At 73.6% G+C, this 88,664-nt stretch carries 91 protein-coding genes, 1 rRNA gene, 2 pseudogenes and 1 riboswitch; of the genes and pseudogenes, 63 read left to right on the top strand and 31 right to left on the bottom strand.

Features of this window, described 5'->3' with window-relative positions; translation table 11 throughout:
- Positions 1–93, top strand: a 5S ribosomal RNA gene (gene rrf, locus ACFYZF_RS26330); the annotation flags it as partial.
- Between the two features lie 140 nt (positions 94–233).
- Here the strand turns inward: rrf and ACFYZF_RS26325 are convergent.
- The gene (locus tag ACFYZF_RS26325) at positions 234–917 is read right to left on the bottom strand and encodes a hypothetical protein (RefSeq protein ID WP_387025118.1); all 684 of its coding nucleotides are present in this window, start codon (positions 915–917) and stop codon (positions 234–236) included.
- 69 nt (positions 918–986) lie between these two features.
- On the opposite strand from ACFYZF_RS26325, the gene ACFYZF_RS26320 reads away from it, so the two are divergent.
- The 3 genes from ACFYZF_RS26320 (at position 987) to ACFYZF_RS26310 (ending at position 5,367) form a co-directional block, all read left to right on the top strand.
- Complete coding sequence (locus ACFYZF_RS26320; RefSeq protein WP_387025116.1) at positions 987–3,605, top strand: valine--tRNA ligase; 2,619 nt, start codon at positions 987–989, stop codon at positions 3,603–3,605.
- Positions 3,606–3,700: 95 nt separating this feature from the next.
- On the top strand, positions 3,701–4,972 hold the full coding sequence (locus ACFYZF_RS26315; RefSeq protein ID WP_387025140.1) for a bifunctional folylpolyglutamate synthase/dihydrofolate synthase: 1,272 nt from the start codon (positions 3,701–3,703) through the stop codon (positions 4,970–4,972).
- Positions 4,969–5,367, top strand: coding sequence for a DUF4233 domain-containing protein (locus tag ACFYZF_RS26310; RefSeq protein ID WP_387025114.1), 399 nt, complete (start codon positions 4,969–4,971; stop codon positions 5,365–5,367). The genes ACFYZF_RS26315 and ACFYZF_RS26310 overlap by 4 nt, the downstream gene beginning before the upstream one ends.
- 109 nt (positions 5,368–5,476) lie before the next feature.
- Here the strand turns inward: ACFYZF_RS26310 and ACFYZF_RS26305 are convergent, their stop codons facing one another.
- Complete coding sequence (locus tag ACFYZF_RS26305) at positions 5,477–6,835, bottom strand: VOC family protein (protein WP_387025112.1); 1,359 nt, start codon at positions 6,833–6,835, stop codon at positions 5,477–5,479.
- A 144-nt stretch (positions 6,836–6,979) separates the two neighbouring features.
- On the opposite strand from ACFYZF_RS26305, the gene ndk reads away from it, so the two are divergent.
- Complete coding sequence (gene ndk / locus ACFYZF_RS26300; RefSeq protein WP_387025110.1) at positions 6,980–7,405, top strand: nucleoside-diphosphate kinase; 426 nt, start codon at positions 6,980–6,982, stop codon at positions 7,403–7,405.
- 47 nt (positions 7,406–7,452) lie between these two features.
- Here ndk and sigJ read toward each other — a convergent pair whose 3' ends face one another.
- Positions 7,453–8,385, bottom strand: coding sequence for an RNA polymerase sigma factor SigJ (gene sigJ, locus ACFYZF_RS26295; protein ID WP_387025108.1), 933 nt, complete (start codon positions 8,383–8,385; stop codon positions 7,453–7,455).
- Positions 8,334–8,774 carry a carboxymuconolactone decarboxylase family protein gene (locus ACFYZF_RS26290; RefSeq protein ID WP_161691808.1) on the bottom strand — a complete coding sequence of 147 codons (441 nt, stop codon included), beginning with the start codon at positions 8,772–8,774 and terminating at the stop codon, positions 8,334–8,336. Before ACFYZF_RS26290 ends, sigJ begins: the two co-directional genes overlap by 52 nt.
- Positions 8,775–9,048: 274 nt before the next feature.
- On the opposite strand from ACFYZF_RS26290, the gene ACFYZF_RS26285 reads away from it, so the two are divergent.
- Positions 9,049–9,750 carry a lysophospholipid acyltransferase family protein gene (locus tag ACFYZF_RS26285; RefSeq protein ID WP_387025106.1) on the top strand — a complete coding sequence of 234 codons (702 nt, stop codon included), beginning with the start codon at positions 9,049–9,051 and terminating at the stop codon, positions 9,748–9,750.
- A gap of 73 nt (positions 9,751–9,823) precedes the next feature.
- On the opposite strand, the gene ACFYZF_RS26280 is transcribed toward ACFYZF_RS26285, so the two are convergent.
- Positions 9,824–11,647, bottom strand: a complete 1,824-nt coding sequence (locus tag ACFYZF_RS26280; RefSeq protein ID WP_387025104.1) for a hypothetical protein — start codon at positions 11,645–11,647, stop codon at positions 9,824–9,826.
- Positions 11,648–11,895: 248 nt separating this feature from the next.
- On the opposite strand from ACFYZF_RS26280, the gene ACFYZF_RS26275 reads away from it, so the two are divergent.
- The 8 genes from ACFYZF_RS26275 to ACFYZF_RS26240 all read left to right on the top strand — a co-directional run bounded on the left by ACFYZF_RS26275 (position 11,896) and on the right by ACFYZF_RS26240 (position 21,535).
- A complete protein-coding gene (locus tag ACFYZF_RS26275) occupies positions 11,896–13,887 on the top strand; it encodes a TIGR03960 family B12-binding radical SAM protein (protein ID WP_387025102.1) in 1,992 nt (663 codons plus the stop codon).
- 172 nt (positions 13,888–14,059) lie between these two features.
- Positions 14,060–14,773, top strand: a complete 714-nt coding sequence (locus tag ACFYZF_RS26270; RefSeq protein WP_387025138.1) for a TIGR03936 family radical SAM-associated protein — start codon at positions 14,060–14,062, stop codon at positions 14,771–14,773.
- A gap of 138 nt (positions 14,774–14,911) precedes the next feature.
- A complete protein-coding gene (locus ACFYZF_RS26265) occupies positions 14,912–18,034 on the top strand; it encodes an Rne/Rng family ribonuclease (protein WP_387025100.1) in 3,123 nt (1,040 codons plus the stop codon).
- 119 nt (positions 18,035–18,153) lie between these two features.
- On the top strand, positions 18,154–18,657 hold the full coding sequence (locus ACFYZF_RS26260; protein WP_387025098.1) for a hypothetical protein: 504 nt from the start codon (positions 18,154–18,156) through the stop codon (positions 18,655–18,657).
- Positions 18,658–18,825: 168 nt separating this feature from the next.
- On the top strand, positions 18,826–19,140 hold the full coding sequence (gene rplU / locus ACFYZF_RS26255; RefSeq protein WP_161691814.1) for a 50S ribosomal protein L21: 315 nt from the start codon (positions 18,826–18,828) through the stop codon (positions 19,138–19,140).
- An 11-nt stretch (positions 19,141–19,151) separates the two neighbouring features.
- Positions 19,152–19,409: a 50S ribosomal protein L27 gene (gene rpmA / locus ACFYZF_RS26250; protein WP_387025096.1), complete on the top strand. Its 258-nt coding sequence runs from the start codon at positions 19,152–19,154 to the stop codon at positions 19,407–19,409.
- 94 nt (positions 19,410–19,503) lie between these two features.
- Positions 19,504–20,979 (top strand): GTPase ObgE, encoded by a 1,476-nt coding sequence (obgE, locus tag ACFYZF_RS26245; RefSeq protein WP_387025094.1) that lies wholly within the window; start codon positions 19,504–19,506, stop codon positions 20,977–20,979.
- Between the two features lie 106 nt (positions 20,980–21,085).
- Entirely contained in the window at positions 21,086–21,535 is a 450-nt protein-coding gene (locus tag ACFYZF_RS26240; protein ID WP_387025092.1) for a GNAT family N-acetyltransferase, read from the top strand.
- A 111-nt stretch (positions 21,536–21,646) separates the two neighbouring features.
- On the opposite strand, the gene ACFYZF_RS26235 is transcribed toward ACFYZF_RS26240, so the two are convergent.
- Positions 21,647–22,117, bottom strand: a complete 471-nt coding sequence (locus tag ACFYZF_RS26235; protein WP_387025090.1) for a DUF4383 domain-containing protein — start codon at positions 22,115–22,117, stop codon at positions 21,647–21,649.
- Between the two features lie 193 nt (positions 22,118–22,310).
- Here ACFYZF_RS26235 and ACFYZF_RS26230 point away from each other — a divergent pair, with 193 nt between their 5' ends.
- Genes ACFYZF_RS26230 through ACFYZF_RS26220 form a run of 3 tightly spaced genes read left to right on the top strand, consistent with a single transcriptional unit; the run spans position 22,311 to position 24,248 of the window.
- Positions 22,311–23,105: a hypothetical protein gene (locus tag ACFYZF_RS26230; protein ID WP_387025088.1), complete on the top strand. Its 795-nt coding sequence runs from the start codon at positions 22,311–22,313 to the stop codon at positions 23,103–23,105.
- A 31-nt stretch (positions 23,106–23,136) separates the two neighbouring features.
- A complete protein-coding gene (locus ACFYZF_RS26225; RefSeq protein ID WP_387025086.1) occupies positions 23,137–23,601 on the top strand; it encodes a phage holin family protein in 465 nt (154 codons plus the stop codon).
- On the top strand, positions 23,598–24,248 hold the full coding sequence (locus ACFYZF_RS26220) for a DUF3618 domain-containing protein (RefSeq protein WP_387025084.1): 651 nt from the start codon (positions 23,598–23,600) through the stop codon (positions 24,246–24,248). Before ACFYZF_RS26225 ends, ACFYZF_RS26220 begins: the two co-directional genes overlap by 4 nt.
- Positions 24,249–24,276: 28 nt before the next feature.
- Here the strand turns inward: ACFYZF_RS26220 and ACFYZF_RS26215 are convergent, their stop codons facing one another.
- Positions 24,277–25,416, bottom strand: coding sequence for a glycosyltransferase (locus ACFYZF_RS26215; RefSeq protein ID WP_387025082.1), 1,140 nt, complete (start codon positions 25,414–25,416; stop codon positions 24,277–24,279).
- A gap of 192 nt (positions 25,417–25,608) precedes the next feature.
- Here ACFYZF_RS26215 and ACFYZF_RS26210 point away from each other — a divergent pair, with 192 nt between their 5' ends.
- Positions 25,609–26,013 (top strand): hypothetical protein, encoded by a 405-nt coding sequence (locus tag ACFYZF_RS26210; protein ID WP_387025080.1) that lies wholly within the window; start codon positions 25,609–25,611, stop codon positions 26,011–26,013.
- A 90-nt stretch (positions 26,014–26,103) separates the two neighbouring features.
- On the opposite strand, the gene ACFYZF_RS26205 is transcribed toward ACFYZF_RS26210, so the two are convergent.
- On the bottom strand, positions 26,104–26,322 hold the full coding sequence (locus ACFYZF_RS26205; protein WP_350887135.1) for a DUF397 domain-containing protein: 219 nt from the start codon (positions 26,320–26,322) through the stop codon (positions 26,104–26,106).
- Between the two features lie 67 nt (positions 26,323–26,389).
- Here ACFYZF_RS26205 and pepN point away from each other — a divergent pair, with 67 nt between their 5' ends.
- From pepN to ACFYZF_RS26180, 5 genes are all read left to right on the top strand, one after another.
- On the top strand, positions 26,390–28,906 hold the full coding sequence (gene pepN / locus ACFYZF_RS26200) for an aminopeptidase N (protein ID WP_387025078.1): 2,517 nt from the start codon (positions 26,390–26,392) through the stop codon (positions 28,904–28,906).
- Positions 28,907–29,073: 167 nt separating this feature from the next.
- Positions 29,074–29,670, top strand: a complete 597-nt coding sequence (gene nadD, locus ACFYZF_RS26195; protein WP_387025076.1) for a nicotinate-nucleotide adenylyltransferase — start codon at positions 29,074–29,076, stop codon at positions 29,668–29,670.
- Between the two features lie 110 nt (positions 29,671–29,780).
- Positions 29,781–30,191, top strand: a complete 411-nt coding sequence (rsfS, locus tag ACFYZF_RS26190; RefSeq protein WP_387025074.1) for a ribosome silencing factor — start codon at positions 29,781–29,783, stop codon at positions 30,189–30,191.
- A complete protein-coding gene (locus ACFYZF_RS26185; protein ID WP_387025072.1) occupies positions 30,188–30,817 on the top strand; it encodes a histidine phosphatase family protein in 630 nt (209 codons plus the stop codon). The genes rsfS and ACFYZF_RS26185 overlap by 4 nt, the downstream gene beginning before the upstream one ends.
- A gap of 47 nt (positions 30,818–30,864) precedes the next feature.
- Positions 30,865–31,722, top strand: coding sequence for a DegV family protein (locus tag ACFYZF_RS26180; RefSeq protein WP_387025070.1), 858 nt, complete (start codon positions 30,865–30,867; stop codon positions 31,720–31,722).
- A gap of 193 nt (positions 31,723–31,915) precedes the next feature.
- Here the strand turns inward: ACFYZF_RS26180 and ACFYZF_RS26175 are convergent, their stop codons facing one another.
- The gene (locus ACFYZF_RS26175; RefSeq protein WP_387025068.1) at positions 31,916–32,140 is read right to left on the bottom strand and encodes a hypothetical protein; all 225 of its coding nucleotides are present in this window, start codon (positions 32,138–32,140) and stop codon (positions 31,916–31,918) included.
- A 711-nt stretch (positions 32,141–32,851) separates the two neighbouring features.
- Between ACFYZF_RS26175 and ACFYZF_RS26170 the strand changes: the two genes are divergently transcribed.
- The 4 genes from ACFYZF_RS26170 to ACFYZF_RS26155 all read left to right on the top strand — a co-directional run bounded on the left by ACFYZF_RS26170 (position 32,852) and on the right by ACFYZF_RS26155 (position 37,810).
- Positions 32,852–33,685 carry a helix-hairpin-helix domain-containing protein gene (locus ACFYZF_RS26170; protein ID WP_387025136.1) on the top strand — a complete coding sequence of 278 codons (834 nt, stop codon included), beginning with the start codon at positions 32,852–32,854 and terminating at the stop codon, positions 33,683–33,685.
- Complete coding sequence (locus ACFYZF_RS26165; protein ID WP_387025066.1) at positions 33,682–36,087, top strand: ComEC/Rec2 family competence protein; 2,406 nt, start codon at positions 33,682–33,684, stop codon at positions 36,085–36,087. The genes ACFYZF_RS26170 and ACFYZF_RS26165 overlap by 4 nt, the downstream gene beginning before the upstream one ends.
- A 125-nt stretch (positions 36,088–36,212) precedes the next feature.
- Positions 36,213–37,193 (top strand): DNA polymerase III subunit delta, encoded by a 981-nt coding sequence (holA, locus tag ACFYZF_RS26160; RefSeq protein ID WP_387025064.1) that lies wholly within the window; start codon positions 36,213–36,215, stop codon positions 37,191–37,193.
- Positions 37,190–37,810: a hypothetical protein gene (locus ACFYZF_RS26155; RefSeq protein WP_387025062.1), complete on the top strand. Its 621-nt coding sequence runs from the start codon at positions 37,190–37,192 to the stop codon at positions 37,808–37,810. Before holA ends, ACFYZF_RS26155 begins: the two co-directional genes overlap by 4 nt.
- Before the next feature lie 197 nt (positions 37,811–38,007).
- Here the strand turns inward: ACFYZF_RS26155 and rpsT are convergent, their stop codons facing one another.
- Positions 38,008–38,274 carry a 30S ribosomal protein S20 gene (gene rpsT / locus ACFYZF_RS26150; protein WP_387025060.1) on the bottom strand — a complete coding sequence of 89 codons (267 nt, stop codon included), beginning with the start codon at positions 38,272–38,274 and terminating at the stop codon, positions 38,008–38,010.
- Positions 38,275–38,387: 113 nt separating this feature from the next.
- Entirely contained in the window at positions 38,388–39,416 is a 1,029-nt protein-coding gene (locus ACFYZF_RS26145) for a phosphotransferase family protein (RefSeq protein ID WP_387025058.1), read from the bottom strand.
- Positions 39,417–39,506: 90 nt separating this feature from the next.
- Here ACFYZF_RS26145 and ACFYZF_RS26140 point away from each other — a divergent pair, with 90 nt between their 5' ends.
- The 8 genes from ACFYZF_RS26140 (at position 39,507) to ACFYZF_RS26105 (ending at position 47,332) form a co-directional block, all read left to right on the top strand.
- Positions 39,507–40,040, top strand: a complete 534-nt coding sequence (locus ACFYZF_RS26140) for a DUF4240 domain-containing protein (protein WP_387025056.1) — start codon at positions 39,507–39,509, stop codon at positions 40,038–40,040.
- Positions 40,041–40,163: 123 nt separating this feature from the next.
- A complete protein-coding gene (lepA, locus tag ACFYZF_RS26135; RefSeq protein ID WP_387025054.1) occupies positions 40,164–42,041 on the top strand; it encodes a translation elongation factor 4 in 1,878 nt (625 codons plus the stop codon).
- A gap of 312 nt (positions 42,042–42,353) precedes the next feature.
- The gene (locus ACFYZF_RS26130; RefSeq protein WP_387025052.1) at positions 42,354–42,641 is read left to right on the top strand and encodes a GlsB/YeaQ/YmgE family stress response membrane protein; all 288 of its coding nucleotides are present in this window, start codon (positions 42,354–42,356) and stop codon (positions 42,639–42,641) included.
- A gap of 319 nt (positions 42,642–42,960) precedes the next feature.
- Positions 42,961–43,242 carry a GlsB/YeaQ/YmgE family stress response membrane protein gene (locus ACFYZF_RS26125; protein WP_387025050.1) on the top strand — a complete coding sequence of 94 codons (282 nt, stop codon included), beginning with the start codon at positions 42,961–42,963 and terminating at the stop codon, positions 43,240–43,242.
- A 210-nt stretch (positions 43,243–43,452) separates the two neighbouring features.
- Positions 43,453–44,742: a sugar ABC transporter substrate-binding protein gene (locus ACFYZF_RS26120; protein WP_387025048.1), complete on the top strand. Its 1,290-nt coding sequence runs from the start codon at positions 43,453–43,455 to the stop codon at positions 44,740–44,742.
- On the top strand, positions 44,739–45,725 hold the full coding sequence (locus ACFYZF_RS26115; RefSeq protein WP_387025046.1) for a carbohydrate ABC transporter permease: 987 nt from the start codon (positions 44,739–44,741) through the stop codon (positions 45,723–45,725). Before ACFYZF_RS26120 ends, ACFYZF_RS26115 begins: the two co-directional genes overlap by 4 nt.
- An 11-nt stretch (positions 45,726–45,736) precedes the next feature.
- Entirely contained in the window at positions 45,737–46,570 is an 834-nt protein-coding gene (locus tag ACFYZF_RS26110) for a carbohydrate ABC transporter permease (RefSeq protein ID WP_387025134.1), read from the top strand.
- A 117-nt stretch (positions 46,571–46,687) separates the two neighbouring features.
- On the top strand, positions 46,688–47,332 hold the full coding sequence (locus ACFYZF_RS26105; protein WP_387025044.1) for an MOSC domain-containing protein: 645 nt from the start codon (positions 46,688–46,690) through the stop codon (positions 47,330–47,332).
- A 72-nt stretch (positions 47,333–47,404) separates the two neighbouring features.
- Here ACFYZF_RS26105 and ACFYZF_RS26100 read toward each other — a convergent pair whose 3' ends face one another.
- The 3 genes from ACFYZF_RS26100 to ACFYZF_RS26090 form a co-directional block, all read right to left on the bottom strand.
- Positions 47,405–48,307 (bottom strand): phytanoyl-CoA dioxygenase family protein, encoded by a 903-nt coding sequence (locus ACFYZF_RS26100; RefSeq protein WP_387025042.1) that lies wholly within the window; start codon positions 48,305–48,307, stop codon positions 47,405–47,407.
- Positions 48,308–48,526: 219 nt separating this feature from the next.
- Positions 48,527–49,390 carry a hypothetical protein gene (locus ACFYZF_RS26095; protein WP_387025132.1) on the bottom strand — a complete coding sequence of 288 codons (864 nt, stop codon included), beginning with the start codon at positions 49,388–49,390 and terminating at the stop codon, positions 48,527–48,529.
- Between the two features lie 194 nt (positions 49,391–49,584).
- On the bottom strand, positions 49,585–50,367 hold the full coding sequence (locus ACFYZF_RS26090) for an enoyl-CoA hydratase-related protein (protein ID WP_387025040.1): 783 nt from the start codon (positions 50,365–50,367) through the stop codon (positions 49,585–49,587).
- An 18-nt stretch (positions 50,368–50,385) separates the two neighbouring features.
- Here ACFYZF_RS26090 and hemW point away from each other — a divergent pair, with 18 nt between their 5' ends.
- On the top strand, positions 50,386–51,609 hold the full coding sequence (hemW, locus tag ACFYZF_RS26085) for a radical SAM family heme chaperone HemW (RefSeq protein ID WP_387025038.1): 1,224 nt from the start codon (positions 50,386–50,388) through the stop codon (positions 51,607–51,609).
- Positions 51,610–51,690: 81 nt separating this feature from the next.
- On the opposite strand, the gene ACFYZF_RS26080 is transcribed toward hemW, so the two are convergent.
- Positions 51,691–52,368: a DUF4870 domain-containing protein gene (locus ACFYZF_RS26080; RefSeq protein WP_387025036.1), complete on the bottom strand. Its 678-nt coding sequence runs from the start codon at positions 52,366–52,368 to the stop codon at positions 51,691–51,693.
- Positions 52,369–52,621: 253 nt separating this feature from the next.
- Here ACFYZF_RS26080 and hrcA point away from each other — a divergent pair, with 253 nt between their 5' ends.
- The 3 genes from hrcA to ACFYZF_RS26065 all read left to right on the top strand — a co-directional run bounded on the left by hrcA (position 52,622) and on the right by ACFYZF_RS26065 (position 55,654).
- Entirely contained in the window at positions 52,622–53,644 is a 1,023-nt protein-coding gene (gene hrcA, locus ACFYZF_RS26075) for a heat-inducible transcriptional repressor HrcA (protein WP_387025034.1), read from the top strand.
- 74 nt (positions 53,645–53,718) lie between these two features.
- Positions 53,719–54,861, top strand: coding sequence for a molecular chaperone DnaJ (dnaJ, locus tag ACFYZF_RS26070; protein WP_387025032.1), 1,143 nt, complete (start codon positions 53,719–53,721; stop codon positions 54,859–54,861).
- A gap of 58 nt (positions 54,862–54,919) precedes the next feature.
- Entirely contained in the window at positions 54,920–55,654 is a 735-nt protein-coding gene (locus ACFYZF_RS26065; protein ID WP_387025030.1) for a 16S rRNA (uracil(1498)-N(3))-methyltransferase, read from the top strand.
- Positions 55,655–56,295: 641 nt separating this feature from the next.
- On the opposite strand, the gene ACFYZF_RS26060 is transcribed toward ACFYZF_RS26065, so the two are convergent.
- Positions 56,296–57,057: an SDR family NAD(P)-dependent oxidoreductase gene (locus tag ACFYZF_RS26060; RefSeq protein ID WP_387025028.1), complete on the bottom strand. Its 762-nt coding sequence runs from the start codon at positions 57,055–57,057 to the stop codon at positions 56,296–56,298.
- A 45-nt stretch (positions 57,058–57,102) separates the two neighbouring features.
- Between ACFYZF_RS26060 and ACFYZF_RS26055 the strand changes: the two genes are divergently transcribed.
- From ACFYZF_RS26055 to ACFYZF_RS26010, 10 genes are all read left to right on the top strand, one after another.
- Positions 57,103–57,453, top strand: coding sequence for a histidine triad nucleotide-binding protein (locus ACFYZF_RS26055; RefSeq protein ID WP_387025026.1), 351 nt, complete (start codon positions 57,103–57,105; stop codon positions 57,451–57,453).
- A 40-nt stretch (positions 57,454–57,493) separates the two neighbouring features.
- The gene (locus tag ACFYZF_RS26050) at positions 57,494–58,834 is read left to right on the top strand and encodes a serine hydrolase domain-containing protein (protein WP_387025130.1); all 1,341 of its coding nucleotides are present in this window, start codon (positions 57,494–57,496) and stop codon (positions 58,832–58,834) included.
- Positions 58,835–59,076: 242 nt separating this feature from the next.
- The gene (locus tag ACFYZF_RS26045; RefSeq protein WP_387025128.1) at positions 59,077–60,141 is read left to right on the top strand and encodes a PhoH family protein; all 1,065 of its coding nucleotides are present in this window, start codon (positions 59,077–59,079) and stop codon (positions 60,139–60,141) included.
- 9 nt (positions 60,142–60,150) lie between these two features.
- Positions 60,151–60,624, top strand: a complete 474-nt coding sequence (ybeY, locus tag ACFYZF_RS26040) for an rRNA maturation RNase YbeY (RefSeq protein ID WP_350887230.1) — start codon at positions 60,151–60,153, stop codon at positions 60,622–60,624.
- Positions 60,600–62,018 carry a hemolysin family protein gene (locus ACFYZF_RS26035; protein ID WP_387025126.1) on the top strand — a complete coding sequence of 473 codons (1,419 nt, stop codon included), beginning with the start codon at positions 60,600–60,602 and terminating at the stop codon, positions 62,016–62,018. Before ybeY ends, ACFYZF_RS26035 begins: the two co-directional genes overlap by 25 nt.
- The gene (locus ACFYZF_RS26030; RefSeq protein WP_387025024.1) at positions 62,011–62,397 is read left to right on the top strand and encodes a cytidine deaminase; all 387 of its coding nucleotides are present in this window, start codon (positions 62,011–62,013) and stop codon (positions 62,395–62,397) included. Before ACFYZF_RS26035 ends, ACFYZF_RS26030 begins: the two co-directional genes overlap by 8 nt.
- Before the next feature lie 83 nt (positions 62,398–62,480).
- Positions 62,481–63,404 (top strand): GTPase Era, encoded by a 924-nt coding sequence (gene era, locus ACFYZF_RS26025; protein WP_387025124.1) that lies wholly within the window; start codon positions 62,481–62,483, stop codon positions 63,402–63,404.
- A 98-nt stretch (positions 63,405–63,502) separates the two neighbouring features.
- Entirely contained in the window at positions 63,503–63,811 is a 309-nt protein-coding gene (locus ACFYZF_RS26020) for a Scr1 family TA system antitoxin-like transcriptional regulator (RefSeq protein WP_387025022.1), read from the top strand.
- Between the two features lie 22 nt (positions 63,812–63,833).
- Complete coding sequence (locus ACFYZF_RS26015) at positions 63,834–64,016, top strand: DUF397 domain-containing protein (protein ID WP_387025020.1); 183 nt, start codon at positions 63,834–63,836, stop codon at positions 64,014–64,016.
- A 140-nt stretch (positions 64,017–64,156) separates the two neighbouring features.
- Positions 64,157–65,305, top strand: a complete 1,149-nt coding sequence (locus ACFYZF_RS26010) for an acyltransferase (protein WP_387025018.1) — start codon at positions 64,157–64,159, stop codon at positions 65,303–65,305.
- Here ACFYZF_RS26010 and ACFYZF_RS26005 read toward each other — a convergent pair.
- Complete coding sequence (locus tag ACFYZF_RS26005) at positions 65,292–66,140, bottom strand: DUF4097 domain-containing protein (RefSeq protein WP_387025016.1); 849 nt, start codon at positions 66,138–66,140, stop codon at positions 65,292–65,294. The two genes, ACFYZF_RS26010 and ACFYZF_RS26005, sit on opposite strands and share 14 nt — an antisense overlap.
- A 99-nt stretch (positions 66,141–66,239) precedes the next feature.
- Here ACFYZF_RS26005 and recO point away from each other — a divergent pair, with 99 nt between their 5' ends.
- The 3 genes from recO (at position 66,240) to ACFYZF_RS25990 (ending at position 68,118) form a co-directional block, all read left to right on the top strand.
- Positions 66,240–67,055: a DNA repair protein RecO gene (recO, locus tag ACFYZF_RS26000; protein WP_387025014.1), complete on the top strand. Its 816-nt coding sequence runs from the start codon at positions 66,240–66,242 to the stop codon at positions 67,053–67,055.
- 8 nt (positions 67,056–67,063) lie between these two features.
- Positions 67,064–67,864 (top strand): isoprenyl transferase, encoded by an 801-nt coding sequence (locus tag ACFYZF_RS25995; RefSeq protein ID WP_387025122.1) that lies wholly within the window; start codon positions 67,064–67,066, stop codon positions 67,862–67,864.
- Between the two features lie 68 nt (positions 67,865–67,932).
- Positions 67,933–68,118: a hypothetical protein gene (locus tag ACFYZF_RS25990; RefSeq protein WP_350887253.1), complete on the top strand. Its 186-nt coding sequence runs from the start codon at positions 67,933–67,935 to the stop codon at positions 68,116–68,118.
- Between the two features lie 72 nt (positions 68,119–68,190).
- On the opposite strand, the gene gndA is transcribed toward ACFYZF_RS25990, so the two are convergent.
- Positions 68,191–69,633 carry an NADP-dependent phosphogluconate dehydrogenase gene (gene gndA / locus ACFYZF_RS25985; RefSeq protein ID WP_387025012.1) on the bottom strand — a complete coding sequence of 481 codons (1,443 nt, stop codon included), beginning with the start codon at positions 69,631–69,633 and terminating at the stop codon, positions 68,191–68,193.
- A gap of 497 nt (positions 69,634–70,130) precedes the next feature.
- Here gndA and ACFYZF_RS25980 point away from each other — a divergent pair, with 497 nt between their 5' ends.
- Positions 70,131–70,472 (top strand): hypothetical protein, encoded by a 342-nt coding sequence (locus ACFYZF_RS25980; protein ID WP_387025010.1) that lies wholly within the window; start codon positions 70,131–70,133, stop codon positions 70,470–70,472.
- Between the two features lie 562 nt (positions 70,473–71,034).
- Here the strand turns inward: ACFYZF_RS25980 and ACFYZF_RS25975 are convergent.
- From ACFYZF_RS25975 to ACFYZF_RS25960, 4 genes are all read right to left on the bottom strand, one after another.
- Positions 71,035–71,835 (bottom strand): energy-coupling factor transporter transmembrane component T family protein, encoded by an 801-nt coding sequence (locus ACFYZF_RS25975; protein WP_387025008.1) that lies wholly within the window; start codon positions 71,833–71,835, stop codon positions 71,035–71,037.
- On the bottom strand, positions 71,832–72,011 hold the full coding sequence (locus ACFYZF_RS25970) for a hypothetical protein (RefSeq protein ID WP_387025006.1): 180 nt from the start codon (positions 72,009–72,011) through the stop codon (positions 71,832–71,834). Before ACFYZF_RS25970 ends, ACFYZF_RS25975 begins: the two co-directional genes overlap by 4 nt.
- Complete coding sequence (locus ACFYZF_RS25965) at positions 72,008–73,438, bottom strand: ABC transporter ATP-binding protein (RefSeq protein ID WP_387025004.1); 1,431 nt, start codon at positions 73,436–73,438, stop codon at positions 72,008–72,010. The genes ACFYZF_RS25970 and ACFYZF_RS25965 overlap by 4 nt, the downstream gene beginning before the upstream one ends.
- A gap of 102 nt (positions 73,439–73,540) precedes the next feature.
- Positions 73,541–74,134, bottom strand: a complete 594-nt coding sequence (locus ACFYZF_RS25960; protein ID WP_387025002.1) for an ECF transporter S component — start codon at positions 74,132–74,134, stop codon at positions 73,541–73,543.
- A gap of 71 nt (positions 74,135–74,205) precedes the next feature.
- Positions 74,206–74,311, bottom strand: a riboswitch (TPP riboswitch).
- 45 nt (positions 74,312–74,356) lie between these two features.
- Between ACFYZF_RS25960 and ACFYZF_RS25955 the strand changes: the two genes are divergently transcribed.
- From ACFYZF_RS25955 to ACFYZF_RS25930, 6 genes and pseudogenes are all read left to right on the top strand, one after another.
- Positions 74,357–74,593: a hypothetical protein gene (locus ACFYZF_RS25955; RefSeq protein ID WP_387025000.1), complete on the top strand. Its 237-nt coding sequence runs from the start codon at positions 74,357–74,359 to the stop codon at positions 74,591–74,593.
- 30 nt (positions 74,594–74,623) lie between these two features.
- A pseudogene (locus ACFYZF_RS25950) lies at positions 74,624–75,453 on the top strand (alpha/beta fold hydrolase).
- Entirely contained in the window at positions 75,450–76,382 is a 933-nt protein-coding gene (locus ACFYZF_RS25945) for an aminoglycoside N(3)-acetyltransferase (RefSeq protein ID WP_387024999.1), read from the top strand. Before ACFYZF_RS25950 ends, ACFYZF_RS25945 begins: the two are co-directional and overlap by 4 nt.
- Positions 76,379–77,128, top strand: coding sequence for a sugar isomerase domain-containing protein (locus ACFYZF_RS25940; RefSeq protein ID WP_387024997.1), 750 nt, complete (start codon positions 76,379–76,381; stop codon positions 77,126–77,128). The genes ACFYZF_RS25945 and ACFYZF_RS25940 overlap by 4 nt, the downstream gene beginning before the upstream one ends.
- Positions 77,129–77,243: 115 nt before the next feature.
- Positions 77,244–77,747, top strand: coding sequence for a DUF6328 family protein (locus ACFYZF_RS25935; RefSeq protein ID WP_387024995.1), 504 nt, complete (start codon positions 77,244–77,246; stop codon positions 77,745–77,747).
- 78 nt (positions 77,748–77,825) lie between these two features.
- Positions 77,826–79,982 (top strand): acyl-CoA dehydrogenase family protein, encoded by a 2,157-nt coding sequence (locus ACFYZF_RS25930; RefSeq protein ID WP_387024993.1) that lies wholly within the window; start codon positions 77,826–77,828, stop codon positions 79,980–79,982.
- A 79-nt stretch (positions 79,983–80,061) separates the two neighbouring features.
- Here ACFYZF_RS25930 and ACFYZF_RS25925 read toward each other — a convergent pair whose 3' ends face one another.
- The 8 genes from ACFYZF_RS25925 to ACFYZF_RS25890 all read right to left on the bottom strand — a co-directional run bounded on the left by ACFYZF_RS25925 (position 80,062) and on the right by ACFYZF_RS25890 (position 84,736).
- The gene (locus ACFYZF_RS25925) at positions 80,062–80,229 is read right to left on the bottom strand and encodes a hypothetical protein (protein ID WP_387024991.1); all 168 of its coding nucleotides are present in this window, start codon (positions 80,227–80,229) and stop codon (positions 80,062–80,064) included.
- A 9-nt stretch (positions 80,230–80,238) separates the two neighbouring features.
- The gene (locus ACFYZF_RS25920; RefSeq protein ID WP_387024989.1) at positions 80,239–80,844 is read right to left on the bottom strand and encodes a hypothetical protein; all 606 of its coding nucleotides are present in this window, start codon (positions 80,842–80,844) and stop codon (positions 80,239–80,241) included.
- Positions 80,845–81,042: 198 nt separating this feature from the next.
- Positions 81,043–81,438 (bottom strand): Fur family transcriptional regulator, encoded by a 396-nt coding sequence (locus tag ACFYZF_RS25915; RefSeq protein WP_387024987.1) that lies wholly within the window; start codon positions 81,436–81,438, stop codon positions 81,043–81,045.
- A complete protein-coding gene (locus tag ACFYZF_RS25910; protein ID WP_161691876.1) occupies positions 81,435–81,734 on the bottom strand; it encodes a metalloregulator ArsR/SmtB family transcription factor in 300 nt (99 codons plus the stop codon). The genes ACFYZF_RS25915 and ACFYZF_RS25910 overlap by 4 nt, the downstream gene beginning before the upstream one ends.
- A gap of 43 nt (positions 81,735–81,777) precedes the next feature.
- Complete coding sequence (locus ACFYZF_RS25905; protein WP_387024985.1) at positions 81,778–82,644, bottom strand: metal ABC transporter permease; 867 nt, start codon at positions 82,642–82,644, stop codon at positions 81,778–81,780.
- 2 nt (positions 82,645–82,646) lie between these two features.
- Complete coding sequence (locus tag ACFYZF_RS25900) at positions 82,647–83,408, bottom strand: metal ABC transporter ATP-binding protein (RefSeq protein ID WP_387024983.1); 762 nt, start codon at positions 83,406–83,408, stop codon at positions 82,647–82,649.
- The gene (locus ACFYZF_RS25895) at positions 83,405–84,367 is read right to left on the bottom strand and encodes a metal ABC transporter substrate-binding protein (protein ID WP_387024981.1); all 963 of its coding nucleotides are present in this window, start codon (positions 84,365–84,367) and stop codon (positions 83,405–83,407) included. Before ACFYZF_RS25895 ends, ACFYZF_RS25900 begins: the two co-directional genes overlap by 4 nt.
- Positions 84,368–84,478: 111 nt before the next feature.
- Positions 84,479–84,736: a hypothetical protein gene (locus ACFYZF_RS25890; protein WP_387024979.1), complete on the bottom strand. Its 258-nt coding sequence runs from the start codon at positions 84,734–84,736 to the stop codon at positions 84,479–84,481.
- A 26-nt stretch (positions 84,737–84,762) separates the two neighbouring features.
- Between ACFYZF_RS25890 and ACFYZF_RS25885 the strand changes: the two genes are divergently transcribed.
- The 4 genes from ACFYZF_RS25885 to dusB all read left to right on the top strand — a co-directional run bounded on the left by ACFYZF_RS25885 (position 84,763) and on the right by dusB (position 88,464).
- Positions 84,763–85,104 (top strand): antibiotic biosynthesis monooxygenase family protein, encoded by a 342-nt coding sequence (locus tag ACFYZF_RS25885; protein ID WP_387024977.1) that lies wholly within the window; start codon positions 84,763–84,765, stop codon positions 85,102–85,104.
- A gap of 108 nt (positions 85,105–85,212) precedes the next feature.
- Positions 85,213–85,686, top strand: coding sequence for a hypothetical protein (locus ACFYZF_RS25880; protein ID WP_387025120.1), 474 nt, complete (start codon positions 85,213–85,215; stop codon positions 85,684–85,686).
- Positions 85,687–85,847: 161 nt separating this feature from the next.
- Positions 85,848–87,227, top strand: coding sequence for a glycine--tRNA ligase (locus tag ACFYZF_RS25875; protein WP_387024976.1), 1,380 nt, complete (start codon positions 85,848–85,850; stop codon positions 87,225–87,227).
- A gap of 64 nt (positions 87,228–87,291) precedes the next feature.
- Positions 87,292–88,464, top strand: a complete 1,173-nt coding sequence (gene dusB, locus ACFYZF_RS25870) for a tRNA dihydrouridine synthase DusB (protein ID WP_387024975.1) — start codon at positions 87,292–87,294, stop codon at positions 88,462–88,464.
- 108 nt (positions 88,465–88,572) lie between these two features.
- Here the strand turns inward: dusB and ACFYZF_RS25865 are convergent.
- Positions 88,573–88,664 (bottom strand): annotated as a pseudogene (locus tag ACFYZF_RS25865) (phytochelatin synthase); the annotation flags it as partial.

Genomic DNA, 88,664 nt, shown 5'->3' with positions numbered 1-88,664 from the left:
ACGCCCGGTTACATTCCGAACCCGGAAGCTAAGCCCTCCAGCGCCGATGGTACTGCACTCGGGAGGGTGTGGGAGAGTAGGACACCGCCGGACATCTTTCGGTCAGGGCCACCCCTTCGGGGGTGGCCCTGACGCGTTTCCGTGACCATTTCCGAATCCGGATCAGGCCGCTCCGGCGTGATCGCTCGCTCCGGGTGTGAACGGCCTGAACGCGGTCTTCGGGGTGCTGCGGCTCAGGAACGGGTCTGGACATCCTCGCGGATCTGCCGCATCAGGTCACCGGCGGCGTTCAATGGGCGCCCCGGCATCATCGCCAGCGCGACGCTGCCGTGGTCCGCCCAGCCGCAGACAGCGAAGTCACCGCCGTCGCCGCTGGTGGTGCCGCACTTCATCACCCCGCCGAACCGGCCGGCCGGCACCTTGCGCAGCCCGGTGACCTTCCCGGTCTCGTCGGCCATCAGGCCGAAGAGGGTGTCCAGGTCGCGTTCGGGCTGCCACAGCAGGGTGGTACCCCCGAAGAGCAGCACCGAGCGCTTGTCGTCCGCCGGATCGCGGTACACGACGCCGAGGCTGCGATCCAGGTCGATGTCGGCGGACAGCCCGTCGCGCAGGTAGTCGGCGGTGCTGCGGGCCCGCTCGCTGTCGTCGCGTTGCAGGCCGGCGACGGTGGCCGGAGCAGCCAGCCGGGCGTCCTTCTGCTGTGCCACCCGCCAGCCGGCGACGCCCAGCGCCCCGACGCCGGCGAGGCCGGCCGCCAGGAGCACGGCGAGGGCGATCCGTCCGCGCCGGGATTGGGGACCGCGCCGCCGGGGCCCGTCCTGCGGGTTCCGGTTGCTGAGCCGGATCGGTTCCTCGGTGAGGTCGATCGGCTCGGGCTCGTCGGCGAGCGGGCGCTCGGTGAGATGTGCGTCGGACATAGCCGACACCGTACGCGAAGGGCAGGTGGCGCACGTCGGGTCCGCGGAAGCGCTCCGTAGACTTTCAGGGTGACCGACAGACTGGATGCCCGACGCCCCGACGCCCCGACCCTGCCCGCCCAGTACCAGCCGGGCGAGGTTGAGCAGCGACGGTACGAGCAGTGGGTAGCCGCCGGGCACTTCCGGGCGTCGGCCCAGAGCGACAAGCCGCCCTTCGCCATCGTCATTCCGCCGCCCAACGTGACCGGCTCGCTGCACATGGGCCACGCGTTCGAGCACACGCTGATGGACGCTCTGACCCGGCGCAAGCGGATGCAGGGCTTCGAGGCGCTCTGGCTGCCGGGCATGGACCACGCCGGCATCGCCACCCAGAACCTGGTCGAGCGGCAGCTCGCCGGCGAGGGCCTGTCCCGGCATGACCTGGGCCGGAAGAAGTTCGTCGAGCGGGTGTGGCAGTGGAAGGCCGAGTCCGGCGGCGCGATCCTGGGCCAGATGCGCCGCCTCGGCGACGCGGTCGACTGGGACCGCGAGCGCTTCACCATGGACGCCGGGCTGTCCCGGGCCGTGCAGACCATGTTCAAGAAGCTCTTCGACGACGGGCTGATCTACCGGGCCAACCGGATCATCAACTGGTGCCCGCGCTGCCTGACCGCGTTGTCGGACATCGAGGTGGAGCACACCGACGACGACGGCGAGCTGATCTCGATCCGGTACGGCGACGAGGTCGTGGTGGCCACCACCCGGGCCGAGACGATGCTCGGCGACACCGCGGTGGCGGTGCACCCCGACGACGAGCGGTACCGGCACCTGATCGGCACCGAGGTCGCCCTGCCGCTGACCGACCGGCGTATCCCGATCGTCGCCGACGAGCACGTCGACCCGAGCTTCGGCACCGGCATGGTGAAGGTGACCCCGGCGCACGACCCGAACGACTTCGAGATCGGCCAGCGGCACGACCTGCCCGCCCTGACGATCATGGATGAGCGCGGCATCATCACGGCACCGGGCCCGTTCGAGGGCCTGGACCGGTACGAGGCCCGGCCGGCGATCGTCGCCGCGCTGCGCGAGCAGGGCCTGATCGTGGCCGAGAAGCGGCCGTACGTGCACGCGGTGGGCCACTGCTCACGGTGCAAGACCACGGTCGAGCCGCGGCTGTCGTTGCAGTGGTTCGTCAGCACCGCCCCGCTGGCCAAGGCGGCCGGGGACGCGGTGCGCGACGGCCGGGTGAAGGTCGAACCGGCCGAGCTGGCGAAGCGCTACTTCGCCTGGGTCGACAACATGCACGACTGGTGCATCTCCCGCCAGCTCTGGTGGGGCCACCGCATCCCGGTCTGGTACGGCCCGGAGGGCGAGATCGTCTGCGTCGGCCCGGACGAGGAGCCGCCGACCGGCGACGGCTGGCACCAGGACGAGGACGTGCTGGACACCTGGTTCTCCAGCGGGCTGTGGCCGTTCTCCACCCTCGGCTGGCCGGAGCAGACCCCGGACCTGGCGAAGTTCTACCCGACCAGCGTCCTGGTCACCGGTTACGACATCCTGTTCTTCTGGGTCGCCCGGATGATGATGTTCGGCCTCTACGCCATGGACGGCCGGCCGCCGTTCGACGTGGTGGCCCTGCACGGCATGGTGCGCGACGAGCACGGCAAGAAGATGTCGAAGTCGTTCGGCAACGTGGTCGACCCGCTGGACTGGATCGACCGGTTCGGCGCGGACGCCACCCGGTTCACCCTCGCCCGGGGCGCCAACCCGGGCCAGGACGTCCCGGTCAGCGAGGACTGGTGCCAGGGTTCCCGCAACTTCTGCAACAAGCTGTGGAACGCCACCCGGTTCGCGCTGATGAACGGCGCCCACACGGGAGGTCCGCTGCCGCCGGCCGAGCAACTCTCCACCGTCGACCGGTGGATCCTGTCCCGGCTGGCGCACGTCACCGCCGAGGTCGACGAGCAGTTCGAGGCGTACGAGTTCGCGAAGGTCTGTGACCTGCTCTACCACTTCGCCTGGGACGACGTCTGCGACTGGTACGTGGAGCTGAGCAAGCCGGTGCTCGCCGAGGGCGGGGCGGCGGCCGACGCCACCCGGCGGGTGCTCGGGCACGTGCTGGACCAGCTCCTGCGGCTGCTGCACCCGGTGATCCCGTTCGTCACGGAGGAGCTGTGGATCGCGTTGACCGGCGGGGAGACGGTGGTGACGGCCGAGTGGCCGGCAGCCGACCGTACCGGGATCGACGACGCCGCGGAGGGCGAGGTCGGCACCGTCCAGCGGGTGGTGACCGAGATCCGGCGGTTCCGCTCGGACCAGGGTTTGCGGCCCACCCAGCGGGTGGTCGCCCGGCTCGACGGCCTGGCCGGCGCGGGCATCGCCGCCCACGAGCGGCTGATCCGCTCGCTGGTCCGGCTCGACCCGGCCGGCGACGACTTCCAGGCCAGCGCGACCCTGGCCATGCCCGGTGAGGTGAGCGTCGCGCTGGACACCCGGGGCTCGATCGACGTGGCCGCCGAGCGGGCCCGGCTGACCAAGGACCGCGCCGCCGCCGGGAAGGAGGTCGCGCAGGCCCGCGCGAAGCTGGACAACCCGGCGTTCGTGGGGAAGGCCCCGGAGCCGGTGGTCGCCAAGATCCGCGACCGGCTCGCCACCGCCGAGGCCGACCTGATCCGCATCGATGCCGCTCTGGAGGCGCTGCCCTCGTGACCGACCGTAGCGATCGCACCCACCGCACCGCTCGCGGCGTCGACGGCGAGTTCGCCGCCGTCGACGCCGAGCTGGCCGCGCGCGGGTTCACCCGCATGCACTTCGAGCTGGACCGGATCGAGACGCTGCTCGACCTGCTCGGCAGCCCGCAGCGGGCGTACCCGTCGATCCACCTGACCGGGACCAACGGCAAGACCTCGACCGCCCGGATGATCGACTCGCTGCTGCGGGCGTTCGGGCTGCACACCGGCCGGTACACCAGCCCGCACCTGGAGACCGTCCGGGAGCGGATCAGCCTGGACGGGGAGCCGGTCAGCGAGGAGCGCTTCGTGGCCACGTACCGCGAGGTGGTGCCGCTGGCCGAGCTGGTCGACCAGCGCTCCGCCGAGCCGTTGACCTACTTCGACCTGACCACCGCGCTGGCGTTCGCCACCTTCGCGGACGCCCCGGTCGACGTCGCGGTGGTCGAGGTGGGGCTCGGCGGGGCGGAGGACTCCACCAACGTGATCCAGGCCGGCGTCGCGGTGCTCACCCCGATCGGGCTGGACCACACCGAGTGGCTGGGCGACACCCTCCAGGACATCGCCCTGCACAAGGCCGGGATCATCCACAAGGGGGCCACGGTCGTCTGCGCGGCACAGGACGAGGAAGCCGCCCGGCCGATCCTGGAGCGTTGCGCCGAGGTCGGCGCGACAATCGCCCGCGAGGGGTCGGAGTTCGGCGTGCAGCGCCGTTCGGTGGCGGTCGGCGGCCAGGTACTCAGCATCCAGGGCCTCGGCGGGGTGTACGAGGACATGTTCGTCCCGTTGCACGGCGCGCACCAGGCGCAGAACGCGGCGGTGGCGCTCGCCGCCGTGGAGGCGTTCCTCGGGGCGGGGGCGAATCGGCAGCTCGACGTGGAGGCAGTCCGGGAGGGTTTCGCCGCCGTCAGCTCGCCCGGCCGGCTGGAGAAGGTGCGTAACGCGCCGACGGTCCTGCTCGACGGGGCGCACAACCCGCACGGGATGGCGGCCACGGTTACCGCTCTTCAGGAGGAGTTCGCGTTCAGCAAGCTGGTCGGCGTGCTCGGTGTGCTCGGCGACAAGGACGCGGTGAGTCTGCTGGAGCTGCTGGAACCGGTGCTCGACTCGCTGGTGGTCACCCGCAACAGCTCGCCGCGGGCGATGCCGGCCGAGGAGCTGGCCGAGCTGGCCCGGGACGTCTTCGGGGAGGACCGGGTGGCGGTGGCCGAGGACATGCCCGACGCGATCGAGGCGGCGGTGGCCGAGGCCGAGGCCGACGTCCCCGGCGAGCTGTCCGGGGTCGGCGTGCTGATCACCGGGTCGGTGGTGACCGTGGCCGACGCCCGTAGGCTGTTCAAGCGATGACCGCCCCGGACCCCGACCTCCCGGCGGAGGGCGTCGGCGACGGGTCGGGTCAGCGGCGCTCCGGGCTGCGCAACCCCGAGGGGGCGGTGCGGGGCCTGGGCGCCGGGACGCTCGGCCTGGAGGCCCTGGTGCTGCTGCTCGCGATCCAGCCGATCCGGGTGGTCGGCGGGGAGCTCAGCGGCGCGGCCGTCGCGGCGATCGTGGCGTTGGCCGTGGCGGCGGTGGTGCTCGCCGGCATGATGCGTCGGCGGTGGGCCTGGTACGCCGGAACGGTGCTCCAGGGGGCGCTGATGCTCGCCGGGCTGCTGCACTGGTCGCTGCTGGCGGTGGGGATCATCTTCGCCCTGGTCTGGGGGTACGCCCTGCACGTGCGCCGGGTGATCCTCAGCCGCTGAGCCGCGGCCTGCGGGACGGCTCTCCGCAGCGCGCTCTCCGCGGCCCGGCTCTCCGCGGCCCGGCTTCCTGCGGCGCGGAGCCCGGTGTCGGAGGGCCGTCCCCACACGTTCAGGCGTCGGCGCGGGTGCGCCACTGGGTGAGGGCGATGCCGTGGCCGTCCGGGTCGCGGAAGGCCGCCGCCCAGACCTCCAGTTTGGTGCCCCGGTTCACCACCCTCGGGGCGTACGTGAAGCGGACGCCGGAGTCGCGCAGCCGCTCGTACGCGCCCTGGATGTCATCGACCTCCAGGTTCACGTGGACCAGACGGCGGCTCATCGGGGCCGCGCCGGTGACCTCGCGCAGCACCAGCCGGGTCGTCCCGGAGGCGAGCACGGCGTTGCCGGCGCCCCGGTCGACCTCCTCGAAGCCGAGGGTGTCCCGGTAGAACTCCAACGACCGGTCCAGGCCGGTGACCAGCAGGGTGATGCCGACCCCGCTGATCGGGGCCGCTGCGTCGGCGGCCTCGGTCTCCGGGTCGTAACCGAAGATCGCCTCGTCCAGCTCGTGCTGGTCGGGGGCCGGCCCGAGGCGCGGGGCCGGGTCGTCCAGCGGCACGTCGATGGGGTCGGCCGGGGCACCCGCGTCGATGGTCTCGACGGGGACGGTCGGGTCGAAGCGTTCCTCGGCCGGCGGGCGGGGGGCCGGGGTGGCCCGCCGGGGCAGCGGGCCAGAGGCCGGGTCCACCAGCGTCCCCTCCAGCACGACCGGGCCGCCCGGCCGCTGGTGCATCACGACCGGCTCCCGGCCCTCCGGCAGCGGGCCGAGGTCGTCGTCGCGCAGCGGGTCGGGCCCGGGTGGGTCGCGCAGGTCATCGTGGAAACCGGACGAGCCGCGCACGTCGTCGTGGAAACCGGGCAGGTCGCGCAGGTCGTCGCGGAAGTCGTCGTCCGGGATGCGATCGGCCCACGGCGGCGCCTCCTGCTGGATCAGCACCTCGTCGACCGGGTCGGCGCCCGCGTACTCGGGCGGGAGGTCGGCCATCGCCGCCGCGGCGGTCTCCGCGTGGGTGGGCACCTCGTCCCAGAGGACGCGGACGTGCCGTTGGTCGTCCAGGGCCACCCGGATCGGCAGGGCCTGCCCGATCGAGGGCCACTTCGCTACCGGGACCCGCGGCTCGATGATCTTCTTCGACCGGGGCGGCAGGCCGGGCGCGTCGATGACGAGCTGCAACTCGCAGCGGCCGAACGCGTACGCGCTGGGCGGCTCGGAGGCGCTGTGCACGTGCCCGACGCCGACCACCCAGGTCCGGCCGCCGCCGCGCACGGTGGCCAGCGCGATCGCCAGCACCAGCAGGGCCACCCCGAGCGCCACGATCGCCCAGCTGGTCATGCCCAGCCCGAACAGGACCACGAAGGTCGCCACGGTGCCCAGCACCGCCGCGATGAGCTTGCGTACCGGCGCGATGGGTCGATTCCCGCCATTCGCCACTGTGGACCTCCCATGGGTCAAGGGCCAGGCTAGGCCGGATCGGCGACCCAGGGAATAGCGCAGCCGCCGCGCCGGTGCCGGCACCGGGTCGCTAGGCTGACCGTACCCAGCCGAGCCGTCTTCCGCGCACAGGAGGAACCCAGCGTGTCCAGCATCAGCCCGGACGAGCGTTCTCTCGTTCTGATCAAGCCCGACGCGGTCGGCCGTGGCCTGGTCGGTGAGATCCTCTCCCGCTTCGAGCGCAAGGGCCTGCGGATCGACGCCATGGCTTTCCGGACGATGGACGGCGACTTCGCCGACCAGCACTACGCCGAGCACGTCGACAAGGCGTTCTACCCGCCGCTGAAGGGGTTCATGACCAGCGGCCCGCTGGTGGCCCTGGTGCTCTCCGGCGACCAGGCCATCGAGGTGGTGCGCGGCATGATCGGCAGCACCGACGGCCGCCGGGCCGTCGCCGGCACCATCCGGGGCGACTTCTCCCTGTCCAACCGGGAGAACCTGGTGCACGCCTCCGACTCGACCGACAGCGCCAAGCGCGAGATCGCGCTCTGGTTCCCCGAGCTGGGCTGACGGCTTCCCGACGCCGGGCGCGGCGGGGGCGGGCCCGGGCCGCCGGCTCACCCCGCCAGCCGGGTGAGCTTCTCCGGGTTGGCGACCACGTACAGGCCGGTGATCCGGCCGTCGGCGACGGCCACGGTCAGCGCGTACCGCCGGCCGCCGGGCCAGTGCACGACGTACCCGGCCCGGCCGTTGAACTCGACGGGGACCGTGCGCGGCGTCGGCCGCCGGGGCCCGAGGACTCCGGCGAAGAAGCGGGCCACCCGGTCCGCCCCGCGTACCGGGTTGCGGGCCGCCCTGGCCCGGCCGCCCCCGTCGGTCCACGATGTGACGTCGGTCGCCATCAGGTCCGTCAGCCGGGCCAGGTCGCCGTCGCGGGCCGCGGCGAGGAACGCGTCCAGCAGCCGCCGCTGCTCGCCCGGTTCGGCCGTGAAGCGTCGGCGGTCGTCGGCGATCCGGGCCGCCGCCCGGTGGTGCAACTGCCGGCAGTCCGCTGCGGACCGGTCCAGGATCTCGCCGACCTGCGCGTACGGCAGGTCGAAGGCGGTGCGCAGCACGTAGACCGCGCGCTCCGGCGGAGCAAGCCGCTCCAGCAGGTGCAGCAGCGCGAGGGACAGCGAGTCGCGCAGCTCCGCGTGCTCCGGCGGCCCGAACGGCGAGGGCGCGGTGGGCACCGGCTCCGGCAGCCAGGGCCCGACGTACGTCTCCCGGGTGGCCTGCCGGGCCCGGAGCCGATCGATGGCGAGCCGGGTGACCACCCGGGACAGGTAGCGGCGCGGCTCGGCCACCGCCGCCCGGTCGACGCCCAGCCACCGCAGGTACGCGTCCTGGAGCACGTCCTCGGCGTCGTGCAGGCTGCCGAGCATCCGGTACGCCAGGCCGAGCAGCATCGGCCGGTGCACGTCGAGCGCACCGGCCGCCTGCGTCGTCCCGGCCGTCGTCACCCGTCCGTCGGCGGCTGCCGCCGGGTGGCGGCCACGATCCGGTTCCACACGTTGATTGTGGCAATCGCGACCGTCAGGTCCGCCAGCTCCTTCTCCGACCAGACCTTCGCGGCGGCGTCCCAGACCTCGTCGGGCACCCCGTGCTCCCCGAGGCGGGTGAGCGCGTCGGTGAGCGCGAGCGCGGTCCGTTCCCGTTCGTCGAAGAAGGGCGTCTCCCGCCAGGCCGCCACGGCGAACAGCCGCCGGCTGGACTCGCCCGCCGCGAGGGCGTCCCGGCTGTGCATGTCCACGCAGAACCCGCAGCCGTTCAGCATCGACGCGCGCAGCTTCACCAGTTCCAGCACCGTGTGGTCGAGGTTCGCGCGGGTGTACCGCTCCAGCCCGGCCACCGCCCGGTACGCCTCCGGCGCCACCGCCTCCAGATCGATCCGACTCATCGTGTTCTCCCGTCCTCGTCGGTACAACAGGACGACGGGCGGCGGGGGCGTCGATGTGACGGCGGCGGGTGTGACGCCGGTCATGCCGCCGCCAGCCGGCCTCCGAGGCCTCGCTGGAGGCCCGGGCCGCCGGCCGAGACGGGCCCTTTCCGGGAGGAGCCCCTGCCCGGCAGCCCTCCGCCACGCGGCGGACGGCCCGGCCACCCGTTCGGCCCGGCGTGACCGCGTCGGCTAACGTGACATCGCCCTGTCCAGCACGACCGCCGGAGGACCAGTGCCGCTGCTCTACACCATCGGCAAGCTCACCGTGGCGCCCGCGCTCCGGTTGGCCTTCCGACCGACCGTGGAGGGTTTGGAGCACATCCCGGCGACCGGTGGCGCCATCTTCGCCGGCAACCACCTCTCCGTCGCCGACGAACTGTTCCTCGGCACGGTCGTGCCCCGGCACCTGGCGTTCTGGGCGAAGTCGGAGTACTTCAAGGGGACCGGCCCGAAGGGCGCGTTGTCGAAGTTCGTGCTCACCGGGCTGGGGGCCATCCCGGTCGAGCGGGCCGGCGGCCGGGCCGCGCTGTCCGCGTTCGACGCGGCGATCCCGGCGCTGCGAGCCGGTGACTTCGTCGCCGTGTACCCGGAGGGGACCCGCTCACCCGACGGGCGGCTCTACCGGGGCCGCACCGGGGCCGCCCGGCTGGCGGTCGCGGCCGGCGTCCCGATCATCCCGGTCGGCATGACGGGCACCGACAAGGCACAGCCGATCGGCACCAGGGTGCCCCGGCCGGGGCGGGCGGACATCGTCGTGCGGTTCGGCAAGCCGCTCGACTTCACCGGCCGCCCGGACGACCGGACCTCGCTGCGGGAGATGACCGACGAGGTGATGAGCGAAATCCAGAAGCTCACCGGCCAGGAGTACGTGCCGCGTTACGCCCCGCCCCGTGCGCGTCCGGCGGCCGAGGGCGAGCCGCCGGCCCCGGCCTGACCGGCCCCGGTCTCCTCACTCCCGGTCCCTGGCTGCCGGCCTCGCCCGACCCCACCCCTGGTCGCGCCGGGCCTCAGCCCGTCGCGCCCGGGGCCTGGTCGGGCGTGACGATCTGCTTGCGCATGGTGTCCAGCAGTCGGGCGCTGTCGTCGACGGAGAGCTGGGTGAACACGCCGGTGGTGAGGCTGCCGTGGTCGACCGAGGTGCACACCACCACGTCGGTGCCGTCGAGGGCACCGACGGCGCAGCGCTCGAACCGGCCCCGGACGCCGGTCTCCACCACCTGCTTGTCCCCGAGCCGGTACGGCTCCGTCAACCGGGTCATCTCGTCGTCCGCGTCGCCCTCCGGGGTCAGCCGGAACCCGGTGCCGCCGAACACCGCCACCGGCTTGCCCGCCGACGAGGCGTACACGCCGGCGAAGGTGTCCTCGGTCAGGAGGTGCGCCTTGCGCACCTCCTTCTCCAGTTCTTTCGCGGTGGCCTGGCTTCGGGCGTCCTCGCGCAGCGACAGGTCGGAGATCTGCTGCGGCAGCGCGGCGCTCGCCGGGTACTGCTCCCACATCGGCTTGACCCAGTAGGCCGGGCAGCCGCAGCAGCAGGCGATGCTGAGCAGCAGCACCCATGGCCAGCGCCGACGGCGCCGGCGGGGGGCCTTCGGCGCGGGCGGCGGCGTCGGTGCCGCCGGCGGCGGGGCGGGCCGGTGCTGCTGCGGCGGCCGGGACGGCGCGACCGGCAGAGCCGGCGGCGGCACGTAACGCGGCGGGGCGGGCGGTGACACCTGACGCGGTAGGGCCTGCGGTGGCATCTGACGGGTCGGCGCTGGCGGCCGGGCCACGGGCGGCGGCGAACTGACGGGCCGGGCCGCGGGCGACACCGGCCGGGCACCCTGCGGTGGGGTGGCCGGATGGGCCACCGGCGGCGGGGTCGGGGGCCCGACGACGGGTGCCGAGCCGGCGGCCGGCCCCGGGTGCCGGCGGGCGGCCGGCGGCGTCGGGTACGACAGCGTCGGCGGCAGCGGGGGCAGCTCGGCGGAGTGCAGGTCCCAACTGCCGGTGTCCACGCCGGCCCACGGGTCCACCGGCACCTGGCTCTCCGGGGGCGGCAGCGGGCCGTGCCCGACCGGGGCGGGTGGCGGTGGGGTGGGTTCCGCCGACTCGCCCCAGTTCCTCCTGCGTCGCGGCGGCGGTGGGACCGGCGCGGAGCCGGTCCACCGGGGCGTCGGCGGCGCGGAGGCGGCGGGGTCGAGGGTGGTCCGGTCCGGCCGGGCGTCGACCTTCGTCGGGTCGGGGGCCGGAACAGCCGGCGTCGGCCCAGCACCGCCGCGAGCCGGGTCCGGGCCGGCCGGCGTGTCCCCGATCCGGGTGGGGTCGGGGCCGGTTCGCTCCGGCGTGGCCTCGATCCGGGTCGGGTCCGGGCCGGTTCGCCCCGGCGTGGCCTCGACCGCGGTGGGGTCCGGGCCGTTCTGTCCGACGGTCGCCTCGGCCGCGGTCGGATCCGGCCCGGCCGGCTGGGGGACGGTGTCGGCTGCCAGAGGCGGGGTGACCGGTTCGGGCCGCGTCCCGGGGTCGCCCCGGGTGGGCCCCCGCGAGGCCGGCTTCTCGGCCACCGGTCCGGGATCGCCGGCCTGGAGGGTCGCGTCGGGAGCGCCGTCACCCGGGGTGCCGGCGGAGCCGGTGGCGTCCTCCGTCGGGGTGGCGTCCTCCGTCGGGGCGGGCGGGCCCTCCGGGTCCACGGCCGGCACGCCCGCGGTGGCGGGCGGCGCGGTGGCGCCGCGCGGGCCCGGCGGTGGTTCGGGGGAGGGGGCCGACTCGCCGGCGGTGGCCAGATCCTGGCCCCGGTCGGCGGCCGGGGTGCCCCCGTCGGCCGGTCGGTCTGCTCCCGGCTGCGGGTGCGGCATCGCGGCAATCTCCTCTCGCGCCGGTCCGAGGTTAGTACCGGCGTGCCACCGACCGCGATTCGACCATGTCCCGGTGGCGCGTGCCGGGCACCAGCAGCCGGACCGGCCGATGCCGGGCTCGTGGGCGGGGTACGCCCCGGCCGCGACGCTGATCAGCGTAGGCGCGACCGGTCCTTTCCGGGGCGGGGCCGGACGCGCGGCGGATGCGACGCGGCGGCCGGTGGGCGGACGCCGTACCCTTGGAACACATGAGCGTCCCGTCCACCACCCCGCGCCCCGCCGCGGCCAACTCCGTCTGGCCTCGGCTGGAGCCGCTGCTGCCCCAGGTGACCAAGCCCATCCAGTACGTCGGTGGCGAGCTGGGCGCGGTGGTCAAGGACTGGGACACGGCGACCGTCCGCTGGGCGTTGATGTACCCGGACGCCTACGAGGTCGGGCTGCCCAACCAGGGCGTGCAGATCCTGTACGAGGTCCTCAACGAGCTGCCTGACGTGCTCGCCGAGCGGACGTACGCGGTCTGGCCCGACCTGGAGAGCCTCATGCGCACGCACGGCGTGCCGCAGTTCACCGTCGACGCCCACCGCGCGGTCCGCGACTTCGACGTGTTCGGCATCTCGTTCTCCACCGAGCTGGGCTACACCAACCTGCTCACCGCGATCGACCTGGCCGGCATCCCGATGCTCGCGGCGGACCGCACCGACGCCGACCCGGTGATCGTGGCCGGCGGGCACGCCGCGTTCAACCCGGAGCCGATCGCCGACTTCATCGACGCCGCCGTGCTCGGCGACGGCGAGGAGGCGGTCCTGGAGATCACCGCGATCGTCCGGGAGTGGAAGTCCGAGGGCTCCCCGGGCGGCCGGGACGAGCTGTTGCTGCGGCTGGCCCGCACCGAGAGCGTCTACGTGCCGCGCTTCTACGACGTGGACTACCTGCCCGACGGGCGGATCCAGCGGGTCGTGCCGAACCGGGCGGACGTGCCGTTCCGGGTGCACAAGCGCACGACGATGGACCTGGACGCCTGGCCGTACCCGAAGAAGCCCCTGGTGCCGCTCGCCGAGACCGTGCACGAGCGGTACGCGGTGGAGATCTTCCGGGGTTGCACGCGGGGCTGCCGGTTCTGCCAGGCCGGCATGATCACCCGGCCGGTCCGGGAGCGGTCGATCACCACGGTGGGGCAGATGGTGCAGCAGGGGCTGGAGTTCTCCGGCTTCCACGAGGTGGGCCTGCTGTCGCTGTCGTCGGCCGACCACTCCGAGATCGGCGACATGTGCTCCGGCCTGGCCGAGCAGTACGCGGGCACCAACGTGTCGCTGTCGCTGCCGTCGACCCGGGTGGACGCGTTCAACATCGACCTGGCCCAGGAGCTGTCCCGCAACGGCCGGCGCACCGGTTTGACCTTCGCCCCCGAGGGCGGGTCGGAGCGGATCCGCAAGGTGATCAACAAGATGGTGTCGGAGGAGGACCTGATCCGCACCGTCGTCACCGCGTACAGCAACGGCTGGCGGCAGGTCAAGCTGTACTTCATGTGCGGCCTGCCCACCGAGACCGACGACGACGTGCTCCAGATCGCCCGGATGGCCCACGAGGTCATCAAGGCGGGCCGGGCCGCCACCGGCTCGAAGGACATCCGCTGCACGGTTTCCATCGGCGGGTTCGTGCCGAAGCCGCACACCCCGTTCCAGTGGGCGAAGATGGAGCGGCCGGAGGTCATCGACGGCCGGCTGAGGATGCTCAAGCAGGAGATCAACTCGGACCGGTCGCTCGGTCGGGCGATCGGCTTCCGCTACCACGATGGCGAGCCGTCGCTGATCGAGGGCCTGCTCAGTCGCGGCGACCGCCGCGTCGGTGCGGTGATCCGCCGGGTCTGGGAGAACGGCGGCCGGTTCGACGGCTGGAGCGAGCACTTCTCGTACCAGCGCTGGGTGGACGCCGCCGCCGCGACGCTGCCGGCCTTCGGTGTGGATCTGGACTGGTACACCACCCGGGAGCGCGACGAGCTGGAGGTCCTGCCCTGGGACCACCTGGACTCGGGCCTGGACAAGGACTGGCTCTGGAAGGACTGGCAGGACTCGACGTCCGAGTACGAGCAGGACGACTGCCGGTGGACCCCCTGCTTCGACTGCGGGGTCTGCCCGTCCATGGACACCGAGATCCAGATCGGCCCGACGGGCCAGAAGCTGCTCCCGCTCACCCCGCTCAACGGCGCCGGCCTGAAGGTGCCCACCCACACCCACCCCTGACCCACGGCCGGCCACCACCGCCCGCTGCGTTGATCAGGTAGGTGTCGTCACGGTCACGGCATGTCGGAGACGGCACCTGCACGACCAACCGGTTCTGAGTCCGAGGAGCACGACGATCAGCAGGAAACCACAGCCGGAGGGCGGGCAGGCCCCGATCGTCCAGCGTGTCCGGATCCGTTACGCCAAGCGTGGACCGCTGCGGTTCACCTCGCACCGTGACTTCGCCCGTGCCTTCGAGCGGGCGTTGCGTCGGGCGGGTGTGCCGATCGCCTTCTCGCAGGGCTTCACCCCGCACCCCAAGATCTCCTACGCCAGCGCCGCCCCGACCGGGGTGGCCAGCGAGGCGGAGTACCTCGAGATCGGGCTCCGCGAGCCGGTCGACCCGGAACAGTTGCGGGCCGCCCTGGACGCCGCCCTCTCGCCCGGCCTCGACATCCTGGAAGCTGTCGTCGCCTCCGGCGGTGGTCTTGCCGACCGGATCGAGGCGTCACACTGGCGGATCGAGTTGCCGGGGGTCGAGCCGGCCGTGCTGGATCGCGCGGTGGCCGCCTTCACCGCCGCTGAGGAGGTCCAGGTCGAGCGGATGACCAAGCAGGGCCGCCGCACCTTCGATGCTCGCGCGGCAGTTATCAGCATCGATGTGATTGCGTCTCCGCAGACGCCTTCCGGGGCCCCGGCCGTACCGTGTGCGATACTCGAACTGGTCGTCCGGCAGGTCACCCCGTCCGTACGACCCGATGACGTCCTTTCCGGCCTCCGCGCGGTGGCCGACCTGGAGCCGCCGGTCGCCCCGAGGGTGATCCGGCTGGCGCAGGGCACGTTGACCGCGCAGGGCGCGATCGTGGATCCGTTGGACGCGGACCGCATCGGGGCAGCCATCGTATGAGCGTTGACCGTCGGTCAACGCTCGGGCAGGCAGACTTCGGCGGTCGCGCACCTCGCGCGCCCGGCGGAAACACTTTTGCGGCAACCCTGCGTGGCAGCGCTCAACCGCGCCCGGGGCAGCCAGAACTGGAGAACCTCCATGCTCGAGAACGAGCCCGAGGGCGGCGAACGGACCGGTGCACAGCCGGCCGGCGAGACCGCTGACCGCACCACCGACACCGGCGGCGGCACCGTCGCCGGCACAGCCGAGGGCGTCGCCCCGGTCGGCGGGTCCACCGCCGCCCAGCAGGCGCCCGGTGGGGAACCGGCCGCCGAGGCGCCGCCCGCCCCGCCCCGCAAGCGGGCCACCCGGCGGCGGGCTGCCCCGCTGAACCAGCCGGAGCAGACCGACGCGCCGACGGAGGCGTCCACCTCCGCCGGCTCGACCAGCAGCGAGTCCCCCCAGGCCGAGGTCTTCGCCCCGATCGCCGGTGAGCTGGATGAGGCCCCGAAGACGCCGCGCCGCCGCCGCAAGGCGACCACCGCGAAGGCGGCGGAGGAGCCGGTCGTCGCGGCCGGCGTAGAGGAGGCGTCCGCCGAGGTCGTACCCCCGGTGAAGGTGACCCGGACCCGCCGCCGCAAGGCCACCGCGCCCGCGGCGGAGGCCCCGGCCGAGGCCGGCGCCGAACCGGCCGCCACCCAGGCGGAGGCGTCGTCCGCCGCCACCCAAGCCACGTCCGCGCCCGCCGCCGATCAGCCGGTCGACGGCGCGGCGGCCGAGGACGAGGAGACCGACCAGGCCGCGGAGGCCACCCGGGCAGCCGAGGCGCAGGCCGCCGCCGGCACCCGGCCCAGCGGCGCGGAGAACCGCGCCGGGGAGGTCCCGCCCGGCGCGGCCGTGCCCGCCGTGCCTCCGGCCGTGCCCGTCGAGGCGACCGAGCCCGCCGAGCCGAAGACCCGGCGGCGTCGGGCTGCGCTCTCCGCGCCCACCGTGCTCTTCATGGCACCCCAGCCGGAGGAGGCGCCGGTCGCCCGGGTCGTGGTGCCCGTCGTGATCGAGGAGGAGCCGGCCGAGGAGCAGCCCGAGCCGACCCGGCGACGTCGCCGCGGTCGCCGCGAGGCCGAGCTCGTCGAGGCGGTGGAGCCCATCGAGGAGCCCGTCATCGAGGAGGCCGAGGAGGCCGCCGAGGACGACGAGGATGAGGACGAGGACGAGGACGAGACCGCGGCGGCTCGCCGGCGGCGTCGGCGTGGCCGCCGGGGCCGGGGGCGCGGCAAGGGCGGCGCGGACGACGACGCCGACGAGGACACCGAGGAGACCGCCCAGGCCGAGGAGGAGACCGCCGAGGCCGAGGGCGACGAGGACGAGGGCGAGGAGAGCGGGGACGGGCTGACCCGCCGCCGCCGCCGTCGTCGTCGGCGGGGCGCCGGGGACAGTGACGGCGGTGCCGACGACGGCGTGCCCACCGTCGTGAAGATCCGCGAGCCGCGCAAGGCCGTCGACGAGGTGCAGGGCGTTTCCGGGTCGACCCGACTGGAGGCGAAGCGGCAGCGCCGCCGCGACGGCCGGGAGCAGCGGCGGACCCGTCCGCCGATCCTCAGCGAGTCGGAGTTCCTGGCCCGCCGGGAGGCGGTCGACCGGGTGATGGCGGTACGCCAGCGCGGCGACCGTACCCAGATCGCCGTCCTGGAGGACGGTGTGCTGGTCGAGCACTACGTCACCCGCAACTCCTCCGGCACCATGGCCGGCAACGTCTACCTCGGCAAGGTGCAGAACGTCCTGCCGAGCATGGAGGCGGCCTTCGTCGACGTGGGTCGGGGTCGCAATGCCGTGCTGTACGCCGGCGAGGTGAACTGGGACACCACGGGTCTGGAGGGCCGGGCCCGCTCGATCGAGCACGCCCTCAAGTCCGGCGACTCGGTGCTGGTGCAGGTAACCAAGGACCCGATCGGGCACAAGGGCGCCCGGCTGACCAGCCATATCGCCCTGTCCGGCCGGCACCTGGTGTACGTGCCGAACGGCAACGCCTCCGGCATCAGCCGCAAGCTGTCCGACACCGAGCGCAAGCGGCTGCGTGACGCGCTCAAGAAGCTGGTCCCCGACGGGGCGGGCGTGATCGTCCGGACCGCCGCCGAGGGGGCGAGCGAGGACGACCTGGCCCGGGACGTCGAGCGGCTCCAGGCCCAGTGGGAGGACATCCAGGCCAAGGTGGCCTCCGGTGGCGCCCCGGTGCTGCTCTACGGGGAGCCGGACCTGGTCATCCGGGTCGTGCGGGACCTGTTCAACGAGGACTTCCGCGAACTGGTGATCGAGGGCGACGAGTCGTACGGGATGGTCGAGTCGTACCTCTCGCACGTCTCGCCGGACCTGGTCGACCGGGTGCGCCGGTACGTCGGCACCAGCGACGTGTTCGCCGAGTACCGGATCGACGAGCAGATCCTCAAGGGTCTCGACCGGAAGGTCTTCCTGCCCTCCGGCGGTCATCTGGTGATCGACCGGACCGAGGCGATGACCGTGGTCGACGTCAACACCGGCAAGTACACCGGTGCGGGCGGCAACCTGGAGGAGACGGTCACCCGCAACAACCTGGAGGCGGCGGAGGAGATCGTCCGCCAGCTCCGGCTGCGTGACATCGGCGGCATCGTGGTGATCGACTTCATCGACATGGTGTTGGAGTCGAACCGTGAGCTGGTGCTGCGCCGGCTCACCGAGTGCCTGGGCCGGGACCGCACCAAGCACCAGGTCACCGAGATCACCTCGCTGGGCCTGGTGCAGATGACCCGCAAGCGGATCGGCGCGGGGCTGCTGGAGGCGTTCAGCGAGACCTGCGACTGCTGCAAGGGCCGCGGCGTGGTCATCCACACCGAGCCGGTGCCGGAGAAGCCGCGCGCCGCGGGTGCGGGGGAGAAGGTCAAGGCGGTCGCCTCGGCCGTCACCACCCCCGCCCCGGCCGAGCAGGCCGGTGGGGCATCGCCGCGGCGGCGGGCCCGCAAGAACGCCGCGCCGGAGCGCACGGTGGTCGAGGTGGCCGAGGCACCCGAGGCGCCGGGCGGGAGCGCGGTCGTCGAGTACCACGACACCATGGGCTACGACCTGTCCCGGTACGAGGCGGACGCGGCTGCCGCGCCGGCCGGGACGGACAGCCAGCAGGGCGAGTCCCCCCGGCTTGCCGGGGCCGACGACCCGGACGCCCTGGGCGACGAGGCCGACGGCGACACCGAGGGCGGCACCGGCCGGCGCCGGTCCCGCCGGGGCGGTACCCGGCGGCGCACCCGCCCGTGACCGGCTGACCTTCCGCGCGTCCCGCAGGGCCCCTTCCCCGGCAACAGCACCGGTGGGCGGGGCCCTGTCGGTCATCCCGGCCCCGGTTAGGATCGGCCACCCCGGTCAGGAGAAGAAGAATGCGTCGTCTGCTCGCCCTCGCCGCCGCCATGGCGGTCCTGTCCGCCGGGGCGGCCTGCTCCGCCGAGCGCTCCGGACCGAGCGGTTCGCCGCCCGCGGCGGCCGGGGCCAGCTCGGGGGCGGGGGGAACCGGCCCTGGCGCGGCCGGCGGGTCGCTCGGGCCGCCGGCCGGTGGGAACGGCCCGGAGGTCTGCGCCGCAGCCCAGAAGGCCAGCGGTGCGGCGGTCCGCACGTACGTGGCGGAGCTGGGCCGGATGATCGGCGCGGTCGGGGCCAACGACAGCGCGACGGCGGAGGCTGCCCGCAAGCGGGCCGAGGCCGCGTTGGCCGGCTGGCGCACCGCGCTGCGACAGCAGTCCGCCCGGGCCACCGACCCACAGCTCAAGACGCTGCTGGCCGACCTGGCCAGCGAGGTGGGCACCCTGGGCACCGACGTGGACGCGATCGACGAGGAGGAGCTGGACGAGCTCCAGCAGCGCCTCGACCAGCTCTGCGCCCGCTGACGGGGCGGGGGCCCGGTTTGGGCGTCAGCCCACCGATGGCGTAGGCTATCTTGCGGCGCACTTTGGTGTGCCGAGTTCCCGCGTGCCCACGCCGCCGTGCCTCTGCTACCCGGTGAGCCGCCGAGGGAACGCCCGCCAGCAGCCTCAACGACAGGGAGTCCGCCTCCGATGTACGCGATCGTCAAGACCGGCGGCAAGCAGTACAAGGTCGCCGAGGGCGACGTGATCGAGGTCGAGAAGCTCGCCGGTGCCCCCGGTGACGCGGTGAAGCTCACCGCGGTGCTCCTCGTCGACGGTGACGACCTGGTGACCGACGCGACGAAGCTTGCCGAGGTCGCAGTGTCCGGCGAGATCGCCGCACACACCAAGGGCCCGAAGATCAAGATCCACAAGTTCAAGAACAAGACCGGCTACCACAAGCGCCAGGGTCACCGCCAGCCGCTGACCCAGGTCAAGGTGACCGGCATCTCCAGCGGGAAGTAGGTCGTCCTCAAATGGCTCACAAAAAGGGTGCGTCCAGCTCGCGTAACGGCCGTGATTCTGCGGCCCAGCGGCTCGGCGTGAAGCGCTTCGGTGGTCAGGTCGTCAGCTCGGGTGAGATCCTCATCCGTCAGCGTGGCACCAAGTTCCACCCCGGTGACCTGGTCGGCCGTGGCGGCGACGACACGCTCTTCGCGCTGGCCGCCGGCTCGGTCCTGTTCGGCACCAAGCGCGGTCGCAAGACCGTCAGCATCGTACCGGCGCAGCAGTAGTTCGAAGGCGTTGCGGGCCGCGGACCGGTAGGTCCCGGCCCGCTTCGCCTTTTCTCGTACGCGCGGGGAGTGTCCCGCTGGAAGGATTGACGACGTGACGATGTTCGTGGACCGGGTCGTCCTGCACCTGCAGGCCGGTGACGGCGGGCACGGCTGTGTCTCGATCCACCGGGAGAAGTTCAAGCCCTTCGGCGGCCCGGACGGCGGCAACGGCGGGCACGGCGGCAGCGTGACCATGGTCGTCGACCCGCAGGTGCACACCCTGCTCGACTTCCACTACCATCCGCACGTCAAGGCCGAGAACGGCAAGGGCGGCGCGGGCTCGAACCGGGACGGCGCGAACGGGCGCCAACTGGTGCTCAAGGTGCCCAACGGCACCGTCGTGCAGACCCCGGACGGCGAGGTGCTGGCCGACCTGGTCGGTGCCGGCGCCACGTTCGAGGTGGCCCGGGGCGGCCGGGGTGGCCGGGGCAACGCCTCCCTGGCCAACTCCCGGCGCAAGGCCCCCGGCTTCGCCGAGTTGGGTGAGCCCGGCGACCAGCTCGACGTGGTCCTGGAGCTCAAGAGCGTCGCCGACGTCGGCCTGGTCGGCTTCCCGTCGGCCGGCAAGTCGTCGCTGATCTCGGTCATCTCGGCGGCCAAGCCGAAGATCGCCGACTACCCGTTCACCACGCTGGTGCCCAACCTGGGCGTGGTCCAGGCCGACAACCACATCTTCACGGTCGCCGACGTGCCCGGCCTGATCCCGGGTGCGGCCACCGGCAAGGGCCTCGGGCTGCAGTTCCTCCGGCACATCGAGCGCTGCGCGGTGCTGGTGCACGTGATCGACACCACCACCCTGGAGCCCGGCCGGGATCCGCTGGCCGACATCGACGCCCTCGAGGCCGAGCTCGCCGAGTACGGCGGGCTCGTGGACCGGCCACGCATCGTCGCCCTGAACAAGGTCGACGTGCCGGACGGTCGGGACCTCGCCGAGATCGTCCGCCCCGACCTGGAGGCCCGCGGCCTGCGGGTCTTCGAGGTGTCCGCGGCCACCCGCGAGGGCCTCAAGGAGCTGATGTTCGCCATGGCGGAGCTGGTCGAGCAGGGCCGCACCGCCGCCACGCCGACCGAGGAGACCCGGATCATCATCCGCCCGAAGGCGGTCGACGACACCGGCTTCACCGTCGAGGCGGAGTCGGACGGGTCGTTCACCGTCCGGGGCGTGCGTCCGGAGCGCTGGGTGCGGCAGACGAACTTCGACAACGACGAGGCGGTGGGGTACCTGGCCGACCGCCTGGCCCGTCTCGGCGTCGAGGACAAGCTGGCCAAGGCCGGCGCGAACCCCGGCGACCTGGTGCGGATCGGCGAGCGTGAGTTCGACTGGCAGCCCACCCTCTACGCGGGCGTCGACTTCGTCCCGGGCAACCGGGGCACCGACGTGCGGCTGGAGGAGAAGTCGTCCCGGGCCTCGGCCGCCGAGCGGCTCGCCGCGCGCAAGTCCCGCCGGGTGCGTTCGGACGACGAACTGGGGGCCGACGGGACGGCCGCCGAGTCGGACGTCGACCTCGACGCCGACCTAGACGAATAGCTCCGGCGGCCCGGCGGGCGGCCCTACGACGAACCGCTCGCCGGGCTCCGCCGCCGGGTCATCCGCCGGAAACCTGGGGGAAACCCGGGCGGCCTACGTTCTCGGGATGCTGATCGAATCGCGGCCCACCACCGACCCGGAGATCGCCACCCTGGTCGCGGCGCAGCAGCGGGAGCTGCGGGAGGCCGACGGCGGCCTGGAGGGCCAGGCGACCGTCACCCACGACGACATCCGCTACCTCGCGTTCGTGGCCACCGGCCGGGCCGTCGCCTGCGGCGGCATCCAGGAGCTCGACCCGCGCACCGGCGAGCTGAAGCGGATGTACGTCCGGCCCGCGTACCGGGGGCGGGGGATCGCCCGGCAACTGTTGGCCGCGCTGGAGGAACTGGCCTTCCAACAGGGGTACGCCGAGATCCGGCTGGAGACCGGCAGTTACCTGCCGGCGGCCATCGGCCTCTACACCTCCTGCGGATACGCCCCGATCCCGGTGTTCGGCGAGTACGTCGCCAACCCGTACAGCCGCTGCTTCGCCAAGCACCTCCCGGTCGCGGCCTGACCCCCCCGTCCCCGGTGCGGGGCCGACGCTTCGGCGGTCCCGGCTCCCACGACCGGGCCTGGGCCGCCGCGCCGCCGTCGGGCGTGACGACAAGGGGAGCGGGGCGACGGGTCAGGGGCGGTCGAACGGGTCGTCGAGCCGGTTACCCGTGCCGGCCCGCTCGGACAGCAGCAGACCCAGGGCGAGCATGCCGAAGCCGAGCGCCAGGTGCAGCCAGTTGTCCGCGCCGTTGAGCGGGATGAAGTTGACCGCGCTGTGCTCGGCGGAGAACTCGATGGCGAACCCGTAGAGCCAGAGCCCGAGGTAGACCGCGCCACCGCCGGCCAGGAAGATCCGCGCGCCGCCGACGCTGCGGGCGAGGACCAGCCCCGCCAGGCCGAAGAGCAGGTGCAGGGCGTTGTGCAGGACCGACACCTGGAACAGGCCGAACAGCTTCGCGCCGGAGGTGTGCCCGGCGAAGGTCAGCTCGTGGTAGCCGGTGGTGACGCCGGGGACGAAGCCGAGCACGCCGAGCAGGAGGAACAGCGCGGCCACCGCGGCGGCGGCCTGCCGCACCCGGGGCTTGGGGGTTCCGTGCGCCATCGCTGTCACCTCCGTGGATCAGCAGCTCCCGACGATCCTCCATTCTGTGTATGCGCTCACACATTCCGCAGAGAAATCAGGAATCAGGTATAGCGGGTGGGACCGAGGGTAGGTCAAAAGACGCCGGCGGTATGAAGGCCAGCGAATCCCAACGAAGTGATACCGCGACGACTTTTCGAGCGGAAGGGGCATCATGACCTACGATCTGTCACCCACGACCTCCACGTACGGGGCGGAGCCGAGCAACGGCGTCCGGGAGCAGGCCCGCCAGGTGGGCTCCGAGGCCGCGCACGCCGGCGACGCCGTCGCCCAGACCGCCAAGGAGCAGGGCCGGGAGGTGGTCGGCGAGACGAAGCGCCAGGCCCGCAACCTCTACGGCGAGGCACGCGACCAGCTCGCCGGCCAGACCGGTGAGCAGCAGCGCCGGGCCGCCGGCGGGCTGCGCTCGCTGGCCGACGAGATGCGCTCGATGGCGCAGCAGGGCGGCCAGGCCGGCCCGGTGACCGAGCTGGCCCACCAGGCCGCCGACCGGGTCAACGGCGTGGCCGGCTGGCTGGAGGAGCGGCAGCCCGGCGACATCGTCAACGAGGTCAAGGGCTACGCCCGCCGCAACCCGGGCACCTTCCTGGTCGGCGCCGCCGTGCTCGGCGTGCTCGCCGGCCGGCTGACCCGGAACCTGTCCGCCGCGTCCGGCGGCACCGGCGGCGCCCGCGGGGCGTACGGCCCGACCGACGGCTACGACCCGGAGCGGACCGCCGTCATCCCGACCCCGCCGGCCCCCCAGATCGCGCCGGGCGGCTACCTCGACCCGACCCCGGGCACCTACGCCGGGTCCGACGCCGGCTATTCCGGCCAGGGCGCGGCCTACCCCGACCCGGGTACGACCACCGGGTACGCCGATCCGGCCGGTGGCACCGGCCAGCCGCTGCCTCCGGTGACCCAGACCGACCCGCTGCCGGGCGTGCCGTCCAGCGGCATCCGTCCGTGACCGCGCGAGCCATCCGAAGGGAGGCGACGGGATGACCGTGCCGACGCAGGACCCCGGAGTGGACCCCGGGTACGGCCCCTTGGGCACGCCGCACACCGCGGACGAGGTCAGGGGCAGCTCCATCGGCGAGCTGATGCGCCAGGTGACCAGCGACCTCTCCACGCTCATGCGCCAGGAGGTCGAGCTGGCCAAGGCTGAGATCCGCCAGGAGGGCAAGAAGGCCGGCAAGGCCGCCGGCCTGTTCGGCGGCGCCGGCTTCGGCGGCTACATGGTGGCGCTGTTCCTGTCGATCGCCCTCTGGGCCGGGCTGTCCAACGTGATGGACGCCGGCTGGGCGGCGCTGATCGTCGCCGTGATCTGGGGCGCGATCGCCGCCGTCCTCTACTCCATGGCCAAGAAGAACGCCCAGCGTGTACGCGGCTTCAGGCAGACCAGCGACAGCGTGCAGCGGATCCCCGACGCGCTCAAGCCCCATCCGGAGGGAGTCACCCGATGAGCACCGATCCCGACCAGATCCGCCGGGAGATCGAGGCCACCCGCAACAGCCTCAGCACCGATGTGGACGCGCTGGCGTACAAGGTCAGCCCGGCCCGCATCGTCGACGACCGTACGCAGCGGGCGCGCAACGCGCTGCAGAATGTGAGGGACAAGGTCATGGGCACCGCTTCCGACTACGGCCACAGCTCCAGCCACGCCGCGCACTCGGTGGCCGACCGGGCCTCGTCGGCGGCCTCCACCGTCTCCGACAAGGCGCACTCGGCGGCCTCCACCGTCGGCGACGCCGCGCAGCGGGCGCCGCAGGCGCTGCGGGAGAAGTCGGAGGGCAACCCGCTGGCCGCCGGACTGATCGCCTTCGGCGTCGGCATGCTGGTCTCCTCGCTGATCCCGGCCACCCGCCGCGAGCAGCAGGTGGCGACCCAGGTCAAGGACCGGGCCGGCGAGCACGCCGGCGCGGTGAAGGAGAAGCTCGGCGAAGTCGCCAACGAGCTGAAGGAGGAACTGCGCGAGCCGGCCCGGCAGGCCACCGAGTCCGTGCGGTCCACCGCCCAGGACGCCGTGCACGCGGTCAAGGACGACACCAGGTCGGCCGCGCACGACGTGCGGGACCAGGCCCAGCAGTCCCGCGAACAGGTCCGGTACTGATCAGGGCACCGTACTGCGCAGCTCGCGGTCACTCCCGGCACAGGCCGGGCAGTGGCCGCGAGCTGCGTCGGTCGGCGGCCCGCCACGCCTCGGGTGTCGCCCGGATCTTCCGCCTCGCCCGCAGGGCGCCGGGGGAGTTGGCGGCGCGGGCGATGCGGGCATCGGCGTAGGGCACGCCGCCCAGCGCCCGGTGGGCGACGGCGAGCCACGAGCAGACGCCGCGCTCGAGCAGCCACAGCGGGGCGGCCAGCGCCGCCGTGCGGGGGAAGACCCGTGCCCCGCCGGCCCGGCGGCGGCCCACCTCCGCGAGCGCCACCACGGCCGTCGCCGCGCCGAGCACCAGGCCGGGGCGGCGGGCCGCCAACGCGGCCAGCACGGCGGGCAGCACCGCCAGCGAGGTCGCCAACCGCGCCGGCTGGGCCAGGTCGTCGTACGCCTGGCGGACCCGCTGCCCGCGGAAGTGCGCGCCGTCCGGTGGGAGCCGGCGGACGTACAGTCCGGGCGGGGTCGCCTCGGTACCCCCGTACGCCCGCACGGTGCGGACCAGCTCCAGGTTCTCGAAGAGCACGTCCGGGTCGTACCCGCCCATGGCGACGAAGGTGCTCCGGCGCACGGCCAGGGTGCCCGGCCAGTCCGCGCCGAGGGCGCGGTTGAGCAGGGTCCGGCCGGTGTCCCACCAGGCATGCCAGGGCACCGGGTCGAAGTGGTTCTGCGGGCGGACCAGGTCGACGCCGCCGAGCAGCCGGTGCGCGGCGCGCAGCCCCGCCTCGTCGTAGCGGACGTCGTCGTCGGCGATCACCACGTGCTCGTGTCGGGCCGCCGCCACCCCGGTCAGCACCCCGACGACCTTGCCGTTGCCGCCGCGTACCGCCGGATCGGGGGCGAGGTGGCGCACCACGCCCCGCCACGCGGCGGCGTGCCGGGCGAAGACCTCGGGGGCGGAGCCGTCGACCACGGTCACGTCGACGAGGCGGCCCAGTTCGTGTAGGTAGCCGGTCAGCTCGGCCAGCCCGGCGTCGCCGGACCAGCGCAGCGGCAGGACGTACTCGACGGGGAGCCGGCGGCGGACCTGGGCGGCGTCCGAGAGCGCCCCCGGCCGGCCCGCCACGTCCGCCCCGTCGGGGACGGCGGTGGCCGGCCGGTCGCCCGCATTGACGTCGAAGGGCACCGGCACCTCCCGTGGTGTCGTCGATCGGCCGGGCCGCAGCGGATGCCCGCATTTCGGCTGGTCAAACGCTCACCCGGGGTCGGCGGGCGAATCCGCGACCGGCTGGCCCCTCCCCGGGCGGCGGAAACCTGGTTCGCTGGTTCGCACGGGCCGACCGGCGGCCCGCCGGTCGGCGAGGACGGGGAGGACCGCATGCGGGAGAACGGGTCGTGGCGCTGGCGGGAGCGTCGGGCGGTCAAGGGGCTGGGCGCAGGCCCGGCGGGTGGCGGGATCGGTGGACCCGATCGTCCGCTGCTCGCCCCGCCCCGCAGGCAGGCGCCGCCGCGCCACTTCACGGTGCACCTCGGGTTCGCGGCCGACGGTGCCGACCTGGCACGTGAGCTGGCCGTCACGTACGCCGAAGGGCTGAGCCTGTTCCGCCCCGAGCTGGCCCTCGGGGCCGCCGCGTTGTCCCCGGCCGACGCCTGGCACCGGGCCGAGCGGCTGTTCTGCGGTGCGGTCGGCCCGGACGACGAGCGGTGTGTCGACGTGGCCGGCCATCCCGGCTTTCACCACGGGCCGGGTCCGGGCGGCCTTGGCTGGGGAGACGGCGACTGAGCGGGCGGGCCCCGGGTCGGCGGCGGTGCGGCATCCCCGGTCGGGTGTGCCATCCCGCCGCCGACGAGGGTCGACGTCTCGTCGACCGGCTCAGTCCAGGTCGAACTCGCCGTCCTGGGCGCCGGCGACGAAGGCGTCCCACTCGGCCTGGGTGAAGACGAGCACCGGGCCCTCCGGCTCGGCGGAGTTGCGCATGCCGATCAGGTCGTCGACGAAGGCCACCTCGACCGCGCTGTCCGAGGTGTCGCCCTCGGCCCGTTGCCAGATCGCCCGGGACAGGTCGAAGTCGCCCTTGGGGTGCTGACCCATTGTTGGTTCCTCCATCGCAGAACGTGATGGGAAACGAGTGTGGTTTCCCATCGGGCAGGATAAGCGGATGCCGAGCCTGAGCCATGTAGAGGCGACCGCGCGTGGCGCGCTGATTACCGTCGAGTCCTACCAGGTGGACCTCGACCTGACCGGTGGCGGCGGTCACTTCCGCTCGCACACCACCATCCGCTTCCGGGCGACCCCCGGGGCGGAGACGTTCGTCGAGGTCAACCCCGCGAGGCTGCTGGCCGTGCGCCTGAACGACGAGGATCTCGACCCCGGGGTCCTCACCGGCAACCGGCTTCCGCTGGCCGGGCTGGCCGGGGCCAACACGCTCGTCGTCGAGGCCGAGATGGCGTACTCGAACACCGGCGAAGGGCTGCACCGGTTCGTCGACCCCGCCGACGGCGAGACGTACCTGTACGCCATGTCCTTCCTGGACAACGCCCAGCGGGTCTTCGCCGCCTTCGACCAGCCCGACCTGAAGGCCCCGGTCACCCTGGCTGTCACCGCCCCTGCGGAGTGGACGGTCGCGGCCAACGGTGAGCCGGTCGCCACCCCCCGGCCGGGGCGTTGGGAGTTTGCCCCGACGGCCCCGCTGGCGCCGTACCTGCTCACGCTGATCGCCGGGCCGTGGCACGTGCGCCGGGCCGAGCACGACGGCGTCCCGCTGGGCATCTGGTGCCGGCGGTCGCTGGCGGAGCACCTGGACGCGGACGCCGAGGAGATCCTCACCGTCACCCGGCAGTGCCTGGACCGGTTCCACGAGCTGTTCGCCGAGCGCTACCCGTTCGGCAAGTACGACCAGGCGTTCGTGCCGGAGTTCAACGTCGGCGCGATGGAGAACCCCGGCCTGGTGACCTTCCGCGACGACCTCGTCTTCCGCTCGGCGGTCACCGACAGCCAGCGCGAGCAGCGGGCCGCCACGATCGCCCACGAGATGGCGCACATGTGGTTCGGCGACCTGGTCACCATGCGCTGGTGGGACGACCTGTGGCTGAACGAGTCGTTCGCCGAGTACCTGGGCACCCGGGTCACCGCCGAGGCGACCCGGTTCGACCAGGCGTGGACCACCTTCGCGCTGCGCCGCAAGGGCTGGGGGTACGCGGCCGACCAGCGCCCGTCCACCCATCCCGTCGCCCCCGAGGAGGTCGCCGACTCGGCCCTGGCACTGCTCAACTTCGACGGCATCTCGTACGCCAAGGGCGCCAGCGTGCTGCGTCAGCTCGTGGCGTGGGTGGGCGACGAGGCGTTCCTGGCCGGGCTGAACGCGCACTTCGCGGCGCACCGGTTCGGCAACGCCACCCTCGCCGACCTGCTCGGCGCCCTCTCCGCCGCCAGCGGCCGGGACCTGTCCGGCTGGGCCGGGCGCTGGCTGCGCCAGGCCCAGGTGAACACCCTGCGGGCCGAGGTCACCGTCGACGCCGACGGCCGGTACGCGCAGGCGGCGATCGTGCAGACGGCCCCGGCCACCCACCCGGTGCTGCGCCCGCACCGGATCGGCGTCGCCCGGTACGCCGCCGACGGCACGGTCACCCGGGACGAGTTCGACCTCGACCCGGACGCCGACGGGGGCCGGACGGTCCTCACCGGGCTGGTCGGGCAGCCGGCGGCCCGGCTGCTGCTGCCCAACGCCGGGGACCTCACCTTCGCCAAGATCCGTCTCGACCCCGCCTCGGCGGACGCCGTACCGCTGGTGCTGCCGACCCTGACCGACCCGCTGGCCCGGGCCCTGCTCTGGGGCGAGGCGCTGGATGCCGCCACCGACGGCGAGCGGCCGGTCGCCGGGGTGGTGGGGCTGATCGACACCGTGCTTCCCGGCGAGGCCGAGGTGATCCTCATCGAGGACGTGCTGCGGGCGACCCGGCCGCTGGTCGACCGCTACCTCGACCCGCTGGCCCGGGAGGCGGCGCTGCTCCGGCTCGCCGGGGCCTGCGGGCGGATGCTCGCCGCCGCCGACCCGGGCGGGTCGCGGCAGTTGGCCACCGCGCGGGCCCTGATCGGCGCGACCACCGACATCGACCTGCTGACCGGCTGGCTGGCCGGCCGGGGCGTGCCCGACGGGCTGGCCGTGGACACCGAGCTGCGCTGGTCGGTGCTCGGCCGGCTGGTGGTGCTCGGCGCGGCCGGGGAGGCGGAGATCTCCGCCGAGGCGGCGGCCGACCTGAGTGCCGCCGGGGCTGAGCGGGCCGCCGGCTGCCGGGCCGCGCTGCCCGACCCGGCCGCCAAGGCGGCGGCGTGGGAGGCCGTGGTGCGCAACACCGAGCTGTCCGTTCGGCTGGTCGAGGCCGCCGCAGAGGGCTTCTGGCAGCCCGAGCAGGCCGAGCTGACCGCGCCGTACGTGTCGCGGTACTTCGCCGACATGCCGGCGGCGTGGCCCCGGCGCACCCCCTCGGCCGCCGAGTCCGTCGCGCACCTGGCCTTCCCCCGGTACGCCGTGGCGCAGCCCACCCGGGACCTGGCCGCGGCGTTGCTGGCCCGCGACGATCTTCCCGCCGGCCTGCGGCGGGTGGTCACCGACCTGGACGACGACCTGCGCCGGGCCCTGGTGGCCCGCACGGCCGTGGCCGCCGCCGCTGCCTGACCCGAGCCCTTCCGCCCGGCCCCGGTTTCGCCCCTATCGTCTTGCCCGTCCCGGTTCGGTCCTGCCCGTTCCGATCCGTCCCGGGGTCGCCCGGTTCTGTTCCCGCCCGGCCCGTCCCGGTTCGAGGGCCCGGGTCGGGCCGGGCGGGGCCGGCATACGATCTCCGGATGGAGGAAGACACCCGCCGGGTCGGGATCATGGGCGGCACCTTCGACCCGATCCACCACGGTCACCTGGTGGCCGCCAGCGAGGTGGCGGATCGGTTCGGGCTGGACGAGGTCGTCTTCGTGCCGACCGGGCAGCCGTGGCAGAAGGCAGACCAGTCGGTCACCCCGGCCGAGGACCGCTACCTGATGACGGTGATCGCCACCGCCTCCAACCCCCGGTTCCAGGTCAGCCGGGTGGACATCGACCGGGGCGGACCGACGTACACCGTCGACACGCTGCGCGACCTGCACGCCCAGTACGGCCCGAAGGTGCAGCTCTACTTCATCACCGGGGCGGACGCGCTGGATCGCATCCTGTCCTGGAAGGATCTGGGCGAGATCTTCGAACTGGCCCACTTCATCGGGGTCACCCGCCCCGGTTTCGAGCTGTCCGCCAAGCACCTCCCCGCCGACACGGTCAGCCTGGTGCAGGTGCCCGCGATGGCGATCTCGTCGACCAACTGCCGGGACCGGGTGGCCCGGGGGGAGCCGGTGTGGTACTTGGTGCCCGACGGTGTGGTGCAGTACATCGCGAAACGACGGCTCTATCTCGGGTGATCGCGCCCGATGCGTGCCCTATTGTCCGGGAAATCGACCAGAACTGACAGGTCGTCTCGTCGCCGGGTGTGAGACGCTTGGAGCGTCGCACGGTTGATCGAAGGAGAACGGTGACAGTTTCCGAACGCGCACACGAGCTGGCGATGGCCGCCGCCCAGGCTGCGGCCGACAAGAAGGCGCAGGACATCGTCATCATCGACGTGGGTGAGCAGCTCGCCATCACCGACGCGTTCCTGCTCGCCGCCGCCCCCAACGAGCGTCAGGTGCTGGCCATCGTCGACGCCATCGAGGAGCGGCTGCTCGAGCTGCCGGAGAAGGCCAAGCCGCTCCGGCGCGAGGGCGAGCGGGGCGGCCGGTGGGTCCTGCTCGACTACGTCGACGTCGTGGTGCACGTCCAGCACACCGAGGAGCGCGAGTTCTACGCCCTCGACCGGCTGTGGAAGGACTGCCCGCAGATCCCGTTCGTCGACCGGGACCTGGTCGAGGCCGAGGCCTCCGCCGGACCCACCGCCGGCGAATGACCCGACTGATCGTCTGGCGGCACGGCAACACCGACTGGAACGCCACCGACCGGGTGCAGGGACAGACCGACGTACCGCTCAACGACCTCGGTCGCGAGCAGGCCGTCGTCGCCGCGCAACTGATCGCGGCGCTGCGTCCCGACGCGATCGTGGCCAGCGACCTGAGCCGTGCCGCGGACACCGCCGCCGCCCTGGCCGCGCTCACCGGGCTGCCGGTGCGCGCCGACGCCCGGCTGCGCGAGCGGCACTTCGGCCAGTGGCAGGGGCTCGCGCGCACCGAGGCGGCCGAGCGGTACCCGGACGAGTACTCCCGCTGGCGGGCCGGCGACCCGGACCCGGGGGCGGGCATCGAGAGCCTCGACGACCTCGGTAAACGGATCGGCACCGCCCTGCAGGACGCGGTCGACGTGGCGCCCGGCGGCACGATCGTGGTCGCCACCCACGGCGGTGGGGCCCGGCAGGGCTGCGGGTACCTGCTCGGCTGGGACCACACGGTGCTGCGGGCCATCGGCCCGCTGCAGAACTGTCACTGGACCGAGCTGCGGCACAGCGAATCGCGGGGTTGGCAGCTGCTGGCCCACAACGTCGGCCCGGTCACCCTGCCGGCTCCCGCCGAGGCGGTCTGACCACACGGTCCCGGGCGGTCGGGGCCGACATCGGCTACGGTGCCGGCATGCCCGTCGCGGTCGTCACCGACTCCACCGCCTACCTTCCGCTCGAGCTGGCGCAGTCGCACCGGCTCACCGTCGTCCCGCTGACCGTGGTGCTCAACGGCGCGGAGGGGCTGGAGGGCATCGAGACCTTCCCCGAGGACGCCACCCGGGCGCTGGGTGGTCGCCGGGTCTCCGTCAGCACCTCCCGGCCGTCCCCGGAGCAGTTCGTCGGGACGTACCGGAAGCTGCTCGACGCGGGCGCGGACGGCGTGGTGTCGGTGCACCTGTCGGCCGAGCTGTCCGGGACGGTGGAGGCGGCCCGGCTGGCCGCCGCCGAGGTCGGCGACCAGATCGTGGTCGTCGACAGCCGCTCCACCGGCATGGGCCTCGGCTTTCCGGCGCTCGCAGCGGCCGAGGCCGCCGCCGGGGGCGCCGACCTGGCCGGGGTACGCCGGGCGGCGGTCGACGCCATCGACCGCACCAGCATCTTCTTCTACGTCGACACGCTGGAGTTCCTGCGCCGGGGCGGCCGGATCGGCGCCGCCGAGGCGCTGTTCGGCACCGCGCTGTCGGTGAAGCCGATCATGCACATGCCGGACGGGGCGATCGTGCTGATGGACAAGGTACGGACCGCGAGCCGGGGGGTGGCCCGCCTGGTCGACCTGGCGGTCGGGGCGGCCGGCGACGCCGACGTGGACCTCGCCGTGCACCACCTCGCCGCCCCGCAGCGCGCCGAGCAGCTCCTCGCCGCGCTCACCGAGCGGCTCGGCGACCGGCTGCGCTCGTCGTACGTGACGGAGGCGGGCGCGGTGGTGGCTGCGCACGCGGGCCCTGGGTTGGCCTGCGTGGTCGTACACCGGCGCCCCGACGCCGCCTGATCTTCGCCTGATGTCGTTCTCCGAGAGCCCAGAGCGCTGCCAGTGGAAGCACCCGCAGTGTCCTCCTATGTTCTCTACCTTGAGCAGGGCAGAAGGTCCAGCCTGTCGTGAATTCCTTGGACGCCAACGACTGGGCGCTGCTCGCCCGATCAGCCGCTGACGTGCGGAGGGCTGTTCTCGACGCTCGGTGGCATCAGCGTCGTCGGACCGGCCCCGGGAGGGACGAAGCAATAAGGACAGACATCACCACAGCCACGGCCAGGAAAGGCGCCGACACGAACCGCGACAGCAGCTTCATGCCGGCATCCGCCCCCAGGATGACCGGGAGGTACGAGATGACGGCGGCGACGCCGGTGGCACCGAGCAGGATCATCAGAATGCCACCCACCACCAGCGGATACGCCACCAGCGTCTCCATCGTCGCCTCCTTCATGGACCGGCAGGCCGGAGCCCCGGAACTCGCACACGGTACGAACGTCCTGCCGACAAGCTGATCGCCAGGTAGGGGTAGACCCTTTCTGCCTGCGGCAGACGTACTCGTGCAGCCGGGATACGCAGGTGCCCGCCACCCAGCTGATGAAGCCGCCGATCGCCGCTCCCCACGGGCCACCGACACCGAACCCGAAGATGCCGCCGGTCACCGAGAAGGCGAGGCCGAAGAGGTCAGGGCACCTGGCTCGCGGCGACCACCCCACCGCAGCCACGGCCATGACAACGGTCCCGCCCCGCCGCTCGCCGGCGGTCGCTGGGGTCTCCGGTTCTCGCCCCTGCATCCTCCGACCCCGTCGCCATAGCACACGGCGGGCATGATCGGGTGCTTGTCCACAGCGGCCTCGGTCGTCCACAGGCGCCGGCCGCAGGGCCGCAGGTCGTCCGCGTCCAAGCCTAATCTCGCGTCGTGTCAGACGACGAGGAAGCGGTCGTGCGGCGGCTGCGGTGGCTGGTGACCGGCCCGGCGCCGGCCGAGGCCCCGGAGCCGCCGATCGTGCCGGCCGCGTCACCGGAGGCGGCGGTCGAACGGCCCGGGGTGGCCGCGCCACTGCTGGGGCGGGGTTCGGTGGAGGGGCCGGCGGCCGGGCGGCCTGCGGTGGTGCCGCCGGAGGACCGGTGGCTCCCGGCCGGCGATCCGGTGGACGATCGGCCAGTTCCCTGGCCGGGGAAGGGTCGGCTCGGCCCGGGGCGACGGGCTGCAAGGGTCGCCGACCCGTTCCCCGTCGGCGACCCGTTCCGGGGCGACGCTCCGGCGCATCCCGGCGAGCCCGCTCCCAGCAGCGACCCCGGCCCCGAGGACGAGCCGACGCGCTCGCCGCGACCGTCCCGGCTGCCCGGTCCCGGCGCGTTCGACCCCGGGCGGCGGGGGGTGCGGGCGCTGGCGGTGGTCGCCGTGCTGGTGGTGCTCGGCGCGGGCTTCTGGGCGTGGCAGTCCCGGCCGCAGGCCGAACCTGTCGGGGCCGCCCCGTCCGTCGCCCCGAATTCCGGGGGGCCGGAAGAGGCACAGCCGGTGGCCGGCGGGCCGACGCCGGGCGGTGAGCTGGTGGTGGCGGTCGCCGGCAAGGTGCGTCGGCCGGGGCTCGTCCGGCTGCCGGCCGGCTCCCGGGTAGCCGACGCGGTGCAGGCGGCCGGCGGCGCGCTCCCCGGGGTGGACGTGGCGCTGCTGAATCCGGCCCGCAAGGTGACCGACGGAGAGCTGATCCTGGTCGGCGTGCCCGCCCCGGAGGGCCAGCCCGGTTCCGCGCCCGCCGCGGCCGGCGGGGGCCCGGCGGTTGCCGGAGGCCGGATCAATCTGAACACGGCCACCCTGGCGCAGCTGGACGCGTTGCCCGGGGTGGGGCCGGTGCTCGCCCAGCGCATCCTGACCCACCGTGACCAGCATGGCGGCTTCCGCTCGGTGGGCGACCTGCGTCAGGTGGAGGGCATCGGTGACGCCCGGTACGAGCAGCTCAAGGAACTGGTGACGGTGTGAGCGGCCCGCCGGGGCCGGACGCTGGTCGCACTGCCGATGGCGGGAGCATCCCCGATTTGCGGCTGGCCGGGCTGGCGGTGGCCGCCTGGCTGGCCGCGCTGGCCGGTCTGCACCTGGGTCATCGCGCGACGGTGCTGCTCGCGGCCGGTGCCGCCGGGCTGGCGGCGCTCGCCTCGGCGTACCTGCTCGGCGTGCTGGGGCGCCCGGCGCCCCTCGTTCGCCGGTACGGGTGGATCGCGGTGGCCGTGCTGCTCGGTGTGGTCTGCGGCGCGGCGGCGACCGCTGCCCGGCTCGTCGTCCGGGACGCACCCGCCGTCCGGTCCCTCGTCGACGACCGGGCCACGGTCGACGCCGAGCTGGTCGTCCGGGAGGATCCGCGCCCGGTCCGGGGCGTCCCCGGCCGGCCCGCCACCCTGCTGGTGCGGGCCGACCTCGTGGCCCTGACCGGCCCCGACGGGGTGCGGGTCGCCGCCCCGGTGCGGGTGCTGGTGCTCGCCACCGACCGGGGGTGGCGGGGCCTGCTGCCCGGGCAGCGGCTCACGGCCGAGGGGCGGTTGGCCGCACCGCGCGGCGGTGACCTGACCGCCGCCGTGCTCACCGTGCCCGGTCCGCCGGTGCCGCACGGTCCGCCGCCATGGTCCCAGCGTGCCGCCGGCGTGCTGCGCGCCGGCCTGCAACGGGCCTGCGCGCCGCTGCCCGACGAGCAGGGCGGGCTGCTGCCCGGCCTGGTGGTCGGCGACACCAGCCGGCTGCCGTCGGCGGTCGAGGAGGACTTCCGGGACACCGGCATGACGCACCTGAACGCGGTGTCCGGTTCCAACGTCGCGATCGTCGTGGGCGCGGTGCTGCTGCTGGCCCGCTGGTCCCGGGCCGGTCCCCGGGTGGCCGCCGGGCTGTGCGCGCTGGCCCTGGTCGGCTTCGTCATCCTGGTCCGCCCCTCGCCCAGCGTGGTGCGCGCCGCCACCATGGGCGCGATCGGCCTCGCGGCGCTGGCCGTCGGCCGACCCCGGGCGGCCCTGCCGGCGCTTGCCGCGGCGGTGGCCGGGCTGGTGCTGCTCGACCCGGACCTGGCCGGCGACCCCGGGTTCGCGCTGTCCGTCCTGGCCACCGCCGGCCTGCTGCTGCTCGCCCCCGGGTGGCGGGACGGGCTGCGGCGGCGGGGGGTGCCCCCGGGGCTCGCCGAGGCGCTGGCCGTGCCGGCTGCGGCGCAGGTGGCCTGCGGGCCGGTGGTGGCCGGGATCTCCGGGACGGTGAGCCTGGTCGCGGTGCCGGCGAACCTGTTGGCGGTGCCGGCGATAGCGCCCGCCACGGTGCTCGGCGTGGCGGCGGCGGTGCTTTCCCCGGCCTGGCCGGCGGGCGCGGAGTTCGCGGCCTGGCTGGCGAGCTGGCCGGCCTGGTGGTTGGTCACGGTAGCCCGGTACGGGGCGCGACTGCCGGCGGGCGCGTTGCCCTGGCCGGGCGGGGTTCCGGGGGCGCTGCTGCTGGCCGGGCTGACCGTGGCGCTACTGGTCGCCACCCGCCGGCCGCTGGTGCGCCGGTTGGTGGCGGTGGTCGCGGTCGCCGTGATCGCTGGCACCCTGCCGGTCCGGTTGGTGGCCGCCGGCTGGCCGCCTGCCGGCTGGGTGGTGGTGGCGTGCGCGGTGGGCCAGGGCGACGCGCTGGTGCTGCCGGCGGGCGCCGGCCGGGCGGTGGTGGTGGACGCCGGGCCGGACCCGGCGGCCGTGGACGGCTGCCTGCGCCGGCTCGGCGTACGGGAGGTCCCGCTGTTGCTGTTCAGCCATCTCCACGTCGACCACATCGGCGGGGTGGCCGGGATCTTCCGGGGTCGGCGGGTGGCGGCGGTGCGCACGCCGCAGTGGCCCGAGCCCGCCGCCGGGCGGGAGCTGGTGCGCACCGCCGCCGCGACGGGCGGGGCGGGGACGGCGGCGGCCACGGCGGGGTGGACGTACCGGGTCGGCGGGCTGGAACTCGTCGTGCTGGGTCCGCCGTATCCGCTGCGGGGGACCCGGTCCGACCCGAACAACAACTCGCTCGTGCTGCGCGCGACGGTGGCCGGGGTGCGGATCCTGCTCGCCGGGGACGCCGAGACCGAGGAGCAGCGGGCGCTGCTCGACCGGACACCGCCTGGCGGCGTACGCGCCGACGTGCTGAAGGTCGCCCACCACGGGTCGGCGTACCAGGAGCCGGCGTTCCTGGACGCGGTCCGGCCGAGGGTCGCGCTGGTCCCGGTGGGCGTCGGCAACTCGTACGGGCACCCGAACGCCGCCGTGCTCGCCCGGATCGTCCGGGGCGGGGCGCGGGTGATGCGTACGGACACCGACGGTGACGTGGCGGTGGTGTTGGGGCGGGACGGGATGGCCGTGGTGAGTCGGGGCCTCGCCCCGGGACGACCGCGGCGCTGAGGACCAAAGGGCATTTGGCGGTATTAGCGGGGTGATTGACGCAAGTGTCTGGATTTGCGCTGAGTGCGGGGTCCGCCTTCTGCGGCCTCGACGAGCAGGCACGATCCCGGGGGCGGCGTGCGAATATGGGCGGCGTGACCGCCGCCGACCTCGCTCCCATTCTGCTCGTCCTCGGCGACGAGGAACTGCTCGCCACGCGCGCGGTGGCCGAGACCGTGGCCAGGGCCCGCGGCGTCGATCCCGACGTCGACGTCCGGGAGTACCAGGCCGGGGCGTTGGCCGTCGGTGAGATCGCCGAGATGCTCAGCCCGTCGCTGTTCGGCGGTCGGCGGGTGCTGGTGCTGCGCTCCGGCCAGGACGCCCGCAAGGACCTGGCCGCGGCGCTGCTGGCGTACGCGAAGAATTCGGACCCGGACGTCCAACTCGTCGTGCTGCACCTCGGGGGAGCCAAGGGCAAGGCGTTCGCGGACGGGCTGCGGGCGGCGGGCGCGACGGTGGTGCCGGCCGCGAAGCTCAAGGGGCACCGCGAGCGGGTGGCCTTCGTCCGCGAGGAGATCCGTCGGGCCGGCGGCAAGTGCACCGACGACGCGGCCGAGGCGCTCATCGCGGCGGTCGGCAACGACATGCGCGAGCTGGCCGCCGCATGCTCCCAGCTGATCGCCGACACCGACGGGCGGATCGGGCCCGACACCGTGGCCCGCTACTACAAGGGACGGGTCGAGGTGAGCGGCTTCACGGTCGCCGATGCCACCCTGATCGGCGACGTGCCTGCGGCGCTGGAGGCGCTGCGCTGGGCGCTGCACGTCGGCGTCGACCCGGTTCCGATCGCCGACGCCCTCGCGGACGGCGTCCGCACCGTCGCCCGGGTCGCCGCGGCGGGGCGGGGCGACCCGTACCAACTGGCGGGCACCCTCGGTATGCCGGCCTGGAAGGTCAAGAGCGCTCAGCAGCGGGCCCGGGGCTGGACGCCGGAGGGCCTCGTGCAGGCGATGCGGGCCGCCGCCGAGTGCAACGCGGCGGTCAAGGGTGGCTCGGACGACCGCGCGTACGCGCTGGAGCGGGCGGTGTTCTCGGTCGCGGCGGCCCGGCAGGGCGGCGTCCGGTGAACCGGCCGGTCCGGGTGTCGTGGGCGACGGTCCCCTCCGCTCAGGAGCGGTACCGCCCCTTCTACGCCCGGGCCCTCGGCCTGCGCTTCGTCAACCCCGGCGGTGTGCTCTGCTTCCTTTTCTGCGAGGGGGCCGTCGCGCTGGCCGTCCTGCTCGCCCTGGCCGAGCTGGTGACCTGGTGGGCGGTGCTCGTGCTGCCCGCCGCCGTGGCGGCGATGGTCAAGCTGAACGACATGGTGGCGGAGGCGGTGGTCCGGACGGCCGCGCTCGTGCCGGAGCAGGAGCGGGACCGGTTCCGCCGGCAGATGGAGCCCGTGGTCGGGCGTGCCACGGTCCACGGCGTCGGTGGCCGTCCCGGGGCGGCCGGTCACGCTGACCGGGGTGCGGCCGGTCACGCGGGCGGGGGCGCTGGTGGCCGGGGCGCGATCGGTGTCGCCAGCTCGCCCGGTGTCGGCCGGCGCGACGCTCCGGGTTCGGCCTCGCGGGCCATCCCGGGCGTTCTCGTCCATCCCGACCCGTCGGGGCGCGCAGAACGGCCCCGCCACGGCCTCCGCCGTGCGGAGCCGGAACTCCCGGACCACACCCGCCCGGACCACACCCCCGGCCCCCGCCCCTGATCCGGGCGCGGGTCACCGCCACGGGGCGGCCTGGTTGCACCGAGCCCGCGCCGGGCTGTCCTGGCTGTACTGGCCGGGGACCTCCGCGTTCCCCGTACGCAGGAACCGGAGCCGGCGCGCGGGAGGCCGATGCGGACACACAGAAAGCCGGAAGCCCCGGTTGGCCCGGGGCTTCCGGTCAGGTCTGTGGACGCCGATCAGGCAGCGAGCGAGGTCACGCGCTTGGCGATCGCCGACTTGCGGTTCGCCGCCTGGTTCGAGTGGATGACGCCCTTGCTGACAGCCTTGTCCAGCTTGCGCGAGGCATCCTGCATGAGGACGGTGGCCTTCTCGGAGTCACCGGCCGCCGCAGCCTCGTGGAACTTGCGGATGGCGGTCTTCAGCGACGACTTGACCGACTTGTTGCGCAGCCGGCGCTTCTCGTTCTGCCGGTTGCGCTTGATCTGGGACTTGATGTTCGCCACGCGACAGCCTCGTCTTGATAGCTCGGTATGGTCTGCATTCCGCTGCGACGAGCATGCGTCATCGCTGCGCGAATAGCCAGGTTACCAGGTTCGCCCGGACGAGCCAAAACGGCTCACTTCCGCAGCCCGGGGGTGGTCGGCTCCCGCCCCTCCGGCGCCGCCGCCCAGCCCTGCCGGACGGCGAGCCAGCCCAGCGCCTGCCCGCCGCTCCAGCGCTGGTGTGCCCGGAGGTGCGGGGACGCGCTCGTCGGCCCGGCGGCGGCCGAGGTGAGCAGGTAACCGGAGAGCGCGGCGAGGGTCACGTCCAGGGCGTCCGGGGGTGCGCCGGCCGTTGCGGGGTGGCCGGCGAAGAGCCCGTCGGCGTCCAGGCCGCTGGCGTGGGCGGTGATCAGCAGGCTGACCAGGTCGAACCAGGCCGGCCCGTGGCAGGTCCAGGTCCAGTCGCAGAACCACGCGCGGCCGGTCGGGTCGACGAGGACGTTGTCCAGCCGCAGGTCGCCGTGGGCCAGGCCGCCGCGTTCGGCGTACCGGGGCAGGCGCGACTCCAGCGCGACCAGCTCGGGCAGCCGGTCCGGGGCCGAGGGCGGCAGCTCCGGGGCCGGTTCCCGGCCGGCGGCCACCTCGCCCCACCAGAGGATGTCCTCCCGGGCCAGGTCGGCGAGCCGGGGCAGGCCGAGCCCCACCAGCTCGGGGGGCGGGTCGGCCAGCGCGGCGGCCACCTCGGCGTACCCGGCCAGGGTCGCGTCGAGGTCCGCCGGGGTCCACGGCAGGGTGGGCGTGCGACCGTCGATCGCGTCCAGGCCGAGCGCGTACCAGCCGGCCGCCGCCACCGCCCAGCGCGGGCGGGGGACCGGCAGGCCGGCGGGGAGCCGGTCCAGGACTGCGGCCTCCCGGGCGTACCAGTCGACGAGGTGCCGCTGCTCGGTCAGCGACGCCGCCTTGACGAAGGTCCGCCGCCCGTCGGCGGTCTCCAGCACGGCGGCGAAGCCCCGGGTGAACCCGGCGCCGGCCACCCGGGCCACCGCCACCGGACCGCCCAGCCGGGCGGTCACCGCCGCCCGCAGCCCGGCCGGCAGTTCCGCCCAGCCGGGGCGCAGCGCGGTCGCGTCGTACGGCACCGGGGGGAGTGAGATCGGGACCATCCGACCATGCTGCCCCACCCGCGCCCGGTGCGCCGTTCGCCGGACGCGCGACCGCCGTGGCAGCGGCCGGCTCTGTCAGACTGCCAAACCATGAGGACCGACGACTTCTGGCAGTTGATCGACCGGGCCCGGGCCGGTGGGGGCGGGGCGGCCGGCCCGGTCGCAGCCCGGGCCGTGGCGTTGCTGGCCGAGCGCGACGCCGCCGACATCGTCGGGTACGCGCAGCACCAGCGCCGAGTCATGGCGGCGTCCCACCGGGCCGATCTCTGGGGCGCGGCCTACCTAATCAATGGGGGCGCGTCCGACGACGGGTTCGAGTACTTCCGGGGCTGGCTGATCACCCAGGGCCGGGAGGTCTTCGCCCGCGCGGTGGCCGACCCGGACTCGCTGGCGGCGCTGCCACAGATCCGTCAGGCGGCGCTCACCGGCGAGGAGTTCGAGGCCGAGCAGATGCTCACGGTCGCCGAGGAGGCGTACCGGAAGGCGACTGCCAGCGAGCTGCCGGCGGTGCCGGAGACGCCCTACCCGGAGCTGGGCGAGTTCTGGGACTTCGACGACGAGGAGGAGGCCCGCCGCCGACTGCCGAAGCTCGCCGCGCTCTTCGTCGAGCCGCCCGAGGAGTGAGCCGCCGGGCCCCGCCCCGGGCGGCGGGAGGAGTGATCCGACCGGGCTCGGGGCGACATGGGAGCATAGAGGGGGCCGGCGGCGCGTCGGCCCGCTCACGTCAGCCGATCAGAACGGACCGCTGTGTCACCGACGCTCGATTCCGGCGCGAACGCTCCCGGTGCCACCGACCCGGCGCGCATCCGGAACTTCTGCATCATCGCCCACATCGACCACGGGAAGTCGACCCTGGCCGACCGGATGTTGCAGCTAACCGGCGTGGTCGACCCCCGGCAGATGCGCGCGCAGTACCTCGACCGGATGGACATCGAGCGCGAGCGCGGCATCACCATCAAGAGCCAGGCTGTCCGGATGCCGTGGACGGTCCGCGAGGGCGACCAGGTCGGCGAACAGGCCGTGCTCAACATGATCGACACCCCTGGCCACGTCGACTTCACCTATGAGGTGTCCCGCTCGCTCGCCGCCTGCGAGGGCGCGGTCCTGCTGGTCGACGCCGCCCAGGGCATCGAGGCGCAGACCCTGGCGAACCTCTACCTGGCGCTCGAGAACGACATGCGGATCATCCCGGTGCTCAACAAGATCGACCTGCCGGCCGCCCAGCCCGAGAAGTACGCCGAGGAGCTGGCCCACCTGATCGGCTGCGACCCGGCGGACTGCATCAGGGTCTCGGGCAAGACCGGCGTCGGCGTGCCGTACCTGCTCGACGAGATCGTCCGGCAGCTCGTCCCGCCGGTCGGCGACGCCGACGCGCCCGCCCGGGCGATGATCTTCGACTCGGTGTACGACGTCTACCGGGGCGTGGTCACCTACGTCCGGGTGATCGACGGCCGGATCGGCGCCCGGGACCGGATCAAGATGATGTCCACCGGCGCCGTCCACGAGTTGCTGGAGATCGGCGTCATCTCACCGGAGATGGTGAAGGCCGACGCGCTCGGCGTCGGCGAGGTGGGTTACCTGATCACCGGCGTGAAGGACGTCCGCCAGTCCCGGGTCGGCGACACGGTCACCATCAACGCCAGGCCGGCGACGCAGGCGCTCGGCGGCTACAAGGACCCGAAGCCGATGGTCTACTCCGGCCTCTACCCGATTGACGGGTCCGACTACCCCAACCTGCGCGAGGCGCTGGACAAGCTCAAGCTCAACGACGCCGCGCTCGACTACGAGCCGGAGACCTCCGGCGCCCTCGGCTTCGGCTTCCGGTGCGGCTTCCTCGGCCTGCTGCACCTGGAGATCATCCGGGAGCGGCTGGAGCGGGAGTACAACCTCGACCTGATCTCCACCGCGCCGAACGTGGTCTACCGGGCCATCACGGAGGAGGGCCAGGAGATCGTCGTGACCAACCCGAGCGAGTATCCCGCCGGCAGGATCGCCGAGGTGTACGAGCCGGTCGTGCGGGCCACCGTGCTCACCCCGAACGACTACGTGGGCGCGGTGATGGAGCTGTGCCAGGGCCGCCGGGGCAACCTGCTCGGGATGGACTACCTCTCGGCCGACCGGGTGGAGCTGCGTTACACGCTGCCCCTCGCGGAGATCATCTTCGACTTCTTCGACCAGCTCAAGAGCCGGACCAAGGGCTACGCCTCGCTGGACTACGAGCCCTCGGGCGAGCAGGCGTCCGACCTGGTCAAGGTGGACATCCTGCTGCACGGCGAGCCGGTGGACGCGTTCAGCGCCATCGTGCACAAGGACAAGGCGTACAACTACGGCGTCACCATCGCCGCGAAGCTGCGCAAACTGATTCCCCGGCAGCAGTTCGAGGTGCCCATCCAGGCTGCGATCGGCAGCCGGGTGATTGCCCGGGAGACCATCCGGGCGATTCGCAAGGACGTGCTCGCCAAGTGCTACGGCGGTGACATCAGCCGTAAGCGCAAGCTGTTGGAGAAGCAGAAGGAGGGCAAGAAGCGGATGAAGATGGTGGGCCGGGTCGAGGTCCCGCAGGAGGCCTTCATCGCCGCCCTCTCCTCCGACGACGGCGACGGCAAGGCCGCCGGCAAGAAGTAGCCGCGCCACCCCGCCCCCGGGGAGGTCAGGCCACCGTGGGTGACCGTGCCGGACGCCCACCAGGCCGGCCCGGGGGCGGGCGTCCGGTCGTACCGGAAGGAACTTTCCGGGCCCGGCAGCGCGCGCCGCAGAGGTGGTGGGAGCACTCCCAGCTGGCCTTTTCCCGCCTCGCGGGTGGGCGGAGGGGATGGCGACATCGACGTGCGGCAGCAGATCGGCGGCGAACCCGGTTTGAATTTTCGGGCCCTCGGGAACTTAGCGGTCACGACAGCAACAACACCGTTGTGACACATCTTTAGGAGGAGGGCGACCGTGGAGCTCACCGTTTGGGGCATCATCACCGCACTCATTGTTGGTCTCGTCATCGGCGCTCTGGGCCGCCTGGTCGTCCCGGGCCGGCAGAACATGCCGATCTGGCTGCACATGCTGATCGGTGTCGGCGCCGCCCTGCTCGGCACCGTGCTCGCCCGCGCCATGGGCATCGCCACCGAGACGGCCGGGATCGACTGGACCGAACTGCTGGTGCAGGTCGTGCTGGCCGCCGTCGCCGTGGCCCTGGTCGCCGGTGTCGGCCGTCGCCGGAGCGTCAGCCACCGGTAACGACACACGCCGTTTCTCCCGAAGGGCGCCCGACCACAGCGGTCGGGCGTCCTTCGCGTGCGTCCGGCCTTTCCTCGCCCGTGCCGAAGGCGTGGGGAAAGTGGGCACGAGTTGTCTCTCGTCAATGTGGGCTCCGGTGTGTCGGCCAGGCCCGGGAGCGCGCCGAAGGGCTGCCGTAGGCGGCCTGAGCTGCCCAGACGTTCCGAGTGGCGGGCATCCATCGCAATCTCCGGAGGGTGGGTTTGGATTTCCGGCGGGTCGGGAACTTAGATGTCGCCACAGCGAACAATACTTATGAAGCTTTCTGAGGAGAACGACCATGACTGTTACCGGAATCATCACCGCGCTCATCGTCGGTCTGATCGTGGGCGCCCTGGGCCGCCTGGTCGTCCCGGGCCGGCAGAACATGCCGATCTGGCTGCACATGCTCGTCGGTGTGGGCGCCGCTCTGCTCGGCACCGTGCTGGCCAACGCCGTCGGCATCTCCACCAACACCGCCGGGGTCGACTGGGCCGAGCTGCTGGTTCAGGTCGTCGTCGCCGCCATCGCGGTCGCGATCGTGGCCGGCGTGGGTGGTCGCCGCAGCGTCACCCACCGGTAACAGCCACCGTCTCGCCGACGGGCGCCCGACCTCTCCGGTCGGGCGCCCGTTCCTCTGTGTCACGACCGGTTCCGTCCACGTCGGACTGCCACCGCGCCGCCGCTGCGGTACGGTCGCCTCGCTTCCAAGTCGCCCCTGTCGTAAAGGAATTTTTCCTACTAGGGTGCGGCGGAGAAGGTTAGTGCCAGGACGGCGCGAGGGAGATGTGGCGTGAACAGGTGGAAACGGCTGGCCCCGGTCACCGCCGTGGTGGCGTCGGCCGCGATGGTGCTCACCGGTTGCGGTGGCTCGGGGGACGACAAGGCCGCCGACAACAGCAAGCTGACGGTCTGGATGATGGGCGAGGGCAGCGAGGCGCAGACCACGTTCCTCGACGGCGTCGAGACCGAGTTCAAGAAGAAGCACCCCGACACCGACGTGGTCGTGCAGTACATCCCCTGGCTCGAGGCGCCCAAGAAGTTCCAGGCGGCGCTCGCCGGCGGTGAGGGACCCGACGTCACCGAGCTCGGCAACACCGAGACCCAGGGCTGGGCCGCCCAGGAGGCGCTGGCCGACGTCACCGGCAAGTTCGGTGGCTGGTCCGAGGGCAAGGACATCCTCCCCGACCTGGTCAAGAACGCCCAGCTCGACGGCAAGCAGTACGGCGTGCCGTGGTACGCCGGTGTCCGCGCGCTGTACTACCGCACCGATTGGTTCGCCGAGGCCGGCGTGAAGCCGCCGACGAGCTGGGACGAGCTGGTCGCCGCCGCGAAGGCCGTCCAGGCGAAGAAGCCGGGCACCTACGGCATCGCGCTGCCGGGCAACTCGGAGCTGCCGTTCTACTCCTTCCTCTGGGGCGCGGGCGGCGAGATCGCCACCAAGCAGGGCGACACCTGGAAGTCCGGCTACAACACCCCGGAGGCCCAGAAGGCGGTCAAGTTCTGGACCGACATGGTCACCGTGCACAAGGTCGCCCCGCCCGCCGCCGCCGGCTGGAACGAGATCGACGCCCGGACCCAGTTCGCCACCGGCAAGGCGGCGATGGCCTTCGGCGGCAGCTGGCAGGCCGGCGCCATCAAGAAGGACAACCCCGACATCGAGAAGGTCTGGGGCACCTTCCCCATCCCCGGCCCGGACGGCAAGCCGGCCCCGGCCTTCGCGGGTGGCTCGGACATCGCCCTGTGGAAGGACAGCAAGAAGCAGGACCTCGCCTGGGACTACCTGACCGTGCTGCTGAGCAAGCAGAAGGACAAGGAGTTCGCCAGCAGCCTCGGCTTCTTCCCGGTCTACTCCGACCTGGTCAGCGGCGGCGAGTACGCCAACGACAAGCTCATGGCGGCGTTCGCCACGACGCTGCAGAACACGAAGCTGACCCCGCTCACCCCGAAGTGGGTCGAGGTCAGCCGTACCAAGACGGTGACCCAGGCCATGAACAGCTCGGTCATCAAGGGGCAGAAGACGGTCGAGAAGGCCACCGCCGAGGCGGCTGCCGAGATGGAAAGCATCCTCAACGCGAAGTGACCACGCTGATCCAGGCGCCGGAGACGTCCGCCGCGCGGGAGAACCCCGCGCGGCGGCGTCGCCGGGTGGACCGCCTGCCCTACCTGTTGCTCCTGCCCTGCCTGGTGATCATCGGCGTGCTGCTGCTGTGGCCGCTCGGCCAGGTGGTGGCGATGTCCTTCTTCCGGCTGAACAACGTCCGGCAGCTGCGCGGCGACCGGGAATGGCCCTGGGTCGGGTTCGGCAACTACGCCGAGATCCTCGGAGACCCGTTCTTCCTGACGGTGCTGCGCAACACGGTCCTCTTCGCCGTGGCGAACGTGGCGCTGACGATGGTCCTCGGCACCCTGGTCGGGCTGCTGCTCAACGGGCTGGGCAAGCGGATGGCCACCTTCGTTGCTAGCTGCGTGATGCTGGCCTGGGCCACCCCGGCGCTGACCGGCACCATCGTGTGGAAGTGGATGTTCGACGACACCTCCGGCCTGGTGACCTGGCTGTTCAACGCCCTGCCGGACGGGCTGTCGAACGCGTTGTTCGGGCGCGCCGACTGGACCGGCTACGGCTGGTTCAACTCGCCGCTGATGTTCTTCTCGATCCTCACCCTCGTGGTGGTCTGGCACTCCTTCCCGTTCATCGCGGTCAGCGTGCTGGCCGGGCTCAAGAGCGTGCCGGGCGAGCTGCACGAGGCGGCCCGGGTCGACGGGGCCGGGCCGTGGAAGGTGTTCTGGAAGATCACCTTCCCGCTGCTGCGCCCGGTCTTCGGAATCCTGGTGGTGCTCTCCACCATCTGGGACTTCAAGGTCTTCACCCAGCAGTTCGTGCTGGCCGGCGGCACCCAGGACCGGCCGACGTTCATGTTGTCGATCTACTCGTACGCCGAGGCGTTCTCCCCGCCCCCGAAGTACGGCCTGGGCGCGGCGATCGCGGTCATCCTCACGCTGATCCTGCTCCTGGTGACCGGGGTGTACGTGCGGATGGTGCTCAAGCAGGAGGAGGAGTCGTGAGGCGCGGCGCGGTGGTGAAGCGGGTCGCCCTCAACGGCGCGGGCCTGCTGGTGGCGCTCTTCGCGGCGTTCCCCGTCTACTGGATGATCGCGACGTCGCTCAAGCCGAACCGGGAGATCTTCTCGGCCACGCCCCGGCCGGTGCCGGCCAGCCCGACGCTGGAGCACTACCGGGAGATCCTGACCGGGAACCTGATTCCCGGCGTGACGTTCGCGGACTTCTTCCTCAACAGCGTCCTGGTGGCGGTCTCGACCGTGGTGCTCAGCAGCCTGGTCGCGCTGCTCGCGGCGACCGCGGTGGCCCGGTTCCGGTTCAAGCTGCGGACCAGCTTCCTGATCATGCTGCTGGTGGTGCAGATGATCCCGCTGGAGGCGCTGGTCATCCCGCTGTTCCTGATGATCCAGCGGCTGGGCCTCTACAACACCCTGCCCAGCCTGATCCTCACCTACCTCGGCTTCTCGCTGCCGTTCGCGGTCTGGATGCTCCGCGGCTTCGTGGCCGCGGTGCCCAAGGAACTCGAGGAGGCCGCGGCGATCGACGGGGCGAGCCGGGTGCAGATCTTCCGCCGCATCCTGTTCCCACTGGTCGCGCCCGGCCTGGTGGCGACCAGCATCTTCTCCTTCATCACCGCCTGGAACGAGCTGATCTTCGCGCTGACGTTCATCAACGATCAGGACCGGTACACCCTGCCGGTGGCGATGACGTTCTTCTTCGGCCGGGACGACACCGCGTGGGGGCCGGTGATGGCAGCCTCGACGCTGTTCACCCTTCCGGTGATCATCTTCTTCCTGCTGGTGCAGCGCCGGATGGTCTCCGGCCTGGTGGCGGGTGCCGTCAAGGGCTGAGGTGCGGGCAGGGGCCGGCGCGCGAACGTCCGGAAAAGACCCTGCCCGTCGCCCGGCGGCCAGGCCTCCGCCGTTCCGGGGACGGTGGTCGCCGGTGCCCGGCCGTAGGCTGATGCCATGACGGGCAGGCTGGTGGCGGTGAACCTCGGCACGGTGACCGAGGCGGAATGGGCGGGCGACGCGAGCGGCCGTAGCGGGATCGACAAGCGACCGGTTGACGGGCCGGTGCTGCTGCGGGCCGACGGCGTCGATGGGGACTTCATCGCCGAGCGGGCCCACCACGGCGGCCCCGACCAGGCGGTCTACGCGTACGCCGAGGAGGACGCCGCCTGGTGGGCGGCCGAGCTGGGCCGGGCCGTCCGGGAGGGTGGCTTCGGCGAGAACCTGACCACGTACGCCGTGGACGTGACCGGGGCGGTGATCGGGGAGCAGTGGCTGATCGGCTCGGCCCTGCTCCAGGTGACCAAGCCGCGCACGCCGTGCGCCACGTTCGCCGGGTTCTGGGGCGTGCCCAACCTGATCAAGCGGTTCACCGTGCGGGCCGCGCCCGGGGCGTACCTGCGGGTGCTGCGGGAGGGCGAGGTCAGCGCGGGCGACCAGGTCGAGGTGGTGGACCGGCCGGCGCACGGCGTCACTATCGGGGAGGTGTTCCGGGCCGGCACCCTGGAGCCGGAGCTGCTGCCCCGGCTGCTCGACGTCCCCGAGCTGCCGGAGTCGGTCCGGGAGAAGGCCCGCCGCCGGCTCGACGCGGGGCGGGCCTGACCACGCCGGGCGTGCGGAAGGGCCCCCTGCCGTGCGCGACGCGCGCCGACAGAGGGCCCTTCGCCTATCGCGTCAGCGGAGCCAGGGGATGTTGCGATCGAGCTGGCCGCGCTCCTTGAGCTCCTTGCGCAGCGGGATCTCGTCGTCGACGTACCCGTTCCAGTTGATGCCCCAGTAGTTCGCGGTGTGGGTGCCCTCGCCGCAGAGCTGGCGCTGGACCGGCGTGCGGTTGGCCCACCACTCGCTCTCGGGGTCGATGTGCAGCTCGTCGAGGGGGCGGATCCACCGGTAGGTGTAGCCGACGAAGAGCATCTTGCGGGTGATCGTGGACAGGTTCGTCGACCGGGAGTGCCACTGGCGGCGGTCGAAGATGAACGCGTCGCCCGGCTTGGCGGTGATCTCCACCGCGCCCTCCGGGTCCGGGTTGTGCACCGTCAGGTCGTCCGGCCGGGGCAGCGAGTTCCACAGGTGGCTGCCCGGGATCACCTTGGTCGCGCCGCGCCCGGTCTCCGACAGGTCGGAGAGCACGTACGCCACCTTCAGCGAGAACATCGGCCGGGGCAGGTTCGGGTCCATCGTCTCCGGGTCGGAGTTCTGCCGGTACCCGTCCTGGTGCCAACCCCAGTACGGCTTCTCCGGCTCGGCCGCCGGCGGGGTGACGTCCAGGTGGTTGTGGTGGGTGTAGATGTTCCACCCGGCGAGGCCCCACATGTACGGGAAGGCGATCGGGTGGGTGAGCAGGTTGCCGAAGAGCTCGTCCCGATCCAGGAAGCCCAGCAGGTGCAGGGTGCCGTCCTTGGTGGTCTTGCCCTTGGCCTTCTCCTCCGCGTAGACGCGGTCGACGGCCTCCTCCAGGGCGGCCCGGTGCTCCTCCGTCAGCACGTTCCGCAGCAGGAGGAAGCCCTGCTCGTGGAACTCCTTGCGATCGGTGTCGCTGATCGGTTCGTAGCCGGTCCGGCCGTCGTAATCGAACACCGCGTAGTACCCCTCCCCATGAGGAAACCATTTCTGGCCCAGGCAGCCGATGGTACTGCGCCGGTATCGGGGGTGGCGTCGCGCCCGGCCGGCACCGGGTGGTCGCTCGACGATCGGCAGCCGGTCGGGTGCGGAGGGTGACAATCGGATGCCAGCCCGGGGAATTTGCCGGCTATGCCGGATTGCGCGATCACCGTGGGTGGGGAGATCCGGGGACGATCAGGAGTCGGCGAAGACCTCCGCGACGACCCGCTGATCGGCAGCCGGGGCGTCGGCCACCCGACCCCAGGTGCCGGCCTCGGCGGTCCACTCCAACCCGCCGAAGCGCACCCGCTTCACCCCGTGATCGGAGGCGTGCGAGACGAACCAGTGCGCGTACCGCCAGCCGTCGCGCTGGTCGGTGGCCGGCACGGCGAGCCCCGTCAGCTCGGCCAGCGACACCGTCCTCGGCAGCCCCCAGTCGAGGCTCAGGCCCTGGGTCAGCGCCGCCGCCGCAGCCTCGCCGCGCATCACCGGCGTCGACCCCACGGTGCAGGCCACGGCCCCGGTCGCCTGACCGAGCAGCGCCCGGGTCAACACCTGCGACTCGTCGGCCCACTTCTCGTACGCCTCCGGGTAGGCCGAGCGCTGCACCCGTTGCGCGGCATCGGTGACCCGCATCTTCTCCCAGCCGCGCACCCGCTTGAGCGCGGCGTAGAACTTGTTGGCCGCGTACCGCGGGTCACCGATCTGCTCCCCGGTGCCCCAGCCCTGGCTCGGCCGCTGCTGGAACAGCCCCACGGAGTCGCGGTCGCCACCGTCGAGGTTGCGCAGCCCGGACTCCTGGTACGCCGTGGCGAGGGCCACCACCACGGCGCGCTCCGGCATCTTCCGCTGGGTGCCGATCGCCGCGATGGTGGCGGCGTTGGCCATCTGGTCGGCGTCGAGGCGCACCTGGCCGTCCGCCTGCACGAGACAGGTGCGGCTGGCCAGGGGGAGCCGCAGGCGCTCACCCACCTGGCGGGCCACGAGCCAGATCCCGATGGCGGCGATGACGGCGACGACGACACCGGCCGCGACGATTGCCCGAGTTCGCACCCGCACCCCCTGTTCGCCAGCGTCCGCCAAGAGTACGTCCCCACCGTCGCCGACCGGGTCGTCCGACCGGTTCGCTCCGTTCCGTAGCGAGTCGACCACATTTCACGCCCGGGACGGTGGGTTCCGCCGGGCCCGGTGCCGGGGCGCAACGGGGGGCGGTTGACCGGCCGGCTTTCCCGCCGGCCGGGGCGGGAAACGCCTCAGCCGGCCGGCACCCAGCTCGCGTCCCGCTTCTCCCGGAACGCCAGCACCCCCTCGCGCCCCTCCTCGGAGAGGAAGTACCCGGTCGAGACGGCGGCCAGCTCGGCGATCTCGGCGCGCAGGTCGGCGGCCGGCGGCCGGCGCAGCAGGGCCTTCGCCCCGGCCAGCGCGTGCGGCGCGCCCCGCACCAGCGACGCGCACACCCGCTCCACCGCCGCGTCCAGCCCGTCGGCCGGCACGGCGGTGGTGACCAGGCCGATCTCGGCGGCCCGCCGGCCGTCGAAGGTGTCGCCGGTCAGGTACAGCTCGGCGGCGGCCCGGGGGGCCAGCCGGGGAAGCACGGTCGCCGAGATCACCGCCGGGACCACCCCGATCCGCACCTCGGTGAAGGCGAACGTCGCCTCCTGTGCGCAGACCGCCAGGTCGGCCGCCGCGATCAGGCCCAGCCCGCCGGCCCGCGCCGGCCCGGCCACCCGGGCCACCACCGGCTTCGGGCACTCCCAGACCGCCGCGAGCACGTCGCCGAGCATCCCCGCCGGGACCGTCCCGCTGGCGTACGCGGCGGCGGTCTCCTTCAGGTCGGCGCCGGAGCAGAACACCGGGCCGGTGTGGTCGAGCACGACCACCCGGACCGCGTCGTCGGCAACCGCGGCGGACAGCCCGGCCAGCAGCTCGGTCATCAACGGCGTGGAGAGCGCGTTGCGGTTGTGCGGGCTGTTCAGGGTGAGGGTGGTCACCCCGCGGGCCGTGGTGACCCGCACGAGCGCGTCGGAGGAGGTCATGCGGGCACACTAGTGGCCATGCCCGGCGTCCTTCCAGAAGGCGAAGCCGTCCCCGTCGACGGCTCGCTGCCCGCCACCGCCACCCGCGCCGTCGGCGCGCGCGGCTTCGGCGTGTACGTGCACGTGCCGTTCTGCGCCAGCCGGTGCGGCTACTGCGACTTCAACACGTACACGGCCGACGAGTTGGGTGGCGGGGTCGGCCGCGAGTCGTACGCCGACACGGTGCTGGCCGAGCTGGCCCTCGCCGGCCGGGTGCTCGGCGACACCCCGCCGCCGAGGGTCGACACCGTGTTCGTCGGCGGCGGCACGCCCACCCTGCTCCCCGCCGACCACCTGGCCCGCATCCTCGACGGCATCGACCGCACCTGGGGGCTGGCCGCCGACGCCGAGGTGACCACCGAGGCCAACCCGGAGTCGGTCACGCCGGAGTCGCTGAAGACCCTGCGGGCGGCCGGGTACACCCGGATCTCGCTGGGCATGCAGTCCGCCGCCCCGGGGGTGCTGGCGGTACTCGACCGTCGGCACAGCGCCGGCCGGGCCACCGCCGCCGCGGCGGAGGCCCGCGACGCCGGGTTCGACCACGTCAACCTGGACCTGATCTACGGCACGCCGGGGGAGAGCGCCGAGGACTTCGCGGCGTCCCTCGACCAGGTGGTCGCCGCCGGGGTGGACCACGTCAGCGCGTACGCCCTGATCGTGGAGGACGGCACCCGGCTGGCCGCGCGGATGCGGCGCGGCGAGCTGCCGTACCCGTCCGACGACGTGGCGGCGGACCGGTACCTGGCCGCGGAGGCCGCCCTCGGCGCGGCCGGCTTCTCCTGGTATGAGGTGTCCAACTGGGCCCGCACGCCGGCCGGGCGGTGCCGGCACAACCTGCTCTACTGGACCGGCGCGGACTGGTGGGGCCTGGGTCCGGGGGCGCACAGCCACGTCGGCGGGGTGCGCTGGTGGAACGTCAAGCACCCGAGCGCGTACGCGAAGCGGCTGGCGGCGGGGGAGTCCCCCGGCCTGGCCCGGGAGGTGCTCACGCCCGGCGAGGCGCACATGGAGGACGTGATGCTGCGCCTGCGGCTCGCCTCCGGCCTGCCGCTGGACGTGCTGGACGCGCCCGGCCGGGCCGGCGCGGAGCGGGCCGTGGCCGGCGGGCTGCTCGACCCGGCCGGGTACGCGGCCGGCCGGGCCGTGCTCACCCTGCGCGGCCGGCTGTTGGCCGACGCGGTCGTGCGCGACCTGCTGCCCTGATCGGACGCCTTGGCCCGGGCCCCCGTGCGCCGGGCCGGCCGCCCGGCATCGGCCGGCCCGACGGGGGCCGGCCGATGCGGGTCACTTCACGAGGTTGTAGGTCATCGGGTAGCGGTAGAGCGTGCCCTCGTTGGCCTTGATGCCGCCGATGATGCCGAAGATGATCGGCACCAGGGCGACCAGCATCGGGATGAAGAACAGCACCCCGCAGGTGACCACGGCGAGCACGAAGCTCACCAGGAGGGCGATCACCCAGGTGAGCTGGAAGTTCAGCGCCGCGACGGCGTGCGCGCGCACGGTCGGCGACTGCGGGCCCTTGACCACGAGCGCGATCAGCGGAGCGACCCAGCCGAGCAGGCTGCCGCCGACCACCACGCCGAGCGGACCGCCGAAGTGCGCGATCAGCGCCCAGGTCTTGTCGTCGTTGGTCGGGTAGCCGCCGGTCGGGCCCGGGTACGCCCCGCCGGTCGGATATCCGCCACCCGGGGGGTATGCGCCACCCGGGGGGTAGCCGCCCGGGTTGAAGCCGCCCGGCGGGGGCTGGCTGCCGGGTGGCGGGTAGCCGCCCGACGGCGGCTGGTCGCCGGTGGGTGGTGGATAGCCGCCGGGCGGGGGATAGCCGCCCGCCCCGGGAGCCCCGGAGAGTGGTGCGGTGGGCGGCTCGTCCGCCGACGAGCCGTACGGTGCCGACGGCGGGTTGGCCTCGGGCGGGTAGCCGCCCGGGTCGCCTGACCCGGGAGGGCGAGGTGGTTCAGTCATGCACGTCACGGTAGGGGCTGCCGACAAGTGGGCACCAGAGCGACACTGGTCGGGTACGAGGGGATATCGGCGTCCCGCCCCGTCGCCCGGTGCCGCGGCCGGGCCGACGGTCCGTCTGTGATCTTACCGACGGCGGGGCAGCCGACGTAGACTGGCACTCGTTACAGTCGAGTGCCAGGCTTCGCCAGCCGGCGGGCAGGCCCGGGGCGTCGCCGCGACGACGGGCACCGACGTGCGACAGGAGGTAAGGGGAGTGGGTCTCGACGACCGCAAGCTCGCCGTGCTCCGCGCGATCGTCGAGGACTACGTCGCCACCCAGGAGCCGGTCGGGAGCAAGGCCCTGGTCGAGCGCCACCAGCTCGGCGTCTCCCCGGCGACCGTCCGCAACGACATGGCGGTCCTGGAGGAGGAGGGGTACATCCGGCAGCCGCACACCAGCGCCGGGCGGGTTCCCACCGACCGGGGCTATCGGCTTTTCGTCGACCGGCTTTCCCGGGTCAAGCCGCTCAGCCCGGCCGAGCGCCGGGCCATCGAGCGCTTCCTGGTCGGCGCGGTCGACCTGGACGACGTGGTGCACCGCACGGTCCGGCTGCTGGCCCAGCTCACCCGGCAGGTCGCCGTCGTGCAGTACCCGTCGCTCGCCCGGTCCTCGGTGCGGCACCTGGAGCTGGTGCCGATCTCCACCACCCGGCTGATGCTGGTGATGATCGCCGACACGGGGCGGGTCGAGCAGCGGCTGGTCGAGCTGCCCGCGCCGGTCCCCGCCGACGTCGTCACCGACCTGCGCCGGCTGGTCAACGAGAAGCTGGTCGGCAGCCGGCTGTCGGAGACCCCGCCACTGGTGCAGGCCCTGGTCGAGGAGTCGGCGGCGCACCTGCGTCCGGCCATGACCACGCTGTCCACGGTGCTGCTGGAGACGCTGGTCGAGCGGCACGAGGAACGCATCGCGCTGGCCGGCACCGCCAACCTCACCCGGGGCGGCCTGCTGGACTTCCAGGGTTCGCTGCGGCCGATCCTGGAGGCCCTGGAGGAGGAGGTGGTGATGCTCAAACTCATCGGCGAGGCCGAGTCGACCACCACCCGGGTGCTGATCGGCGACGAGAACGAGATCGACAACCTGCGCGCCGCCTCGGTGGTGAGCACCGGGTACGGGCCGGGGGCGGCCGCGCTCGGCGGCCTGGGCGTGCTCGGCCCCACCCGGATGGACTACCCCGGCACCATCGCCACGGTGCGGGCCGTGGCACGCTACGTGGGCGAGCTGCTGGCCCAGAACTGACCAGTCAGGGCCGACGGCCGGCTCCGGCCGCCGACCGGCGCAACGCGAGACGAACATGAGGACACGGGAACGCAGTGGCCAGGGACTACTACGGCATCCTCGGCGTAGGCCGGGAAGCCTCCGACGACGAGATCAAGCGCGCCTATCGCAAGCTGGCGCGGCAGTTCCACCCGGACGTGAATCCGGACCCGGAGGCACAGGAGAAGTTCAAGGACATCAACGCCGCGTACGAGGTCCTCTCGGACGACCGGAAACGGCAGATCGTCGACCTGGGCGGTGACCCGCTGGCCCCGGGCGGCGGGGGCGGCGGCCCGGGCGGGCCCGGCGGGGCCGGCCCGTTCGTCGGCTTCCAGGACATCATGGACGCCTTCTTCGGCGGCGCGGCCGGCGGCGCGCGCGGGCCGCGCCCGCGTACCCGGCCGGGGGCCGACGCGATCCTGCGGCTGGAGCTGGACCTGCACGAGACGGCGTTCGGCGTCGAGGCGCCGATCACCGTCGACACCGCCGTGCTCTGCACCACCTGCTCCGGCGCGGGCACCGCCGCCGGCACCCACCTGGCCACCTGCGAGGCGTGCGGCGGCCGGGGCGAGGTGCAGTCGGTGCAGCGCACGTTCCTCGGCCAGGTGGTCTCCGCCCGGCCGTGCACGGTCTGCCAGGGGTACGGCACCACGATCCCGCACCCCTGCCCGACCTGCGCCGGCGACGGGCGGGTGCGCACCCGCCGCTCGCTGACCGTGAAGATCCCGGCCGGGGTCGAGGACGGCATGCGGATCCGGCTGGCCCAGCAGGGCGAGGTCGGCCCGGGCGGCGGCACCGCCGGCGACCTGTACGTGGAGATCCACGAGCGCACGCACGACGTCTACTCCCGCAAGGGCGACGACCTGCACTGCCGGGTGACCGTCCCGATGACCGCCGCCGCGCTCGGCACCCGGCTGACCATCAAGACGCTGGACAGCGAGGAGACGGTCGACGTCAAGGCCGGCACCCAGCCGGGCAGCACCCTGCGGCTGCGCGCCCGGGGCGTGCCGCACCTGCGCGGCACCGGCCGTGGCGACCTCTACGTCCACCTCGACGTGCGGACCCCGACCAAGCTCGACGCCGACCAGGAGAAGATGCTCCGGGACTTCGCCAAGACCCGGGGCGAGGAGGTCGCCGAGCTGTCCAAGCAGGGCGGCTTCTTCTCCCGGATGCGCGACGCGTTCAACGGGCACCCCTGACCCCGGTCCTCCCGGCCTCGCCGCCCCGGTTCCCGCCGGGGCGGCTAACCTGATCGTCGTGTCCGCGCCGCTGTTCCTGGTCGAGTCGCTGCCCACCGCTGCCCAGCTCACCCTGGACGGCCCCGAGGGGCATCACGCCGCCACCGTGCAGCGGCTGCGGGTGGGCGAAGAACTGCTGCTCGCCGACGGCCGGGGCGGCACCGCGTCCGCCGTGGTCACCGCCGTCGGCCGGGGCAGCCTGGAGCTCGACGTCACCTCCCGGGGGTACGTCGACGCGTCCGTGCCCCGGCTCGTGGTGGTGCAGGGCATCGCCAAGGGCGACCGGGGCGAGCTGGCCGTGCAGGCGATGACCGAGGTCGGGGTGGACGAGATCGTCCCCTGGGGGGCATCCCGCTCGGTGGTGCAGTGGCGCGGCGACCGGGGCGTGCGGGCACGGGAGAAGTGGGTGGCCACCGCCCGGGAGGCGGCGAAGCAGGCCCGCCGGGCGTGGCTGCCGGTGCTGGCCGGGGCCCCCGACGAGTCCACCGCCGCCGTGGCCCGGCGGATCGCCGGGTCCACCGCCGCGTTCGTCCTGCACGAGGAGGCCGACGACCGGCTGACCACCGTGGAGCTGCCCGACGCGGGCGAGATCGTGCTGGTCGTCGGCCCGGAGGGCGGCATCGCCGAGCCCGAGCTGGCCACCTTCACCGCCGCCGGCGCCCGGCCGGTCCGCCTGGGCCCGTCGGTCCTGCGCACCTCCACGGCCGGCGTGGCCGCCCTCTCGGTCCTCTCCACCCGCCTCCCCCGCTGGTAACCCCTCCCCCCACCCGCACCCCAGCCGCCCCATCCCATCCCCTCCCGCCGATCTTGCAGTTGAGGTGCAGGGCAGCCTGTCATGGCGTGATCGTCTGCTGATTTGTGAGACGACACGCCGGGCGAGTTCTCCAGAATCAGCAGACGATCATGAAGTCCGCCCGGGGGCGGGGCGGGAACGCCGACGCCGACGCCGACGCCGACGCTGACGTCGTCGTCGCCCGGCCGGCGGGCAACACCGCAGCGCCCCCTTTGCTCTGCTGCCCCCGGCGCAACGCTCGCTGCCGGGACAGGGGAGAGGCCACCATCGCGCGACCTCCGCCCCGCGCACCCGTGCGTACCGCCGGAGCGTGACGATCCTGCCGACCTCTCGTGCCGGCACCCCACGCGAAGCGGCTACGCGACGCTGGTGCTGGGCGGCGGTGCTGGTGTTGCGGTGGCGGCAGCAGAGCAAAGGGGGCGAGGTGGCATTACCCGCCTGACACCCCAGCCGCTTGGACGGCAGGCCCGCTGTCCCACCTCACACGCCACCCACATCGGCCAGGGCCTACAACACGGTCAGGGTTTTCGCCGCGATCTATCGATCAAGCCGCAGCTACCGCACTTACCTCCATGTTGGTGGAGGTCGCTACGGGGCCCTAGCTAGGTGCGGAGGTAGCTGGCGCCGTTCAGGTCGATGATGGTGCCGGAGGTCCACTCCGCCTCGGGGCTGGTCAGCCAGTGGACGGTGGCGGCGATCTCGTCGGGGCGGGCCACCCGGTTGAACGGGCTCTGGGCGCGGATCGCCGCGCCCCGCTCGCCGGCCAGGTGCTCCGTGGTCATGTCCGTCTCCACGAAGCCGGGGGCCACCGTGGCCACCGCGATGCCGTACGGGGCGAGGGCCACCGCGAGGGACTGGCCGAGCGCGTTCAGCCCCGCCTTGCTCGCCCCGTACGCCGGCTGGTCCGGCTCGCCCCGGAACGCGCCCCGGGAGGAGACGTTGACGATCCGCCCGCCCCGCTCGCGCATGTGCTGGGCGGCGCACCAGGTCACGTTGGCCGCCCCGGTCAGGTTGGTCTCCAGCACCTGCCGCCAGCGCCGCTGCCAGTCGGCGTAGGACGTGCCGAAGACCGGGTGCGGGGCGTCCCGCTCGCCGTACACCCCGGCGTTGTTGACCAGCACGTCCAGGCCGCCGAGGCGGGCCGCCGCGTCGTCGACCATCGCCCGTACCGCGTCGGGGTCGGTCAGGTCCGCGCGGACCACGACGTGGCCGTCGCCCGGCAGTTCGGCGCGCAGCCGCTCGGCCAGCTCCGCCGAGTCCCGGTGGTGGATCGCCACCCGGTCCCCGCCCGCCGCGAACCTCGCCGCCACCGCGCGCCCGATGCCGCGCGAGGACCCCGTCACCAGTACCGCCCGTGAAGTCACGCCGCCATCATGCCCGAGCCGGCCGGCACGCCTTACCATGCCCCGATGGGATCCGACTGCTTGTTCTGCCGCATCGTCGCCGGGGAGATCCCGGCCACCATCGTCCGGGAGACCGACACCACCCTGGCGTTCCGGGACATCTCCCCGAAGGCCCCGGTGCACGTGCTGGTCATCCCCAAGGAGCACTACGCCGACGTGGCCACCCTGGGCCAGGGCGACCCGGCGCTGGCCGGGGAGCTGCTGGCCGCGGCGGCCGTCGTGGCCGAGGAGGAGGGGCTGCTCGGCGACGGCTACCGGCTGATGTTCAACACCGGGGCGTACGGGGGCCAGGAGGTCTTCCACGTCCACGCGCATGTGCTCGGCGGCGCGCCGCTCGGCCCGATGATCTGCCGGTAGGCGGACGGTGGTGAGCGAGATCGACGGCCGTCTGGAGCGGATGGTGCGACGGGTCCAGGCCGACGGGCGGGTGCCGGCCGTGTCGGCCGCCCTGCACCGGGCGGACCGGCCGCCGTGGACGTGCGCGGTCGGCGGCACCGGCAACGACGGCGTCCTCGGCCCGGAGACGCTGTTCCGGATCGGCTCGGTCACCAAGACCTTCACCGCCGTGCTGGTCCTCCAGTGCCGCGACGCGGGCCTGCTCGACCTGGACGACCCGGTGGGCCGGCACCTCGACGTACCGGCGCACGGCGAGCTGACCGTGCGCCGGCTGCTGTCGCACACCTCGGGCCTGCAACGGGAGCCGCACGGCGACGTCTGGGACACCCTGGCCGCCCCCGACGTGGACGCGCTGCTGGCCGATCTGGCCCGGGCCGAGCGGGTGTTGCCGCCGGCCCGCCGCTACCACTACTCCAACCTCGGCATGGCGCTGCTCGGCCAGCTCGTCGCGCGGCTGCGCGGCGGCACCTGGGCCGAGGTGCTCGGCGAGCGGGTGCTCGCCCCGCTCGGGCTGACCGCCACCGCCGACCGGCCGGGCCCGGCGGCGGCCACCGGGTTCCTGGTCGACGCGTACTCCGACGAGGCGCACCCGGAGCCGCCGACCGACTTCGGCGCGGTCGGCCCGGCCGCCCAGCTCTGGAGCACCGCCTCGGACATGGCCCGGTGGGCGGCGTTCCTGGCCGACCCGGCCGCGCTGGACCCGGCCGGCGCGGTGCTCGCCCCGGCCACCCTGGACGAGATGCGCTGGCCGCTGACCGTCACCGACGAGACGTCCTGGGGCGCGGGCTTCGGGCTGGGGCTCATCCTCGTGCCGCAGGGCGAGCGGGTGGTGCACGTCGGGCACGACGGTGCGATGCCCGGCTTCCTGGCCGCCGTCTACGGCCGGCGCGGTGGCGACGGCACCGCCGGGGCGATGGGCGCGGCGGTGCTCGGCTCGTCCGGGACCGGGGTGCAGGTGATGGACCTGCCGCACCGGCTGCTCGCGGAGTCCGCCGAGCACGACCCGGCCGACGTCGAGCCGTGGCTGCCGGGGGAGCCCGCCCCGGCGCACGTGCGCGGGATGCTGGGCCGCTGGTGGGGCGAGGGCTTCGAGTACGTCTTCGGCTGGCACGACGGGGCCCTGCGGGCCCGGGGCGCGGACGACCCGGCGGGGAAGCCCCCGGCGGTCTTCGCCCCGGTGCCGGACCGGCCGGACGTGTTCCGCACCGTGTCCGGGCGGGAGGCGGGCGAACTGCTCCGGCTGACCCGGGACGCGGACGGGACGGTGGTCCGGCTGCACTGGGCCACCTACCGGTTCACCCGGGCCCAGGAGACCTTCGACGGGTACGACTTCCGGCGCTGAGCCCGGCCCCGAGCGGTCGTTGACCCGGCCCCGGAGCGTCGCTGATCCCGCCCCGAGCGGTCGTTGACCCCCGCCCCGGGTGGGGCGGCCCGGCGGCAGGTGGGGCGGGTCGGCGGCCCGGGTAATGGCAGAGGTGTCACCGAGCGGGAAACGATAGGATGGAGGCAACGTCCGACCGCCGCGCCCGCCAGGCCCGGCGCCGAGAGTGAGAGCAGGTGGCGCAGGGCCCCTCGGCCCGACCTATGACCGGCACCCCACCTCCCGGCCCGCCCCGGGTGCAAACCAGGATCACCGTTCCGGATCCCAAGATCATGGTCAACCTGCTGGGCGCGGGCGACGAGATCCTGCGACTCGTCGAACGCTCGGTCACCAGCGACGTGCACGTCCGTGGCAACGAGATCACCATCACCGGTGCTCCCGCGGACAACGCCCTCGCCGAGCGCCTCTTCAGCGAGCTGCTCGAACTGATCGAGAAAGGCGAGACTCTGACCACTGACGCCGTCCGGCGTACCGTCGGCATGCTCGAGCAGGGCAGCGCCGAGCGGCCCGCCGAGGTCTTGACCCTCAACATCCTCTCCCGGCGCGGTCGCACCATCCGTCCCAAGACCCTCGGGCAGAAGCAGTACGTCGACGCCATCGACGGGCACACCATCGTCTTCGGCATCGGCCCGGCGGGCACCGGCAAGACGTACCTGGCGATGGCGAAGGCAGTCCAGGCGCTCCAGGCCAAGCAGGTCGACCGGATCATCCTGACCCGGCCGGCGGTCGAGGCGGGGGAGCGGCTCGGCTTCCTGCCCGGCACGCTCAACGAGAAGATCGACCCGTACCTGCGCCCGCTCTACGACGCGCTGCACGACATGCTCGACCCGGAGACCATCCCGAAGCTGATGGCGGCGGGGACGATCGAGGTCGCGCCGCTGGCGTACATGCGCGGGCGTACGTTGAACAACGCGTTCATCATCCTCGACGAGGCGCAGAACACCACGCCCGAGCAGATGAAGATGTTCCTCACCCGGCTCGGCTTCGGTTCCAAGATCGTGGTCACCGGCGATGTCACCCAGGTGGACCTTCCCGGCGGGACGACCAGCGGCTTGCGGATCGTTCGGGAGATCCTGGAGGGTGTCGAGGACGTGCACTTCGCGCAGCTGTCCAGCTCCGACGTGGTGCGTCACCGGCTGGTCGGGGAGATCGTCGAAGCGTACGCCCGCTGGGACGCCGAGCGGGAGAACCAGCAGGCGCAGGGCGTGCACGCCGTGCCGGGGCGGACCGCCCCGGGCGGTCGGGCCGGCCGGCGCCGCCAGACCTAGGGAACCCAGTTGTCCATCGAGATCGCCAACGAGTCCGGTGTCGAGGTCGACACCGACGCCGTGCTCGCCGTCGCCCGGTACGCCCTCGACGAGATGGGGGTCAACCCCCTCGCCGAGCTGTCCGTGCTGCTCGTCGACATCGACTACATGACCGAGCTGAACCACCGCTGGATGGGTGGCGACGGCCCGACCGACGTGCTCGCCTTCCCCATGGACGAGGGCAGCGTCGACCACGGGCCGGGCGAGACCAGCGCGTCCGGCGGAGAGCCGGCCCTGCTCGGCGACATCGTGCTCTGCCCCGAGGTGGCGGCCAAGCAGGCCGCGACCGCCGGCCACGCTGCGGCGGACGAGCTGCACCTGCTCACCGTGCACGGGGTCCTGCACCTGCTCGGGTACGACCACGCCGAGCCGGAGGAGGAGCGGGAGATGTTCGAGCTCCAGGCCCGGCTGCTGGCTGGCTGGCGGTCGACCCGGTCCCGGTGATGCCCACCCTGATATCGGCGGCCGGCGCCACCGCCGGCCTTCCCGACCTGCAACTGCTCGTCTTCGCGGCCGGGCTGGTGGTGCTCGCCGGCCTGATCGCGATGACCGAGGCGGCGCTCGCCGCGGTGTCCCCGGCCCGGGCGGCCGAGCTGGCCCGCGACGGCGCCCGGGGCGCCCGTACCCTCCAGGCGGTCGCCGGCGACGTGGTCCGCCACCTCAACCTGCTGCTGCTGCTCCGGCTGCTGGCCGAGCTGACCGCCACCACGCTGGTCGCGCTGGTGGCGGTCGACACGTTCGGTGCGGGCTGGCGGGCTGCCCTGATCACCGCCGGCGCGATGACCGTGATCAGCTTCGTGGTGGTCGGCGTCGGCCCGCGCACCATCGGCCGGCAGCACGCGTACGCGGTCGGCCGGGCGGTCGCCCCGCTGGTGCGCTGGCTCGGGCGGGCGCTCAACCCGCTCGCCTCGCTGCTGATCCTGATCGGCAACGCGGTCACCCCGGGGCGCGGCTTCCGGGAGGGGCCGTTCGCCACCCAGGTGGAGCTGCGCGAGCTGGTCGACCTGGCCGAGCAGCGCGGCGTCGTGGAGCACGGCGAGCGGCAGATGATTCACTCGGTCTTCGCGCTGGGCGACACCATCGCCCGCGAGGTGATGGTGCCGCGCACCGAGATGCTGTGGATCGAGGAACGTAAGACCCTCTCCCAGGCGCTGACGCTCTTCCTGCGTTCCGGTTTCTCCCGCATCCCGGTCATCGGGGAGAGCGTCGACGACGTGCTGGGCGTGCTCTACCTGAAGGACCTGATCCGGCGTACCCGGGGCGGCGATCAGGCCGCGGCCCGGCTGCCGGTGGCCGAGCTGATGCGTCCGGCGACCTTCGTCCCGGAGTCCAAGCCGGTCGACGATCTGCTGTCGGAGATGCAGGCGGCCCGAAACCACCTGGTCATCGTCGTCGACGAGTACGGCGGCACCGGCGGCCTGGTCACCATCGAGGACATCCTTGAGGAGATCGTCGGGGAGATCACCGACGAGTACGATGTCGAGCGCCCGCCGGTCGAACGACTGGAGGACGGTTCGGTGCGGGTCACCGCCCGGCTGCCGGTCGAGACCCTCGGCGAGCTGTTCGACGTCGAGCTGCCCGCCGACGAGGTCGAGACGGTCGGCGGCCTGCTCGCCCAGGCCCTGGGCCGGGTTCCGATCCCCGGCGCGGAGGCCGACGTGGCCAAGCTCCGGCTGCACGCCGAGGGCACCACCGGCCGGCGCAACCGGATAGACACCGTGCTGGTCAGCCGGGTCGAGCCGACCGACCATCCCGACACCACCCCGGGGCGCGGCGAGCCCGCCGACCACCGGGGCAACCAGAACCGATCCGAGGAGAGGCAATCCGCCGATGCCTGAGTCACCCGCCGCACCTGCGGCCCTGCCCACCCCGACCGCGCCGGTCGAGCTGACCGCCGAGGACGGCAAGCTGGTCGTCCTGGCGCGCGGCGCGCGGGGCCGGGTGGGCGCCGTGGAGGGAGCGGCGGTACGCGACCAGGACGGCCGCACGTACGCGGCGGCGAGTGTCTCGCTGCCCTCGCTCACCCTCACCGCCCTTCAGCTCGCGGTGGCTTCCGCCGTGGCGGCCGGGGCCACCCGGCTGGAGGCCGCCGTGGTGGTGACCGAGGCGTCGACCCTGGACGGGGCCGGGCATGCCGCCGTCCGCGACCTGACCGCCGACGCGCCGGTCCACGTGGCCGCCCCGGACGGCACCATCCTCGGCACGGTGGTCGAGTGACCGGCCGTCCCGCGGCCGGCCGTCGCGACGGTCGTCCCGCAGCCGGTCGCCGCGCCGACGAGGGTGCTGCGGCGGGTGGCCGTGTGCCCGCCGGTGGCCGCGCGCCCGCTGGTGGCGAGCCTGGGGCCAGCCCCTACCGGGCCGGGTTCGCCTGCTTCGTGGGCCGGCCGAACGCCGGCAAGTCGACGCTGACCAACGCCATCATCGGCACGAAGATCGCGATCACCTCGAACAAGCCGCAGACCACCCGGCACATCATCCGGGCCGTGCTGCACCGGCCGGAGTCGCAGCTCGTCCTGGTCGACACCCCGGGCCTGCACCGCCCCCGCACGCTGCTCGGCGAGCGCCTGAACGACCTGGTCCGCTCCACCTGGAGCGAGGTCGACGTGATCGGCCTGTGCATCCCGGCCAACGAGCCGGTCGGCCGGGGGGACCGGTTCATCACCGGCGAGCTGGCCGAGCTGAAGGCCACCGTGATGGCCGTGGTGACCAAGACCGACCTGGTGGACAAGCGGCAACTGGCCGAGCAGCTTCTCGCAGTCAGCAAGCTGGGCGAGTTCGCCGAGGTGGTGCCGGTCAGCGCGGTCTCCGGTCACCAGGTCGACACCCTGGTCGACGTGATGACCGGCTACCTGCCCGAGTCGCCGCAGCTCTACCCGGACGACATGCTCACCGAGGACCCGGAGCAGGTGCTGATCGCCGAGATGATCCGGGAGGCGGCCCTGGAGGGGGTCCGCGACGAGCTGCCGCACTCCATCGCCGTGGTGGTGGAGGAGATGATCCCCGAGGGTCAGCTCATGAAGATCTACGCCGACGTCTACGTCGAGCGGTCCAGCCAGAAGGCGATCGTGCTCGGTCACCAGGCCAGCCGGCTCAAGCAGGTCGGCATCACCGCCCGTCGGCAGATCGAGGAGCTGCTCGGCACCCGGGTCTACCTGGACCTGCACGTCCGGGTGGCGAAGGAGTGGCAGCGCGACCCCAACCAGCTCCGCAAGCTCGGCTTCTGACCCCGGTCCGCCTCGCGCGCCGTCGTTCGCCCCCCCGTCCCCGCCGGGCAGCGGGCGGGTCGTCGGCGCGCCGGGGCGGATCTGGGGAGTTTTGAGGAGTGTCGGAGATTGCGCACCGTAACCAGGGCTTCTTACTGTCCGTACATGAGCCCGACACAGTTCCTCAGCCACGAGCTGCGCGCGGTCCGGCAGCGGATGGGCATGACCCAGGTCGACTTCGGTCGGGCCATCCACTTCTCGGAGGCGCGTTCGTGCTGGCCAGCCTGCCCGACGGGGATCCGGTCGGCTACCTCGACGACCAGCTCGCGGGCCGGGTGGTGCTGGACCCGGAGCACGTTGTCGCGTTGGAGCGGGCGTGGGAGGCTGTCCGGGCCGAGCCCTGCCGCGCGCCCAGTCGCGCGACCTGATCCGGAAGCTGGCGGACGAGCCATGATCGATCCGCGCTGGCGCACGTCGACCCGGTCAAGCGCGAACGGCGGGAACTGCGTCGAGGTGGCCGGCAACCTGCCGGGGCGGGTCCTGGTGCGCGACAGCAAGGACGTCGCCGGCCCGGTGCTCGCGTTCACCCCGGAGGGCTGGCGCTGCTTCGTCTCCGCCCCGCCGTCCCGCTGATCCACCCCGGCGGAGGTCGTCCCGGGTCAGGCCCGGGTATGGCTTTTTTCACTTAACGCCCGCGATGGTGGGCGTTTGCCGGCGTTCGGTCGGAGGGTAGGGAACGTTTGCGCCCTGCCCCCTGACATTGAAGCAGGCTGATGCGAAACCGATACCTGGACCTGCTGCGCTTCCTGGCGATCATCCGAGTCGTGGTCTACCACGTGACCGGATGGGGCACGCTGACGCTGTTCTTCCCGGCCATGTCGGTGATGTTCGCGCTTGCCGGATCGCTCATGGCGGCGTCGCTGGACAGGTCCGGGGCGCCGGCGGTGGGCCGGAGGCTGCGCCGCCTGCTGCCGTCGCTGTGGGTGGTGGCCGCGATCTTCGTACCCGCCATGCTGCTCACCGGGCTGCCGCTGACGCCGAAGGTGCTGCTCTGGGCGTTCCCGGTCATCGACCCGCCGGCCAACTACTGGGGCGCGCTGGCGCTCAGCCCGATCTGGTACCTGCGCGACTACCTCTGGTTCGTGTTCGCCTCGCCCCTCGCGCTCTGGCTGTTCCGGCGGGCACCGTGGCCCACCCTGCTCGCCCCGTACGCCCTGCTGGCCGCGATCGAGGCCGGCATGCTGCCGAACGCGCCGACGGTGCTGCGGGACTTCGGCCTGTACTTCGGGGCCTGGCTGCTCGGCTTCGCCCACCACGACGGCCTGCTGCGCCGCATGGCCACCCGGGTGCTGGTCCCGACCGCCCTCGCCCTCGGCGCCGCCGGGGCGGCCTGGATCGTCACCCACCCCGGCCCCCGGGGGTACGACCTGAACGACATTCCGCTGGGCAACGCGCTCTGGTCGGCGGCGTTCATCCTGGTGGCGATCGGCCGGGCCCCGGCGTCGGCGGCCTGGGTGGACCGCAACGCGCTGCTCGGCCGCGCGGTGACCGTGCTGAACCGGCGGGCGCTGACCTGCTACCTCTGGCACATGCCGTTCGTGGTGGCGCTCACCCCGCTGGTCGACGTCGTCGGCTGGTCCCACCAGGACCCGGTCGGGCTGGCGATCCGGGTGGCGCTGGTCTTCGCGCTGGTCGGCGTGGCCACCGTGCTGGTCGGCTGGGTGGAGGACGTGGCGGCCCGCCGGCCCCCGGAGCTGCTCCCGGGCGGCCGGCCCCGCGCGGCGGCCGGCGGTGCCGTGCCGGTCAGCCCCGCCCCGGCCGGCGGTTCCGTCGTGCCGGTCAGTCCCGCTCCGGCGGGGCGGGCGGTGGTGCCGGCGCCCCGGGCCTCCGAGGAGCACACCCTCAGGATCAGCGTGCGCTGACCGTCACGTTTCCGCTGCCGGTGGCGACGTCGATCAGCAGTGGCGCGGCCGGGTCGTCCGGGACGCCGAGGTCGGCATCGCCCGACCCGACGCTCGACCGCACCCGGTACCGGCCGGCGGGCACGACCAGGTCCACGTTCCCGCTGTCGGCGTGGGCCCGCGCCGAGGCGGGGGCGGACAGCTCCACGTCGACGTTGCCCGAGCCGGTCTCGGCGTCGACCTGACCGCTGAGACCCCGCCCGGTGATGTTGCCGGAGCCGGCCCGCAGGATGGCCGGGCCGGGCACGTCGTCCACCTCCACGTTGCCGGAACCGGTCTCGGCCCGGACCGGGCCGCCGGTCCCGTCGATGCGCATGTTGCCCGAGCCGAGCCGCAGTTCGACCGCGCCGACCTTGGTCAGGGTGATGTCGCCCGAGCCGCCCTCGCCGCGCACCGCCGTCCCCGGGGGCACGGTCACGTCGTACGACACCGAGCAGCGGCGTCCGCAGTCGGTGTCCAGCACCAACTCGTCGCCGTGCACCTCGTGCCGGGTGTCGGGCTGGGCGCCGTGGTAACGCAGCACCCGCTTGACGCGTACCTGCCCGGTCGGGCCGGTGCCACGTACCGTCACCTCGCCCGAACCCGGGCGGACGACGACCCGGGCCACGGCGGCGGTCTCGGTGGTGTCGAAGTCGAGCTGGCGCATCGACAGGGTGTCGCATCCGGCGACGAGGATCAGTGCGGCGGCGGCGGCGCCGGCGGCGACGGCGGTGCGCGTCACCGGCCGGCGGACGGCGACGGCGGCGCGGCGGGGCGTGGCGGCCCGGGCGGGCGCGGCGGTGGGATGCGGAGCCATGCCGGCACGCTACGGCCGGGCCGGCCCGGGGCGCATCCGGGATCGCGCGCCGGCTACCCCGAACCGACCCTGATTTCGCACCCCGAGGAGAATGACCGGATGCCCGGGTACCGCCGACAGCTCTACCGCGACGACGCGGTGGTGCTGCGCGTGCAGAAGCTCGGCGAGTCCGACCGGATCATCACCCTGCTCACCCGCCGGCACGGCCGGCTCCGCGCGGTGGCCCGGGGGGTCCGCCGCACCACCAGCAAGTTCGGCGCCCGGCTGGAGCCGTTCGGCCACGTCGACGTGCAGCTCGCCGGCGACCCGAAGGGCAACACCGGCAGCTCGCTGCACAGCGTCAGCCAGGTCGAGGGGATCGACCTGTACGGCAAGCGGTTCCTCGGTGACTACCCGCGCTACACGGCGGCCAGCGCGATCGCCGAGACGGCCGAGCGGCTCACCCCCGTCGAGCGGGAGCCCTCGCTGCGGCTGTTCCAGCTCACCCTCGGCGCGCTGAAGTCCCTCTCCCGGGGCGACCACGCCACCACGCTGGTGCTCGACGCGTACCTGCTGCGCGGGATGACCCTCGCGGGGTGGGCCCCCGCGCTGACCGCCTGCGCGGTCTGCGGCACCCCGGGGCGGCACCGGGCGTTCTCCGTCCCGGCGGGCGGCGCGGTCTGCCCGGACTGCCGGCCCCCCGGCGCGGCCCACCCCGCCCCGGCCACCGTCGACCTGATGTCCGCGCTGACCACCGGCGACTGGGTGCTCGCCGACGCCACCGAGACCGGCGTACGCCGGGAGTGCAGCGGCCTGGTCGCGGCGCACCTGCAGTGGCACCTGGAACGCGCGCTACGCTCGCTGCCGCTGGTCGACCGGGGCGCTCCGGTCGCCGGCCCGGGGGTGCCGGACGTGAGCAGGGAGAGAGCCGAGTGATCCGATCGATGAGGGCCGGCCGGCGCGAGCCGGTGCCGCCGACTCCGCACCCGTCGGGCGCCCGGCCACCGGCGCTGCCCCCCGCAGCGGTGCCCCGGCACGTCGCCGTGGTGATGGACGGCAACGGCCGGTGGGCCAAGGAGCGCGGGCTGCCCCGCACCAAGGGCCACGAGGCGGGCGAGTTCAGCCTCTTCGACACCATCGAGGGCGCGATCGAGCTGGGCGTGCCCTACCTCTCGGCGTACGCGTTCTCCACGGAGAACTGGCGGCGCTCGCCCGACGAGGTCCGGTTCCTGATGGGCTTCAACCGGGACGTCATCCGCCGCCGCCGCGACCAGCTCGTCGACCTCGGCGTCCGGGTGGTCTGGTCCGGCCGGGCCGGGCGGCTGTGGAAGAGCGTCATCTCCGAGTTGCAGACCGCCGAGGAGATGTCCCGGGGGAACTCGACGCTGACCCTCCAGTTCTGCGTCAACTACGGCGGGCAGGCGGAGATCGCCGACGCCACCGCCGCGATCGCCCGCGACGTGGCGGCCGGCCGGCTCGACCCGGGCAAGGTCAACGAGAAGCTGATCGCGAAGTACCTCTACCACCCGGAGATCCCCGAGGTGGACCTCTTCCTCCGCCCGTCCGGCGAGGAACGGATCTCCAACTTCCTGCTCTGGCAGACCGCGTACGCGGAGCTGGTGTTCCTCGACACCCTCTGGCCGGACTTCGACCGCCGCCACCTCTGGTACGCCTGCGAGTTGTACGCCCAGCGGGACCGGCGCTTCGGCGGGGCGCTGCCCAACCCGGTCGCCCCGTCGGCCTGACACAGGCTTACCGGCGTGCCCGGTTGGGTATCACCTTCTCAGCAGCCACGACGCGGAGGTGAACCCACATGATTCAGAAGCGGATAGGCCAGTGGGCGGTCATGGCGGTCGCCGTGCCGCTGGCCGCAGCCGGAGCTCGCCGGCTCAGCCACACCCTGGAGGCCCGGCGCGGCCCGACCGGCGTGAGCCGGGTGCTCAGCAAGGGCGCCGACCTGCTGCGCCCGCAGAAGGCGAAGCGCCGCCGGTTCTGGTGAGCCGCGCTGAAACGCGTCAGCGCCGCCCCCGCACCGGGGGCGGCGCTGACGCGTTTCAGCGCGGCTCGCGCGTCACGCCTGCACCTCGGAGCGGTCGCCGGCCCACAGCGTGTGGAACGACCCCTCCCGGTCCACCCGCTGATAGGTGTGCGCGCCGAAGTTGTCCCGCAGCCCCTGGATCAGCGCGGCGGGCAGCCGCTCGGCGCGCAGTCCGTCGAAGTACGCCAGCGACGAGGAGAACGCCGGAGTCGGCACGCCGGCCCGGGCCGCGTCGACCACCACCCGTCGCCAACTCGGCACGCCGGCGCTGACCGCCTCGGCGAACCACGGCGCCACCAGCAGCGACGGCAGCTCCGGCTGGGCGTCGTACGCCTCCTTGATCCGATCCAGGAAGCGGGCCCGGATGATGCAGCCGCCCCGCCAGATCGTCGCGGTGCCGCCCAGGTCGATGTCCCAGTTGTACTCCCGGCTGCCGGCGCGGATGTGGTCGAAGCCCTGCGCGTACGCGACGATCTTGCTGGCCAGCAGTGCGCGCCGCACGTCCTCGACGAAGGCGTCCCGGTCCTCGACCTGCCACTTCTCCCCGGCGTCGCCGAATGCCCGGCGGGCGGCCTCGCGCTGGTCGGCGTGCCCGGACAGCGACCGGGCGAAGGTGGCCTCGGCGATGCCGGTGATCGGGATGCCCAGGTCCAGCGCGCTCTGCACCGTCCAGCGGCCGGTGCCCTTCTGCTCGGCCTGGTCCAGCACGACGTCGACGAACGCCCGCCCGGTCGCCGCGTCGGTGTGCCCCAGCACCTCGGCGGTGATCTCGATGAGGAACGACTCCAGCTCGCCGGTGTTCCACTCCCGGAAGATGTCCGCGATCTCCGCCGGGCTCGCCGACAGCCCGGCCCGCAGCAGGTCGTACGCCTCCGCGATGAGCTGCATGTCGGCGTACTCGATGCCGTTGTGCACCATCTTCACGAAGTGGCCGGCGCCGTCCGGGCCGATGTGCCGGCAGCACGGCGTGCCGTCGACCTGGGCGGCGATCTTCTCGAACATCGGGCCGAGCTTCGCGTACGACTCGGCGGAGCCGCCCGGCATGATGCTCGGCCCGCGTAGCGCGCCCTCCTCGCCGCCCGACACGCCGGTGCCGGAGAAGTGCAGCCCGTGCCCGCGCAGCGCCTCCTCCCGTCGCCGGGTGTCGGCGAAGTGGGCGTTGCCGCAGTCGACGACGATGTCGCCCTCCTCCAGGAGCGGGACGAGCTCGTCGATCACCGCGTCGGTCGGTGCGCCGGCCTTGACCATCACGATCACCGCCCGGGGGCGCTCCAGCGATGCCACGAAGTCCACGAGGGACTCCGACGGCACGAACGTGCCCTCGTCGCCGTGCTCGGCGACCAGGCTCCGGGTGCGCTCCGGGGACCGGTTGTGCACCGTCACCGTGAACCCGTTGCGGGCCAGGTTGCGGGCCAGGTTGCGGCCCATCACCGCCAGCCCGGTCACGCCGATCTGCGCCGTCGCCTGTTGCGTCATCCGTTCCGCCACCTCTCGCGTCGCCCGTGGTGCTGCGACCGTATCGCGGTGGGCGGGCGGCGGAGCCCGGTGCCGGACCGGGTGCCACGATGTGGTGGCGGACGCGGCGTCACGATGTGTTCGCGGCGTCACGATGTGTTGACGTCCGGCGGGATTTGGTGGCGGCCCGGCTGGTGGCGGCCCGGCCGGTGGCGGCCCGCGACCGGTAATTCGGGTGCGACGGGTAATTCGGGTGCGGCGGGCGGGGCGGCCGACTACCGTCACGTGCATGCGTAACTGACGCCCCCTTTTGGAAGCCGACCCGCCGTCCTCGCTGCGGGTCCGCTGTTCCGGGCGTCCGCATTCCACCGCCGCCGTTGCGCGTGGTGCCTGTTGTGACCGGCCGCCCGGGCGCTCCCCGTTCCGTTCGCCCCGCCGTCGCCCGGCGGCAGCGCCGCGCCGCGCAGTCGGTGCAGCAGCCCGCCGTGCGGCCGGCACCAGTAGTCAGGAGGCCGGGTATGCCAGCCAAGCCCAGTTCCCGCAAGGCCCGCAAGTCCCGCAAGCCGTCCCCGAGTTCGTCCCGCAAGCCGTCTTCGAGTCCGTCCCCGTCGGAGGTGACCTCGCCGGGCCTCGGCGTCGCGGCGGCCGCTTCCCCGGAGTCGGGGGTGGCGTCTCCGCTCCTGTCGCCCGCGGTGGACTCGCTCCGCGTGTCGCCGCCGGTGGAGCCCCTGGACGTGTCGCCCTCGGTGGAGACGCCGCCCCCGCCGAGGACCGGCCCGCCGGCCGGCGGGGCCAAGTTCCCCGCCGGCCGTACCCAGCGCGCCGGCCAGACCCGCCGATACGCCTTCCGCCGCAGCTGATCCGCTCGCCTCCGGGCTGGAGCCGGCGTCGAAGTCGGCCTACCTGGGCTCGGCTCGGCGCTGTCGGCTCGGCGCTGTCGGCTCGGCGTGGGTGAGAGCGGGGTGGGATCCGTAGGGGCCGGCCCGCTCCGGGCGTTCGGGCTTGCCCCTACGCGGGCAGGCCCTGTGTGGTCTGGGTCCGTACGAGCGCACACGAGCGCAGCGCACACGAGCGCGCTGGATCACGCTCGATCGGGGAACAAGATCGTGCTCGATCAGGGAAAGTGTGGCCTCGCTGCGGGTAGGAGGCCACACTTTCCGGGATCGAGCACGATCTTGCGTGCCTGGCCGATTGCCGGGCGGTTCCCGGGAGGCCGCCCGGCCCCGGAAGGCTCCGGGGTTGGTAGGTCTCCGCTCATCGTCGGGGCAGGTGTCAGGCTCGGGTGGTGCCGATCGCGCCTGCCGGCCGCCGGCCGCCGGAGACGTGGCCGTGCGTCCCCCGCACTTCGACGCACGCCCTGACGGGTGCGTCTGTTGTCGCTCCAGCGACAACAGACGCACCCGAACCGGAGCTGCCGGGCGGTCAGCCGATCAGTGGGCGGAACGCGCCCAGCGCGACGCTGACCGCCAGCGCCGCCCCGGCCAGGGCCGCCGCCCCGGCGATCAGCAGGCCGTCGGCGGCCCGGAACCGCTGCCGCCGGGCGACGGTGCGGGGGGTGCCCGCGTCGAAACCGCGGGCGTCCATCGCCACCGCGAGCCGGGTGCCGCGCCGGATCGCCCCCACCAGCAGCGCGAACGCGGTCGAGACGAACAGCCGCATCCGGGCCAGGGGATTGCGCCCGGCGTCGACCCCGCGTGCCCGCCGCGCCATGCTGATCATCTGCCACTCCTGGCCCAGCAACGGCACCAGCCGGAACGCCGCCAGCGCGCCGATCGCGAATCGGGCCGGCGCCTTCGCGTTCTGGATCAGCGCGTCGGCCAGGTCGGTCGGGTCGGTGGTGGCGAAGACGATCACGCCGGGCAGTGCCACGGCCAGCATGCGCAGCGCCAGCCCGAGCGCGGTGAGCAGCACCCCGGTGCTGACCAGCACCGGCCCCGCGTCGACCAGCACCCGTCCGGAGCGGTCGGCGGCGAAGAGGACCAGGGTGGCCACGATGCCGACCGCGCCGAGCAGCAGCGGCGCGGCCCGCCGGGCGAGCACCCGGTACCGGATGCCGAACAGCGGCAGCACGGCCAGCTCGATGACGAGGGCGATGGCCGGGGCGACCGGGTCCAGGGTGGCGAGCAGGGTGAACGAGAAGACCAACGCCGCCGCGACCTTCGCCACCGGGTTGCGTCGGGCCAGCGGCGCGCCTGGCGTCGCCACCGGTTCGATGCTGATCACGTGGCCTCCACCACCTCGCCGGACCCGCTGGTCACGTCGTCCGTCGGCCCGCCGTTCCTGTCGGTCACGCCGCCCGTCAGGTCGCCGTTCCTGTCGGTCACGTCGTCCGTCGGCCCGCCGTTCCTGTCGGTCACGCCGCCGCCGAGGGCGTGGGGGTCATGGTGCCTGTCGGTCACGTCGCCGCCGACGGTTCGCGGGTCACGGTGATCCGCCGGTCGGCCAGGGCCGCGACGAAGTCCGGGTCGTGGGTGACGGTGACGACGCCGTGCCCGGCGTCGCGCAACTCGGCGAAGAGGTCGACCAGCTCCAGCCAGGTCCGTCGGTCCTGGCCGAAGGTGGGTTCGTCGCAGATCAGCAGCCGGGGCGCGGTGGCGAGGGCGGTCGCCACGCTCAGCCGCCGTGCCTCCCCACCCGAGAGGGTGTACGGGTTCGCGCGGGCCAGCGCCGCCAGGCGCAGCCGATCCAGCAGTCCGTCCACGGTGGCCCGGACGGCGGTCTCGGGCCGGCCGGTGCGGCGCGGCCCGAGGGCCAGCTCGTCGAAGACCGTTCCGGTGACGAACTGGTGCTCCGGGTCCTGGAAGACCGACCCGATCCGGCCCGCCAGGGCGGGGGCCCGCCAGCGGTACGGGGGAGTCCGGGCATCCCTGCCGGCCAGCTCGCCGGTCGCCGCCACCCGGCCGGTCCCCGGCCGGAGCAGGCCGCCCAGCAGCAGTGCCAGGGTGGACTTGCCGGCGCCGTTGGGACCGAGGACGGCCAGCGCCTCGCCGGCGCGTACCGCGAGGTCGATCGGGGCGAGGCGGGGCGGCACGGCGACCCGGTCGGCGGTGATCAGCAGGTCACCCGGAGCCGCGGCGGCGCGCCGGGGCGGCACGGTCCGGCCGGGCACCCAGACCCCCTCGGCGGCGAGGGCGTCGCCGTGGGCGGCGAAGACCGCCTCCGGCGGCCCGTCGGCGCGTACCCCGCCGCCGGGTTCCAGCACCACCACCCGGTCGACCAGGGGCAACGCCTCGGCGACCCGGTGCTCGACCAGGATCAGCGTGGTGTCGCCGTCCATCGCGTCGGCCACCGCGCGGCGGACCAGCGCCGCCCCGGCCGGGTCGAGGTTCGCGGTCGGCTCGTCGAGCAGCAGCAGACCCGGCCGCAGGGCGAGCGTCCCGGCCAGGGCGAGCCGCTGCTGCTCCCCGCCGGAGAGGGCGGCGGTCGGCCGGTCCCGGTGGTACGGGAAGCCGACGCGGCGTAGGGCCTCGTCCACCCGGGGCCAGATCTCGTCGGCCGGTACGCCCCGGTTCTCCAGCCCGAAGGCCACGTCGTCGCCGCAGCGGGCCATGACGAGCTGGGTCTCCGGATCCTGGAAGACGATGCCGACCCGTTCCCGGTTCGCCCGCGGGTCGATTCCGTCGACCTCGACGGTGCCCTCCTGCTCGCCGGAGTCCTCGGGCAGGAGCCCGGCCAGCGCGGCCAGCAGCGTGCTCTTGCCCGCCCCCGACGGCCCGAGCAGCAGCACCCGCTCGCCGCGCTCGACGCGCAGGTCCACCCCCCGCACCGCCCAGGCCCGCCGCCCAGCATGCCGCCACCCGAACCCCCGAACCCCAATCCCACCCACCCCGACCCCCTCAACCCCTCCCCACCCAGACAGCCTGGTTGATCAAGAGGTTCGCGTCCGGAGAACCGGGTTCGGCTGACGCAAACCCCTTGATCAACCCGATCAGACGGGGGCGCGGTAGTCGCGGGCGGCGGGGAAGCGGTCCAGGACGCCCGTGCCGGCCAGGGCGCGGGTGAGGGCCCAGCCGCCGGCGCCGGAGACGACCGTGGCGCTGACGATGGTGAGCAGGGCGTACGGGATGCGGTAGCTGGTCAGGTCGTACTCGGCGTTCCAGACGAGGAAGTCGAACAGGGCGGCGCTGAGGCCGGTGAGCGCCCCGGCGAGCAGGGCGGTCGGCAGCCGGAAGGAGCGGTACCGGAACGCGGCGAAGGCCAGTTCGGCGCCGATGCCCTGGACCATGCCCTGCGGGATCACCGTGCCGGCCCACTGGCTGCCCAGCAGGGCGGACAGGACGGCGGCGACGGTCTCGCAGTACAGGGCCGCGCCCGGCTTGCGAATCACCAGGCCGCCGACCACGGCCGGCATCAGCCAGACCCCATAGAGCAGGGTCTGCGCGGGTGGGAAGAACGCGAACGCCCCGTCGGTGGCGCTCCAGACCAGGCCCCAGGCCCAGAAGATGACGCCGAAGGCGACCGCGATCACCGAGGCGACCACGATGTCGATCGTGCGCCAGCGGTTGCTGTCGATGTGGTTCATGTGATGGCTCCCAGTTCTGAGTGAACCAGGAGAAGACGCACGCCGCGCCCGGGCTACCGGACGGCGGCGCGGCTGGAGGTCGACCGAACTCCCTGCGCTGGCATTACCCAGATCAGGTTCGAGGGTCTGCGGGCGGTGCCCGCACTCTCAGCGCTGTGCGCTCCCCTGTCGGATATGAAGTTGTCTCGCCGACGCTAACACCTCGGAAGATCGCCGGGCAATGTGATCCAATCGCAGCTCATCCCCGGTGCGGAAACCGTCATCTCGCCGTACCTCGTCGACCCGGCCCCGGGCCTGCCCGGCGACGTGCCCCTCGGCCCGCCGAACGACACCTGGGTCGAGGCCACCGGCCGGTACCGCGACCGGGCCGGGCGGAACCCGGTCGACGACGCCGACATCCCGTACCCGTCGTGGAGTCCCGGCGGGAGGCACCCGTCCCGCGAGAACGAGTACGAGTGAGCGCGGGCCCCGCTGGGTAGGCTGCCGATCATGCAGGTGGAGGCGCGGGGGCTGACGTTCGAGACCCGCACCGGCGGGCCGGCCGACGGCGAGCCGGTGCTGCTGCTGCACGGCTTCCCGCAGCACGGCGGCGAGTGGGACGAGGTGACGCCGGCGCTGCACGCCGCCGGGCTGCGCACGTACGCGCCGGACCAGCGGGGCTACTCGCCGCTCGCCCGCCCGGGGCGGTCGAGGCGTACCGGCTCCCCGAGCTGGTCGCCGACGCGGCGGCCCTGCTCGACGCGCTGGGCGTCGACGCGGCGCACGTGGTGGGGCACGACTGGGGCGCGATCGTGGCCTGGGGGCTGGCCGCGAGCCGCCCCGACCGGGTGCGCACCCTCACCGCCGTGTCCGTCCCGCACCCCGCCGCGATGGCGCACGCACTGGCCACGGACACCGGGCAGAAGGCCCGCTCGTCGTACATCGCCCTGTTCCGCAAGCCGGGCAAGGCGGAGAAGGTGCTGCTGGCGTTGCGGGCCGCCGCCCTGCGCAAGCTGCTCGGCGGGGTCGGCGACGCCGCCCGGGTGGCCCGGTACGCCGAGCCGATGCGCGAGCCGGGCGCGCTGACCGCCGCGTTGAACTGGTACCGGGCGATGTCGCGGGCCGACCTCGCGGCGGTCGGGCCGGTGCCGGTGCCGACCGCGTTCGTGTGGAGCAGCAGGGACATCGCGATCGGCCGCACCGCCGCCGAGGCGTGCGCCGCCCACGTCACCGGGGACTACCGCCTCGTCGAGCTGCCCGGCGTCTCGCACTGGATTCCCGACGAGGCGCCCGGTCCGCTCGCCGAGGTGATCCTGGCCCGCACGGGCACCGCGCGGTGACCCCCGCCCCGCCGCCGTCCGCCCCGGGTCCGCCGTCCGCCCCGGGTCCGCCGTCCGCCCCGGGTCCGCCGTCCGCCCCGGGTCCGCCGTCCGCCCCGGGTCCGCCGGGCGCGGCGGGCGGCGGCGTCGCGGCGGCCCGGCCGCACACCCGCGCGTCGCTCGCCGCGCAGCTTCACGACCTGGGGGTACGCCCCGGCGGCATCGTGCTCGTGCACGCCGGACTGCGGGCACTCGGGTTCGTCTGCGGCGGCCCGCAGGCGGTGGTCCTCGCCCTGCGCGACGTGCTCGGCCCCGAGGGCACGCTGGTGGTGCCGACCCACACGCCGGAGAACAGCGACCCGGCCGGGTGGAGCAACCCGCCGGTGCCGGCGGACTGGTGGCCGGTGATCCGCGCGGAGACTCCCGGCTTCGACCCGGCGGTCACCCCGAGCCGGTTCATGGGGGCGCTGGCCGAGACCGTCCGGGGCTGGCCGGGGGCCCGGCGCAGCGACCACCCGCACGTCTCGTTCGCCGCGCTCGGGCCCGCCGCCGAGGAGATCGTGGCCGGGCACCCGCTGGCCGACATGCTCGGCTCCGGTTCGCCGCTGGGCCGGCTGTACGACCTGGACGCCGACGTGCTGCTGCTCGGCGTCGACCACGGCTGCAACACGTCGCTGCACCTGGCGGAGTACCGGCAGGCCGTCCCGCCGAGGGAGCGGGTGGGCGCGGCGGTTCGCACCCGCGACGGCGGCCAGGACTGGGCATGGTGGGAGGACGTGGCGGTCGACTCGGCCGACTTCCCCCGGCTCGGGGCGGACCTGGAGTCGACCGGCGCGGTCCGGATCGGCCCGGTCGGCGACGGGACGGGCAGGTCGATGCGCCAGCGGGCGGCGGTTGACTTCGCGGTGGACTGGCTGGCCCGCAACCGACGGACGGAGGAGGACGCATGACGGTGAGCGCCGAGGACTACCTGGCGGTGGTGACGGAGACGATCGGCCGGGTGTCGGCCAGCCAACGGGAGGCGGTGGGTCGGGCGGCCGACCTGGTCGCCGACGCGCTGCGCGCCGACGGGGTGGTCCACGCGTTCGGCACCGGCCACTCCGAGGCCCTCGCCATGGAGATCGCCGGCCGGGCCGGCGGCCTGGTGCCGACCAACCGGATCGCGCTGCGCGACCTCGTGCTGCACGGCGGGGCATCGGCCGACGTCCTGGGCCCGCTGCTGGAGCGCGACCCGGCGGTGGCCCACCGCCTCTACGAGCTGGCCCCGGTCCACCCGTCGGACGTCTTCGTGGTCGCCTCCAACTCCGGCGTCAACGGGGCCATCGTGGAGTTCGCCGCCCTGGTGAAGGAGCGCGGCCACGGCCTCGTCGCGATCACCTCGGCGCAGCACTCGGCACGGATGACGTCCCGCCACCCGTCCGGCCGGAAGCTGGCCGAGTTCGCCGACGTGGTGCTGGACAACGGCGCACCGTACGGCGACGCGACCCTGCCGCTGCCGGGCGGCGGCGCGGTCGGCGCGGTCTCCTCCATCACCGCCGCCCTGCTGGCGCAGCAGCTCACGATCGAGGTGGTGTCCCGACTGCTCGCGGCGGGGGAGCGGCCCCCGGTCTACCTGTCGGCCAACATCACCGGCGGCGACGAGCACAACAACGAGCTGGAGGCCCGGTACGCCGGGCGCATCCGCCGGGGGTCCTGACCGCAGCGGGCGGCGTGCGGTCGTGAGTCGGTTTCGCCGTTCGCCCGAGGGGGCAAAGCCGATGCTGCCGGCGGGGTGGATCCCGCCGGCAGCATCGTCACCCCGGAGGTAGCGCGTGTCGAAGGAAACCGAGAAGCAGCGCTGGCAGCGCAACTTCGCCGACCTGCTCCAGGAATTGCGGGTCGCGCAGACCGGCGTGCAGATCCTGTTCGCGTTCCTGCTGACCCTGCCGTTCAGCAACGGCTTCACGCACACCAGCGAGTTCCAGAGAGACGTCTACATCGTCGCGTTGCTGTCGGCGGCCGGTGCCACCACGATGATCATCTCCCCGGTGGCCTTCCACCGGGCGCTGTTCCGGCAGGGGCGCAAGCCGGAGCTGGTCCGGTTCGCCCACCGGATGGCCAGTGGCGGGCTCGCCTTCATGCTCATCTCGATGGTCAGCGCGGTCCTGCTGATCACCGACTTCGTGCTGGACCGGGGCATCGCCTTCCTGCTCACCGGGATCACGGCGGCCTGGTTCCTGGCCTTCTGGGTGGTCCTGCCGTTCGCCCGCCGCAACTGGGGCGACGACGACATCGACGACGACGATGACGATCCGCAGGGGCCCTCCGGCGACTGATCCCGCAGACCAACGCGGACGCTGGGGAAAATCCGAGGTGCACGCAACGCTACCCCTGGGTAACAGCCGGGGGTAGCGTTGCTTCTTGTCGAGCACGTTGACGCATCCGGACCGAGGTTCGAGGGGGCCGCCGTGACCACGACGCAGAACAGCCGACCCACGCCCGACCCGGCGGGGGGAGACCCGGCGGGCGGCCCCACCGGCCGGGTAGCGCCGATCGACGATCCCACCGCCACCGAGGCCATCGCCACCGCCGCCGCCGAGGCCACTGCCGACGCCGCCGCCATCGACGCCGCCGGGGGCGCGGGGGCGCTGCCGGCGGAGGCCGGTCACGTGTCGGAGAAGGAGGCCCGGCAGGTCGCCGAGGCGGCCCGCGAGTCCGCGTGGGACCGGCCGAGCTTCGGCAAGGAGTTGTTCCTCGGCCGGCTCCGGATCGACCTGATCCACCCCTGGCCGCGTACCGACCCGGCCGAGGACGCCCGGGCCGAGCAGTTCCTCGGCCGGCTGCGGGCGTACCTGGAGTCCGAGGTGGACGGGGCGGCGATCGAGCGCGACGCCCGCATCCCCGACGAGGTGTTCCACGGGCTGGCCCGGCTCGGCGCATTCGGCATGAAGATCGACCGGTCCCACGGCGGGCTCGGGCTGAGCAACCTGCACTACTGCCGGGCGCTGATGCTGGCGGGGTCGGTCAGCCCGGCGATCGGCGCGCTGCTGTCGGCCCACCAGTCGATCGGCGTCCCGCAGCCGCTGAAGATGTTCGGCACCGACGAGCAGAAGCAGCGCTTCCTGCCCCGGCTCGCCGCCGGCGAGGTGTCGGCGTTCCTGCTCACCGAGCCGGACGTCGGCTCCGACCCGGCACGGCTGGCCACCACGGCCGAGCCGACCGCCGACGGCGCCGGGTACCGGCTCAACGGGGTGAAGCTGTGGGCCACCAACGGCACCGTGGCCACCCTGCTGGTGGTGATGGCCCGGGTGCCGGCCGGCGAGGGGCGGCGCGGCGGGATCACCGCCTTCGTCGTCGACGGCGACGCCGAGGGCATCACGGTGGAGCGGCGCAACGAGTTCACCGGCCTGCGCGGCCTGGAGAACAGCCTCACCCGGTTCCACGACGTGTTCGTGCCGAACGAGAACGTCATCGGCGGCGAGGGCAAGGGGCTGAAGATCGCTCTGACCACGTTGAACACGGGGCGGCTGTCGCTGCCGGCGATGTGCGTCGGCGCGGGGAAGTGGTCGCTGAACGTGGCCCGGGACTGGGCCGCCGACCGGGTCCAGTGGGGCCGGCCGGTGGGCGAGCACGAGGCCGTCGCGCAGAAGCTCGCGTTCGTCGCCGCCACCACGTACGGCATGGAGACCATGCTGGACCTGTGCTGCCTGCTCGCCGACGACGACCGCAACGACATCCGGATCGAGGCGGCCCTGGTCAAGCTCTACGCCAGCGAGATGGCCTGGAAGATCGGCGACGAGCTGCTCCAGATCCGGGGCGGGCGGGGCTACGAGACGGCCGACTCCCTGGCCGCCCGGGGCGAACGCCCCGCCGCGGTCGAGCAGATGCTGCGCGACCTGCGGATCAACCGGATCTTCGAGGGCTCCACCGAGATCATGCACCTGCTCATCGCCCGCGAGGCGGTCGACGCCCACCTCTCGGTCGCCGGGGACATCATCGACCCCGACGCGGGGCTCGGCCGCAAGGCGCGGGCCGGCGCGCGGGCCGGGGCCTTCTACGCGAAGTGGCTCCCCACCCTCGCTGTCGGCCGGGGCCAGGCGCCGAGGGCGTACGCCGAGTTCGGCCCGCTCGCCGGCCACCTGCGCCAGGTCGAGCGGCACAGCCGCAAGCTGGCCCGGTCGACGTTCTACGCGATGTCCCGCTGGCAGGGCAAGATGGAGCGCAAGCAGGCGTTCCTCGGCCGGGTGGTGGACATCGGCGCGGAGCTGTTCGCGATGTCCGCGGTCTGCGTCCGGGCGTACGCGGAGAAGGACACCCGCCCGGAGAACGTCGAGCTGGCCGACCTTTTCTGCCGCCAGGCCCGGCTGCGGGTCGACGCCCTGTTCACCGGCCTGTGGGCGAACACCGACTCCGTCGACGTGGCGGCGGCGAAGCGGATCCTCGACGGCCGGTACGCGGCCCTGGAGGGCGGGGTGATCACCCCGCCGGCAGACCTGCCCTGGGTGGCCCGCTGGACCCCCGGCCCGTCCGCCGCCCAGGACGTCCGCCGCCGCATCCCCCGCCCCGAGTGACGAGGGAGGCCCCCCCTGCCGACGCCCGTGGCACGGCAGGGGGCCCGTCCGGAACGGAGCGCCTTGGGCCGGCACGGGCTCACCGGGCGATGGCCCAGGCCAGCACGGCGGCCAGGATCAGCCCGTTGAGCGCCGCCAGCACCAGGTACGCCGCCGGCGGTATCTTGCGGCCCCGGCGGACGAAGCTGACCAGCACGACGGCGTAGGCCAGCAGCAACACGGCGACGACGATCAGGAAGTAGAGCACCGGACCACCCTAGCGGCCACCTCGGAGCCCGAGCCCGCGCAGCTCCAGCGCGGCGAGCGCCTCGACCGTGGCGTCGTCGCCGCGTCGCCACGCATCGGCCACGTCCGGGGCGATCCGGGTCAGCTTGCCGATCGGCTGACCGGCCAGCGCCCGCAGGGCCAGCAGGTCGCGCCCGGCCGGGACGGCGGCCAGCGCCTTGGCGGAGGCGGCCCGTCGCATCCACCGTAGCCGCAGCGGCAGCCAGCCGAACAGCACCAGGCCGAGCGGGAACACCAGCACCGCGATGCTGAGCGCCAGGGCGAGCTGGCCGACCAGTTCCTGCTGGTCCCGGCCCGCCTCGGCCATCGATCGGGCGGCGTCGGCGGCCTTCGCGAACGGGGCGGTCAGCTCGTCGCCGACCAGCGGCACCCGGCGGATCTTGCCGCCGGCGTCGGCCAGGTTGTCGGCGAGGCCGCCGCCGGCCCCCTCCAGCTTCTGTCCGGGTACGGCGAGCTTCTGCACCAGGTCGTGCACCCAGAGCGCGAAGCGGATCGCGGCGTACACCCAGACGGCGACGAGCAGGTCGGTCAGGAACTGGCGGACGGCGGTCGGGAAGCGATCGGCGTAGATCTTCACGCCGGACAGCGTGTCACGGCCCGACCCGCCCGGCACGGGTCGGTTTTCCCGGCCGGCGCGGACGCGACCCGGCCGGCGCGGTACGACGGCGGTAGGGCCGAGGGGCTGGGGGACCGAGGGGCGGTGGGGCCGAAGGGCTGAGGGGCCGAGGGGCGGTGGGGCTGAGGGGGAGAGGGGACGAGGGGCTGCCGGGCGGGGTCAGCCGGCGCAGGCCGGGCAGGTGCCGAAGATCTCCAGGGTGTGGCTGACGTCGGCGTACCCGTGCTGCGCCGCCACCCGCTCCGCCCAGGCCTCCACGGTCGGCCCGGCCACCTCGACGGTGCGCCCGCAGGCCCGGCAGACCAGATGGTGGTGGTGGCCCTCGCTGCACCGCCGGTAGAGGTGCTCGCCGCCGGGCGGGCGCATCACGTCGATCTCGCCCGCGTCGGCGAGCCCCTGCAGGGTGCGGTAGACGGTGGTCAGCCCCACCCGCTCGCCGCGCTCGCGGAGCATGGCATGCAGGTCCTGCGCGCTGTGGAACCCCTCGACCTCGGCGAGCAGCGCGCTCACCGCCGAGCGCTGCCGGGTGTTCCGGACGGGGTTCCCCTCGGTCACGATGCCTCCCCTGCGTGGCTGACCGCGTCGGCCACGATGTGCGCGACGTGCTCGTCGACCAGCGCGTACGCGATCTCCCGCCCGCGCCGGGAGCCACGGACCACGCCGGCCCCCCGCAGCACCCGCAGGTGCTGCGAGACCAGCGGCTGCGTCGCACCGAGCTTCTCCACCAGCTCGTGCACGCACCGTTCACCTTGCGCCAGTTCGCTCACGATCGCCAGACGGATCGGGGCCGCGAGGGCGCGCAGCAGCTCACCGGCGTCCTCGTACGCCTCGTATCCTGATCCGCCGGTCACCTTGTAACGGTAACCAATCCCACCGGGCCGCCGGGGCGCAGGATCACCGCAGCACCACTTCGGGCGGCTCGACGACCGCCGTCCCGGTCGTCGTCCGGCGTCGGCGTACCGCCCGCCAGCCCGCGGCGGCGACCGCGACGACGAGGAACGAGGCGATCGCCAGCAGCACCACGGACGCCCCGGGGGCGGTGTCGGCGTTGGCGGCCACCCAGACCCCGGAGCCGGCGGCGAACAGCCCGAGCGTCATCGCCGCGGCCATCGTGCTGCGGAAGCCCCGGGTGACCTGCTGGGCGGTGGCCACCGGGACCACCATCAGGGCACTGATCAGCAGCACCCCGACGGCCCGCATGGCGATCGTCACGGTGACCGCCGTGCCGACCGCGAGCAGCATGTTCAGCGTCCGCACGGGCAGCCCGGCGACCCGGGCGTACTCCTCGTCGTGGCAGACCGCGAACAGCGCCGGGCGCAGCGCCAGCATGGTCACCAGGAGCGCCGCGCCGAGCACCGCGATGGTGGTCAGGTCCTGCGGCGAGATGGTGGTCAGCGACCCGAACAGGTACGCGTTGAGGTTCGCGCTGGTGGCGTCGGAGAGCCCGACCAGCGTCACCCCGCCCGCGATCCCGCCGTAGAACAGCAGCGCCAGCGCGAGGTCGCCCGAGGTGCGCCCGCGCGCCCGGACCAGCTCGATGGTGACCGCGCCGAGGGTCGCCACGATCACGGCCAGCAGCACCGGGGAGCGGTTGAGCAGCAGCCCGGCGCCGACGCCGGTGAGCGCCACGTGCCCGACCCCGTCGCCGATCAGGGCCAGCCGGCGCTGTACCAGGTAGATGCCGAGCGCCGGGGCGGCCAGGCCGATGACCAGCGCGCCGATCAGGGCGCGCTGCATGTACGGATACTGGAAAAGCTCCATGCTCAACTGCTCCACAGCCCTGCGGGCTCGTCGGGTCCGTGCGGGTGCACGTGGTCGTGGTCGGGGTCGGCGTGGTGGCCGGCCGGCTCGGGGACCACGCCGTCGTGGGCGATCCCGCCGTGGTGCACCACCACGGCCCGGGTGATCAGCGGTCGCAGCGGCCCCAGTTCGTGGGCCACCAGCAGCACCGTCCCGCCGCCGTCGACGAAGCCGTGCAGCGCCCCGGCGAACGCCTCCTGGCTGGCGGCGTCGACCCCGGCGGTCGGCTCGTCGAGGACCAGCAGCTCCGGCTCGCCGGCCAGGGCCCGGGCGATCAGGGTGCGCTGCTGCTGGCCGCCGGAGAGGGTGGCCACCGGGTCGCCGGCCCGGTCGGCCAGGCCGACGGCGGCCAGCGCGGCGTCGACCGCCGCCCGGTCGGCCCGGCCCGGCGGGCGCAGCACGCCCCGGCGGGCGAGCCGGCCCGAGGCCACCACCTCGCGGACGGTGGCCGGGACGCCGCCGCCGGCCCCGAGGCGCTGCGGGACGTACCCGATCCGCTGCCACTGCCGGAACCGGCGCAGCGGGGTGCCGAAGAGCGCGATCGACCCGGCACGCAACGGGACCAGGCCGAGCACCGCGCGGATCAGGGTGGACTTGCCGGAGCCGTTGGCGCCGAGCACGGCGACCACCTCGCCGGCGGTGACGGTCAGCGAGACGTCGCGCAGCACCGGGCGGCCGTCGTAGCCGACCGCCCCGCCGGTGACGGTGATGACAGGCGCGTTCACGAGCAGCTCAACGCCGTCCGCAGGGTCGCCAGGTTGGTGCGCATCACCGAAAGGTAGTCCCCGCCGTGATCGGCGGACAGGCCTTCCAGCGGGTCGAGCACCGCGGTCTTCGCCCCCACCTCGCGGGCGATCGTCTCGGCGACCTTGGGGCTGACCAGGGTCTCGAAGAAGATCGTGGTGGCCTGGTGCTCCCGGGCCTCCCGGGCGACCTCGGCGAGGCGCTGCGGGGAGGGCTCGTTCTCCGGGGCCAGCCCGGTGATGCCGACCTGGTCGAGCCGGTAGCGCTCGGCCAGGTAACCGAACGCGGTGTGGCTCACCACGAGCTCGCGGCGTTGGCAGGTCCGCAGCCCGGCGGTGAACTCGGCGTCCAGCGTCTCCAGCTCGGCGCGCAACGCACCCGCCCGGGCGGTGTAGTCGGCGGCGCGGTCCGGGTCGACCCGACCGAGCCGCTCGGCGAGCCGGTCACCGACGGTGGCCAGCCGGGTCGGGTCGAGCCACAGGTGCGGGTCCTTGCCACCGCCGTCCTCCCGGGCCTCCCCGCCCCCGTGCCCGGCCTCCTCGCCCTCGTGGTCGTGCCCGCCGGCGTTCCCGGCCAGCAGCGGCTGCACCCCGGTGACGTCGAAGGCGCGGTCGCCGCCGTTCTGCTCGACCGCCTCGTCCACCGCGGGCTGGAAGCCCTTGAGGTAGACGATCAGCTCGGCCTGGTTCACCTCGCCGACCTGGCGGGGGGTGAGCTCCAGGTCGTGCGGCTCGGCGCCGGGCTTGGTCAGGTTCGTCACCCGGACCGCGTCGCCGCCGACCCGCTCGGCCACGAACTGGAGCGGGTAGAAGGCGGCGGCCACGTCGACCCGCTGCGGGTCTGCGCCGGCACCGTCCTCCGCGCAGGCGGTGAGGGTGCCGAGGGCTATCAGGGCGGTCGCTGCGGCCAGGGCACGTGCGGTGGAGCGGCGGAGCTTCATGCCCCAACTCTCCGTGACAACGAAATTGATTGTCAAAAACGCATGCTTGCATGCGGGCGGGGCGTCTGATAATGCCCTGTTCGAACGGGCCGGTTCACCGCACTGTGGTGGTCAGAGCAGCTTCGTCAGCGCCGCGGTGACCAGCAGGGTGAGCATCACCAGCCGGATCACCCGGGTGGCCGGCGCCTGCACCGCCCAGGTGGTCAGCAGCAGCGCGACCAGGGCGGCGGCGAGGGCCAGCAGCAGCACCCCGCCGATCACGCCCGGGGTGAACAGCGCCACCAGCACCAGCGCCAGCGTGACCAGGAAGATCGTCGTCGGGTTCGACCGGGCCAACCGGCCCAGCAGGGGGTGCTGCGTACGCTGCATCCCACAGACTCTACGAGGAGGACCCGGTGCTGGTCACCAACCGGTTCGTGGTCGACGAGGACGTCGCCCCCGCCTTCACCGAACGCGCGCACACCGCCCTGGCCGCGCTCGCCGCCCGCCCCGGCTACCTGCGCGGGGAACTGCTCCGGGCGTTGGACGACCCGAGCCACTGGTGTCTCGTCACCGAGTGGGAGTCCGTCGGGGCCTACCGGCGGGCACTGGGCGGGTTCGACGTCAAGGTGCACGCCACGCCGCTGCTGGCCGAGTCGCTCGACGAGCCGTCCGCGTACGAGGCGCTGGCCGCCGCGGCCCCCGGCGGGGCGGTCGAGGTGAACCCCAGTGATCGGGCCGCTGCCCCGTACCGCTGAGTCGCCGGGCACTACCCTGCACCTATGACCGCACCCGGACCGGCCGGTCCACCCTCGTACCCCATGGCGCCCGGGCCGGACGAGCCGCCGCCGCACCTGGAGCCCGGGGTGCCCGCGCCCCCGGCCGGCCCCGGGGTGGCCCCGCCGTTCGTCGCGCCCCCGACCGAGGGGCGCAGCGCCCGGCTCTGGCTCGGCCTCGGGGTCGGGGCGCTGGCCGTGCTGCTCTGCTGCGGCGGGGGCGGGGCGGCCGTGGTCGGCCTGCTGATCAGCAACGTGCAGGCGGTGCGGGAGCAGGGCCGCGCGGTGACCGACGACTACTACCAGGGGCTGGTCGAGCGGAAGTACGGCAGGTCGTACGACACGCTCTGCGACGACGCGCAGCGCCGCGAGTCCCGGGCGGAGTTCGAGCGTCGGGTCGCCGCCGAACCGCAGATCGACTCGTACCGGGTGGGCGAGGTGGACCCCTCCACCCTCACCGCCCCGGTCTCTGTCACCTTCAGCGGCGGCAACCGGGGCCAGCAGGAGGTCACCCTCGCCCCCGACGGGCAGACCGGGGCCATGGAGGTGTGCGGGGTGAGCTGACCACCCGCCCCCGGCGGCCGAACGGAGGCTCGCGGGGGTGGTCGGCCCCGCCCCCGGTATTCTGCTGGGCCCGGGGCCCGTACGGTCGTACCGTTGTCCCCGAACCGACCGATCCATCCACATCTCGCCCCCGCCGACCGCCAGCCGGCGTAGGAGGAAACATGCCAGCCGACCGTATCGACGCCGTCGTCAGCCTCGCCAAGCGCCGGGGCTTCGTCTTTCCCTCCAGTGAGATCTACGGAGGCACCCGGTCGGCGTGGGACTACGGTCCGCTCGGCGTGGAACTGAAGGAGAACGTCCGCCGGCAGTGGTGGAAGACCATGGTCCAGCAGCGCGACGACGTCGTCGGCCTGGACTCCGCGGTCATCCTTTCCCGCAAGGTCTGGGAGGCCAGCGGCCACATCGCCGAGTTCGTCGACCCGCTGACGGAGTGCCAGTCCTGCCACAAGCGGTTCCGGGCCGACCACCTGGAGGAGGCGTACGCCGAGAAGCACGGCAAGCCGCTGGCCTCGCTGTCGGAGCTGAACTGCCCCAACTGCGGCAACAAGGGCACCTTCACCGAGCCGAAGATGTTCAACGGCCTGATGAAGACCTACCTCGGCCCGGTGGAGAGCGACGAGGGCATGCACTACCTGCGCCCGGAGACCGCCCAGGGCATCTTCGTCAACTACAAGAACGTGGAGACGGTCGCCCGCAAGAAGCCGCCGTTCGGCATCGCGCAGACCGGCAAGTCGTTCCGCAACGAGATCACCCCGGGCAACTTCATCTTCCGTACCCGCGAGTTCGAGCAGATGGAGATGGAGTTCTTCGTCGAGCCGGGCTCCGACGAGCAGTGGCACGAGTACTGGCTCTCCGAGCGTTGGAACTGGTACCTAGACCTCGGCCTGTCCGAGGAGAACCTGCGCTTCTTCGAGCACCCCAAGGAGAAGCTCTCCCACTACTCGAAGCGCACCGTCGACATCGAGTACCGGTTCCGGTTCGGCGGCAGCGAGTTCGCCGAGCTGGAGGGCATCGCCAACCGCACCGACTTCGACCTGTCCACGCACAGCAAGCACTCCGGCGTCGACCTGTCGTACTTCGACCAGGGCAAGAGCGAGCGCTGGATGCCGTACGTGATCGAGCCGGCCGCCGGCCTCACCCGCGCGGTGCTGGCGTTCCTGCTGGAGGCGTACGACGAGGACGAGGCCCCGAACACCAAGGGCGGCGTGGACAAGCGCACCGTCATGCGCTTCGACCCCCGGCTCGCGCCGGTCAAGGTGGCGGTCCTGCCGCTGTCCCGCAACGAGGCGCTCTCGCCGAAGGCCAAGGGCCTCGCCGCCGACCTGCGCAAGCGCTGGGTGGTCGAGTTCGACGACTCGCAGGCCATCGGTCGCCGGTACCGCCGCCAGGACGAGATCGGCACCCCGTTCTGCGTGACGGTCGACTTCGACACCCTGGACGACGACGCGGTGACCGTGCGGAACCGGGACACCATGGCCCAAGAGCGGATCTCCCTGGACCAGGTCGAGCGTTACCTGATCGAGCGCCTCCCCGGCTGCTGAGCACCGTCCACGGGGCCTCGGCCGGCGCGGAAACGTGCCGGTCGGGGCCCCGTACACTTGTCCGGTGACTGCCCCGATCCCGCCCGCGCAGCGTCCGTTGACCCTCGGGCGGCACCAGGTGTGGCCGCCGGTGGTGCTCGCACCGATGGCCGGCATCACCAACGTCGGGTTCCGCCGGCTCTGCCGGGAACAGGGCGGCGGCATCTACGTCTGCGAGATGATCACCACGATCGCGCTGGTCCAGCGGAACCCGAAGACCCTGCACATGATCGCCTTCGGCGACGACGAGCGGCCGCGCAGCCTCCAGCTCTACGGCACCGACCCGGAGATCACCGCCGCCGCCGTGCGGATCGTGGTGGAGCGCAACCTCGCCGACCACATCGACCTGAACTTCGGCTGCCCGGTCCCCAAGGTCACCCGCAGGGGCGGCGGGTCGGCCCTGCCCTGGCGGCGTCGGCTCTTCGCCCGGCTGGTGAAGGCCGCGGTGGACGCCGCCGCGCCCGCCGGGGTGCCGGTCACCGTGAAGATGCGCAAGGGCATCGACGACGACCACCTGACGTACGTCGAGGCCGGGCTCGCCGCCCAGGACGCCGGAGTCGTGGCGGTCGCCCTGCACGGGCGTACGGCCGCCCAGCGCTACTCGGGCACCGCCGACTGGGACGCGATCGCCACCCTCAAGCAGGCCCTCGACGTGCCGGTGCTCGGTAACGGCGACATCTGGGAGGCCGACGACGCGCTGCGGATGGTCGCCCACACCGGGGTCGACGGGGTGGTGATCGGGCGTGGCTGCCTGGGCCGGCCGTGGCTCTTCGCCGACCTGGAGGCCGCGTTCGACGGGCGGCCGGAGCGGCGGCTGCCCACCCTCGGAGAGGTGGCGGTGACCATGCGCCGGCACGCTGAGCTGCTGGTCGACCAGTTCGTGGCGGGGGCGCGGAACCCGGCCAGGGGCGAGCGGGACGGCTGCACCGACTTCCGCAAGCACGTCGCCTGGTACCTCAAGGGCTTCCCGGTCGGCAGCGAGCTGCGCCGCTCCCTCGCCATGATCGACAGCCTGGCCCAGCTCGACGACCTGCTGGGCAAGCTCGACCCGGCGGAGCCGTTCCCGGTGGCGACGCTCGGCCAGCCGCGCGGCCGGACGAACTCGCCGGGCAAGGTCTACCTCCCCGAGGGTTGGCTGGCCAGCCGGGACGACGACACCGTGCCCGAGGGCGCGGAGCTGGCCGACTCCGGCGGCTGACGCCCGACGACCCGGCTCCACCACCACACGTCCCCCTCGTACGACGAAAGGGCCGGCTCCCCGGGTGGGGGCCGGTCCTTGTCGTTGTCGGGGTCTTGTTGTTCGGGGTCAGGAGGTGGCGTAGCCGCGGGTGGCGATCCAGTCGGCGAGGTTGTCGTCGGTGATGTCGTAGCTGGCCTGGGCGGGGTTGGCGGAGTCGG

It is taken from the genome of Micromonospora sp. NPDC001898 (assembly GCF_042891255.1).
Classification (GTDB): Bacteria; Actinomycetota; Actinomycetes; order Mycobacteriales; family Micromonosporaceae; genus Micromonospora.
This window is presented reverse-complemented; position numbering and strand designations above follow the sequence as displayed.

Excerpts from the sequence above, each read along its gene's own strand:
- ACFYZF_RS26325 (WP_387025118.1), bottom strand. The coding sequence starts at position 917 with ATGTCCGACGCACATCTCACCGAGCGCCCGCTCGCCGACGAGCCCGAG.
- ACFYZF_RS26315 (WP_387025140.1), top strand. The coding sequence starts at position 3,701 with ATGCACTTCGAGCTGGACCGGATCGAGACGCTGCTCGACCTGCTCGGC.
- ACFYZF_RS26310 (WP_387025114.1), top strand. The coding sequence starts at position 4,969 with ATGACCGCCCCGGACCCCGACCTCCCGGCGGAGGGCGTCGGCGACGGG.
- ACFYZF_RS26290 (WP_161691808.1), bottom strand. The coding sequence starts at position 8,774 with ATGAGTCGGATCGATCTGGAGGCGGTGGCGCCGGAGGCGTACCGGGCG.
- ACFYZF_RS26280 (WP_387025104.1), bottom strand. The coding sequence starts at position 11,647 with ATGCCGCACCCGCAGCCGGGAGCAGACCGACCGGCCGACGGGGGCACC.
- ACFYZF_RS26275 (WP_387025102.1), top strand. The coding sequence starts at position 11,896 with ATGAGCGTCCCGTCCACCACCCCGCGCCCCGCCGCGGCCAACTCCGTC.
- ACFYZF_RS26265 (WP_387025100.1), top strand. The coding sequence starts at position 14,912 with ATGCTCGAGAACGAGCCCGAGGGCGGCGAACGGACCGGTGCACAGCCG.
- ACFYZF_RS26260 (WP_387025098.1), top strand. The coding sequence starts at position 18,154 with ATGCGTCGTCTGCTCGCCCTCGCCGCCGCCATGGCGGTCCTGTCCGCC.
- rplU (WP_161691814.1), top strand. The coding sequence starts at position 18,826 with ATGTACGCGATCGTCAAGACCGGCGGCAAGCAGTACAAGGTCGCCGAG.
- rpmA (WP_387025096.1), top strand. The coding sequence starts at position 19,152 with ATGGCTCACAAAAAGGGTGCGTCCAGCTCGCGTAACGGCCGTGATTCT.
- ACFYZF_RS26240 (WP_387025092.1), top strand. The coding sequence starts at position 21,086 with ATGCTGATCGAATCGCGGCCCACCACCGACCCGGAGATCGCCACCCTG.
- ACFYZF_RS26235 (WP_387025090.1), bottom strand. The coding sequence starts at position 22,117 with ATGGCGCACGGAACCCCCAAGCCCCGGGTGCGGCAGGCCGCCGCCGCG.
- ACFYZF_RS26230 (WP_387025088.1), top strand. The coding sequence starts at position 22,311 with ATGACCTACGATCTGTCACCCACGACCTCCACGTACGGGGCGGAGCCG.
- ACFYZF_RS26225 (WP_387025086.1), top strand. The coding sequence starts at position 23,137 with ATGACCGTGCCGACGCAGGACCCCGGAGTGGACCCCGGGTACGGCCCC.
- ACFYZF_RS26220 (WP_387025084.1), top strand. The coding sequence starts at position 23,598 with ATGAGCACCGATCCCGACCAGATCCGCCGGGAGATCGAGGCCACCCGC.
- ACFYZF_RS26210 (WP_387025080.1), top strand. The coding sequence starts at position 25,609 with ATGCGGGAGAACGGGTCGTGGCGCTGGCGGGAGCGTCGGGCGGTCAAG.
- ACFYZF_RS26205 (WP_350887135.1), bottom strand. The coding sequence starts at position 26,322 with ATGGGTCAGCACCCCAAGGGCGACTTCGACCTGTCCCGGGCGATCTGG.
- pepN (WP_387025078.1), top strand. The coding sequence starts at position 26,390 with ATGCCGAGCCTGAGCCATGTAGAGGCGACCGCGCGTGGCGCGCTGATT.
- nadD (WP_387025076.1), top strand. The coding sequence starts at position 29,074 with ATGGAGGAAGACACCCGCCGGGTCGGGATCATGGGCGGCACCTTCGAC.
- ACFYZF_RS26185 (WP_387025072.1), top strand. The coding sequence starts at position 30,188 with ATGACCCGACTGATCGTCTGGCGGCACGGCAACACCGACTGGAACGCC.
- ACFYZF_RS26180 (WP_387025070.1), top strand. The coding sequence starts at position 30,865 with ATGCCCGTCGCGGTCGTCACCGACTCCACCGCCTACCTTCCGCTCGAG.
- ACFYZF_RS26175 (WP_387025068.1), bottom strand. The coding sequence starts at position 32,140 with ATGGAGACGCTGGTGGCGTATCCGCTGGTGGTGGGTGGCATTCTGATG.
- holA (WP_387025064.1), top strand. The coding sequence starts at position 36,213 with ATGGGCGGCGTGACCGCCGCCGACCTCGCTCCCATTCTGCTCGTCCTC.
- ACFYZF_RS26145 (WP_387025058.1), bottom strand. The coding sequence starts at position 39,416 with ATGGTCCCGATCTCACTCCCCCCGGTGCCGTACGACGCGACCGCGCTG.
- ACFYZF_RS26140 (WP_387025056.1), top strand. The coding sequence starts at position 39,507 with ATGAGGACCGACGACTTCTGGCAGTTGATCGACCGGGCCCGGGCCGGT.
- ACFYZF_RS26125 (WP_387025050.1), top strand. The coding sequence starts at position 42,961 with ATGACTGTTACCGGAATCATCACCGCGCTCATCGTCGGTCTGATCGTG.
- ACFYZF_RS26105 (WP_387025044.1), top strand. The coding sequence starts at position 46,688 with ATGACGGGCAGGCTGGTGGCGGTGAACCTCGGCACGGTGACCGAGGCG.
- ACFYZF_RS26090 (WP_387025040.1), bottom strand. The coding sequence starts at position 50,367 with ATGACCTCCTCCGACGCGCTCGTGCGGGTCACCACGGCCCGCGGGGTG.
- hemW (WP_387025038.1), top strand. The coding sequence starts at position 50,386 with ATGCCCGGCGTCCTTCCAGAAGGCGAAGCCGTCCCCGTCGACGGCTCG.
- ACFYZF_RS26080 (WP_387025036.1), bottom strand. The coding sequence starts at position 52,368 with ATGACTGAACCACCTCGCCCTCCCGGGTCAGGCGACCCGGGCGGCTAC.
- ACFYZF_RS26055 (WP_387025026.1), top strand. The coding sequence starts at position 57,103 with ATGGGATCCGACTGCTTGTTCTGCCGCATCGTCGCCGGGGAGATCCCG.
- ACFYZF_RS26050 (WP_387025130.1), top strand. The coding sequence starts at position 57,494 with ATGGTGCGACGGGTCCAGGCCGACGGGCGGGTGCCGGCCGTGTCGGCC.
- ACFYZF_RS26045 (WP_387025128.1), top strand. The coding sequence starts at position 59,077 with ATGACCGGCACCCCACCTCCCGGCCCGCCCCGGGTGCAAACCAGGATC.
- ACFYZF_RS26030 (WP_387025024.1), top strand. The coding sequence starts at position 62,011 with ATGCCTGAGTCACCCGCCGCACCTGCGGCCCTGCCCACCCCGACCGCG.
- ACFYZF_RS26015 (WP_387025020.1), top strand. The coding sequence starts at position 63,834 with ATGATCGATCCGCGCTGGCGCACGTCGACCCGGTCAAGCGCGAACGGC.
- ACFYZF_RS26010 (WP_387025018.1), top strand. The coding sequence starts at position 64,157 with ATGCGAAACCGATACCTGGACCTGCTGCGCTTCCTGGCGATCATCCGA.
- ACFYZF_RS26005 (WP_387025016.1), bottom strand. The coding sequence starts at position 66,140 with ATGGCTCCGCATCCCACCGCCGCGCCCGCCCGGGCCGCCACGCCCCGC.
- recO (WP_387025014.1), top strand. The coding sequence starts at position 66,240 with ATGCCCGGGTACCGCCGACAGCTCTACCGCGACGACGCGGTGGTGCTG.
- ACFYZF_RS25995 (WP_387025122.1), top strand. The coding sequence starts at position 67,064 with ATGAGGGCCGGCCGGCGCGAGCCGGTGCCGCCGACTCCGCACCCGTCG.
- ACFYZF_RS25990 (WP_350887253.1), top strand. The coding sequence starts at position 67,933 with ATGATTCAGAAGCGGATAGGCCAGTGGGCGGTCATGGCGGTCGCCGTG.
- gndA (WP_387025012.1), bottom strand. The coding sequence starts at position 69,633 with ATGACGCAACAGGCGACGGCGCAGATCGGCGTGACCGGGCTGGCGGTG.
- ACFYZF_RS25980 (WP_387025010.1), top strand. The coding sequence starts at position 70,131 with ATGCCAGCCAAGCCCAGTTCCCGCAAGGCCCGCAAGTCCCGCAAGCCG.
- ACFYZF_RS25960 (WP_387025002.1), bottom strand. The coding sequence starts at position 74,134 with ATGAACCACATCGACAGCAACCGCTGGCGCACGATCGACATCGTGGTC.
- ACFYZF_RS25940 (WP_387024997.1), top strand. The coding sequence starts at position 76,379 with ATGACGGTGAGCGCCGAGGACTACCTGGCGGTGGTGACGGAGACGATC.
- ACFYZF_RS25905 (WP_387024985.1), bottom strand. The coding sequence starts at position 82,644 with ATGGAGCTTTTCCAGTATCCGTACATGCAGCGCGCCCTGATCGGCGCG.
- ACFYZF_RS25895 (WP_387024981.1), bottom strand. The coding sequence starts at position 84,367 with ATGAAGCTCCGCCGCTCCACCGCACGTGCCCTGGCCGCAGCGACCGCC.
- ACFYZF_RS25890 (WP_387024979.1), bottom strand. The coding sequence starts at position 84,736 with ATGCAGCGTACGCAGCACCCCCTGCTGGGCCGGTTGGCCCGGTCGAAC.
- ACFYZF_RS25875 (WP_387024976.1), top strand. The coding sequence starts at position 85,848 with ATGCCAGCCGACCGTATCGACGCCGTCGTCAGCCTCGCCAAGCGCCGG.